Annotated in this window: 106 protein-coding genes (1 of these 106 cut by a window edge); 62 read left to right on the forward strand and 44 right to left on the reverse strand. The window is 59.3% G+C overall.

The genetic code is table 11. From position 1 onward, the window contains the following. Positions 1-60 precede the first annotated feature (60 nt). The 4 genes from AC0ZWN_RS09040 to AC0ZWN_RS09055 form a co-directional block, all read right to left on the reverse strand. A complete protein-coding gene (locus AC0ZWN_RS09040) occupies positions 61-1,452 on the reverse strand; it encodes a M16 family metallopeptidase (protein ID WP_476334771.1) in 1,392 nt (463 codons plus the stop codon). Between the two features lie 168 nt (positions 1,453-1,620). After that, a complete protein-coding gene (locus AC0ZWN_RS09045; RefSeq protein WP_476334773.1) occupies positions 1,621-3,279 on the reverse strand; it encodes a Na/Pi cotransporter family protein in 1,659 nt (552 codons plus the stop codon). A 305-nt stretch (positions 3,280-3,584) separates the two neighbouring features. Continuing rightward, positions 3,585-4,352: a TerC family protein gene (locus AC0ZWN_RS09050; protein WP_476334774.1), complete on the reverse strand. Its 768-nt coding sequence runs from the start codon at positions 4,350-4,352 to the stop codon at positions 3,585-3,587. 85 nt (positions 4,353-4,437) lie between these two features. Next, the gene (locus tag AC0ZWN_RS09055; protein WP_476334776.1) at positions 4,438-5,745 is read right to left on the reverse strand and encodes a CitMHS family transporter; all 1,308 of its coding nucleotides are present in this window, start codon (positions 5,743-5,745) and stop codon (positions 4,438-4,440) included. A gap of 321 nt (positions 5,746-6,066) precedes the next feature. Here AC0ZWN_RS09055 and AC0ZWN_RS09060 point away from each other — a divergent pair, with 321 nt between their 5' ends. Continuing rightward, entirely contained in the window at positions 6,067-6,468 is a 402-nt protein-coding gene (locus tag AC0ZWN_RS09060; RefSeq protein WP_099757614.1) for a GFA family protein, read from the forward strand. Here AC0ZWN_RS09060 and AC0ZWN_RS09065 read toward each other — a convergent pair whose 3' ends face one another. Beyond that, positions 6,469-6,795 (reverse strand): DOPA 4,5-dioxygenase family protein, encoded by a 327-nt coding sequence (locus tag AC0ZWN_RS09065; protein WP_093429525.1) that lies wholly within the window; start codon positions 6,793-6,795, stop codon positions 6,469-6,471. An 83-nt stretch (positions 6,796-6,878) separates the two neighbouring features. On the opposite strand from AC0ZWN_RS09065, the gene AC0ZWN_RS09070 reads away from it, so the two are divergent. Next, a complete protein-coding gene (locus AC0ZWN_RS09070; RefSeq protein WP_476334777.1) occupies positions 6,879-7,544 on the forward strand; it encodes an NAD(P)-dependent oxidoreductase in 666 nt (221 codons plus the stop codon). A 7-nt stretch (positions 7,545-7,551) separates the two neighbouring features. Here AC0ZWN_RS09070 and AC0ZWN_RS09075 read toward each other — a convergent pair whose 3' ends face one another. Further along, positions 7,552-8,502, reverse strand: a complete 951-nt coding sequence (locus AC0ZWN_RS09075; RefSeq protein WP_476334779.1) for a choline sulfate utilization transcriptional regulator — start codon at positions 8,500-8,502, stop codon at positions 7,552-7,554. A 114-nt stretch (positions 8,503-8,616) separates the two neighbouring features. Between AC0ZWN_RS09075 and betC the strand changes: the two genes are divergently transcribed. The 3 genes from betC to AC0ZWN_RS09090 all read left to right on the forward strand — a co-directional run bounded on the left by betC (position 8,617) and on the right by AC0ZWN_RS09090 (position 12,890). Next, the gene (gene betC / locus AC0ZWN_RS09080) at positions 8,617-10,131 is read left to right on the forward strand and encodes a choline-sulfatase (protein ID WP_476334780.1); all 1,515 of its coding nucleotides are present in this window, start codon (positions 8,617-8,619) and stop codon (positions 10,129-10,131) included. A gap of 16 nt (positions 10,132-10,147) precedes the next feature. Then, entirely contained in the window at positions 10,148-11,068 is a 921-nt protein-coding gene (gene choX / locus AC0ZWN_RS09085; RefSeq protein WP_476334781.1) for a choline ABC transporter substrate-binding protein, read from the forward strand. A gap of 253 nt (positions 11,069-11,321) precedes the next feature. Continuing rightward, on the forward strand, positions 11,322-12,890 hold the full coding sequence (locus AC0ZWN_RS09090; RefSeq protein WP_476334782.1) for a SulP family inorganic anion transporter: 1,569 nt from the start codon (positions 11,322-11,324) through the stop codon (positions 12,888-12,890). 91 nt (positions 12,891-12,981) lie between these two features. On the opposite strand, the gene aroE is transcribed toward AC0ZWN_RS09090, so the two are convergent. Further along, entirely contained in the window at positions 12,982-13,803 is an 822-nt protein-coding gene (aroE, locus tag AC0ZWN_RS09095; RefSeq protein WP_476334783.1) for a shikimate dehydrogenase, read from the reverse strand. Positions 13,804-13,812: 9 nt separating this feature from the next. Then, complete coding sequence (gene hemF, locus AC0ZWN_RS09100) at positions 13,813-14,727, reverse strand: oxygen-dependent coproporphyrinogen oxidase (RefSeq protein WP_476334785.1); 915 nt, start codon at positions 14,725-14,727, stop codon at positions 13,813-13,815. A gap of 150 nt (positions 14,728-14,877) precedes the next feature. Here hemF and AC0ZWN_RS09105 point away from each other — a divergent pair, with 150 nt between their 5' ends. Next, positions 14,878-15,855, forward strand: a complete 978-nt coding sequence (locus AC0ZWN_RS09105; RefSeq protein ID WP_476334787.1) for an NADPH:quinone reductase — start codon at positions 14,878-14,880, stop codon at positions 15,853-15,855. A 64-nt stretch (positions 15,856-15,919) separates the two neighbouring features. On the opposite strand, the gene AC0ZWN_RS09110 is transcribed toward AC0ZWN_RS09105, so the two are convergent. From AC0ZWN_RS09110 to AC0ZWN_RS09125, 4 genes are all read right to left on the reverse strand, one after another. Beyond that, positions 15,920-16,594, reverse strand: a complete 675-nt coding sequence (locus AC0ZWN_RS09110) for a hypothetical protein (protein ID WP_093429534.1) — start codon at positions 16,592-16,594, stop codon at positions 15,920-15,922. 240 nt (positions 16,595-16,834) lie between these two features. Next, entirely contained in the window at positions 16,835-17,392 is a 558-nt protein-coding gene (gene tsaC / locus AC0ZWN_RS09115; protein ID WP_093429535.1) for an L-threonylcarbamoyladenylate synthase type 1 TsaC, read from the reverse strand. A 55-nt stretch (positions 17,393-17,447) separates the two neighbouring features. Then, positions 17,448-18,548, reverse strand: a complete 1,101-nt coding sequence (gene dprA, locus AC0ZWN_RS09120; protein ID WP_476334927.1) for a DNA-processing protein DprA — start codon at positions 18,546-18,548, stop codon at positions 17,448-17,450. Between the two features lie 80 nt (positions 18,549-18,628). Then, positions 18,629-19,654, reverse strand: a complete 1,026-nt coding sequence (locus tag AC0ZWN_RS09125; RefSeq protein ID WP_476334788.1) for a LysM peptidoglycan-binding domain-containing protein — start codon at positions 19,652-19,654, stop codon at positions 18,629-18,631. 160 nt (positions 19,655-19,814) lie between these two features. Between AC0ZWN_RS09125 and def the strand changes: the two genes are divergently transcribed. From def to AC0ZWN_RS09150, 5 genes are all read left to right on the forward strand, one after another. Further along, on the forward strand, positions 19,815-20,321 hold the full coding sequence (def, locus tag AC0ZWN_RS09130; RefSeq protein WP_016984087.1) for a peptide deformylase: 507 nt from the start codon (positions 19,815-19,817) through the stop codon (positions 20,319-20,321). A gap of 57 nt (positions 20,322-20,378) precedes the next feature. After that, positions 20,379-21,338 carry a methionyl-tRNA formyltransferase gene (gene fmt, locus AC0ZWN_RS09135; RefSeq protein WP_220557227.1) on the forward strand — a complete coding sequence of 320 codons (960 nt, stop codon included), beginning with the start codon at positions 20,379-20,381 and terminating at the stop codon, positions 21,336-21,338. Then, the gene (gene rsmB, locus AC0ZWN_RS09140) at positions 21,335-22,645 is read left to right on the forward strand and encodes a 16S rRNA (cytosine(967)-C(5))-methyltransferase RsmB (RefSeq protein ID WP_476334789.1); all 1,311 of its coding nucleotides are present in this window, start codon (positions 21,335-21,337) and stop codon (positions 22,643-22,645) included. The genes fmt and rsmB overlap by 4 nt, the downstream gene beginning before the upstream one ends. A gap of 22 nt (positions 22,646-22,667) precedes the next feature. Next, entirely contained in the window at positions 22,668-24,044 is a 1,377-nt protein-coding gene (trkA, locus tag AC0ZWN_RS09145) for a Trk system potassium transporter TrkA (protein ID WP_093429539.1), read from the forward strand. 132 nt (positions 24,045-24,176) lie between these two features. Continuing rightward, positions 24,177-24,491 carry a tetratricopeptide repeat protein gene (locus AC0ZWN_RS09150; RefSeq protein WP_476334790.1) on the forward strand — a complete coding sequence of 105 codons (315 nt, stop codon included), beginning with the start codon at positions 24,177-24,179 and terminating at the stop codon, positions 24,489-24,491. A 1-nt stretch (position 24,492) separates the two neighbouring features. On the opposite strand, the gene AC0ZWN_RS09155 is transcribed toward AC0ZWN_RS09150, so the two are convergent. The 3 genes from AC0ZWN_RS09155 to AC0ZWN_RS09165 all read right to left on the reverse strand — a co-directional run bounded on the left by AC0ZWN_RS09155 (position 24,493) and on the right by AC0ZWN_RS09165 (position 26,291). Beyond that, positions 24,493-24,732 carry a PilZ domain-containing protein gene (locus tag AC0ZWN_RS09155; RefSeq protein ID WP_095049573.1) on the reverse strand — a complete coding sequence of 80 codons (240 nt, stop codon included), beginning with the start codon at positions 24,730-24,732 and terminating at the stop codon, positions 24,493-24,495. A 73-nt stretch (positions 24,733-24,805) separates the two neighbouring features. Beyond that, positions 24,806-25,693, reverse strand: a complete 888-nt coding sequence (locus AC0ZWN_RS09160) for a lysophospholipid acyltransferase (protein ID WP_095049574.1) — start codon at positions 25,691-25,693, stop codon at positions 24,806-24,808. Positions 25,694-25,733: 40 nt separating this feature from the next. After that, on the reverse strand, positions 25,734-26,291 hold the full coding sequence (locus tag AC0ZWN_RS09165; protein ID WP_186620326.1) for a DNA-3-methyladenine glycosylase I: 558 nt from the start codon (positions 26,289-26,291) through the stop codon (positions 25,734-25,736). An 81-nt stretch (positions 26,292-26,372) separates the two neighbouring features. Here AC0ZWN_RS09165 and glyQ point away from each other — a divergent pair, with 81 nt between their 5' ends. The 4 genes from glyQ (at position 26,373) to AC0ZWN_RS09185 (ending at position 30,784) form a co-directional block, all read left to right on the forward strand. After that, on the forward strand, positions 26,373-27,326 hold the full coding sequence (glyQ, locus tag AC0ZWN_RS09170) for a glycine--tRNA ligase subunit alpha (protein WP_003187265.1): 954 nt from the start codon (positions 26,373-26,375) through the stop codon (positions 27,324-27,326). Further along, a complete protein-coding gene (gene glyS, locus AC0ZWN_RS09175) occupies positions 27,323-29,377 on the forward strand; it encodes a glycine--tRNA ligase subunit beta (RefSeq protein WP_427120235.1) in 2,055 nt (684 codons plus the stop codon). Before glyQ ends, glyS begins: the two co-directional genes overlap by 4 nt. A gap of 4 nt (positions 29,378-29,381) precedes the next feature. Continuing rightward, complete coding sequence (gene gmhB / locus AC0ZWN_RS09180) at positions 29,382-29,921, forward strand: D-glycero-beta-D-manno-heptose 1,7-bisphosphate 7-phosphatase (RefSeq protein ID WP_175559537.1); 540 nt, start codon at positions 29,382-29,384, stop codon at positions 29,919-29,921. Between the two features lie 83 nt (positions 29,922-30,004). Then, positions 30,005-30,784 (forward strand): lysophospholipid acyltransferase family protein, encoded by a 780-nt coding sequence (locus AC0ZWN_RS09185; protein ID WP_476334791.1) that lies wholly within the window; start codon positions 30,005-30,007, stop codon positions 30,782-30,784. A 168-nt stretch (positions 30,785-30,952) separates the two neighbouring features. Here the strand turns inward: AC0ZWN_RS09185 and AC0ZWN_RS09190 are convergent, their stop codons facing one another. Next, complete coding sequence (locus AC0ZWN_RS09190) at positions 30,953-32,485, reverse strand: sensor histidine kinase (RefSeq protein WP_476334793.1); 1,533 nt, start codon at positions 32,483-32,485, stop codon at positions 30,953-30,955. Positions 32,486-32,654: 169 nt separating this feature from the next. On the opposite strand from AC0ZWN_RS09190, the gene AC0ZWN_RS09195 reads away from it, so the two are divergent. Continuing rightward, on the forward strand, positions 32,655-33,374 hold the full coding sequence (locus AC0ZWN_RS09195; RefSeq protein WP_099757598.1) for a response regulator transcription factor: 720 nt from the start codon (positions 32,655-32,657) through the stop codon (positions 33,372-33,374). A gap of 102 nt (positions 33,375-33,476) precedes the next feature. Here the strand turns inward: AC0ZWN_RS09195 and gyrB are convergent, their stop codons facing one another. Genes gyrB through dnaA form a run of 4 tightly spaced genes read right to left on the reverse strand, consistent with a single transcriptional unit; the run spans position 33,477 to position 39,687 of the window. Then, positions 33,477-35,894 (reverse strand): DNA topoisomerase (ATP-hydrolyzing) subunit B, encoded by a 2,418-nt coding sequence (gyrB, locus tag AC0ZWN_RS09200; RefSeq protein WP_093429549.1) that lies wholly within the window; start codon positions 35,892-35,894, stop codon positions 33,477-33,479. 5 nt (positions 35,895-35,899) lie between these two features. After that, positions 35,900-37,003: a DNA replication/repair protein RecF gene (recF, locus tag AC0ZWN_RS09205; RefSeq protein ID WP_038359568.1), complete on the reverse strand. Its 1,104-nt coding sequence runs from the start codon at positions 37,001-37,003 to the stop codon at positions 35,900-35,902. Positions 37,004-37,017: 14 nt separating this feature from the next. Further along, complete coding sequence (gene dnaN / locus AC0ZWN_RS09210; RefSeq protein ID WP_007911887.1) at positions 37,018-38,121, reverse strand: DNA polymerase III subunit beta; 1,104 nt, start codon at positions 38,119-38,121, stop codon at positions 37,018-37,020. Positions 38,122-38,160: 39 nt separating this feature from the next. Next, positions 38,161-39,687 carry a chromosomal replication initiator protein DnaA gene (gene dnaA / locus AC0ZWN_RS09215; RefSeq protein ID WP_093429550.1) on the reverse strand — a complete coding sequence of 509 codons (1,527 nt, stop codon included), beginning with the start codon at positions 39,685-39,687 and terminating at the stop codon, positions 38,161-38,163. A gap of 566 nt (positions 39,688-40,253) precedes the next feature. Between dnaA and rpmH the strand changes: the two genes are divergently transcribed. From rpmH to AC0ZWN_RS09335, 24 genes are all read left to right on the forward strand, one after another. Beyond that, on the forward strand, positions 40,254-40,388 hold the full coding sequence (rpmH, locus tag AC0ZWN_RS09220; protein ID WP_003213577.1) for a 50S ribosomal protein L34: 135 nt from the start codon (positions 40,254-40,256) through the stop codon (positions 40,386-40,388). Positions 40,389-40,404: 16 nt separating this feature from the next. Then, entirely contained in the window at positions 40,405-40,806 is a 402-nt protein-coding gene (gene rnpA, locus AC0ZWN_RS09225; RefSeq protein ID WP_016984072.1) for a ribonuclease P protein component, read from the forward strand. Then, complete coding sequence (gene yidD / locus AC0ZWN_RS09230) at positions 40,799-41,044, forward strand: membrane protein insertion efficiency factor YidD (RefSeq protein WP_010465488.1); 246 nt, start codon at positions 40,799-40,801, stop codon at positions 41,042-41,044. Before rnpA ends, yidD begins: the two co-directional genes overlap by 8 nt. A 2-nt stretch (positions 41,045-41,046) precedes the next feature. Next, positions 41,047-42,729: a membrane protein insertase YidC gene (yidC, locus tag AC0ZWN_RS09235; protein ID WP_007911890.1), complete on the forward strand. Its 1,683-nt coding sequence runs from the start codon at positions 41,047-41,049 to the stop codon at positions 42,727-42,729. A gap of 81 nt (positions 42,730-42,810) precedes the next feature. Beyond that, a complete protein-coding gene (gene mnmE / locus AC0ZWN_RS09240; protein WP_093429551.1) occupies positions 42,811-44,181 on the forward strand; it encodes a tRNA uridine-5-carboxymethylaminomethyl(34) synthesis GTPase MnmE in 1,371 nt (456 codons plus the stop codon). A gap of 552 nt (positions 44,182-44,733) precedes the next feature. Further along, positions 44,734-46,632, forward strand: a complete 1,899-nt coding sequence (mnmG, locus tag AC0ZWN_RS09245; RefSeq protein ID WP_016984066.1) for a tRNA uridine-5-carboxymethylaminomethyl(34) synthesis enzyme MnmG — start codon at positions 44,734-44,736, stop codon at positions 46,630-46,632. Next, positions 46,629-47,273, forward strand: a complete 645-nt coding sequence (gene rsmG / locus AC0ZWN_RS09250; protein WP_038359549.1) for a 16S rRNA (guanine(527)-N(7))-methyltransferase RsmG — start codon at positions 46,629-46,631, stop codon at positions 47,271-47,273. The genes mnmG and rsmG overlap by 4 nt, the downstream gene beginning before the upstream one ends. 18 nt (positions 47,274-47,291) lie before the next feature. Next, on the forward strand, positions 47,292-48,089 hold the full coding sequence (locus AC0ZWN_RS09255) for a ParA family protein (protein ID WP_008084406.1): 798 nt from the start codon (positions 47,292-47,294) through the stop codon (positions 48,087-48,089). A 9-nt stretch (positions 48,090-48,098) separates the two neighbouring features. After that, on the forward strand, positions 48,099-48,971 hold the full coding sequence (locus AC0ZWN_RS09260) for a ParB/RepB/Spo0J family partition protein (protein ID WP_034152184.1): 873 nt from the start codon (positions 48,099-48,101) through the stop codon (positions 48,969-48,971). Positions 48,972-49,119: 148 nt separating this feature from the next. Next, positions 49,120-49,527: a F0F1 ATP synthase subunit I gene (locus tag AC0ZWN_RS09265; RefSeq protein WP_003229783.1), complete on the forward strand. Its 408-nt coding sequence runs from the start codon at positions 49,120-49,122 to the stop codon at positions 49,525-49,527. A 16-nt stretch (positions 49,528-49,543) separates the two neighbouring features. Next, the gene (gene atpB / locus AC0ZWN_RS09270; RefSeq protein ID WP_093429553.1) at positions 49,544-50,413 is read left to right on the forward strand and encodes a F0F1 ATP synthase subunit A; all 870 of its coding nucleotides are present in this window, start codon (positions 49,544-49,546) and stop codon (positions 50,411-50,413) included. A 133-nt stretch (positions 50,414-50,546) separates the two neighbouring features. Continuing rightward, positions 50,547-50,804, forward strand: coding sequence for a F0F1 ATP synthase subunit C (gene atpE / locus AC0ZWN_RS09275; protein WP_003097235.1), 258 nt, complete (start codon positions 50,547-50,549; stop codon positions 50,802-50,804). A 59-nt stretch (positions 50,805-50,863) separates the two neighbouring features. Continuing rightward, the gene (locus AC0ZWN_RS09280) at positions 50,864-51,334 is read left to right on the forward strand and encodes a F0F1 ATP synthase subunit B (protein ID WP_003229781.1); all 471 of its coding nucleotides are present in this window, start codon (positions 50,864-50,866) and stop codon (positions 51,332-51,334) included. Between the two features lie 12 nt (positions 51,335-51,346). After that, on the forward strand, positions 51,347-51,883 hold the full coding sequence (locus AC0ZWN_RS09285; protein WP_007911956.1) for a F0F1 ATP synthase subunit delta: 537 nt from the start codon (positions 51,347-51,349) through the stop codon (positions 51,881-51,883). Between the two features lie 21 nt (positions 51,884-51,904). Next, positions 51,905-53,449, forward strand: coding sequence for a F0F1 ATP synthase subunit alpha (gene atpA, locus AC0ZWN_RS09290; protein WP_016984064.1), 1,545 nt, complete (start codon positions 51,905-51,907; stop codon positions 53,447-53,449). 50 nt (positions 53,450-53,499) lie between these two features. Next, positions 53,500-54,360 carry a F0F1 ATP synthase subunit gamma gene (gene atpG / locus AC0ZWN_RS09295; protein ID WP_007911960.1) on the forward strand — a complete coding sequence of 287 codons (861 nt, stop codon included), beginning with the start codon at positions 53,500-53,502 and terminating at the stop codon, positions 54,358-54,360. Positions 54,361-54,387: 27 nt separating this feature from the next. After that, positions 54,388-55,767 (forward strand): F0F1 ATP synthase subunit beta, encoded by a 1,380-nt coding sequence (gene atpD / locus AC0ZWN_RS09300; RefSeq protein WP_007911961.1) that lies wholly within the window; start codon positions 54,388-54,390, stop codon positions 55,765-55,767. Between the two features lie 45 nt (positions 55,768-55,812). Continuing rightward, on the forward strand, positions 55,813-56,238 hold the full coding sequence (locus AC0ZWN_RS09305) for a F0F1 ATP synthase subunit epsilon (RefSeq protein ID WP_007954164.1): 426 nt from the start codon (positions 55,813-55,815) through the stop codon (positions 56,236-56,238). Between the two features lie 118 nt (positions 56,239-56,356). Further along, positions 56,357-57,724 carry a bifunctional UDP-N-acetylglucosamine diphosphorylase/glucosamine-1-phosphate N-acetyltransferase GlmU gene (gene glmU, locus AC0ZWN_RS09310; RefSeq protein ID WP_476334797.1) on the forward strand — a complete coding sequence of 456 codons (1,368 nt, stop codon included), beginning with the start codon at positions 56,357-56,359 and terminating at the stop codon, positions 57,722-57,724. A gap of 231 nt (positions 57,725-57,955) precedes the next feature. Beyond that, a complete protein-coding gene (locus AC0ZWN_RS09315) occupies positions 57,956-58,732 on the forward strand; it encodes a DeoR/GlpR family DNA-binding transcription regulator (protein ID WP_007911964.1) in 777 nt (258 codons plus the stop codon). A 2-nt stretch (positions 58,733-58,734) separates the two neighbouring features. Further along, positions 58,735-60,567 (forward strand): glutamine--fructose-6-phosphate transaminase (isomerizing), encoded by a 1,833-nt coding sequence (gene glmS / locus AC0ZWN_RS09320; protein ID WP_476334799.1) that lies wholly within the window; start codon positions 58,735-58,737, stop codon positions 60,565-60,567. Positions 60,568-60,642: 75 nt separating this feature from the next. Then, complete coding sequence (locus AC0ZWN_RS09325) at positions 60,643-61,569, forward strand: LysR family transcriptional regulator (RefSeq protein WP_476334801.1); 927 nt, start codon at positions 60,643-60,645, stop codon at positions 61,567-61,569. Between the two features lie 105 nt (positions 61,570-61,674). Continuing rightward, positions 61,675-62,301 (forward strand): glutathione S-transferase family protein, encoded by a 627-nt coding sequence (locus AC0ZWN_RS09330; protein WP_476334802.1) that lies wholly within the window; start codon positions 61,675-61,677, stop codon positions 62,299-62,301. 45 nt (positions 62,302-62,346) lie between these two features. Then, positions 62,347-64,377: a pyridoxamine 5'-phosphate oxidase family protein gene (locus AC0ZWN_RS09335; RefSeq protein ID WP_476334804.1), complete on the forward strand. Its 2,031-nt coding sequence runs from the start codon at positions 62,347-62,349 to the stop codon at positions 64,375-64,377. 118 nt (positions 64,378-64,495) lie between these two features. Here AC0ZWN_RS09335 and AC0ZWN_RS09340 read toward each other — a convergent pair whose 3' ends face one another. Genes AC0ZWN_RS09340 through AC0ZWN_RS09375 form a run of 8 tightly spaced genes read right to left on the reverse strand, consistent with a single transcriptional unit; the run spans position 64,496 to position 73,484 of the window. Then, complete coding sequence (locus tag AC0ZWN_RS09340) at positions 64,496-65,626, reverse strand: glycosyltransferase family 4 protein (RefSeq protein WP_186620305.1); 1,131 nt, start codon at positions 65,624-65,626, stop codon at positions 64,496-64,498. Further along, on the reverse strand, positions 65,627-66,757 hold the full coding sequence (locus tag AC0ZWN_RS09345; protein ID WP_476334806.1) for a glycosyltransferase family 4 protein: 1,131 nt from the start codon (positions 66,755-66,757) through the stop codon (positions 65,627-65,629). Further along, on the reverse strand, positions 66,741-68,108 hold the full coding sequence (locus tag AC0ZWN_RS09350) for a glycosyltransferase family 4 protein (RefSeq protein WP_476334807.1): 1,368 nt from the start codon (positions 68,106-68,108) through the stop codon (positions 66,741-66,743). Before AC0ZWN_RS09350 ends, AC0ZWN_RS09345 begins: the two co-directional genes overlap by 17 nt. Then, positions 68,105-69,358, reverse strand: a complete 1,254-nt coding sequence (locus AC0ZWN_RS09355) for an ABC transporter ATP-binding protein (RefSeq protein WP_476334808.1) — start codon at positions 69,356-69,358, stop codon at positions 68,105-68,107. Before AC0ZWN_RS09355 ends, AC0ZWN_RS09350 begins: the two co-directional genes overlap by 4 nt. Further along, a complete protein-coding gene (locus AC0ZWN_RS09360; RefSeq protein WP_476334809.1) occupies positions 69,358-70,155 on the reverse strand; it encodes an ABC transporter permease in 798 nt (265 codons plus the stop codon). The genes AC0ZWN_RS09355 and AC0ZWN_RS09360 overlap by 1 nt, the downstream gene beginning before the upstream one ends. Then, positions 70,156-71,598 carry a mannose-1-phosphate guanylyltransferase/mannose-6-phosphate isomerase gene (locus AC0ZWN_RS09365; protein WP_476334811.1) on the reverse strand — a complete coding sequence of 481 codons (1,443 nt, stop codon included), beginning with the start codon at positions 71,596-71,598 and terminating at the stop codon, positions 70,156-70,158. A gap of 3 nt (positions 71,599-71,601) precedes the next feature. After that, entirely contained in the window at positions 71,602-72,573 is a 972-nt protein-coding gene (gmd, locus tag AC0ZWN_RS09370; protein WP_093429566.1) for a GDP-mannose 4,6-dehydratase, read from the reverse strand. Then, on the reverse strand, positions 72,570-73,484 hold the full coding sequence (locus AC0ZWN_RS09375) for a GDP-mannose 4,6-dehydratase (RefSeq protein ID WP_476334813.1): 915 nt from the start codon (positions 73,482-73,484) through the stop codon (positions 72,570-72,572). The genes gmd and AC0ZWN_RS09375 overlap by 4 nt, the downstream gene beginning before the upstream one ends. Before the next feature lie 426 nt (positions 73,485-73,910). On the opposite strand from AC0ZWN_RS09375, the gene AC0ZWN_RS09380 reads away from it, so the two are divergent. From AC0ZWN_RS09380 to AC0ZWN_RS09405, 6 genes are all read left to right on the forward strand, one after another. Beyond that, positions 73,911-75,488 (forward strand): glycosyltransferase, encoded by a 1,578-nt coding sequence (locus AC0ZWN_RS09380; RefSeq protein WP_476334815.1) that lies wholly within the window; start codon positions 73,911-73,913, stop codon positions 75,486-75,488. Further along, positions 75,482-76,783 (forward strand): glycosyltransferase, encoded by a 1,302-nt coding sequence (locus AC0ZWN_RS09385; protein ID WP_476334817.1) that lies wholly within the window; start codon positions 75,482-75,484, stop codon positions 76,781-76,783. Before AC0ZWN_RS09380 ends, AC0ZWN_RS09385 begins: the two co-directional genes overlap by 7 nt. Next, a complete protein-coding gene (locus tag AC0ZWN_RS09390) occupies positions 76,780-77,934 on the forward strand; it encodes an acyltransferase family protein (protein WP_476334819.1) in 1,155 nt (384 codons plus the stop codon). The genes AC0ZWN_RS09385 and AC0ZWN_RS09390 overlap by 4 nt, the downstream gene beginning before the upstream one ends. After that, on the forward strand, positions 77,928-78,767 hold the full coding sequence (locus AC0ZWN_RS09395; protein WP_476334821.1) for a class I SAM-dependent methyltransferase: 840 nt from the start codon (positions 77,928-77,930) through the stop codon (positions 78,765-78,767). The genes AC0ZWN_RS09390 and AC0ZWN_RS09395 overlap by 7 nt, the downstream gene beginning before the upstream one ends. Positions 78,768-78,904: 137 nt before the next feature. Next, positions 78,905-80,089: a DUF3142 domain-containing protein gene (locus AC0ZWN_RS09400; RefSeq protein ID WP_476334823.1), complete on the forward strand. Its 1,185-nt coding sequence runs from the start codon at positions 78,905-78,907 to the stop codon at positions 80,087-80,089. Next, positions 80,076-82,214, forward strand: a complete 2,139-nt coding sequence (locus tag AC0ZWN_RS09405; protein WP_476334824.1) for a hypothetical protein — start codon at positions 80,076-80,078, stop codon at positions 82,212-82,214. Before AC0ZWN_RS09400 ends, AC0ZWN_RS09405 begins: the two co-directional genes overlap by 14 nt. On the opposite strand, the gene AC0ZWN_RS09410 is transcribed toward AC0ZWN_RS09405, so the two are convergent. Next, positions 82,211-82,840: a LysE family translocator gene (locus AC0ZWN_RS09410; protein WP_194935711.1), complete on the reverse strand. Its 630-nt coding sequence runs from the start codon at positions 82,838-82,840 to the stop codon at positions 82,211-82,213. The two genes, AC0ZWN_RS09405 and AC0ZWN_RS09410, sit on opposite strands and share 4 nt — an antisense overlap. A gap of 144 nt (positions 82,841-82,984) precedes the next feature. Between AC0ZWN_RS09410 and AC0ZWN_RS09415 the strand changes: the two genes are divergently transcribed. After that, positions 82,985-83,458 (forward strand): Lrp/AsnC family transcriptional regulator, encoded by a 474-nt coding sequence (locus tag AC0ZWN_RS09415; protein WP_095119717.1) that lies wholly within the window; start codon positions 82,985-82,987, stop codon positions 83,456-83,458. A gap of 131 nt (positions 83,459-83,589) precedes the next feature. Here the strand turns inward: AC0ZWN_RS09415 and lpdA are convergent, their stop codons facing one another. After that, positions 83,590-84,990 carry a dihydrolipoyl dehydrogenase gene (gene lpdA / locus AC0ZWN_RS09420; RefSeq protein WP_476334826.1) on the reverse strand — a complete coding sequence of 467 codons (1,401 nt, stop codon included), beginning with the start codon at positions 84,988-84,990 and terminating at the stop codon, positions 83,590-83,592. 210 nt (positions 84,991-85,200) lie between these two features. On the opposite strand from lpdA, the gene hflK (AC0ZWN_RS09425) reads away from it, so the two are divergent. The 8 genes from hflK (AC0ZWN_RS09425) (at position 85,201) to cfaB (ending at position 94,479) form a co-directional block, all read left to right on the forward strand. After that, the gene (gene hflK, locus AC0ZWN_RS09425) at positions 85,201-87,162 is read left to right on the forward strand and encodes a protease modulator HflK (protein ID WP_476334828.1); all 1,962 of its coding nucleotides are present in this window, start codon (positions 85,201-85,203) and stop codon (positions 87,160-87,162) included. Further along, entirely contained in the window at positions 87,159-88,205 is a 1,047-nt protein-coding gene (gene hflC / locus AC0ZWN_RS09430; protein WP_476334830.1) for a protease modulator HflC, read from the forward strand. Before hflK (AC0ZWN_RS09425) ends, hflC begins: the two co-directional genes overlap by 4 nt. Further along, positions 88,202-89,251 carry a protease modulator HflK gene (gene hflK / locus AC0ZWN_RS09435; RefSeq protein ID WP_476334832.1) on the forward strand — a complete coding sequence of 350 codons (1,050 nt, stop codon included), beginning with the start codon at positions 88,202-88,204 and terminating at the stop codon, positions 89,249-89,251. Before hflC ends, hflK (AC0ZWN_RS09435) begins: the two co-directional genes overlap by 4 nt. Continuing rightward, the gene (locus AC0ZWN_RS09440; RefSeq protein ID WP_476334834.1) at positions 89,248-91,155 is read left to right on the forward strand and encodes a heavy metal translocating P-type ATPase; all 1,908 of its coding nucleotides are present in this window, start codon (positions 89,248-89,250) and stop codon (positions 91,153-91,155) included. Before hflK (AC0ZWN_RS09435) ends, AC0ZWN_RS09440 begins: the two co-directional genes overlap by 4 nt. Positions 91,156-91,265: 110 nt before the next feature. Next, the gene (gene bufA2, locus AC0ZWN_RS09445) at positions 91,266-91,517 is read left to right on the forward strand and encodes a BufA2 family periplasmic bufferin-type metallophore (protein ID WP_095049605.1); all 252 of its coding nucleotides are present in this window, start codon (positions 91,266-91,268) and stop codon (positions 91,515-91,517) included. A gap of 65 nt (positions 91,518-91,582) precedes the next feature. Next, positions 91,583-92,428: an MNIO family bufferin maturase gene (gene bufB / locus AC0ZWN_RS09450; RefSeq protein WP_257356642.1), complete on the forward strand. Its 846-nt coding sequence runs from the start codon at positions 91,583-91,585 to the stop codon at positions 92,426-92,428. Continuing rightward, a complete protein-coding gene (locus AC0ZWN_RS09455) occupies positions 92,419-93,207 on the forward strand; it encodes an HvfC/BufC N-terminal domain-containing protein (RefSeq protein WP_257356641.1) in 789 nt (262 codons plus the stop codon). Before bufB ends, AC0ZWN_RS09455 begins: the two co-directional genes overlap by 10 nt. Before the next feature lie 84 nt (positions 93,208-93,291). Next, the gene (gene cfaB / locus AC0ZWN_RS09460; protein ID WP_476334835.1) at positions 93,292-94,479 is read left to right on the forward strand and encodes a C17 cyclopropane fatty acid synthase CfaB; all 1,188 of its coding nucleotides are present in this window, start codon (positions 93,292-93,294) and stop codon (positions 94,477-94,479) included. 35 nt (positions 94,480-94,514) lie between these two features. Here the strand turns inward: cfaB and cls are convergent, their stop codons facing one another. Then, positions 94,515-95,954, reverse strand: coding sequence for a cardiolipin synthase (cls, locus tag AC0ZWN_RS09465; protein ID WP_320336108.1), 1,440 nt, complete (start codon positions 95,952-95,954; stop codon positions 94,515-94,517). A gap of 131 nt (positions 95,955-96,085) precedes the next feature. Between cls and AC0ZWN_RS09470 the strand changes: the two genes are divergently transcribed. Then, positions 96,086-96,604, forward strand: a complete 519-nt coding sequence (locus AC0ZWN_RS09470; RefSeq protein WP_034152149.1) for a DUF3617 domain-containing protein — start codon at positions 96,086-96,088, stop codon at positions 96,602-96,604. 93 nt (positions 96,605-96,697) lie between these two features. On the opposite strand, the gene AC0ZWN_RS09475 is transcribed toward AC0ZWN_RS09470, so the two are convergent. Genes AC0ZWN_RS09475 through folE2 form a run of 6 tightly spaced genes read right to left on the reverse strand, consistent with a single transcriptional unit; the run spans position 96,698 to position 101,904 of the window. Then, positions 96,698-98,029 (reverse strand): dihydroorotase, encoded by a 1,332-nt coding sequence (locus tag AC0ZWN_RS09475; protein ID WP_476334837.1) that lies wholly within the window; start codon positions 98,027-98,029, stop codon positions 96,698-96,700. Between the two features lie 3 nt (positions 98,030-98,032). Continuing rightward, positions 98,033-98,593 carry a gamma carbonic anhydrase family protein gene (locus AC0ZWN_RS09480; protein WP_250605601.1) on the reverse strand — a complete coding sequence of 187 codons (561 nt, stop codon included), beginning with the start codon at positions 98,591-98,593 and terminating at the stop codon, positions 98,033-98,035. Beyond that, complete coding sequence (locus AC0ZWN_RS09485; RefSeq protein WP_186620265.1) at positions 98,590-99,465, reverse strand: metal ABC transporter substrate-binding protein; 876 nt, start codon at positions 99,463-99,465, stop codon at positions 98,590-98,592. The genes AC0ZWN_RS09480 and AC0ZWN_RS09485 overlap by 4 nt, the downstream gene beginning before the upstream one ends. An 11-nt stretch (positions 99,466-99,476) precedes the next feature. Continuing rightward, positions 99,477-100,343: a metal ABC transporter permease gene (locus tag AC0ZWN_RS09490; RefSeq protein WP_476334839.1), complete on the reverse strand. Its 867-nt coding sequence runs from the start codon at positions 100,341-100,343 to the stop codon at positions 99,477-99,479. Next, positions 100,343-101,011 carry a metal ABC transporter ATP-binding protein gene (locus AC0ZWN_RS09495; protein ID WP_476334840.1) on the reverse strand — a complete coding sequence of 223 codons (669 nt, stop codon included), beginning with the start codon at positions 101,009-101,011 and terminating at the stop codon, positions 100,343-100,345. Before AC0ZWN_RS09495 ends, AC0ZWN_RS09490 begins: the two co-directional genes overlap by 1 nt. Continuing rightward, on the reverse strand, positions 101,008-101,904 hold the full coding sequence (gene folE2, locus AC0ZWN_RS09500; RefSeq protein WP_476334841.1) for a GTP cyclohydrolase FolE2: 897 nt from the start codon (positions 101,902-101,904) through the stop codon (positions 101,008-101,010). The genes AC0ZWN_RS09495 and folE2 overlap by 4 nt, the downstream gene beginning before the upstream one ends. A gap of 84 nt (positions 101,905-101,988) precedes the next feature. Here folE2 and AC0ZWN_RS09505 point away from each other — a divergent pair, with 84 nt between their 5' ends. Continuing rightward, positions 101,989-103,191, forward strand: a complete 1,203-nt coding sequence (locus AC0ZWN_RS09505; RefSeq protein WP_476334842.1) for an N-acetylmuramoyl-L-alanine amidase — start codon at positions 101,989-101,991, stop codon at positions 103,189-103,191. Here the strand turns inward: AC0ZWN_RS09505 and AC0ZWN_RS09510 are convergent. Further along, on the reverse strand, positions 103,188-103,565 hold the full coding sequence (locus tag AC0ZWN_RS09510; RefSeq protein WP_476334844.1) for a glutamine synthetase: 378 nt from the start codon (positions 103,563-103,565) through the stop codon (positions 103,188-103,190). The genes AC0ZWN_RS09505 and AC0ZWN_RS09510 overlap by 4 nt on opposite strands. 222 nt (positions 103,566-103,787) lie before the next feature. Between AC0ZWN_RS09510 and zigA the strand changes: the two genes are divergently transcribed. After that, complete coding sequence (gene zigA, locus AC0ZWN_RS09515) at positions 103,788-104,993, forward strand: zinc metallochaperone GTPase ZigA (protein WP_476334845.1); 1,206 nt, start codon at positions 103,788-103,790, stop codon at positions 104,991-104,993. Then, on the forward strand, positions 104,993-105,637 hold the full coding sequence (locus AC0ZWN_RS09520; RefSeq protein ID WP_099757563.1) for a DUF1826 domain-containing protein: 645 nt from the start codon (positions 104,993-104,995) through the stop codon (positions 105,635-105,637). Before zigA ends, AC0ZWN_RS09520 begins: the two co-directional genes overlap by 1 nt. 4 nt (positions 105,638-105,641) lie before the next feature. On the opposite strand, the gene AC0ZWN_RS09525 is transcribed toward AC0ZWN_RS09520, so the two are convergent. After that, entirely contained in the window at positions 105,642-105,998 is a 357-nt protein-coding gene (locus tag AC0ZWN_RS09525) for an NADH:ubiquinone oxidoreductase (RefSeq protein WP_099757562.1), read from the reverse strand. Between the two features lie 29 nt (positions 105,999-106,027). Here AC0ZWN_RS09525 and AC0ZWN_RS09530 point away from each other — a divergent pair, with 29 nt between their 5' ends. Next, a complete protein-coding gene (locus AC0ZWN_RS09530; protein ID WP_476334847.1) occupies positions 106,028-106,993 on the forward strand; it encodes a CobW family GTP-binding protein in 966 nt (321 codons plus the stop codon). Between the two features lie 78 nt (positions 106,994-107,071). Here the strand turns inward: AC0ZWN_RS09530 and AC0ZWN_RS09535 are convergent, their stop codons facing one another. Continuing rightward, positions 107,072-107,485, reverse strand: coding sequence for a DUF3301 domain-containing protein (locus tag AC0ZWN_RS09535; protein ID WP_026000521.1), 414 nt, complete (start codon positions 107,483-107,485; stop codon positions 107,072-107,074). A gap of 117 nt (positions 107,486-107,602) precedes the next feature. Between AC0ZWN_RS09535 and pdxY the strand changes: the two genes are divergently transcribed. Then, positions 107,603-108,475, forward strand: a complete 873-nt coding sequence (gene pdxY, locus AC0ZWN_RS09540; protein WP_422608980.1) for a pyridoxal kinase PdxY — start codon at positions 107,603-107,605, stop codon at positions 108,473-108,475. A 127-nt stretch (positions 108,476-108,602) separates the two neighbouring features. Here the strand turns inward: pdxY and AC0ZWN_RS09545 are convergent, their stop codons facing one another. Further along, on the reverse strand, positions 108,603-109,085 hold the full coding sequence (locus tag AC0ZWN_RS09545) for an acyl-CoA thioesterase (RefSeq protein ID WP_003229693.1): 483 nt from the start codon (positions 109,083-109,085) through the stop codon (positions 108,603-108,605). A gap of 279 nt (positions 109,086-109,364) precedes the next feature. Between AC0ZWN_RS09545 and AC0ZWN_RS09550 the strand changes: the two genes are divergently transcribed. After that, a complete protein-coding gene (locus AC0ZWN_RS09550; RefSeq protein ID WP_476334848.1) occupies positions 109,365-111,128 on the forward strand; it encodes a cation:proton antiporter in 1,764 nt (587 codons plus the stop codon). A 21-nt stretch (positions 111,129-111,149) separates the two neighbouring features. Here the strand turns inward: AC0ZWN_RS09550 and AC0ZWN_RS09555 are convergent, their stop codons facing one another. From AC0ZWN_RS09555 to uvrD, 3 genes are all read right to left on the reverse strand, one after another. Further along, entirely contained in the window at positions 111,150-111,557 is a 408-nt protein-coding gene (locus tag AC0ZWN_RS09555) for an SMI1/KNR4 family protein (RefSeq protein WP_003187120.1), read from the reverse strand. A 138-nt stretch (positions 111,558-111,695) separates the two neighbouring features. Further along, positions 111,696-112,571, reverse strand: coding sequence for a Tim44 domain-containing protein (locus AC0ZWN_RS09560; RefSeq protein ID WP_038359440.1), 876 nt, complete (start codon positions 112,569-112,571; stop codon positions 111,696-111,698). Between the two features lie 297 nt (positions 112,572-112,868). Next, positions 112,869-113,080, reverse strand: partial view of a DNA helicase II gene (uvrD, locus tag AC0ZWN_RS09565; protein WP_476334849.1) — the end only. Its footprint extends 1,972 nt past the window's final position; only the last 212 of its 2,184 coding nucleotides appear in the window; the start codon falls outside the window, past its right edge; the stop codon is at positions 112,869-112,871.

Consider the following 113,080-nt stretch of genomic DNA (forward strand, 5'->3'; position numbering starts at 1 on the left):
TTCTGTCACTATCTCTTCGTCTGGTAGACCGCTATCGCGAGCAGGCTCACTCCTACAGGGTTAGTGTTCGGCGGGTTTTCGGCGGTGGTGCAGGCGCCAAGCGATCAGGATCAGCAGCAACAAACCGATACCACCCGCACTCAACCACAACACCTGATCATCACTGACCAACGGTTTCTCGATCCGCAGATATCCCGGTTGCAACAGCAACTCACGCATGGCCTTGTTCGCTGCTTCCAGCGTCACCCCTTGCAGCTCCCGCGCCGGGTTGGCAAAACGGCCGTCCTGGTAATCGCCGAGGGCGCTCCAGTAGTAATCCGCCATCGCGCTATTACCCTGCACCGCCCAGGCCTGATGGGCGATGGAAGCCTGTTTGATCCGCGCGAAGGTGTCCGGGTCGAGACCGTTTTTCAGCAGGTCGGCCTTGAGGTCTTCCAGCACCTGAATGGCCTCGTCAACGTCATCACGATCCAGATCGGCATTCAGGCTCATGAAACCGACGCCGCCAAACACTTCGCGCTCGGCCCATGGCCCGTAGGACAAACCGTGGTTGAGGCGAATCTGCCGGTACAGCGCCCAGTCGAGGTAATCCTTGAGAATGTCGAAGGTCTGGTCGTACTGATCATCGATCACCGGCTCCGGCACCAGCCAGTGCAGTTTGGCGCTGTCGCCGATAAAGCCACGGGTGAGGGAGCGCTCATGGGCAGCGCTGGTGCTGATGTCCGGCAGTGCACGGTGTTCGCTCGGCTCAACGGCTTCGAGTGCACCCCAGGTACGCTCCAGATAGGCCGGCAGCAGTTTGTCGAGTTCGCCAACGACAATCAGGGTCATGTTGTTCGGCGCGTACCAGGCCTTGCGCACCTTCTCCAGTTGTTCCTGAGTCAGGTGACCGACCTCGGCACGTTGCGGGCATTTCAGGCCCAGTTCGACGGCGAGCTGATTGCTCGCGGTGTGGCCAAGATCCTGACGATCGAGAAAGCGTTGCAGCCGTGTGTAATGGCCGCCATCTTCACGTTCAACCACACGCTTGGCGGCGTTGATGGCGTTGTCGTCGATGCGCGTTTGTGTGAGCAGAGCGAGCAGCAGGTCGAGCACTTTGCGCTGGTTTTTCGCCGGGGCCTCGATGACGAACGTGGTGTCGGCGTTACTGGTGAAGGCATTCCAGTCACCGCCCAGTGCTTGCATGCGTTCTTCCAGGCCCCCTTCGCCAGTGGCATCGATGCCACTGAACAACAAGTGCTCGAGCAGGTGCGGCAACTCTTTTTCATCGCAGTCGAAATCATCAAGACCGACGCCGACCACCAGCCGGATCGCCACGTGCCCACGTTCGGTGCCGGGCTTGAGCATCAGTTGTAAACCATTGGGCAGCGCGTAGCCTTCAACCTGAAAACGATCCAGGGCGAAGGCGGGCAGGGAACCGAGCAACAGACAGGCGAACAACAGGCAACGCATAACAGGCTTCCGTACGGCTGATTTGGAGATCCGTGTCGTCAGTCAGGGCCCCATCGCGAGCAGGCTCACTCCTGCATTTGGAATGCGTCCCCCTGTAGGAGTGAGCCTGCTCGCGATAGCGGCCTGAAGGCTGAATCAATGTAACTGACTAAACCCAGCCCCAGTCGTTCAAGGCGAATGCGTAATGTCGGCAATATCATCCGCCGCCAGCGCCCCGGTATCCGCCGTTTCCAGCACCACATACGCACTGCCGCAAAACAGCGAATTGAGCCGCTTCATGTCGGCAATCAACTCCAGATGCAGCGAACTGGTCTCGATACTCTGCACGATCTTGCGTTGCAAACGGCTGACATGCGCATGGGCCAGACGACGTTCCTGCGCGCGAAAGCGGCGTTTCTCGCGCAGTAGCTGGCGGGCGCTTTCGCGGTCACCACTGAGAAACACCGACAGCCCCAACCGCAGATTAGCGATCAATTGCTGCTGCAATCCGGCCAGATCCTCCAGACCTTCCTCGGAAAACGAGCGCCGCTGCGAGGTTTTCTGCTGCTGGATCTTGCGCAGCATGCGTTCGATCAGGTCGGCGGCCAGTTTCAGATTGATCGCCAGCTCGATGATCTCGGCCCAGCGCCGACTGTCCTGCTCGCCGAGGTCTTCGCGGGGCATCTGCGCCAGGTACAGCTTGATCGCGCTGTACAGCGCTTCGACGTCGTCGGTCAGTCGGCGCATTTCCTGGGTGACGGCGGTCTGCTTGCCGCGCAACACATCAAGCGAGGCGTCGAGCATGTTGTCGAGCAGATCGCCCATGCGCAGGGTTTCCCGCGCGGCGTTGGCCAACGCCAGGCTCGGTGTGACCAGCGCGGTCGCGTCGAGATGGCGCGGTTTGGCGGTGCCGTTGACCTCCGGCCGTTCCGGCAGCAGCCACGCGCAGAGGCGCGCCATCGGCCCCACCGACGGCAGCAGAATCAGGCAGCGCGCGGTGTTGTAGAGCAAGTGGAAACCGATGACCATTTCTTGCGGGCTGAAATCGAGGCTGTCGATCCAGTGCACCAGCGGATCGAGTACCGGAATGATCAGCAGCAGGCCGATCAGTTTGTACAGCAGACTGCCCAGCGCCACTTGCCGCCCGGCCGCGTTCTGCATGCTGGTGCTCATGAACGCAAGAATGCCGCTGCCAATATTGGCGCCGATCACCAGGCCGATCGCCACCGGCAGACTGATCACACTGGCGCCGGCCAGTGTCGCGGTGAGCAACACGGCGGCGAGGCTCGAGTAGGAAATCATCGCGAACACCGCGCCGACCAAGGCGTCGAGAAGGATATCGCCGGTCAGCGAGGCGAAGATCACCTTGACCCCTTGCGCGTGGGTGATCGGTGCGGCGGCCTCGACGATCAATTGCAGCGCGAGAATGATCAGCCCCAGACCGATGCTGACCCGGCCCATCTGCCCGAGCCGCGTCTGTTTGCGCGACAGAAAGAAAATCACCCCGAGGAAAATCAGCAGCGGCGACAGCCACGACAAGTCAAACGTCAGCACCCGCGCCATCAGCGCGGTACCGACGTCGGCGCCGAGCATGGTCGCCAGCGCCGGGGTCAGCGCCATCAGGCCCTGGCCGACGAAGGAAGTGACGAGCATGGCCGTGGCATTGCTGCTCTGCACCATCGCGGTAACGACGATGCCGGCGACAAAGGCCAGCCAGCGCTTGGACATGTTCTGGCCAATCACATGGCGCAGGTTGGTGCCGTACACCCGCAGGATGCCGGTTCGAACGATATGCGTGCCCCAGATCAGCAGGGCGACGGCGGAAAGCAGATTGAGCAGGGTGAGCATACAAACCCCCTGTAGTAGCAGCGCCTCAGAGAGGCAAGTTGACGGTACCGCGCGGTTTCTACGTTTTTGATACTTAAGCTGTAGTTGGCTAACGGTCTGGGCGCCAGCATTGCACAGCTAAAGTGTCGATTGAAACAAAAGTGTCATGAAAACGGGTTCATTCACCCACCTGAATCCACCACAAACAAATGTAGGAGTGAGCCTGCTCGCGATAGGGCCATCAGGCTCAACATTGATGTTGACTGACAGACCGCTATCGCGAGCAGGCTCACTCCTACAAGGGGTGTTGCCTGAAGACTACCGGGTTACTGGCCCGGGATGTCCTTGCGCAGTTTCACCGGGTCTTGCTGCTGTTTTTTCTTGGCCATTGCGCCGCGCAGCTTGATGTTGATCACTTCCACGGCCAGCGAAAACGCCATGGCGAAGTAGACGTAGCCCTTCGGCACATGCACGTCGAACGACTCGGCAATCAGCACGGTGCCGACCACCAGTAGGAACGACAGCGCCAGCATCTTCAGTGACGGGTGCTTGTCGATGAACTCGCTGATCTTGCCCGAGGCCAGCATCATCACCAGCACCGCCACGACGATCGCCGCGACCATCACCGGCACGTGGGACACCATGCCCACCGCCGTGATCACCGAATCCAGCGAGAAGACGATGTCGATGATCGCGATCTGGATGATGGTGTAGAGGAAGTTGCCACCCTTGCCGCCCGGGGTTTCGTCGCTTTCGTCTTCGCCTTCCAGCGCGTGGTACATCTCTTGCGAGCTCTTCCACAGCAGGAACAGACCACCGAAGAACAGAATCAGGTCACGGCCGGAAATGCCTTGGCCGAACACCTCGAACAGGTCGGCGGTGAGGCGCATGACCCAGGTGATCGACAGCAGCAACAGGATGCGGGTGATCATGGCCAGGCCGAGACCGAAGATCCGGGTGCGCTGCTGCATGTGTTTGGGCATGCGGCTGACCAGGATCGAAATCATGATGATGTTATCGATGCCGAGGACGATTTCCAGGGCGGTCAGGGTGAAGAAGGCAACCCAGATTTCGGGGTTGGTCAGCCATTCCATGTGTATTCCTTTGAGCGATTGTTAAACCGAAAAAGGTCCGGGCTTCAAACAGCGAAGCCAGGACCCGAAACGGTGAGTCGTGGGCTTATAGAGTGCTGAACACCGGGAAAGTCCCCAACAGCAGTGCAGCAATCAGAATGCAGATACAAACCAGGATCGCCCATTTCAGGGTGAAACGCTGGTGGTCACCAAAATCGATGCCGGCCAGGGCCACCAACAGATACGTCGATGGCACCAACGGGCTCAGCAAGTGGACGGGCTGACCGACGATCGAGGCACGGGCCATTTCCACTGCGGTGATCCCGTAGTGACTGGCGGCCTCGGCCAACACCGGCAACACGCCATAGTAGAACGCATCGTTGGACATGAAGAAGGTGAACGGCATGCTCACCAGCGCCGTGATCACGGCCAGGTAAGGGCCGAGGAAATCCGGAATCACCGCCAACAGGCTCTTCGACATCGCATCGACCATGCCGGTGCCGCTCAGGATACCGGTGAATATACCCGCCGCAAAGATCAGCCCGACCACTGCCAGCACGCTACCGGCGTGAGCCGCAACGCGATCCTTCTGCATCTGCAGGCAAGGGTAGTTGACGATCATGGCAATACTGAACGCCACCATGAATAGAACCGGCAGCGGCAGCAGGCCAGCGATCAGGGTACACATCAGGCCGAAGGTCAGGGCGCCGTTGAACCAGATCAGTTTTGGACGGCGGGCATCCGGGAACTGCGACACGCTGATTTCGCTGTGATCGATATCATCGCCAATCAGATGCAGCTCACCCAGACGCGCACGTTCACGTTTGCCGTAGAAATAAGCGATAACCAGAATCGCGACCACACCCGCGGCCATCGCCGGGATCATCGGTACGAAGATGTCCGACGGGTCAACGTGCAGCGCACTGGCGGCGCGGGCAGTCGGGCCACCCCATGGGGTCATGTTCATCACGCCGCCGGCGAGAATGATCAGACCGGCCATGATCCGCGGGCTCATGCCGATGCGGCTGTACAGCGGCAGCATGGCGGCCACGCAGATCATGTAAGTGGTCGCGCCGTCACCATCGAGGGAAACGACGAGCGCCAGTACGGCGGTGCCGACCGAAACTTTCAGCGGGTCGCCCTTGACCAGTTTGAGGATCTTGCGCACGGCCGGGTCGAACAGGCCGGAGTCGATCATCAGGGCGAAATAGAGAATGGCGAACATCAGCATCACGCCAGTCGGCGCGAGCTTGGTGATGCCTTCGAGCATCATCGGGCCGATCTTCGGTGCAAAGCCGCCGAACAGGGCGAAGACGATCGGGATGATGATCAGAGCGATCAGCGCGGACAGGCGCTTGGTCATGATCAGGAACATGAACGTGATGACCATGGCGAAGCCAAGGAAAGTCAGCATGGGAATACTCCAGGCGTAGCGCGGCTAGTTAAATGAGCAGATCGGGCCGATCAGCGCAGAACGGGAAGCACGAGACGTACGGGCGGAGTGACAGCGTAAAGGCGGGCTACAGAGGACATCAGAATCACCATTGTTGTTGTTAATTGGGCCTTTAGTGCGAGGTATCACACGCATTGGCCAACCGGTCTGTTGCCGGAAGTGAGGCGATCCTAATCGGGCAAGCTTTCAGCTACCTTTCGCTGCAGAAAGCTTTGAATGAACGGTCAACCGGCCGTCGGATGCGATCTAGAGTCAATAAACACGGGAAGGGGAGCTTTCGAGATGAGCCAATCGCACAGCGGAGGCTGCCACTGCGGACACATTCGTTATCAGTTCAGCGGGGCGTTGCAGGACATCGCCCATTGCCATTGTTCGATTTGCCGCAAGGTCAGCGGCGGCATCGTCACGACGTGGATCACGGTGCCAGCCTCCAGTTTCCAATGGCTGGCTGGTACGCCGGCGCGTTATGACTCATCCGACAGTTGCGCGCGGTACTTCTGCCCGCAGTGCGGGGCGCAACTGGCGTTGGTGACGTTGCTCAGCCCACAGAGTATCGACGTGACCATCGCCACCCTCGATCAACCCGAGCTGGCGCCCGCCGAACGACACATCTGGACCGACAGCCAATTGCCTTGGCTGCATCTGGACGAGCATCTGCCGGGCGAAGCCGAAGAAACGATCTGATCAGAAAACAGACAGATCCAGCGACCGCATCGCGCCCATCCAGATTGCGTGTTCGGTGTGGTCGAGCAGGTCATCGCCGGTGTCCGGGTGCAGGAACACCACCAGACCTTTGCGGTTCAACACCAGCCACGGCAGCACATCGCTGATCAACTCGGGGCCGAAGGCCAACTGGCAACTCCAGTCCGGATGCGGACCGACCGGACGTTCGTGAACGCGGCCCATTTTCACTGCAAATAACTGCGCGGCCTGCTCGCACAAGGCCCGTGCCTGTTCAATGGTGCTAGCGTCGAAATAGACGTGGGCGTGGTAGCCCTTGATCGCTTGCATCTGAAGCCCTCGGAAATCGGTTCGAACCCTCGGCGTTGCCCGTATGTCAGACGCCATACAAGGGATAAGAAAAGGGATCAGCCATGAAAAATGCCGAAACCCCGGCGGTAAAAGTGGTGCTCTATGGTGCCATGAGTAGCCTGGGCAGCGCGTTGATGGCTGAGTTGCTGCGTCGTCAGCATGAAGTCATCGCCATTCTCGACGATCTGACCGCACTTGCGCCGCGTCCCGGACTACGCACCAAGAGCGGCGATCTGTTCGACTCCGAGAGGGTCAATCAAAGTGTGGCCGGCAGTTCGGTGGTCATCTGCTTATTGGATGCGCCAGGTTTGCCATTCAGCAGCGATCACGTTGAGCGCTCTGTCGTACTCGGCCCCGTCGAGCAGGTGCTGGCCGTCGATGCATTGGTCGATGGACTGCAAGCCGCCAACGTTTCGCGGCTGTTTCTGGTGGGGGATTTTGCCGTACTCGATGAGCCGGATGTCGATGATCGCCTGCAACGCCATGCCGCCGAAGAAATTCGCGAAGCCGTGCAAAGCAGTCCGCTGCACTGGACACTGGTCAATGCGCCACACGGCGTGGCCGGGCTGACCATTGAGCATTTCAGCCAGGTCGGCGGCAATCTCGAACCGGGTCTGGCCGAGCCACTGGAGCGGCTGAACCGCGTGGCGGTGGGGATTGCCGATGAGCTACGGCTGAATTTGCATCTAGGGCAGCATGTGAATTTCGTTGCGGCTTCAGATTCGTAAACGTTCTTCAAACCGCGATCGAAGGCAACGTCAAACCGTTGAGGGATTGCGCGCTGCTCGCCTGTTCCGCCATTAACCAATCGACAAACTGTTGAATCAACGCGCCCCGACGTTTGCGCTGGGGCAGCACCACGTAATAACCGAGGCGCGACAAGGTCGTTTCGGCGATGGGGCGGCACAGCAAACCCTGACTCAGCAAGTTATCCACAAGGTGCCGCCAGCCAATCGCTACGCCTTGACCGCCAATCGCCGCTTGAATCAACAGCGTGTAATTGTCGAAGCGCAATTGCCCCGGCGCCGGCGGCGTATTGATACCGAGTTCACGGAACAGACCACTCCAGTCAAACCAGTTGCTGCTGTTTTCCCCACGCAGGTGCAGCAACGGGAACTCCAGCAGTGCGTGAGCAGGCAAGGGCAGGGCGCGATCCTTGAGCAATTGCGGGCTGCACACCGGGAATACTTCTTCGCTGAACAACCAATGGCTTTCGCCCTGCTTGAAACGCCCATCACCGAACAGGATCGCCACGTCGATATCGGTGCGCAGCATGTTGTGGTTGCGTTCGCTGGTCACCAGGCTGACGTCGACCTGCGGGTTGGCTTCATGAAAGCGGTGCAGGCGCGGCATCAGCCAATAAGCAGCGAAGGCAAAGTCGGTGGCAACTTGCAGGACTTCATGTTGCTGCTGTGCGCTGATCGCGCTCAATCCTGCATCGATATTCTGCAAACCGAGAGTAACTTGCTCAAACAGTATCGCGCCGACTTCGGTCAGCTTGATCCCACGGTAAATGCGATCAAATAGTCGCGTGCCGAGTTGTTCTTCCAGCCGTTTGATCTGCTGACTGATCGCTGGTTGCGTGGTGCCAAGCTCTACCGCCGCTGCGGTAAAGCTGCGCTGGCGGGCTGCCGCTTCGAAGGCGCGCAGCAGGTCGAGGGACAGATCACCCAAGGCTTCATACATAAGCTGTGCTTATCCTAGTCATTGTCCGGCGCGGGCTTTACCTGATAAAGCATGGACTCCATGCTCGATCGCAGCAATGTCGCATAAATATTCACTATGGAATGCCGCGATCACATGAAGCGCAAGAATATTCTTTTCATCATGGCCGATCAGATGGCCGCGCCAATGTTGCCGTTTTACGGCCCATCGCCGATCAAACTGCCGAATCTTTCCCGCCTCGCCGCCCAAGGCGTGGTGTTCGATGCCGCTTACTGCAACAGCCCGTTGTGCGCGCCATCGCGGTTCACCCTGGTCAGCGGCCAGTTGCCGAGCAAGATCGGCGCCTACGACAACGCCGCCGATTTCCCTGCCGATGTGCCGACTTATGCCCATTACTTGCGCCGCCTCGGCTACCGCACCGCGCTATCCGGCAAGATGCACTTCTGCGGTCCGGACCAGTTGCACGGTTATGAAGAACGCCTGACCAGTGATATCTACCCGGCCGATTACGGTTGGGCCGTGAACTGGGATGAGCCGGATGTACGGCCGAGCTGGTACCACAACATGTCTTCGGTGCTGCAGGCCGGGCCATGTGTGCGCACCAATCAACTGGATTTCGATGAAGAGGTGGTGTTCAAGGCACAGCAATATCTGTTCGATCACATCCGCGAGGACGGCGATCAGCCGTTCTGCCTGACAGTATCGATGACACACCCACACGACCCGTACACCATTCCCAAGGCGTTCTGGGATTTGTACGACGATGCCGATATCCCGCTGCCTACAACTCCGGATCAACACGAACTCGATCCGCACTCGCAACGGCTGCTCAAGGTTTATGACCTGTGGGATAAGCCACTGCCTGTGGATAAGATTCGCGATGCACGCCGGGCGTATTTCGGTGCCTGCAGCTATATCGACGCCAACGTCGGCAAACTTCTGCAAACCCTCGAAGAAACCGGGCTGATCGAAGACACAATTATTGTCTTCTCCGGTGACCACGGCGACATGCTCGGCGAAAAGGGCCTTTGGTACAAAATGCACTGGTACGAAATGGCGGCCCGCGTCCCCCTGTTGATAAGTGCTCCAGGCCAGTTCGATGCCGGGCGTGTCAGCGCTGCAGTATCGACTGCAGACCTGTTGCCAACCTTCGTCGAATTGGCCGGCGGCACGCTGGAACCGGGCCTGCCACTGGATGGCCGCTCGCTGGTATCACACCTTCAAGGGCAGGGCGGTCATGACGAAGTGTTCGGCGAATACATGGCCGAAGGCACCATCAGCCCGCTGATGATGATCCGTCGCGGCGCCTACAAATTTATCTACAGTGAAAGCGACCCTTGCCTACTCTTCGACGTAGACAACGATCCGCGCGAACTGGAAGAACTCAGCCAATCGCCGCGGCATCGCCAGCTTTTCGACGATTTTCTCGCCGAAGCGCGGACCAAGTGGGACATTCCGGCGATTCACCGGGAAGTCCTCGCGAGCCAGCGCCGCCGCCGATTTGTCGCCGACGCGTTGACCATCGGCAAGCTGAAGAGCTGGGATCACCAGCCACTGGTGGACGCCAGTCAGCAATACATGCGCAACCACATCGACCTCGACGATCTGGAACGCAAAGCACGTTATCCACAACCCTGCCAAAACCAATAATGTTAAGGGGAAGTCCATGCGTAAGTTATCCACAGTAGTGACGATCGGCCTGCTCGCGCTGAGCAGCGCCTCGGCCTTCGCTGAGCAAAGCTGCGACACCGTGAAAATGGCCGATCCGGGCTGGAGCGATATCGCCGCGACCAACGCCATCACCGGGTTTCTGCTGGATGGCATGGGCTACAAGGCCAAGGTCGACACCCTCGCGGTGCCGATCACCTTCGGTGGTTTGAAAGACGGCCAGGTGGACGTGTTCCTCGGCAACTGGATGCCGGCGCAGCAGGGTTTCTATGACAAGTTCGTCGCCACCGGCGATGTCACGCAACTGGCGAAGAACCTCGACGGCACCGAATTCACCCTCGCCGTGCCGGACTACGTGTGGGACGCGGGTGTGCATAACTTTGCCGACCTGAACAAATACGCGGACAAGTTCGATCGTAAGATCTACGGCATCGGTTCGGGTGCGCCGGCGAATATCTCGCTGCAGGAAATCATCAAGAAGAACGACTTCGACATGGGCCAGTGGAAGCTGATCGAATCCAGCGAACAGGCGATGCTGGCTGAAGTGTCGCGGGCGGTGAAGAAACAGAAATTCGTCACCTTCCTCGGCTGGACGCCGCACCCGATGAACGTGCAGTTGAAGATGCATTACCTCAAGGGTGGCGAGAAGTACTTTGGCGACACCGGCAGCGTGTTTACGTTAACGCGCAAGGGCTACGCCGAGGCGTGTCCGAATGTGGGTAAATTGCTGACCAATCTTTCGTTCACTCAGGAGATGGAGAACAGCATCATGGCTGAGGTGGTGAACAAAAAGGTCAGCAATGCCGAGGCGGCGAAGGCTTGGATCAAGGCAAATCCGGCGGTGTTGAATAAGTGGCTGGATGGCGTCAAGACGTCTGACGGGAAGGATGCGTTGGCGGCGGTGAAAGCGAAGCTTTGATCGTGGGGTGGCTGGAATTGTGCTCGGCTCGAGATTTTTGCCCCCTCACCCCGGCCCTCTCCCCAGAGGGGCGAGGGGGAAAGGGAGCCGATATCTGTTGGATTCAAAACTTGCGTTCAACTCTGAAATCGCAGGTCGGTGAATCTTGAATAAACACCACGGTCAGTCCCCTCTCCCTTGGGAGAGGGTTAGGGTGAGGGGCCTTTCCCCTGGCACCCTGATAACCTTGAACAAAACCCAACCGCGAGGACCCATGGCCTTCCCCAGCCGCCACTCTCTCTTCCCCTTCCTCACCTGGTTGCCGCGACAAACCCGCGCCAGCGTCGGACGGGATCTGATCGTCGGCCTCAGCGGGGCGATTCTTGCGCTCCCCCAGTCGATTGCCTACGCGTTGATCGCCGGTCTGCCACCCGAGTACGGCCTCTACGCCGCAATCATTCCGGTGCTGATCGCCTGCCTGTGGGGTTCGTCGTGGCATTTGATCTGCGGTCCGACGGCAGCGATTTCGATTGTGCTGTTTGCCAGTGTCAGCCCTTTAGCGGTTCCAGCCTCGCAGGACTACATCACCCTGATCCTGCTGCTGACCTTGCTTGCGGGGATATTCCAGTGGCTGCTCGGTTTGCTGCGCTTTGGCGCGCTGGTGAATTTCGTCTCGCATTCAGTGGTGCTGGGGTTCACCCTTGGCGCGGCGGTGGTGATTGCTATCGGGCAATTGCCAAACCTGCTGGGCCTGGAGTTGCCGGCAAAAGCCACGGCGCTGGCCAGTTTGATGGATTTGCTGCAACACCTGCGGGCTGTGGATAAACCTTCGCTGGTGTTGGGTTTGGCCACGGTGGTCGTCGGTCTGCTGCTCAAACACCTGTTGCCGCGCTGGCCGACGCTGTTGATCACACTGGTGCTGGCCAGTTTGCTGGTGTGGTTGTGGCCGGGCGTGTTCGGCCATGTGCATCTGGTCAGCGCGTTTGTCGGGCGTTTGCCGCCGTTCAGTGGATTGCCGCTGGATCTGGATTTGATCCTGCGATTGCTGCCAAGTGCTGTGGCGGTGGGCATGCTCGGCCTGGTTACCAGTCTGTCGATTGCGCGCTCGATTTCGGCGCGGTCGCAGCAATTGCTTGATGCCAATCAGGAAGTCCGTGCACAGGGCTTGTCGAATATTCTCGGGGCGTTCTTTTCCGGGTCGCTGTCGGCCGGGTCGTTCACCCGCTCTGGCCTCAGTTACGAGGCAGGCGCTTGCTCGCCGCTGGCCGGAGTGTTTTCGGCAATCTGGGTGGCGTTGTTCGCAATTTTTGGTGCGGGGCTGATCGCGCACATTCCGATCCCGGCGATGGCCGGGAGCATTCTGTTGATTGCCTGGGGGCTGGTCGACCACCGAGGCATTCGCGCATTGCTGCGTGTCAGCCGCGCCGAGTTTGTGGTCATGGCGCTGACCTGCCTCGCGACTTTGCTACTGGAATTGCAGACGGCGATTTATGCCGGTGTGCTGGCCTCGCTGTTCGTCTACCTCAAGCGCACTTCGCAACCGCGCGTGCACCACTGGCGCGACGGCGAAGACGATGTGTTGCGTGTCGGCGGATCGATCTTTTTCGGCGCCAGCCATTACCTGCAAGTACGCCTGCAACGTATGCATGGCGCGCGGGTGGTGATCGAGGCGCAGCAGATCAACTTCATCGACTATTCGGGCGTGGAAATGCTGCATCAGGAGGCGCGGCGGTTGTTGCGCCAGAATCGCAGCCTGACCTTGCGCCGGGCGCGGCCGCAGGTGGTGGAGGAGTTGCGGAAGCTGGAAGGGCCGGAGAAATGTCCGATCCGGTTTGAAGACTGACCCAGAATCGGTGGTGAGGCCATTCGCGAGCAAGCTCGCTCCCACATTTGATCGCATTCCACTGTGGGAGCGAGCTTGCTCGCGAAGCTTTTTAAAGGGCCAGTTGTCGACGCAACTCTGTGAGCACGGGCGCAGTGTCCGGGCGCACACCACGCCACAGGAAAAACGCCTCAGCCGCCTGCTCCGCCAACATCCCCAAGCCATCCATCGCCACCGCCGCGCCATGTTCACGGGCCCAGCGGCAAAACGCCGTCGGCTCTTTGCCGTACATCATGTCGTAGCACAGGGTCTTGCCCGGCTCGATCAGGCTCGGTGCAATCGGCGGCACGTCACCAGTGAGGCTGGCCGATGTGGCATTGATGATCACGTCCACCGGCTCGCGCAACCAGTCGAAACCACTGGCCGAGACCGGCCCGAGGTCGCAGAACAACTCCGCCAGCAACTCAGCCTTGTCCACCGTACGATTGGCGATGATCACCGAGGCCGGTTGTTCCGCCAGCAACGGTTCCAGCGCACCGCGCACCGCACCACCGGCACCGAGCAGCAGAATGCGTTTGCCGGTCAGGCTGAACCCGGCGTTGACCGTCAGATCGCGCACCAGTCCGGCGCCGTCAGTGTTATCACCGAGCAGTGAGCCGTCGGCCAGTTTGCTCAAGGTGTTCACCGCCCCAGCCCGTTGTGCACGCGCGGTCAGGCTGTTGGCCAGACGATAGGCATCTTCCTTGAACGGCACAGTGACGTTGGCGCCGCGACCCTCCTGGAAAAACGCCGTGGCGCAGCCGGCGAAATCGTCGAGCGGCGCCAGCAAGGTGCTGTAGTCGAGGTGCTGGCCGGTCTGCTCGGCGAACAGCTTGTGAATCATCGGCGATTTGCTGTGGCCGATCGGGTTGCCGAAAACGACGTAACGATCCATCAGATGTCCTCAGGCCTCGGCCAGCCAGTCGCGGTCTTGCAGGAAGTACTCGGTCAGGCGTGCTTCTTCGCTGCCAGGCTCGGCTTTCCAGTCATAGCCCCAGCGCACTTGCGGCGGCAACGACATCAGGATCGACTCGGTACGCCCGCCCGATTGCAGACCGAACAAGGTGCCACGGTCGTAGACCAGATTGAACTCGACGTAACGGCCACGGCGGAATTCCTGGAATTCACGCTGCTGAGCGGTAAACGCATCGTTTTTGCGGCGCTGCACGATCGGCAGATAAGCATCGATGTAGGCGTCGCCGATGGCCCGCATAAAAGCGAAGCTGGTATCGAAGTCCCACTCGTTCAGGTCATCGAAGAACAAACCGCCAATGCCTCGCGGTTCGTGGCGATGCTTGATGTGGAAGTAGGTGTCACACCAGGCCTTGTAGCGCGGGTAGACGTCCGGGCCAAACGGCGCGCAGGCCTGCTCGGCGATGCGGTGCCAGTGAACGCAATCTTCTTCATTGCCGTAATACGGGGTCAGGTCGAAGCCGCCGCCGAACCACCAGACCGGCTCTTCACCCTCCTTCTCGGCGATGAAAAAGCGCACGTTGGCGTGGGACGTCGGCACATGCGGGTTGTGCGGGTGGATCACCAGCGACACGCCAAGGGCTTCGAAACCGCGGCCAGCCAATTCCGGGCGATGGGCGCTGGCCGACGGTGGCAGACCACTGCCGAAGACGTGGGAAAAGTTGACACCGCCCTTTTCGATTACCGTGCCGTTCTCGATCACGCGAGTACGACCGCCACCGCCGGCGGGCCGGGTCCAGGCGTCTTCGACGAAGCGCGTGCCGCCGTCTTCGGTTTCGAGAGCCGCGCAGATGCGGTCTTGCAGGTCGAGCAGATAGGCCTTTACGGCGTCGGTGCGGGTCGTCATGGCTTCACCTTGAATCGGGCGGCGCCCCGGCAGACGGGCGACGCAAATGGGCGCGTAGCATACCACCGCACAACAGCCCGCCGCAGTTGACGAAGATCAAGCATGGGAGTTGGATAGGGGGCTCACAAAAGACCCAAGGAGAGCAGGCAGATGGCAAAGCGTATCCAGTTCCGCGCCCACGGCGGCCCCGAAGTGCTCGAATATGTTGATTACCAACCCGCCGCGCCCGGCCCCAATCAAGTCCGCGTGGCGAACAAGGCGATCGGCCTGAACTTCATCGACACCTATTTCCGCAGCGGTCTGTACGCACCGCCCGCCTTGCCGTCCGGCCTGGGTGCTGAAGGTGCGGGGATCGTCGATGCCGTGGGCAGCGACGTCACCCGGTTCAAGGTCGGTGATCGCGTGGCCTATGGCAGCGGCCCGTTGGGGGCCTACAGCGAATTGCATGTGCTGCCCCAGGACAATCTGGTGCATCTGCCCGACGAAATCAGTTTCGAAACGGCTGCCGGTGTAATGCTCAAAGGCCTGACCGTGCAATACCTGCTGCGCCAGACCTATGAACTCAAGGGTGGCGAAACCATTCTGTTCCACGCGGCGGCCGGCGGTGTCGGTTCACTGGCCTGCCAATGGGCCAAAGCGTTAGGCGTGAAGCTGATTGGCACCGTCAGCTCCAAAGAGAAAGCCGAACTGGCCAAGGCCAATGGCGCCTGGGCGACGATCGATTACAGCCACGAAAACGTTGCCCAGCGCGTGCTGGAATTGACCGATGGCAAGAAAGTCCCGGTGGTCTATGACGGTGTTGGCAAGGACACCTGGCTGACGTCCCTCGACAGCGTGTCGCCGCGTGGCCTGGTCGTGAGCTTCGGTAATGCTTCCGGCGCGGTGGACGGCGTGAATCTGGGTATTCTCTCCGCCAAGGGTTCGCTGTACGTGACCCGGCCGACGCTGGCGACTTATGCCAACAACGCCGAAAACCTGCAGCGAATGGCCGATGAGCTGTTCGAGATGATCATCAGCGGCAAGTTGAAGGTGGACGTCAGCCAGCGTTATCCACTGGCTGATGCGGCGAAGGCGCAAACCGAGCTGTCGGCGCGGCGCACTACCGGTTCCACCATCCTGCTGCCTTGATACCTCCCGGCGTCCTGCCAGTCAGGGTTTCAGAACAATGACTGGCAGGACGCTTCGAGCGTGTTCAGTACTGCGGTGGATGAGCCGCCAACGGTCTTGGCGCCCAATGACCGACTGTGGCGGAATCAGGCTGTTGCAACGCGGCGAGGATTTGCCGCCACTCGGCTGACAACACCCAGTAATCCCCGCGTGCGCGCTGTTCGATATGCAAGGGATTGGAGGCGACCGGCATCAGACCGAAACGCTGGTACAGGCGCAGCTGCGATGCCCTGCACAACGCGGTGACACCTAGATAGCCCTGTTTTATGGCCCACTCGGCAGCGGCCGCCAGCAGACTGTCGACGGCAATGGGCTGTTGGCTGGGCGCGTACGATATCAAGCGACTGAGTTCGACATGGCGTGACAACGCCACCGTGGGCGAAACATGTTGCTGCGCCAGTGATGCCCACTCGAACGGCGCCGGAGTGGCCCTCAATACCGCCAGCAGTTGCTCGTGCCGATACAGCAGAAAGTGGGTACTGCGCGACCGTGTCGCCAGTCGGGTTTCGAGCATCCGCGCCCTGGACGTCAGCATGTAATGCTGCAGCCGAAGCCGAAATTGCCGATCGATAAACCGATCGAACACCTGGGTATCCGACCCCGCTTCAAGCATCACGATACGGCAACCCTCCTGATGACTGTTTAACGTCACCTGGAGCGCCTGCAGGTAATCCGTGAGTTGCAAATCCGTAGTGTCCATTCTTTCTCCGCAGACCTTAACTTATCGAAGTGTTTCGAGTGCAGGGAAAGGATGGTTGCTTTTGGAGATACCGCCACGAAATGCGGTCTGATAATCAGGTGGGAAAATTCATTTAATTCAGCTAGTTGACGATTTTTCCGACGCAACAACCAGCATCATTGCAGGATAAATCGCAGGCACGTGTAGTACTCCTCGCCATCAAGGCGAGGAGTACTCACGTTACAAATGTTCGAGGCTCAATCAGTCGGGACGAATGACTTTGCCGGTCGCCAGATCACGAATCACGCTGGGGTTCTTGCGCCCACCCAGTTGCCCGCCCAGTATCAGATCGATCTGCCCACGGAAATACTGCTCGACACGCAATCGCGTGCGCGCCGCCGGGCGGCCCTGCGGGTTGGCTGAGGTCGAAATCAACGGCCCGACCATCGAGCACAGATCGCGTACTTGCGGATGATCACTGACCCGCAGTGCGACGGTATCGTGCATGCCGGTCACCCATTCCGGGAGCAAGCCCTGATGCGGCACCAGCCAGGTGTTCGGCCCCGGCCAGGTGCTGGCCATGCGGTCGATCCATTCTTGCGGGAAGTCTTCGAACAGGAAGTCGAACTGGCGAATGTTGTCGGCAACCAGAATCAGGCCTTTGACCACCGAACGATTCTTGATCGCCAGCAACCGATCCACGGCCTCTTCGTTCCATGGGTCGCAACCCAGCCCCCAGACGGCTTCGGTTGGATAGGCAATCACCGCCCCGGCGCGAATCTCTCGTGCGGCTTGTTGCACACGCCAACTGTTAACCATGAAAAAACTCTCCGCAAACAGGTTTCGCGCAGTTTACCGATCTTCCTTGTAAAACCTAGCGTGTCCTGGCCAACCAGCGACCGTTTTCGCACACTGCACGGCCATCCATTTCCAGTTCGGTGAGTGCCGCCAGCACTTTGGGCAACGTCCAGCCGCTGCTGTCAGCCAAGCCTTCGCTGGTGTGCGGGGCGGCATGGAGCAGGATGAGCAACGGGTGATCGGCTTTCGCCGTGTCAGTGGATAGCGGCAGATGCTGCCAACCACGCAAGGCTTCGAGGATGTGCTCAATGGTTTCCACCAGCACCGCGCCATCGCGGATCAATTGGTGACAGCCGCGCGCGCCGGGATGATGGATCGAACCGGGAATGGCATAAACCTCGCGCCCCTGTTCTGCTGCCAGCCGCGCGGTGATCAGTGAACCGCTGGCCACACTGGCCTCGACCACCAGTACACCAAGGGATAAACCGCTGATGATGCGGTTACGTCGCGGGAAGTTGCTCGCCGTTGGCCCGGCATCCAGCGGAAACTCGGAAAGCACTGCGCTGCCGGACGCAATCATCGCGTCAGCCAGGCGGCGGTTGCGCTGTGGATAAAAATTTTCCAGCCCCGTGCCGAGGACACCGACCGTCAACCCGCCAATATCCAGCGCGGCCTGATGCGCAGCGGCATCGATGCCTAGCGCCAGGCCGCTGGTGATGACAAAACCGGCCCCGGCGAGACTGCGGGAAAATGCCGCTGCGGTGTCCATGCCCGGACGCGATGCCCGGCGACTGCCAACCATCGCCAGTTGCGGTTTTTCCAGAATCTGCGGATCACCGGCCACGAACAACATTGGCGGCGGGTCGGGAATCTGCGCCAGTAATGCGGGGTAATCGGGTTGGTCCCACATCAGCAAATGCTGATCCGGACGCTCTAGCCAGCGCATTGCATGGCTGGCGCCGTCGCGAACTTCGGGGCAGCGCCGCGCTTCGGCGCACGCCGCCGGCAAACCGAGAGAACGCCAGGCACTGGCCGGCGCGCTGATGGCTTTGGAGGCCGAGCCGAAGGCTTCGAGCAATTTGGCAAAACGCTTCGGGCCAACATCCGGCAAGCGGTGCAGGCGCAGACGCGCTTCCAGTTCCGCCGGGGAAACCGGCGTACAGACAGGCAACATGATGGATCATCCTTGATCGTTATAAGCCCCGAACCATTCGGAACAAGCTGTGGATAACTCTGTTGGTAACTTGTGAAACACGCTTACGGATTGCGCACCTTGTCGAGCACCGCGAGCGAGCGCGATGCGTTGAGGACGAGGCCGTAGCTGAGTTTGTCGTAAGTGCGGAACACCATCAGCAACCCGGCGCGTTCATCAGGAATTTTCAGCGGCTGGCCAGTGATGCGGTCGCGCACGGTTTCACCGGTTTTCATTACCACCAGCACGTTGCCTTCGGCCAGACCGTCGCGCTTGCCCTTGTTCAGGGTGACCACGTCCATCACGCCGATCTGGGTGACACCGCGCGGCACATCGATGATCACGCCGTTGATGCTGGTGGTTGGCGCGCTGGGCATGAAGGTCGAATTGATTGAACGCTCCTCGCCACTGAACAAGCGGTCGCCGAGGCGAACTTCCTGAGTGGTGCGTTGCAGGGCCAGGGTGGCAACGTCGCCTTCAGTGGCGACGATTTCGCCGCCGCCGATGTCATCGGCGTTGATCCCGAGGAACTCCTTGGTCTGCGGATCGGTGTAGACCTTGCCCTGACGGAAGATGCCGTAGACCGGTTGATCAGGATCAAAATGGCCGCGAGCGAAGATCCGGTCGCCAGTGCCGCTGAGCACGCGTTCGGCATCGCCGGCAACGATGTACGGCGCCTTGTCGAAGTCCTCGACCTTGTCGACGATGCGGTTGCTCAGCAAAAAGCTGTTGATGGATTTCAGCGGAATGCTCGGAATCGCCTCGGCCACCGGGCTGGTGCGAATGCGTGGCGAGAGCTTGATGGTGCCGCGCGACTCGCCGCGATTAAGGGTCAGACGTGGCTGGCCATCGACATAACTGAGCGTCAGCGTGTCGCCGGGATAGATCAGGTTGGGGTTTTCGATTTGCGGATTGGCCCGCCACAGTTGTGGCCACTGCCAGGGCTCGCGCAGGTATTTGCCGGAAATGTCCCAGAGCGTATCCCCCGAAACCACCGTGTATTGCTGTGGAAAACCATCCCTGAGTTGCACTTGCCCTTGCGCCACGCCTCCCGAGGCCAACAGCAGCAGGGCGAGTAGTGTTTTCCTCATGCAGTGAATCCCTTTATCATGTGCATTCGCGTGAACCGTCAGAGCCCCCGTGGCTCGCTTGTGCAAAATGCACAAGCTACGCTTCACAACGGTAGCCTGCATCTTCGGACCTGCCAGGCCATCGCCCGACTTTACTCAACGTGTGCAGCAATCAAAGCCTATGGCCATTTTAAACATCCTCGAATTCCCGGACCCGCGTCTGCGCACTATCGCCAAACCTGTGGCTGTAGTGGACGACGAAGTGCGTCAGTTGGTCGATGACATGTTTGAAACAATGTATGAAGCGCCGGGCATCGGCCTTGCCGCGACCCAGGTCAACGTGCACAAACGTATCGTCGTGATGGACCTTTCCGAAGACCGCACCGAACCGCGGGTGTTCATCAACCCCGAGTTCGAATCGCTGACCGACGAAATGGACCAATACCAGGAAGGTTGCCTGTCGGTACCGGGTTTCTACGAAAACGTCGACCGCCCGCAAAAGGTCAAGATCAAGGCGCTGGACCGCGACGGCAAGCCCTATGAACTGATCGCCGAAGGCCTGCTCGCGGTGTGCATCCAGCACGAATGCGACCACCTCAACGGCAAATTGTTCGTCGATTACCTGTCCACGCTCAAACGCGACCGGATCAAGAAGAAACTGGAAAAGCAGCACCGCCAGAACGCTTGATGCCCCTCTTCAAAGGCTTGCTGCGGCAAGCCTTTTTCTTTTTATGAGACTCCCTTCATGACTGAGCCACTGCGCATCGTTTTTGCCGGCACCCCCGAATTCGCCGCCGAACACCTCAAGGCCCTGCTGAACAGCCCTTACGAGATCGTTGCGGTCTATACCCAACCGGATCGTCCGGCCGGTCGCGGGCAAAAACTGATGCCAAGCCCGGTCAAACAACTCGCCCTGGAAAACCATATCCAGGTGTTGCAGCCGCCGACCTTGCGCAACGCTGACGCTCAGGCTGAACTGGCCGCACTGAAGCCGGACTTGCTGGTAGTGGTCGCCTACGGCCTGATCCTGCCGCAAGTGGTGCTGGATATCCCGCGTCTGGGCTGCATCAACAGCCACGCCTCCTTGCTGCCACGCTGGCGCGGTGCGGCGCCGATTCAGCGCGCCGTCGAACACGGCGACGCGGAAAGCGGCGTGACCGTGATGCGCATGGAAGCGGGCCTCGACACCGGACCGATGCTGCTCAAGGTCGTCACGCCGATCACCGGCGAAGACACCGGCGGCACGCTGCACGACCGCCTCGCCGAAATGGGCCCGCCCGCCGTGGTCCAGGCGATTGCCGGTCTGGCTGCAGGCACGCTGGAAGGCGAAGTGCAGAACGATGAGCTCGCCACTTACGCGCACAAGCTGAACAAAGACGAAGCACGCATCGACTGGAGCCGTCCGGCCGTTGAGCTGGAACGCCTGGTGCGCGCCTTCAACCCATGGCCGATCACCCACAGCACCCTCAACGGTGAAGCGCTGAAAGTACTGGCGGCGACACTCGCCGAAGGTAAAGGCGCGCCGGGTGAAATCCTCAGCGCCAGCAAGGACGGTTTGGTCGTCGCGTGCGGCGAGCAGGCGCTGTGCCTGACCCGCCTGCAATTGCCCGGCGGCAAGGCGCTGAACTTCAGCGACCTGTTCAACAGCCGTCGAGAGAAATTCGCTGTCGGCACCGTGCTCGGCGCAGCGGTGGACGCGCAATGAACCCGCGCCTGGCCGCCGCCAAGGCACTCGCCGCCGTGCTCAGCGGCAAAGCCTCGTTGAACAGCTCCCTGCCGACGCAACTGGACAAGGTCGAGGATCGTGATCGCGGCTTCACTCAGGATCTGGCCTTCGGCACTGCGCGCTGGCAGCCACGCCTGTCGGCACTGGCCGAGAAGCTGCTGCAGAAACCGTTCAAGGCTGCCGACGCCGATGTCGAAGCGCTGCTGCTGGTCGGTCTCTACCAATTGCTCTACACCCGCGTACCGGCCCATGCCGCCATCGGCGAAACCGTCGGTTGCGCGGACAAGCTGAAGAAGCCGTGGGCCAAAGGCCTGCTCAACGCCGTGCTGCGCAATGCCCAGCGCGAAAGCGAAACGATTTTCGCCGAGCTGGAACGTGACCCAGTGGTGCGCACCGCTCACCCGCGCTGGCTGCAAAAATCCCTGAAGGCCTTCTGGCCGGAACAGTGGGAAGCGATTTGCGAGGCGAACAATGCGCATCCGCCGATGATCCTGCGGGTCAACCGCCGTCACCACCGCCGCGACGCCTATCTCGGCTTGCTGACTGAGGCCGGGATTGCCGCGACGCCATGTGTGTACAGTCGCGACGGCATCATTCTCGAAGCCGCCGCCGACGTACGCAGCCTGCCAGGTTTCGCCGAGGGCTGGATCAGCGTGCAGGACGAAGCGGCGCAACTGGCCGCCGATCTACTCGATCTGGCGCCGGGCCAACGCGTGCTCGACGCCTGCTGCGCGCCGGGCGGCAAGACTTGCCACATCCTCGAAGCCGAACCGGCGCTGGCCGGTGTAGTGGCGGTGGATCTGGAAGCCAAGCGTCTGGTGCGAGTGAAAGAAAACCTCGAACGCCTTGGTCTGAACGCCGAACTGATCGCCGCCGACGGTCGCGATACCGAAAAGTGGTGGGACGGCAAACCGTTCCAGCGCATTCTGCTAGACGCGCCGTGCTCGGCCACCGGCGTGATCCGCCGCCATCCGGACATCAAGCTGACCCGTCAGCCGGACGACATCGTCGCCCTCGCGCAACTGCAAGGCGAACTGCTCGACGCGATGTGGAAAACCCTCGAAGTCGGCGGCATCCTGCTATACGCCACCTGCTCGACGCTGCCGACCGAGAATACCGAAGTCATCGCTGCGTTCCTTGAGCGTACCCCAGGCGGCCGTGAACTGGATCTGGCCACGTCGGCCGGAATCAAACAGCCCCATGGTCGCCAACTGCTGGCCCAGCAAGGTGGGCATGACGGGTTCTACTACGCCAAGCTGATCAAGATCGCTGCCGCGCGCAGCTAAACGGATTTAACGGAGTGACTGGATGAAAATCATCATCCTCGGTGCAGGACAGGTCGGCGGTTCGCTGGCAGAACATCTGGCCAGCGAGGCCAACGATATTACGGTAGTCGACACCGACGGTGAGCGCCTGCGCGACCTCGGCGACCGCCTCGACATCCGCACCGTGCAGGGCCGGGGCTCGCTGCCGTCGGTGCTGCGTCAGGCCGGCGCCGACGACGCGGACATGCTGGTGGCGGTGACCAACAGCGACGAAACCAACATGGTCGCCTGCCAGGTCGCCCACACGCTGTTCCACACCCCGACCAAGATCGCCCGGGTGCGCGAAGCGTCCTACCTCAATCGCGAGGAGCAACTGTTTCAGAACGAAGCGATTCCGGTCGACGTGCTGATCAGCCCCGAGCAGGTGGTGACCAACTACATCAAGCGCCTGATCCAGCATCCGGGCGCCTTGCAGGTGATCGACTTCGCCGAGGGTGCAGCGCAACTGGTGGCGGTGCGCGCCTATTACGGCGGTCCGCTGGTGGGTCAGCAACTGCGGCAGTTGCGTGAGCACATGCCGAATGTCGAGACTCGCGTCGCCGCAATTTTCCGCCGTGACCGGCCGATCCTGCCCCAGGGCGATACGGTGATCGAGGCGGATGACGAAGTCTTTTTCATCGCCGCCCGTGAGAATATTCGCGCGGTGATGAGCGAAATGCGCCGCCTCGACGAAACCTACAAACGCATCGTCATTGCCGGTGGCGGGCAGATCGGTGAACGTCTGGCCGAGGCCATCGAAAGCCGTTATCAGGTGAAGATCATCGAGATGAATCCGGCGCGTTGCCGTTATCTCTCCGACACCCTCGACAGCACCGTGGTGCTGCAGGGCAGTGCATCAGATCGTGATTTACTGATGGAGGAGAACATTGCCGACGCCGATATCTTCCTCGCCCTCACCAACGATGACGAAGCCAACATCATGTCGTCGCTGCTGGCCAAACGGCTGGGGGCGAAGAAGGTCATGACGATCATCAACAACCCGGCCTACGTCGATCTGATTCAAGGCGGCGATATCGACATCGCCATCAGCCCGCAACTGGCGACCATCGGCACCTTGCTGGCGCACGTGCGTCGTGGCGATATCGTCAGCGTGCACTCACTGCGCCGCGGTGCGGCAGAAGCCATCGAGGCGATTGCCCACGGTGATGCGAAGTCGAGCAAGGTCATCGGCAAGCCCATCGAGAAGATTGGCCTGCCGCCCGGCACCACCATTGGCGCGGTCATTCGCAACGAGCAAGTGATCATCGCCCACGACGACACGGTGATCGAAGCGGGCGACCATGTGATCCTGTTCCTTGTGGATAAAAAGCATATTCGCGATGTGGAGAAGCTGTTTCATGTGGGGTTGAGCTTCTTCTGAGGTTGATCGTTCCCACTCTCTGCGTGGGAATGCAGCCCGGGACGCTCTGCGTCCCAAGAGCGGACGCAGAGCGTCCATTGAGGCATTCCCACGCGGAGCGTGGGAACGATCACTGAAACGAGGGTGCAAAAAATGCTCGAATCCCTGGAAAAAATGCTCGCCAAGGGTGTGGATAACTCTCTGCTGCGCTTCGGCCTGGGCAAGGGTTATCTGGATCTGGGTGAAAACGCCAAGGCCGCCGAGCACTTCCAGCGATGTGTTGGTTTCGATCCGAAGTATTCGGCGGCATGGAAACTGTTAGGCAAGGCGCAACTCGCGCTAGGCGATCACGCCGCCGCACGTAATGCGTGGGAACACGGTCTGGAAGCGGCCCGCGCCCATGGCGACAAGCAGGCCGAGAAGGAAATGACGGTGTTTCTGAAGAAGCTTGATCGTCAGGCGCTATAAGTCAAAGGTAGCGAAGACCGATCCCGTCGGCATCTACCGTCACCACTTCCATCCGCACCCGCGGCGCGCCTGTGGGTAAACCCTGCACCTCGCCGTAAACCACTGCGCCTTTGGGCAAAGAAGCCAAAACCGGATGCTGCACAAACACCCCGGTAGGCGACAAGTTGCGCGTCTGCCCGAGGCATTCGCCAAAGCTGTCGTGGGTAATCTTGATGCGGAAGGATTTGCGTTGTTCGGACATCTTGTTGCGCCCTTTGATGAACGGTTGTGGATAACCTCGCCAGTGAGGTTATCCACAGATCATGCCAATCAGCTCAGTACCAGCGCTCTTCGCCCGGCGGACGCTTCTTGAAGCGCTTCATGCTCCACATGTACTGGCTCGGGTACGCGGCGACGTAACGCTCGACGACTTTACTCATCGCGGCGCAGGATTCGGCGGTATCGGTGCTGTACATGGCTTCTGGCGCGGCTTCGAGGATCACTTTGTAGCCAGAACCGTCGGGCAGGCGCAGCGCATGCAGGAATACACCGACCGCTTTACCGCCCGCCAGCATGTTCGGCACGAATTTGCTGGTCAGCGCCTGGGTGGCGAAGAACGGCACGAAGATCCCGGCGGATTCGGCCGGTTCCGGGTCAGCAGGAATGCCCACTGCACCACCTTTGCGCACTTCCTTGATCACACTGAGGATGCCTTCCTTGGTGGAAGCAGCGACTTTGTTGCCCAGTTGCACGCGCTGTTTGCGCAATAACTCATCCACAGCCTTGAGCTTCGGCGGACGGTAGAAAATGATCGGTTTGCACTGGCTGCAATAGAAGTGATTGAGCACTTCCCAATTGCCTAAATGGCTGGTGATGCCGACCACGCCTTTGCCCGAGGCCAAGGCATCCTTGAGGATGTCGAGGCCTTCAACTTCACGCACCAGGTCGATCGAGCGCTGCGCCGGCCAGATCCACGCGCAGGCGCTTTCGGTCAGCGACTTGCCGATGTCTTTCAGGCTTTGGCCGACCAGACGTTCACGTTCGGCGGCATCCATCTGTGGAAAACATTTCGCAAGGTTGATCCGCACCACTTCGCGGGAACGGTTGGGGGTTTTCCACATGATCCAGCCGATCGCCGAACCTACGGCCTGCACGGCCCGCCATGGCAGCAGGGCAAACAGCCGCAGAGCGCCTACCAGCAAGGCGCCTTTAAACTTTTCCACAGGTCACTCCTGATCTTGTGCGGTGCGCGAGGCGGCCATTCTAACCGGCGTTGACGAGCTGCGCGTAGCGGTCGCAGTCCTGAGTGTGGTCCATGACCATGCCCGAGGCCTGCATCAGTGCGTAGCAAATGGTCGGGCCGACGAACGTGAATCCGGCCTTTTTCAAGGCTTTGCTCATCGCCAGCGCTTCGGGGGTGATCGCCGGGACTTCGCTGCGATCCTTGAAATGATTGATGATCGGTTGGTCACCGACGAACGACCAGAGGAACGCCACCGGGTCCTCCAGCGCCAGCCAGGCCTGGGCATTACGCCGGGCGGCGTTGAGTTTCAGGCGGTTGCGGATGATCCCAGGATCGAGCATCAATTCGTCGATTTCAGCGTCGCTCATCTGCGCCACGCGCTGTACGTCGAAGCCGAACAACACCTCGCGATAACGCTCGCGCTTGCGCAACACGGTGATCCAGGACAGCCCGGCCTGGAACCCTTCGAGCAAAAGCAACTCGAACAAACCCTGCGCATCGCGTAGCGGCGTGCCCCACTCCTGATCGTGATAAGCCATGTACAGCGGATCTTCGGTACACCAAAAGCAGCGTGGCATAAGGCTCCAGGGGGTGGAGGTGCGACTGAATCGGGTATACTCCCGCTCTTTAAATCGCAGCCCAAGAAACAGGTGAATTTCGTGAGCCAGCCTACGCCAGCCGTGCGTACCTTCCAAGACTTGATCCTCGCGCTCCAGCAATACTGGGCCGAGCAAGGTTGCGTGGTACTTCAGCCCTACGATATGGAAGTAGGCGCCGGCACTTTCCACACCGCGACCTTCCTCCGCGCCATCGGCCCGGAAACCTGGAACGCCGCCTACGTGCAGCCAAGCCGCCGTCCGACTGACGGCCGTTACGGCGAAAACCCGAACCGTCTGCAGCACTACTATCAGTTCCAGGTCGTCCTGAAACCGAACCCGGACAATTTCCAGGAACTGTATCTGGGCTCGCTCAAGCATGTTGGCCTGGACCCGCTGGTCCACGACATTCGCTTCGTCGAAGACAACTGGGAATCGCCGACCCTCGGCGCCTGGGGTCTGGGCTGGGAAGTCTGGCTCAACGGCATGGAAGTGACTCAGTTCACTTACTTCCAGCAGGCGGGCGGCATCGAGTGCTACCCGGTGACCGGCGAGATCACTTACGGTCTCGAGCGTCTGGCCATGTACCTGCAAGGCGTGGATTCGGTCTACGACCTGGTCTGGGCTGACGGCCCGTTCGGCAAAGTGACCTACGGCGACGTGTTCCACCAGAACGAAGTGGAGCAGTCCACTTACAACTTCGAACACGCCAACGTCGACAAGCTGTTCGAACTGTTCGACTTCTATGAAAGCGAAGCCAAGCGCCTGATCGAACTCGACCAGCCGCTGCCGTTGCCGAGCTACGAAATGGTGTTGAAGGCGTCGCACACCTTCAACCTGCTGGATGCGCGCCGGGCGATCTCGGTGACCGCGCGTCAGCAATACATTCTGCGCGTACGCACCCTGGCGCGTTCCGTTGCGCAAGCCTACCTGCTGGCGCGCGCCAAGCTGGGCTTCCCGATGGCGACCCCGGACCTGCGTGACGAAGTACTGGCCAAGCTGGAGGCAGCACAATGAGTGCGCAAGATTTTCTGGTTGAACTGGGCACCGAAGAACTGCCACCGAAAGCCCTGAACACCTTGGCTGAAGCGTTCCTCGCCGGTATCGACAAAGGCCTGCAAGCCGCTGGCCTGAGCTACGAGACTAAAACCGTCTACGCCGCACCGCGTCGTTTGGCCGTGCTGATTACTGCACTGGCCACTCAACAGCCGGATCGCAGCATCAACCTCGACGGCCCACCACGTCAGGCGGCGTTCGACGCTGACGGCAATCCAACGCAAGCAGCACTGGGCTTCGCCAAGAAGTGCGGCGTCGATCTGAGCGAAATCGACCAGAGCGGCCCGAAACTGCGTTACAGCCAGAGCATCGCCGGCAAGCCGACCGCGAGCCTGCTACCGACCATCGTCGAAGACTCGCTGAACGACCTGCCGATCCCGAAACGCATGCGTTGGGGTGCGCGCAAGGAAGAGTTCGTGCGTCCGACCCAATGGCTGGTGATGCTGCTCGGTGACCAGGTCATCGACTGCACCATCCTCGCGCAGAAGGCTGGCCGTGATTCCCGTGGTCACCGCTTCCATCACCCGGAAAGCGTGCGCATCGGTTCGCCGTCGAGCTACCTCGCCGACCTGCGTGCCGCTTATGTATTGGCCGATGCCAATGAGCGTCGCGAGATCATCAGCAAGCGCACCGAAGAGCTGGCCACCCGTCAGGAAGGCACGGCAATCGTTCCGCCGGCGCTGCTCGACGAAGTGACCGCGCTGGTTGAATGGCCGGTGCCGCTGGTGTGCTCGTTCGAGGAGCGTTTCCTCGACGTGCCGCAAGAAGCCCTGATCACCACCATGCAGGACAACCAGAAGTACTTCTGCCTGCTGGATGCCGACGGCAAGTTGCTGCCACGTTTCATTACTGTGGCCAACATCGAAAGCAAAGACCCGCAACAGATCATCGCCGGTAACGAGAAAGTGGTTCGTCCACGTCTGACCGACGCCGAGTTCTTCTTCAAGCAAGACAAGAAGCAGAAACTCGAAGCCTTCAATGATCGCCTGAAGAACGTGGTGTTCCAGGAAAAACTCGGCAGCGTCTACGACAAGGCCGAGCGCGTTTCCAAACTGGCTGCGTACATCGCCGCGCGCATCGGTGGCAACGCCTCGTGGGCTGCGCGCGCAGGTCTGCTGTCGAAGTGTGACCTGGCCACCGAAATGGTCGGCGAGTTCCCGGAGATGCAAGGTGTCGCCGGTTACTACTACGCCCTCAATGACGGCGAGCCGGAAGACGTCGCGCTGGCGCTCAACGAGCAGTACATGCCACGTGGTGCCGGTGCGGAACTGCCAGCCACCCTGACCGGTGCGGCCGTCGCGATCGCTGACAAGCTCGACACTCTGGTCGGTATCTTCGGTATCGGCATGCTGCCAACCGGCAGCAAAGACCCGTATGCCCTGCGCCGTGCGGCCCTCGGTGTGCTGCGCATCCTGATCGAGAAAAAACTCGATCTGGACCTGAACGACGCCGTGGCTTTCGCCGTGACTGCGTTCGGCGCCAAGGTCAAGGCTGCCGGCCTCAACGAAGCCGTGCTGGAGTTCATCTTCGATCGTCTGCGTGCACGTTACGAAGACGAAGGCGTCGATGTTGCCACTTACCTGTCGGTGCGTGCCCTGAAGCCGGGTTCGGCGCTGGACTTCGACCAGCGTGTGCAAGCAGTGCAAGCCTTCCGCAAACTGCCGGAAGCAGCAGCGCTGGCGGCGGTGAACAAGCGTGTGTCGAACCTGTTGAGCAAACTCGAAGGCGCGGTACCGACCGAGGTGCAAGCCAAGTACTTCGACAACGCCAACGAGTTCTCGCTGTACTCGGCGATCCAGCAAGCGGATCAAGCGGTGCAGCCAATGGCGGCAGCGCGTCAGTACAACGAATCGCTGGCACGCCTGGCGGCATTGCGTGAGCCGGTGGATGCGTTCTTCGACGCGGTGATGGTCAATGCCGACGACGCCAATGTGCGGGCCAACCGTTACGCGCTGCTGGCGCGTCTGCGTGGTCTGTTCCTCGGTGTTGCCGACATTTCGCTGCTGGGTTGAGGGATTGCTGTTGAAACTGCTGATTCTCGATCGGGACGGAGTGATCAATTACGACTCCGACGCTTACATCAAGTCAGTGGCGGAGTGGATTCCTTTGCCCGGCTCGATCGAGGCGATTGCGCAGTTGAGCAAGGCCGGCTGGACGGTGGCGGTCGCCACCAACCAGTCGGGCATTGCTCGCGGCTACTACGACCTCGCCACCCTCGATGCCATGCACGCGCGACTGCGTACGCTCGTGGCGGAGCAGGGCGGTGAAGTCGGGCTGATCGTGTATTGCCCGCATGGGCCGGACGAAGGCTGCGATTGCCGCAAGCCGAAACCGGGGATGCTGAAAACCATCGCGGCGCATTACAACGTGACGCTGGCCAATGTCTGGTTCGTCGGCGACAGCCTTGGTGACCTGGAAGCTGCCAAAGCCGTCGATTCACAGCCAGTTTTGGTAAAGACCGGAAAGGGCGCAAAGACTCAGGGCAAAACCCTGCCGGTTGGCACTCTGATTTTTGACGATCTGGCGGCGATTGCCGCAGAACTTATCCACAACTAGAGTACTTCTGAAGTTCCTGACCAGGGATTGATCGGGAGTGCGCTTGAACATTCGGGCATTGCCCCGTAACGGTAAACGTCACTATGTCGATACTGCGGGCCATCAGGATTTTTCTCTTTTACCTGCTGCTGGGCACCACCTCCCTGCTGTGGTGCAGCTTGAGTTTTTTCATCGCGCCGTTTCTGCCGTTCAAGGCGCGTTATCGTTTTATCAACGTGTACTGGTGCCGTTGCGCCTTGTGGTTGACCAAGGTGTTTCTCGGTATCCGTTACGAAATCAAAGGCGCGGAAAACGTACCTGATCGGCCCTGCGTGATTCAGTCGAACCACCAGAGCACTTGGGAGACGTTCTTTCTCTCCGCTTATTTTTCGCCGTTGAGCCAGGTGCTCAAGCGCGAACTGCTTTATGTACCGTTCTTTGGCTGGGCCATGGCCATGCTGCGGCCGATCGCGATTGATCGCGACAACCCGAAAGCGGCGCTGAAACAAGTCGCGGCCAAAGGTGATGAGCTGCTCAAGGACAACGTTTGGGTGCTGATCTTTCCGGAAGGTACACGCGTTCCTTACGGCACTGTCGGCAAGTTCTCCCGCAGTGGTAGCGCTTTGGCAGTGAATGCGGCGCTTCCGGTCCTGCCGATTGCACACAATGCCGGCAAATTCTGGCCGAAAATCGGCTGGGGCAAGAAGTCTGGGGTGATCACCGTGGTCATCGGTGAGCCGATGTATGCCGAAGGCACAGGGCCTCGCGCCATTGCTGATCTGAACGACCGCGTACAAGCGTGGAACGAGAAGACTCAACGGGAAATGGGTTCGCTGCCACCGGCACCGCAAGCACCGGCTGCAAGCGATCAGATCGCTGTCTGAGATTTTGTGGATAACCTGTGTACGGTTTTGTTGAAAAAGCCTGAATATTGAAATTAAGTGATTGATTTACTTATATATTTCTCAAGCTCATAAAACACCGTAAAACGTGCATAAGTTTTTTTCGGATGTAAAAAGACCGGCTGATATAGCCGGTTTTTTTGTGCCTGTTCACTCGGCGATCAACGGTAATTCGAAAAGAAATGTGGTGCCTTGATCGACCATGCTGTGGCACGAGATTTTGCCGCCGTGGTGATCAACCACCGCTTTGACCATCGACAAGCCCAGGCCAACGCCGTCGATGCCTTGTGCGGAGGAAAAACGTCGGTACTGACTGAACAGGTCAGGCAACTCTTGTTCGGCGATGCCTCTGCCTTGATCGGTCAGTTCGCAACGTAGCCACTCTCCTTGGCAACTGACTCGTAGTTCAATCGTGGTATCTGCCGGGCTGTACTTGATCGCATTCTCCAGCAGGTTGAACAGCGCACGCGTCAGTAATCCCTGGTCAGCCATGATCAGGCGCTCTTGGGATTGCTCATCCATGTCATGCAGCAGTTCGATGCGTTTCTGCTGGGCGATGGGCAATGCCTGGTCCAGCACGTCCAGCACCAACATCGCGAACAGACTGGGCTGGAACTGATAGGCTTCGGACTCGGCCCGCGCCAGCAAGACGAAACCATCGGTGAGATCCAGCGCGCGACGCACCTGCCGCTCAATCTGTTCGAATAACGGCGAGTCCGCCCCGGCCTGATGGCGGTGAACATCGAGCAGGGCGAGTATCGCCGAATGCGGAGCACGCAAGTCGTGGGAAAGAAAGCGCAGCAATACCCCGCGTTGTTCCTCGGCGGCACGTTCGGCGCTGAGGTCGGTGAGGCTGAGCAGCCAACCAATCGGCGTGTCTCCGTCCACAGGCAGCAGGGCGGCACGCTCCAGGCGCAGGCTGCGTTCCTTGTGATCGCGAAACTCCAACAGCGGAATGGCCGACAGTGACGGGCGCAACTCTGTGGACAACTCCGGGTAACCGAGGCTGGCCAGTTGATCGAGGACGTCGTCCCCCACCAGATTGTGATCGAATAGCTGGCGAGCCTTGCGATTGCCCAGCAGGATCTGGCCTTTGGGATCGCTGATCAGTGTGGCGACGGGCAAGTACTCCAGACCGTCGGCAATAAAGCGCCGGGTATCACGGGTGCGACTCATAGCCTGTTCCAGCGCCATGATCTGGCCCTGCAAGCGATCAGCCCCGGTGAATTGCGCGCGACGGCGTTCGGGGAAAACCTTCGGCTCGCTGTCCAGTCGTGCCAGCTCCCAGCCGAAATAAGTCAGCACTACGCTCAGGCGCCGCCAGTTCCAGATCAGATAACCGAACAACATCCCCAACACGGCTGGCGTCGGCGACCACCAGCGGCGCGATTCCGCTAAACCTGCACTGGTCAGCAACGCGCACGCCATGCTGATCAACGTGACCCAGAGCGCCCAGCGCGGGCGCCACAACAGCAGGCCAAGACTGCCAGCCACCAAGGCGACCGACAACAGGGCGCCTTTGGCGGCAGACGCATCATGCAGGTTAATCTGCGCGCGATAAGACAGCAGCGCAGTCAGCGGCAACAGCACTAGACTTATCCACAACCATTCGCGCACCAACTGTCGAAACAATCGCTGCACCTGGCTCGGTTCACGGCTTTCACGCCGACGCTGATTGTTCATGGGGAAAAAGGGCAGGGCAGTGTGAATGGTTTCATGGGCCACAGGTCTGAGACGTAGACCCGAAGAATCATAGCGGACGTCGACCAACGGCGGGCCGCTTACTTTCACAGCTTGGGCCGAGCGACTATGGTTGTCCGCCAACTGCCCCAGCAACAAGGAATAACCGCGAATGCGCGTTGCGATTCTGGACGACGAACCCGCCGAACTGCGCCGGGTCGAGCAAACCCTGCAGCAAATGGCCGATGCCGGCGATCAGCCATGGTCGCTGCACAGCTTCGAGCGTGGCGAAGACTTGCTGCGCCAGTTGCGCCGGGAAACCTTCGACCTGCTGATCCTCGACTGGCAACTGCCAGACCTGACCGGCTTGGCCCTGCTGCGCTGGACTCGCGAACACATGGAAGCACCGCCGGCGGCGATCATGCTCACCAGTCGTGATGGCGAGAGCGATATCGTCCAGGCGTTGAATGCCGGGGCCGACGATTATGTAAGTAAACCGTTCCGCCCCAATGAACTGAAAGCCCGAGTCGCCGCAGTACTACGTCGGCATAGCCAGCCACGCAGCACGGCGACCGAAGTGCTGAGCTTCAATGACCTGACGTTTGATGATGCAGAGCTGACCGTTACCCGGGAGGGAAAGCCGATCGTCATGACCGAGCGTGAATATCGGCTGGCGCGGTGTCTGTTCAGCAATCTGGGCCGGCCGTTGTCGCGGGATTATCTATATGAGCGGTTTTGGCCGCATGAGGAGATGGCATCATCGCGACCGTTGGATACGCATATCTATCGGCTACGTAACAAGCTCGGGCTGACGGCGGATCGGGGTTGGCAGTTGCTGACGATTTATGGGTATGGGTATCGTTTAGAAAGTGTCGCATCTGCGGTCGAGTAGACCATTCCGAGCACATGCTCGGAATGGTTGACAGTGGCAAACCGGGAAAATAAAAAAAGGCCAACGCAATGCGTTGGCCTTTTTCGTTGCAGCTGATATGGATCAGAAATCCAGGTTCGAAACCGCCAACGCATTGCTCTCGATGAAGTCACGGCGAGGTTCGACCGCATCACCCATCAGGGTGTTGAAGATCTGGTCTGCGCCAATGGCGTCTTCGATGGTGACTTTCAGCATGCGGCGCACGCTTGGGTCCATGGTGGTTTCCCACAGCTGATCCGGGTTCATTTCGCCCAGACCTTTGTATCGCTGAATGGTGTGGCGCTTAGTGCTTTCCGCCATCAGCCAGTCGAGGGCTTCCTTGAACTCGGTGACTGCCTTCTTGCGCTCGCCACGCTGGATGTACGCGCCGTCGTCGAGCAGGGTGCTCAGTTGAGCGCCAAGGGTGACGACGGTTTTGTAGTCGTTGCTGCCGAAGAAGTCGCGGTTGAAGGTGACGTAGTTCGACAGGCCGTGGGAGATCAGTTCGACCTCCGGCAGCCACACACCACGTTCACGGTCTTCACGCAGGCTGGCCTTGTAGACCAGACCGGACTTCTCGACGGTGCGCAGACGGACTTCGTACTGGGCCAGCCAGTCCTGCATCTTTGCGTGGTCGCCAAGCATTTCCAGGCTCACGGCCGGCAGGTAGATGAAGTGCTCGGTCAGCTCTTGCGGGTACAGGCGCGAAAGACGCTTGAGGGTCTTCATCACCATGCGGAAGTCGTTTACCAGACGCTCGAGTGCTTCACCGGAAATGCCCGGGGCTTCTTCGTTCAGGTGCAGGCTCGCATCTTCCAGAGCCGACTGCGTCATGTACTCTTCCATGGCGTCGTCGTCTTTGATGTATTGCTCTTGCTTGCCTTTCTTGACCTTGTACAGCGGCGGCTGGGCGATGTAGATGTAGCCGCGCTCGATCAGCTCCGGCAACTGACGGAAGAAGAAGGTCAGCAGCAGGGTACGGATGTGCGAACCGTCGACGTCAGCATCGGTCATGATGATGATGTTGTGATAACGCAGCTTGTCGATGTTGTATTCGTCGCGACCGATGCCGCAGCCCAGCGCGGTGATCAAGGTGCCCACTTCCTGGGAAGAGATCATCTTGTCGAAACGCGCTTTCTCGACGTTGAGGATCTTGCCCTTCAACGGCAGGATCGCCTGGGTCTTGCGGTTACGTCCCTGCTTGGCAGAGCCGCCCGCGGAGTCACCTTCCACGAGGTACAGTTCGGACAGCGCCGGGTCTTTTTCCTGGCAGTCAGCGAGCTTGCCTGGCAGACCGGCAATGTCCAGCGCGCCTTTGCGGCGGGTCATCTCACGGGCTTTACGCGCCGCTTCACGGGCACGGGCGGCGTCGATCATCTTGCCGACGACCAGCTTGGCTTCGTTCGGGTTTTCCAGGAGGAAGTCGGAGAAGTACTTGCCCATCTCCTGCTCGACCGCAGTCTTCACTTCGGAAGAGACCAGCTTGTCTTTGGTCTGCGAGCTGAACTTCGGATCCGGCACTTTCACCGAAATGATCGCGGTCAGGCCTTCACGGGCATCGTCGCCGGTGGTGGCGACTTTGTGCTTCTTCGCCAGACCTTCCTGCTCGATGTAGTTGTTCAGGTTACGCGTCAGGGCCGAGCGGAAGCCCACCAGGTGGGTACCGCCGTCGCGCTGCGGAATGTTGTTGGTGAAACACAACAGATTCTCGTTGAAGCTGTCGTTCCACTGCAGGGCGATTTCCACGCCGATGCCGTCTTCACGCTGGATGTTGAAGTGGAACACCTGGTTGACCGCAGTCTTGTTGGTGTTCAGGTATTCAACGAACGCACGCAGGCCGCCTTCGTACTTGAACAGCTCTTCCTTGCCGCTGCGCTCATCCTTGAGGACGATGCCGACACCGGAGTTGAGGAAGGACAGTTCACGAATGCGCTTGGCCAGGATGTCCCAGCTGAAGTGAATGTTCTTGAAGGTTTCGCTGGAAGCCTTGAAGTGGATCTGGGTGCCGGTGGTTTCGCTGTCGCCAACGATGGCCATCGGTGCCTGAGGTACGCCGTGGACGTAGGTCTGTTCCCAGATCTTGCCGCTGCGGCGAACAGTCAGAACCAGCTCTTCGGACAGTGCGTTCACTACCGACACACCTACACCGTGCAGACCGCCGGAGACCTTGTAGGAGTTATCGTCGAACTTACCGCCAGCGTGGAGGACGGTCATGATGACCTCGGCGGCGGAAACGCCTTCCTCTTTGTGTACGTCTACCGGGATGCCACGGCCGTTGTCTTTAACGGTGATGGACTCATCCGGGTGGATAATGATGCTGATGTCATCGCAGTGGCCGGCGAGGGCTTCGTCGATCGAGTTGTCGACCACCTCGAACACCATGTGGTGCAGACCGCTGCCATCGTCGGTGTCACCAATGTACATACCGGGACGTTTGCGTACGGCATCCAGGCCTTTCAGCACTTTAATGCTCGTTGAGTCGTACGTATTTTCTTCGCTCAATGCCTTCACTCCCGATGGTCGTGGGTCTGGGTGATACGGCCCTGTTCCACGTGGAACAGAGCGACTGGCGTTTCCGTCTGCCAGCCTTCCCTCAATAATTCGTGATCTACACAGGTGATAAAAACCTGGCAGCGTAAGTCTTCCAGCAAACGGCACAGCGCGCGACGATGGCCCTCGTCCAGCTCGGACGGCAAGTCATCCACCAGATAAATACACTGACCGCGACGGGCCTGGCTGACCAAATGCCCTTGGGCAATCCGTAGTGCACAGACCACCAACTTCTGCTGACCCCGGGACAAGATGTCCGCGGCGTTGTGAGCGCCCAATCTAAGACGCAAATCAGCCCGTTGTGGTCCGGCCTGGGTATGACCCATTTGCTGATCCCGTTGCACGGATCCAGCCAGTACGGCGCTCAATTCCCGGTCTTTGTCCCAGCCTCGGTAATAGCTGAGCGTCAAACCTTCAAGCTCAACCAGTTCGCTCAAGGTTTGTTCAAAGACTGGTTTCAAGGCTTTGATGTAGGCGCGGCGGTATTCATCGATTTCAGCGCTGGCCTGGCACAGTTCCCTGTCCCAAACCGCTTGCGAAACGGCGTCAAGTGTACCATGTCGCAGCCAAGAGTTTCTCTGGCGCAGGGCCTTCTGCAACCGCTGCCAGGTGGCCATAAAGCGCGGCTCGACGTGGAACACGCCCCAGTCGAGAAACTGTCGACGAATCTTCGGCGCACCTTCAAGCAAGCGGAAGCTGTCGGGGTTGATCAACTGCAGCGGCAGGATCTCCGCCAGCTGCGCAGCACTGCGGGCGTTCTGGCCGTCGATGCGTATCTGGAACTCGCCCTGACGATCGCGCGAGATCCCCAACGCACTGTGCCCACCCTCAGCCAATTCGACCTGACCGAACACGGTGCAGGCGAGTTGCTCGTACTGAATGACCGGCAACAGCCGCGTGCTACGAAACGAACGGGCAAGCCCCAGCAGATGAATGGCTTCCAGAACACTGGTTTTGCCGCTGCCGTTGGCGCCGTAAAGAATGTTGATGCGGGGGGAGGGGGAGAAGGTCACCGGGTGCAGATTGCGCACCGCGGTGACCGAAACACGACTTAAGGACATCCAGGGTCAGCTGATTACAGACGCATCGGCATGACAACGTAAGCCGAATCGTCGTTGTCGGACTCTTGCACCAGTGCACTGCTGTTGGAGTCGGACAGGATCAGACGAACCTGCTCGGTGGTCATCACGCCCAGCACGTCGAGCAAATAGCTCACGTTGAAGCCGATTTCCAGAGAGCCGCCGTTGTATTCAACGCCCACTTCCTCTTCCGCTTCTTCCTGTTCCGGGTTGTTGGCCTGGATCTTCAACTGACCGCTGGCCAGTTGCAGACGGATACCACGGTACTTCTCGTTGGACAGAATCGCGGTACGGCTGAACGCTTCACGCAAGGCCTGGCGATCGCCCAATACCAGCTTGTCGCCGCCCTTTGGCAGAACGCGCTCGTAGTCCGGGAACTTGCCGTCAACCAGTTTCGAGGTGAAGGTGAATTCGCCGGTGGTGGCGCGGATGTGATGTTGACCCAGCACGATGCTGACATTGCCGTCCGGCTCGGTGAGCAGACGCGCCAGTTCCAGAATACCTTTGCGCGGCACGATCACCTGATGGCGATCTGGCTGGCCGATATCGGCCTTCATCGAGCACATGGCCAGACGGTGACCGTCGGTGGCCACAGCGCGGATGATGCCTTCGGACACTTCCAGCAGCATGCCATTGAGGTAATAACGCACGTCCTGTTGGGCCATGGCGAAGCTTGTGCGTTCGATCAGGCGACGCAGTTTGCTTTGTTCAAGACTGCAAGTCAGCGAGCCCGGACCTTCTTCAACGGTCGGGAAATCGTTGGCCGGCAGAGTCGACAGGGTGAAGCGGCTACGGCCAGCCTTCACCACCAGCTTCTGCTCGTCGACCTTGATGTCGATCAGCGCGTCGTTGGGCAGGCTTTTGCAGATATCCATCAGCTTGCGCGCAGGCACCGTGATGGAACCTGTTTCAGCCGGCTCTTCAAGTTGCACACGACCGACCAGCTCGACCTCGAGGTCGGTACCGGTCAGCGACAGTTGCTGGCCTTCGACAACCAGCAGCACGTTGGAGAGTACCGGCAAGGTCTGTCGGCGCTCGACGACGCCTGCGACCAGTTGCAGGGGTTTCAACAGGGCTTCGCGTTGAATGGTGAAATGCATGGTCTAGTCCCTTGCCTTAATAAGCTGCGCTGGTGTTCATCAAGTGGTCAGTGTACGCAGCAGGTTCTTGTAGTCCTCGCGGATGTCCGCGTCGGATTCCTTAAGTTCGTTGATCTTGCGGCAGGCGTGCAACACCGTGGTGTGGTCGCGGCCGCCGAACACATCGCCGATTTCCGGCAGGCTGTGGTTGGTCAGTTCCTTGGACAGGGCCATGGCGACCTGACGCGGACGAGCCACCGAGCGCGAACGGCGCTTGGACAGCAGATCCGAGATCTTGATCTTGTAGTACTCGGCGACGGTGCGCTGAATGTTATCCACAGAGACCAGTTTGTCCTGCAACGCCAACAAGTCTTTCAGGGATTCGCGAATCAGCTCGATGGTGATGTCGCGGCCCATGAAGTGCGAGTGGGCGATCACGCGTTTCAGCGCACCTTCCAGCTCACGGACGTTGGAGCGAATGCGCTGGGCAATGAAGAACGCGGCGTCATGCGGTAACTCGACTTTGGCCTGGTCGGCCTTCTTCATCAAGATCGCCACGCGGGTTTCCAGTTCCGGCGGCTCGACGGCAACCGTCAGGCCCCAGCCGAAGCGGGATTTGAGGCGTTCTTCAAGGCCTTCGATTTCTTTCGGGTAGCGGTCACTGGTGAGAATGACCTGCTGGCCACCTTCAAGCAGGGCGTTGAAGGTGTGGAAAAACTCTTCCTGCGAACGCTCTTTGCGGGCGAAGAACTGAATATCGTCGATCAGCAAAGCGTCTACCGAACGGTAGAAACGCTTGAACTCGTTGATCGCGTTCAGTTGCAGCGCCTTGACCATGTCGGCCACGAAACGCTCGGAATGCAGGTACACGACCTTGGCATTCGGATTCTTCTTTAATAGATGGTTACCCACCGCATGCATCAAGTGGGTTTTACCCAGGCCAACGCCACCATAAAGGAAGAGTGGGTTGTAGCCGTGCTTGGGATTGTCCGCCACCTGCCAGGCTGCCGCGCGGGCGAGCTGGTTGGATTTACCTTCGACGAAGTTCTCGAAGGTAAAGGTGCGGTTCAGGTAGCTGGTGTGCTTGAGGGCACCTTCGACCTGCACGGTACGCTGTTCGGCGCGAACCGGCGCCTGTTGCGAAGCAGCGCCGGACATCGGATCGAAACTGTCGCGAGACGGTTCATCGCTGACCTCGGGGCTTTTCTGCGTCGAGCGCTTGGCCGTCGGTGCGGGCGTCTGCGTCGGTGCCTGCACGTTCGCAGGTGCGGCATTGACCTGAGCCTGGGAAACCTGAGCGGCGGCCAGCGGTGCATTCGGTGCGGCACGCGGTGCCGAGCTGCGCTTGCTGCCTATTAATAAGGAGAGCGCCGGCGCCGTGCCGTTGCCATGCTCATCCAGCAGTTCAAGGACGCGGCCCAGGTACTTTTCGTTGACCCAGTCCAGCACAAAACGGTTCGGTGCGTAGACGCGCAACTCGTCGCCTTCGGCTTCGACCTGTAGTGGACGGATCCAGGTGTTGAATTGTTGGGCAGGCAGCTCCTCGCGCAAAAGCTCCACGCACTGCTGCCAAAGTTCCACTGACACGGATATCCCCTAAGTTGAAAGCCGGTGAGGCAAAAACAAGCGGCCATTGTAGCGGCGAGCCGTCCACTTATCCACATGCAGGTTGCCCGGTGAACATGATTTATCAATGCGTTAAATCGGAAAAAGGCGACCAACGGTGTGTGAATAAGCTCTGTGGATAACCGCCTCTAAGGCCACTGGACAACTGGGGGCTGAACTCGGTGGATAACCTGCCTGTGGATAACAGGCCATTCCACACACAGGTTATCCGACAGCGCAGCACAGGCTGAACACGGTTTTCCACTGTAGTTGTCATTCTCTGTACATCACGTCAGACAAGGCCTAATGCTACTTATCCACAGAAGAAGGTGTGCCTAGCTTTTATAAGCTTTACAGAAAAGCTTTAAATAATTCCCTTCTTTATTTTTATGTATGGCGAGCAGGTGATCAGGCAAAGAACACCTAGAGATCTATTTATAAGGAAACGCTGGTTGGAAATTGACCTGAAGGCTTGCTTTCTCTAGAATCCCCGGTCTCTTAAAACGGGGGCCATTCCGGCCCGTTGTGGACGAACCAGGTAACACGACATGAAACGTACTTTCCAACCAAGCACTATCAAACGCGCCCGTACCCACGGTTTCCGTGCTCGCATGGCTACCAAGAACGGCCGTGCTGTCCTGTCGCGTCGCCGCGCCAAAGGTCGTGCGCGTCTGGCAGTTTGATAATCCGGTACTGGAGGTGAGTCAGGACTTCAGTCGGGAAAAGCGTCTGCTTACTCCCCGGCATTTCAAGGCAGTCTTTGACTCCCCTACCGGCAAGGTTCCGGGGAAAAATCTCCTGCTCCTTGCACGCAACAACGATCTTGATCACCCCCGTCTCGGGCTGGTTATCGGGAAAAAGAGCGTAAAGCTCTCCGTTGAGCGCAATCGCCTCAAACGTTTGATGCGCGAATCATTCCGTCTGCACCAGGATTCACTGGTCGGCTGGGATATCGTTATCGTCGCGCGCAAAGGTCTGGGCGATGTAGAAAACCCCGAATTGATTCAGCATTTCGGCAAGCTCTGGAAGCGTCTGGCACGCAGCAAGCCAGTTCCAGAAGTCAAAACCGAAACTGTAGGGGTAGACAGTACCGATGCGTAAACTGGCCCTCGTTCCGATCCAGTTTTATCGCTATGCCATTAGTCCTTTGATGGCCAGTCACTGTCGTTTCTACCCCAGTTGTTCCTGCTACGCGTATGAAGCCATCGAAAATCATGGCCTTCTGCGCGGTGGCTGGCTGACCTTTCGTCGTTTAGGTCGCTGTCATCCGTGGAATCCCGGTGGTTATGACCCGGTTCCACCTATCCCTACCTCCCGTTCTTCTTCGATGGCCGAGTAATCATGGATATCAAACGCACGATCCTGATCGTCGCCCTGGCAATCGTGGCCTACGTTATGGTTCTTAAATGGAACCAGGACTATGGCCAGGCTGCCCTGCCGACTCAGAATGTTGCTTCCAGTACGACTACATCCGGTTTGCCGGACACCGCCACTGGCAATAATGCTGCCGCCAGTGACGATATTCCGCGCGCCGCTAGCGATACCAGTGCACCTGCCGAAACTCCGGTAGCCGCCAGCAAGGATCTGATCCAGATCAAAACCGACGTGCTCGATCTCGCGATCGATCCACAAGGTGGTGATGTTGCGCAACTGACCTTGCCTTTGTATCCACGTCGTCAGGATCGTCCTGATGTGCCGTTCCAGCTGTTCGATAACGGCGGCGAACGTGTTTATCTGGCCCAAAGCGGTCTGATCGGCACCAATGGCCCGGATGCAAATCCGGCCGGTCGTCCGGTCTACTCTTCGGAGAAGAAGACTTATCAACTGGCTGACGGTCAGGACCAACTGGTCGTAGACCTGAAGTTCAGCAAGGACGGCGTCAACTACATCAAGCGTTTCACCCTGAAACGCGGCCTGTATGACGTAGCCGTTTCCTACATTGTGGATAACCAGAGCGCTCAGCCCTGGAACGGCGCAATGTTTGCTCAGTTGAAGCGTGATAACAGCGCTGATCCTTCGTCCACTACTGCTACTGGCACCGCGACTTACCTGGGCGCCGCCCTGTGGACAAGTTCGGAGCCGTACAAGAAAGTGTCCATGAAAGACATGGACAAGGCGCAGTTGAAAGAAACCGTCACCGGTGGCTGGGTAGCCTGGCTGCAACACTACTTCGTGACCGCGTGGATTCCGGCCAAGGGCGAAAACAACATCGTCCAGACCCGTAAAGACAGCAAAGGCAACTACATCATCGGTTACACCGGTCCTACACTGACCGCTGCTCCGGGTGCCAAAGTTGAAACCAGCGCTGTGCTGTACGCCGGTCCGAAAAGCCAGGCTGTGCTGAAAGAGTTGTCCCCAGGTCTGGAACTGACCGTCGACTACGGCATTCTGTGGTTCATTGCCCAGCCAATCTTCTGGCTGCTGCAACACATCCACGCCATCGTCGGTAACTGGGGCTGGTCGATCATCTTCCTGACCATGCTGATCAAGGGTATTTTCTTCCCGCTGTCGGCTGCCAGCTACAAATCGATGGCGCGCATGCGTGCTGTTGCGCCGAAACTGGCTGCTCTGAAAGAGCAACATGGCGATGACCGGCAGAAAATGTCGCAAGCCATGATGGAGCTCTACAAGAAAGAGAAGATCAACCCGCTGGGCGGCTGCTTGCCGATCCTCGTACAGATGCCGGTTTTCCTTTCGCTGTACTGGGTTCTGCTGGAAAGCGTGGAAATGCGCCAGGCGCCGTTCATGCTGTGGATCACTGACCTGTCGATCAAGGATCCGTTCTTCATTCTGCCGATCATCATGGGCGCAACCATGTTCATCCAGCAGCAGCTGAACCCGACTCCGCCGGATCCGATGCAGGCGAAGGTCATGAAAATGATGCCAATCATCTTCACCTTCTTCTTCCTGTGGTTCCCTGCTGGTCTGGTGCTGTACTGGGTTGTGAACAACTGCCTGTCGATTGCACAACAGTGGTACATCACGCGTAAGATCGAAGCGGCGACGAAAAAAGCCGAGGCGTAACTTGCACTGTGGATAACACCACTCAAAACGCCCCCTAGTGGGGCGTTTTGCTATCTGCCACTTTTGTCTGGATTCCGGTTTATGAGCACACCTCGTGAAACCATCGCCGCCGTCGCCACCGCTCAGGGTCGCGGCGGTGTGGGCATTGTTCGTATTTCCGGGCCGCTGGCCAGCGTTGCAGCCAAAGCTATAAGCGGCCGCGAGCTGAAACCGCGTTACGCCCATTACGGGCCATTTTTCAGTGATGACCAGCAAGTGCTCGATGAAGGTCTGGCGCTTTATTTCCCGGGGCCAAACTCGTTCACCGGCGAAGACGTTCTGGAATTGCAGGGCCACGGTGGGCCGATCGTTCTGGACATGCTGCTCAAACGCTGCCTGGAACTGGGCTGCCGTCTGGCGCGTCCGGGGGAGTTCAGCGAACGTGCCTTCCTCAATGACAAACTCGACCTGGCCCAAGCCGAGGCGATTGCCGATTTGATCGAGGCGAGTTCTGCACAGGCGGCGCGCAATGCCCTGCGTTCTTTGCAAGGCGCGTTTTCCCAGCGTGTGCATAACTTGACCGAACAACTGATCGGCCTGCGCATCTACGTCGAAGCCGCCATCGACTTCCCGGAAGAAGAAATCGACTTCCTCGCCGATGGCCATGTGCTGAGCATGCTCGACAAAGTCCGTGATGAATTATCCACAGTATTGCGCGAAGCCGGGCAGGGCGCGTTGTTGCGCGATGGCATGACCGTGGTGATTGCCGGTCGTCCGAATGCCGGCAAGTCCAGCCTGTTGAATGCGTTAGCCGGTCGCGAAGCGGCGATCGTCACCGAGATTGCCGGCACCACCCGCGATATTTTGCGTGAACATATCCACATCGACGGTATGCCGTTGCACGTTGTGGATACCGCAGGTTTGCGTGATACCGAAGACCAGGTGGAAAAGATTGGCGTTGAACGCGCACTGAAAGCCATCGGCGAAGCGGATCGCGTCCTGCTGGTGGTCGATGCAACCGCTCCGGAAGCACTGGATCCGTTTGCCTTGTGGCCTGAATTCCTCGAAACCCGCCCGGATCCGGCCAAGGTTACGTTGATCCGTAACAAAGCAGACCTGACTGGTGAATCCATTTCCCTGGAAGTCAGTGAAGATAGCCACGTGACGATCAGTCTGAGCGCCAAATCTGCAGGTGATGGCCTGGAACTCCTGCGTGATCACCTCAAGGCCTGTATGGGCTACGAGCAGACTTCGGAAAGCAGCTTCAGTGCTCGTCGTCGCCATCTGGAAGCGTTGCGCCATGCCAGTGCAGCCCTTGAACACGGTCGTGCGCAACTGACTCTGGCGGGTGCGGGCGAGTTGCTGGCCGAAGACCTGCGTCAGGCTCAGCACTCTCTAGGGGAAATCACCGGGGCATTCAGCTCTGATGATCTGCTGGGACGGATCTTTTCCAGCTTCTGTATCGGTAAATAAACCCTCCGCTTTCCACAGACAGGTCCATTCGCGACCTGTCTGCGCCTCCTCTTTCTCAAACCTTTCTCCAGTGCCGGGCAGATTTCGTCTCCCTGCGCGGATTTCTCGCGCCTGTTATTTCTTCATTCACCGTATTTCTGTGGATTAAGCCCTGTGAATAACTGCCACTAAGGGCAGTTGATAACAGGGCCTGAAAACTGGACATAACCCCCTCTGTGGATAACCAACCCTTTAATCCACAGGCTTAAACCGGTTATCCAAGGCCCTCATTGGCACATGGTCACAGGGTTTTGAATCTCTGTACATATTGTATATAAAGGCCTGTATCAATCTATCCACAGAAAATGGCCTTAGTAGAAATAAACATAAAAACAAAGGTTTTATAAATTTCTCTCTTTTTTATTCTTTTAACCTCGAGTTCTCCACAGCTGGTTAAATTTTGTGCAAAGGGTTCTTTAGGAAGGGCGAAGTCCCTATACTTGTCGACCAGGTTCAGAAACCTGATCTCAAACTATTCCTGAATTACCTACTTAAGCAGGCACGAGGTGCGTGGTGGATTTCCCTTCCCGTTTTGAAGTGATCGTCATCGGCGGCGGTCATGCCGGTACCGAGGCAGCACTGGCCTCAGCACGTATGGGGGCAAAAACCCTGTTGCTGACGCATAACGTGGAAACCCTCGGTGCCATGAGTTGCAACCCGGCCATCGGTGGCATTGGCAAAAGCCATCTGGTCAAGGAAATCGATGCCCTCGGCGGCGCGATGGCCACCGCTACCGATTTGGGTGGCATCCAGTTTCGCGTGTTGAATAGCCGCAAAGGCCCCGCCGTTCGGGCGACCCGTGCGCAAGCTGACCGGATTCTGTACAAAGCCGCTGTCCGCGAAATCCTGGAAAACCAGCCGAACCTGTGGATATTTCAACAAGCTGCTGACGACCTGATCGTCGAGCAGGAACAAGTCCGTGGTGTTGTCACGCAAATGGGTCTGCGGTTCTTCGCCGATTCCGTGGTGTTGACCACCGGTACGTTCCTCGGCGGACTTATCCACATCGGTTTGCAGAATTTTTCCGGCGGTCGTGCCGGTGATCCGCCGTCCATCGCACTGGCTCACCGTCTGCGTGAACTGCCGCTGCGTGTCGGTCGCCTGAAAACCGGCACACCGCCGCGTATCGACGGCAAGTCTGTGGATTTCTCGGTAATGACCGAGCAACCAGGCGATACGCCGATCCCGGTGATGTCGTTCATGGGTAACAAAGAACAGCATCCACGTCAGGTCAGTTGCTGGATTACTCACACCAACGCCCGCACCCACGAAATCATCGCGGCGAACCTCGATCGTTCGCCGATGTATTCCGCTGCCGGTGAGATCGAAGGCATTGGCCCGCGCTACTGCCCGTCAATCGAAGACAAGATCCACCGCTTTGCCGACAAGGAAAGCCATCAGGTGTTTATCGAACCGGAAGGTTTGACCACCCATGAGCTGTACCCGAACGGAATATCCACAAGCTTGCCTTTCGATGTGCAATTGCAGATCGTGCAATCGATTCGCGGCATGGAAAACGCGCACATCGTGCGTCCGGGTTATGCGATCGAGTACGACTACTTCGATCCGCGCGACCTGAAGTACAGCCTCGAAACCAAGGTCATCGGCGGTCTGTTCTTTGCCGGACAAATCAACGGCACCACCGGTTACGAAGAAGCTGGCGCCCAGGGTTTGCTGGCCGGGGCCAACGCGGCACTGCGCGCCAAGGGCAAAGAAGCCTGGTGTCCGCGTCGCGATGAAGCGTACATCGGTGTGTTGGTCGACGACCTGATCACCCTCGGTACCCAAGAGCCGTACCGCATGTTCACTTCCCGTGCCGAGTACCGCCTGATACTGCGCGAGGACAACGCTGACCTGCGTTTGACCGAAAAAGGTCGCGAGCTCGGATTGGTCGATGACGCACGTTGGGCAGCCTTCTGCAAGAAACGCGAAAGCATCGAACTCGAAGAACAGCGCCTGAAAAGCACTTGGGTTCGCCCGAATACGCAGCAGGGCGATGCGATCGCGGAAAAATTCGGCACGCCGCTGACCCACGAATACAACTTGCTCAACCTCTTGAGCCGTCCGGAAATCGACTACGCTGGTCTGGTCGAAGTGACCGGCAATGGCGCCGAAGATCCACAGGTCGCCGAACAGGTTGAGATCAAGACCAAATACGCCGGTTACATCGACCGTCAACAGGACGAAATCGCCCGTCTGCGCGCCAGTGAAGACACGAAATTGCCTGTGGATATCGATTACACCAACATTTCCGGTCTCTCCAAGGAGATCCAGAGCAAGCTCGGCGCGACTCGACCAGAGACGCTGGGCCAGGCTTCGCGGATCCCGGGTGTGACCCCGGCAGCGATTTCGCTGTTGATGATTCATTTGAAAAAACGCGGCGCGGGCCGTCAGTTGGAGCAAAGCGCTTGAGTTCTAAGGTCACTTCGCAACACGCCGAAGAGTTATCCACAGGAGCCCGCGAGCTCGGTGTCAACCTCACTGAAGCCCAGCATGAATTGCTGCTGGGTTATCTGGCCCTGTTGATCAAATGGAACCAGGCATACAACCTGACCGCTGTACGCGATCCGGACGAGATGGTGTCGCGTCACTTGCTCGATAGCCTGAGCGTGATGTCGTTCATCGAAAACGGCCGTTGGCTCGACGTCGGTAGCGGCGGCGGCATGCCGGGAATCCCGTTGGCGATCCTGTATCCGGACTCGCAAGTGACTTGTCTGGACAGCAACGGCAAGAAAACCCGCTTCCTGACCCAGGTCAAACTCGAACTCAAACTGGATAACCTGCAAGTTATCCACAGTCGTGTCGAAGCGTTCCAGCCTGCGCAGCCGTTCAACGGGATCATTTCCCGGGCGTTCAGCAGCATGGAAAACTTCACCAACTGGACTCGCCACTTAGGCGACGCCGATACACGTTGGCTGGCAATGAAGGGCGTTCATCCGGCCGATGAGCTGGTAGCATTGCCGGCAGACTTCAAACTCGATAGCGAACACGCCCTGGCCGTACCCGGTTGCCAAGGCCAACGCCATCTGCTGATACTGCGCCGCACGGCATGATTGGGAACACAAGCAAGAATGGCTAAGGTATTCGCGATAGCGAACCAAAAGGGTGGTGTGGGCAAGACCACCACCTGCATCAACCTCGCAGCATCCCTGGTCGCGACCAAGCGCCGGGTGCTGTTGATCGATCTCGATCCACAGGGCAACGCCACCATGGGTAGCGGTGTGGATAAACACGGCCTGGAAAACTCGGTCTACGACCTGCTGATCGGCGAATGTGATCTGGCTCAGGCCATGCACTATTCCGAACATGGCGGTTACCAACTGCTGCCGGCCAACCGCGATCTGACGGCGGCCGAAGTCGTGCTGCTGGAAATGCAGATGAAGGAAAGCCGTCTGCGCAGCGCGCTGGCGCCAATCCGCGAAAACTACGATTACATTCTGATCGACTGCCCGCCGTCGCTGTCGATGCTCACGCTGAACGCACTGGTTGCTGCTGACGGGGTCATTATCCCCATGCAGTGCGAGTACTTTGCGCTCGAAGGTCTCAGCGACCTTGTGGATAACATCAAGCGCATCGCTGAACTGCTGAATCCGAACCTGAAAGTCGAAGGGTTGCTGCGGACCATGTATGACCCGCGCCTGAGCCTGATGAACGACGTTTCGGCGCAGCTCAAGGAGCACTTCGGCGATCAGCTGTACGACACGGTGATCCCGCGCAACATCCGCCTGGCCGAAGCGCCGAGCTACGGCATGCCGGCGCTGGCCTACGACAAGCAATCGCGCGGCGCCCTGGCTTATCTGGCCCTGGCCGGCGAGATGGTTCGCCGTCAGCGCAAAAACTCACGCATCGCCGCCGCTCAGGCAACTTAAGGAATCCCCATGGCCGTCAAGAAACGAGGTCTCGGACGTGGACTGGATGCACTGCTGAGTGGTCCGACCGTCAGCGCGCTGGAAGAACAAGCGGCGCAAGCTGACACCCGCGAACTGCAGCACTTGCCGTTGGATCTGCTGCAGCGCGGCAAATACCAGCCGCGCCGCGACATGGATCCGCAGGCGCTGGAAGAACTGGCAGCGTCGATCAAGGCGCAAGGCGTGATGCAGCCGATCGTGGTGCGCCCGATTGGCGGTGGCCGTTTTGAGATCATTGCTGGTGAACGCCGCTGGCGCGCGAGTCAACAGGCCGGGCAGGAAACCATCCCGGCGATGGTCCGCGATGTGCCGGATGAAACCGCAATCGCCATTGCGCTGATCGAGAACATCCAGCGCGAAGACCTCAACCCGATCGAAGAAGCGGTGGCCCTGCAGCGTTTGCAGCAGGAATTCCAGCTGACGCAGCAGCAGGTCGCCGAGGCTGTGGGTAAGTCCCGTGTCACTGTGGCTAACCTGTTGCGGCTTATTGCACTGCCGGAAGTCATCAAGACCATGCTTTCCCATGGCGACCTGGAAATGGGGCATGCCCGTGCTTTGCTCGGTCTGCCGGACAATCAGCAGGTGGAAGGGGCGCGACATGTTGTCGCACGCGGTCTCACCGTGCGCCAAACTGAGGCACTGGTTCGCCAGTGGTTGAGTGGCAAACCGGAGCCTGTGGAAGCGACCAAACCCGACCCGGATATCGCCCGCCTTGAACAGCGTCTGGCCGAGCGCCTAGGCTCTGCGGTGCAGATTCGCCATGGGAAGAAGGGAAAGGGCCAGTTGGTGATCGGTTACAACTCCCTCGATGAGCTTCAAGGTGTGCTCGCACACATCCGCTGAAACATTTCCTCATGTAGCGCGCAGTCGGAAATCACTACCTGACAGTTGAATAGGGGCAGAACCGCCCCTATACTCTGCGCGCATTTTGTCGGCACAAATTATGCCAAGTTAATGAATTCTGGCAGCCGACCATTGGAGAGCAAACGTGATGGAAACCCGCAAGCCAAACCGCCTGCCGTTCCATCGCCTGGCGGTTTTTCCGGTGTTAATGGCTCAGTTTGTCATTTTGCTCATTGCCGCTTTGGCGCTCTGGCAATGGCACGGAGTCGTTGCCGGATACTCGGGACTTTGCGGAGGCCTGATAGCCTTGCTGCCCAATGTTTATTTCGCTCACAAGGCATTTCGGTTTTCCGGCGCCCGAGCAGCCCAGTCTATCGTCCGGTCTTTTTATGCCGGCGAGGCAGGCAAACTGATTTTGACGGCAGTGCTCTTTGCACTGGTGTTTGCAGGTGTGAAGCCACTGGCGCCGATAGCTGTATTCGGCGCGTTCGTGCTGACTCAGTCGGTCAGCTGGTTCGCTCCCCTGCTGATGAGAACAAGACTTTCGAGACCTTAGGGCGTTTGAGGCAACCATGGCAGAAACAACCGCTTCGGGCTATATCCAGCACCACTTGCAGAACCTGACCTTCGGTCAGCTACCTAACGGCGGCTGGGGCTTTGCCCATACCGCAGCAGAAGCCAAAGAAATGGGCTTCTGGGCTTTCCACGTCGATACCCTCGGCTGGTCGGTCGCGTTGGGTCTGATCTTCGTACTTCTTTTCCGCATGGCGGCAAAGAAAGCGACTTCGGGTCAGCCGGGTGCTTTGCAGAACTTCGTTGAAGTATTGGTCGAATTCGTCGATGGCAGCGTGAAAGACAGCTTCCATGGCCGTAGCCCGGTGATTGCACCGCTGGCACTGACCATCTTCGTCTGGGTGTTCCTGATGAACGCCGTCGACCTGGTACCGGTCGACTGGATTCCTCAGCTGGCCATCCTGATCACCGGCGACCACCACATCCCGTTCCGCGCCGTGTCGACTACCGACCCGAACGCGACTCTGGGCATGGCGTTCTCGGTTTTCGCACTGATCATTTTCTATAGCATCAAGGTCAAGGGCTTCGGCGGCTTCATCGGCGAACTGACCCTGCACCCGTTCGGCAGCAAGAACATCTTCGTTCAAGCCCTGCTGATCCCGGTGAACTTCCTGCTGGAATTCGTGACCCTGATCGCCAAACCGATCTCTCTGGCTCTGCGTCTGTTCGGCAACATGTATGCCGGCGAGCTGGTGTTCATTCTGATCGCTGTGATGTTCGGCAGCGGCCTGCTCTGGCTGAGCGGCCTGGGCGTTGTTCTGCAGTGGGCGTGGGCTGTGTTCCACATCCTGATCATCACGCTGCAGGCGTTCATCTTCATGATGCTGACCATCGTTTACTTGTCGATGGCGCACGAAGAAAACCATTAAGGCCAGTCTCGACTAGTCTGATGTCCTTCCCGGTCAAACGGGAAGGGGCTCTTCACAGGGCACCTGAAACGATTTGTTTTACCGCTTTAATCTAAAAAACCTAAACCATACGACGTAAAAGTCGGGAGGAAAGATGGAAACTGTAGTTGGTCTAACCGCTATCGCTGTTGCACTGTTGATCGGCCTGGGCGCACTGGGTACCGCAATTGGTTTCGGCCTGCTGGGCGGCAAGTTCCTGGAAGGCGCAGCGCGTCAGCCAGAAATGGTTCCAATGCTGCAAGTTAAAATGTTCATCGTTGCCGGTCTGCTCGACGCCGTAACCATGATCGGTGTTGGTATCGCTCTGTTCTTCACCTTTGCGAACCCGTTCGTTGGTCAGATCGCTGGCTAATTACCCGGATTCTTCCGAGTAATTTGATGTGATGGACAACGTAACTGCGAGGTGTTGGCGTGAACATTAATGCGACCCTGATTGGCCAGTCCGTTGCGTTCCTGATTTTTGTACTGTTCTGCATGAAGTATGTATGGCCTCCGGTCATCGCTGCTCTGCACGAACGTCAAAAGAAGATCGCTGATGGTCTGGACGCTGCCAGCCGTGCAGCTCGCGACCTGGAGTTGGCCCAAGAAAAAGCGGGTCAGCAACTGCGCGAAGCGAAAGCTCAGGCAGCTGAAATCATCGAGCAAGCCAAGAAACGCGGTAACCAGATTGTCGAAGAGGCCGTTGAAAAGGCCCGTGTCGACGCTGACCGTGTGAAGGTTCAGGCTCAAGCCGAGATCGAACAGGAACTGAACAGTGTCAAAGACAAGCTGCGCGCCCAAGTGGGTTTGCTGGCTGTCGGCGGCGCCGAGAAGATCCTGGGTGCCACAATCGATCAAAACGCGCACGCAGAGCTGGTTAACCAACTGGCTGCTGAAATCTAAGCGAGGGCGATCATGGCAGAACTGACCACGTTGGCCCGACCTTACGCTAAGGCGGCCTTCGAGCACGCTCAGGCCCACCAGCAACTGGCCAATTGGTCAGCCATGCTCGGCCTGGCTGCAGCGGTGTCGCAAGACGACACCATGCAGCGCGTGCTCAAGGCCCCGCGACTGACGAGCGCAGAAAAGGCCGCCACGTTTATTGACGTGTGCGGCGACAAGTTTGATGCCAAGGCACAGAACTTCATCAATGTCGTTGCCGAAAACGACCGTCTCCCGCTTCTGCCGGAGATTGCCGCTCTTTTCGACCTGTACAAGGCCGAACAAGAGAAGTCGGTAGACGTTGAAGTGACCAGTGCTTTTGCATTGAACCAAGAACAGCAAGACAAACTCGCCAAGGTTCTCAGTGCACGACTCAACCGGGAAGTGCGCCTGCAAGTTGCGGAGGATGCTGCCCTTATAGGTGGTGTCGTCATCCGCGCCGGCGACCTGGTTATCGATGGCTCGATTCGCGGCAAAATCGCGAAACTTGCCGAAGCATTGAAATCTTGAGTTTGAAGGGGCAGCAGAGCAATGCAGCAACTCAATCCTTCCGAAATAAGTGAAATTATCAAGGGCCGCATCGACAAGCTCGATGTGACCTCCCAAGCCCGTAACGAAGGCACTGTCGTCAGCGTATCTGACGGCATCGTGCGGATTCACGGTCTGGCCGACGTTATGTACGGCGAGATGATCGAGTTTCCGGGCGGCGTCTACGGTATGGCCCTCAACCTGGAGCAAGACTCCGTAGGTGCCGTTGTACTGGGCGCTTACCAGTCTCTGGCTGAAGGCATGAGCGCCAAGTGCACTGGCCGCATCCTCGAAGTTCCGGTTGGTAAGGAACTGCTGGGTCGCGTAGTCGACGCACTGGGTAACCCTGTTGACGGCAAAGGTCCACTGGGCAACACCGAGACCGACGCGGTCGAGAAAGTTGCACCGGGCGTGATCTGGCGTAAGTCGGTAGACCAGCCTGTACAGACTGGCTACAAGGCTGTCGATGCCATGATCCCTGTCGGCCGTGGCCAGCGTGAGCTGATCATCGGTGACCGTCAGATCGGTAAAACCGCTCTGGCGATCGACGCGATCATCAACCAGAAAGACAGCGGCATTTTCTGCGTCTACGTAGCTATCGGTCAGAAGCAATCGACCATCGCCAACGTGGTTCGCAAGCTGGAAGAAAACGGCGCCCTGGCCAACACGATCATCGTGGCTGCCAGTGCTTCGGAATCTCCTGCGCTGCAATTCCTGGCACCGTACTCCGGTTGCACCATGGGTGAATTCTTCCGCGACCGCGGTGAAGACGCGCTGATCGTTTATGACGATCTGTCCAAGCAAGCAGTGGCTTACCGCCAGATTTCCCTGCTGCTGCGCCGTCCACCAGGCCGTGAAGCTTACCCAGGCGACGTGTTCTATCTCCACTCCCGTCTGCTGGAGCGCGCATCCCGCGTTTCGGAAGAATACGTAGAGAAGTTCACCAACGGCGCAGTGACCGGCAAAACCGGTTCCCTGACCGCACTGCCGATCATCGAAACCCAGGCTGGCGACGTTTCCGCGTTCGTTCCGACCAACGTGATTTCCATCACCGACGGTCAGATCTTCCTGGAATCGGCCATGTTCAACTCGGGCATCCGCCCTGCAGTGAACGCCGGTGTTTCGGTATCCCGTGTGGGTGGTGCCGCTCAGACCAAGATCATCAAGAAGCTCTCCGGTGGTATCCGTACCGCTCTGGCTCAGTACCGTGAACTGGCGGCATTCGCCCAGTTCGCTTCTGACCTGGACGAAGCGACCCGTAAGCAACTTGAGCATGGTCAGCGCGTTACCGAGCTGATGAAGCAGAAGCAATACGCACCAATGTCGATCGCTGACATGGCGCTGTCGCTGTATGCCGCTGAGCGTGGGTTCCTGACTGACATTGAAATCGCCAAGATCGGCAGCTTCGAACAAGCGCTGATCGCTTTCTTCAACCGCGATCACGCCGATTTGATGGCCAAGATCAACGTTAAAGGTGACTTCAATGACGAAATCGACGCTGGCATGAAAGCCGGTATCGAGAAGTTCAAGGCCACCCAAACCTGGTAAGCCGCAGCGGGAGCCGCGAGGCTCCCGCTTGCTAACCTGATAGGTGTTACATGGCAGGCGCAAAAGAGATTCGCAGTAAGATTGCGAGCATCAAAAGCACGCAAAAGATTACCAGCGCCATGGAAAAAGTGGCGGTCAGCAAAATGCGCAAGGCACAAATGCGCATGGCTGCTAGCCGTCCTTATGCGGAGCGTATCCGCCAGGTTATTGGGCATCTGGCCAACGCCAACCCGGAATACCGCCACCCGTTCATGATCGACCGCGAAATCAAGCGCGTTGGTTATGTTGTGGTGAGCAGTGACCGTGGTCTGTGCGGCGGCTTGAATACCAACCTGTTCAAGGCCCTGGTCAAGGACATGGCGGTAAACCGCGAAAACGGCGTCGAGATTGATCTGTGTGTTGTTGGTAGCAAGGGTGCGGCCTTTTTCCGCAACTTCGGCGGTAACGTTGTTGCAGCTATCAGCCACCTGGGTGAAGAGCCGTCGATCAATGATCTGATCGGCAGCGTCAAGGTGATGCTGGATGCCTACCTGGATGGCCGTATTGACCGCCTGTCCGTGGTGTCCAACAAGTTCATCAACACCATGACGCAACAGCCTACTGTGGAGCAGTTGATTCCACTGGTGGCCACCCCGGATCAGGATCTCAAGCACCACTGGGACTATCTCTACGAACCGGATGCCAAAGAGCTGCTTGACGGCTTGATGGTCCGCTACGTTGAGTCGCAGGTCTACCAGGCGGTGGTCGAGAACAACGCGGCTGAACAAGCTGCGCGGATGATCGCGATGAAGAACGCTACCGACAACGCCGGTGATTTGATCAGCGATTTGCAGCTGATCTACAACAAGGCGCGTCAGGCTGCGATCACCCAAGAGATCTCGGAAATCGTCGGCGGCGCTGCCGCGGTTTAACGGTTCAAATATTCAGAGGATCCAGCTATGAGTAGCGGACGTATCGTTCAAATCATCGGCGCCGTTATCGACGTGGAATTTCCACGCGACAGCGTACCGAGCATCTACAACGCGCTGAAAGTAGTGAGCGCGGCTGAAACCACTCTGGAAGTTCAGCAGCAGCTGGGCGACGGCGTGGTTCGCACCATTGCGATGGGTTCCACCGAGGGCTTGAAGCGCGGTCTGGAAGTTACCGACTCTGGCGCAGCCATCTCCGTACCGGTCGGTAAAGCGACCCTGGGCCGGATCATGGACGTCCTCGGTAACCCGATCGACGAAGCTGGCCCGATCGACACCGAAGAGCGTTGGGGCATTCACCGTCCAGCGCCTTCGTTCGCTGAGCAAGCAGGCGGCAACGACCTGCTGGAAACCGGCATCAAGGTTATCGACCTGGTTTGCCCGTTTGCCAAAGGCGGTAAAGTCGGTCTGTTCGGTGGTGCCGGTGTAGGCAAAACCGTAAACATGATGGAACTGATCCGTAACATCGCCATCGAGCACAGCGGTTATTCCGTGTTCGCCGGTGTGGGTGAGCGTACTCGTGAGGGTAACGACTTCTACCACGAGATGAAGGACTCCAACGTTCTGGACAAAGTGGCCCTGGTTTACGGTCAGATGAACGAGCCGCCGGGTAACCGTCTGCGCGTAGCACTGACCGGCCTGACCATGGCCGAGAAGTTCCGTGACGAAGGTAACGACGTTCTGCTGTTCGTCGACAACATCTATCGTTACACCCTGGCCGGTACTGAAGTATCCGCACTGCTGGGCCGTATGCCTTCGGCAGTAGGTTACCAGCCGACCCTGGCTGAAGAGATGGGCGTTCTGCAAGAACGTATCACTTCGACCAAGGAAGGTTCGATCACTTCGATCCAAGCGGTATACGTACCTGCGGATGACTTGACCGACCCGTCGCCAGCGACCACCTTCGCCCACTTGGACGCCACCGTCGTTCTGTCCCGTGACATCGCTTCCCTGGGTATCTACCCAGCGGTAGATCCACTGGATTCGACTTCGCGCCAGCTGGACCCGAACGTAATCGGCCAGGACCACTACGACACCGCTCGCGGCGTTCAGTACGTTCTGCAACGTTACAAAGAGCTGAAGGACATCATCGCGATCCTGGGTATGGACGAGCTGTCGGAAGCCGACAAGCAGTTGGTAAACCGTGCTCGTAAGATCCAGCGCTTCTTGTCGCAGCCGTTCTTCGTGGCTGAAGTCTTCACCGGTGCTTCGGGTAAATACGTTTCCCTGAAAGACACTATTGCTGGCTTCAAAGGCATCCTCAACGGTGACTACGACCACCTGCCAGAACAAGCGTTCTACATGGTTGGCGGCATCGAAGAAGCGATCGAGAAAGCCAAGAAACTGTAATCCCGGCGCCCGGCAACGGGCGCTAATTTAGGTTGAGGCAATCAGATGGCTATGACAGTCCATTGCGATATCGTCAGCGCGGAAGGGGAAATCTTTTCCGGCCTGGTCGAGATGGTGATTGCGCACGGTGCACTGGGTGATCTTGGTATCGCTCTGGGTCACGCGCCGCTGATCACTAATCTGAAGCCAGGTCCGATCCGCCTGATCAAGCAAGGCGGGGAAGCCGAGGTGTTCTACATCTCCGGTGGTTTCCTCGAGGTTCAGCCGAACATGGTCAAGGTGCTTGCCGATACCGTGCAACGCGCCGCCGACCTGGATGAAGCTCAAGCCCAGGCCGCTCTCAAGGCTGCCGAGGCTGCTCTGCACGAGAAGAGCGCAGATTTCGACTACGGAGCTGCGTCCGCACGACTGGCCGAGGCTGCAGCTCAGCTGCGCACCGTCCAGCAGATCCGCAAGAAGTTTGGCGGTTAATCCGTCATCCGCTTGTTGTGCGATTGATAAAAAAGGGTAGCCTCGGCTACCCTTTTTTCTTTTCCGAATTCCCGAAACCCGGTCGCAGTTGCTGACCACCCAGGATTGGTAGCCAGTCATGTCTCTTGAAATCGTTATCCTCGCGGCCGGTCAAGGCACTCGTATGCGTTCGGCACTGCCGAAAGTGCTGCATCCGATTGCCGGCAACTCCATGCTGGGTCATGTTATCCACAGCGCCCGGCAACTTGATCCGCAACGCATTCATGTGGTGATCGGTCATGGTGCCGACGTGGTGCGCGAGCGACTGGCTGCCGACGATCTGAATTTCGTCCTGCAGGACAAGCAACTCGGCACCGGCCACGCCACCGCTCAAGCGGTGCCGTTCATTACTGCCGACACCGTGCTGATCCTCTACGGGGACGTGCCGCTGATCGAAGTCGAAACCCTGCAGCGTCTGCTCAAGCACGTCGTGCCTGGACAGATGGGCTTGCTCACCGTCGAGCTGGATGACCCGACCGGTTACGGCCGCATCGTGCGTGATGCCGACGGTAAGGTGGCCGCGATCGTTGAGCACAAAGATGCCAGCGAAGCGCAACGCGCAATTACTGAAGGCAACACCGGCATTCTTGCTGTCCCGGCCAATCGTCTGGCTGACTGGATGAGCCGTCTGTCGAACAACAATGCTCAGGGCGAGTACTACCTGACCGACGTGATCGAGATGGCTGTCAGTGATGGTCTGGTGGTCGCCACCGAGCAACCGCACGACCCGATGGAAGTGCAGGGCGCCAATGACCGCAAGCAGCTGTCTGAGCTGGAGCGTCATTACCAGTTGCGCGCTGGTCGTCGGTTGATGGCGCAAGGCGTCACTTTGCGTGATCCGGCGCGCTTTGACCTGCGTGGTGAAGTGACCGTCGGTCGCGATGTGCTGATCGACATCAACGTGATCCTCGAAGGCAATGTGGTCATCGAAGATGACGTGGTGATCGGCCCGAACTGCGTGATCAAGGACAGCACCCTGCGCAAAGGCGTGGTCATCAAAGCCAACAGTCATATCGAAGGTGCCGTACTGGGCGAGGGCAGTGACGCCGGCCCGTTCGCGCGTCTGCGTCCAGGCACCGTGCTTGAAGCACGCGCGCATGTGGGTAACTTCGTTGAGCTGAAAAATGCCCGCATGGGCGAAGGCGCCAAGGCGGGACACCTGACTTATCTGGGCGATGCCGAGATCGGTGCGCGTACCAACATCGGCGCCGGCACCATCACCTGCAACTACGACGGCGCCAACAAGTGGAAAACCGTGTTGGGTGCAGATGTGTTCATCGGTTCCAATAATTCGCTGGTCGCGCCTGTGGATATCTCCGACGGTGCATCCACGGCGGCCGGCTCGACGATTACGCAGAATGTGGATAACGCGCAGTTGGCCGTGGGCCGAGCGCGGCAGAGAAATATCGACGGCTGGAAGCGGCCGGAGAAGATCAAGAAGAGCTGAGTTATCCACAGTTTCTTTTTAACGACGAAAATCCAATGTGGGAGCGAGCTTGCTCGCGAATGCCGTAGATCATTCAACATTGATGTTGACTGACACGATGCCTTCGCGAGCAAGCTCGCTCCCACATTTTTGTTTGTGTCGTTTTCAAAAAAGCCTTGCTGCCGCTTGACGATTTAGAGCCGATAGGTTTTGATTGCTTCCGTTATCTTTCGAAACGAAACTTAAGTCGCCATGTCGAAACGCAACACGCCGCAACGCCGCCACAACATCCTCGCCTTGCTCAACGAGCAGGGCGAAGTCAGTGTGGATGAACTGGCCAAGCGCTTCGAAACCTCGGAAGTTACGATCCGCAAGGATCTCGCCGCCCTGGAAAGCCACGGTCTGTTGCTGCGCCGCTACGGCGGGGCGATCACCATGCCGCAGGAACTGGTCGCGGAAACCGCGCAGAGCGTTTCCAAGTACAAACAGGCCATCGCCCGTGCGGCGGTGAAACGCATCCGCGAGCACGCGCGGATCATCATCGACAGCGGCAGCACCACTGCCGCGATGATCCCCGAACTTGGCCAGCAGCCGGGTTTGGTGGTGATGACCAATTCCCTGCACGTCGCCAACGCCCTGAGCGAACTCGAGCACGAACCGGTGCTGTTGATGACCGGCGGCACCTGGGATCCGCATTCGGAATCCTTTCAGGGCCAGGTCGCCGAGCAGGTACTACGCTCTTACGACTTCGACCAGTTGTTCATTGGCGCCGACGGTATCGATCTGGTGCGCGGCACGACGACCTTCAATGAGCTGCTCGGTCTGAGCCGGGTCATGGCTGAAGTGGCACGGGAAGTCATCGTCATGGTCGAGGCCGACAAGATCGGTCGCAAAATTCCCAATCTGGAACTGCCGTGGAGCAGCGTCCATACCCTCATTACCGATGATCGCCTGCCTATCGAAGCGCGCGATCAGATACAGGCCCGCGGTATCACCGTGATTTGCGCGGCTGTCAGTCAGGAGAAATAAGCATGTGTGGAATTGTCGGCGCAGTTGCTGAACGTAATATCACCGCCATCCTGCTCGAAGGCCTCAAGCGCCTTGAATACCGCGGCTACGACAGCGCCGGTGTCGCGGTCTTCACCAACGACGAAACCCTCGAGCGCATGCGTCGCCCGGGTAAAGTCAGCGAGCTCGAAGCGGCGCTGGCCGAACACCCGCTGGTGGGCCGTCTCGGCATTGCTCACACCCGTTGGGCCACCCACGGCGCTCCTTGCGAGCGTAACGCGCACCCGCATTTCTCCGGCGACATCGCGGTGGTGCACAACGGCATCATCGAAAACCACGAAGCCCTGCGCGAACAACTGAAAGCGCTGGGTTACGTGTTTACTTCGGACACCGATACTGAAGTCATCGCCCACCTGCTCAACCACAAGCTCAAGGACCAGCCAGACCTGAGCGTTGCGCTAAAAGCGACGGTCAAGGAATTGCACGGTGCTTACGGTCTGGCGGTGATCAATGCCAAACAGCCTGATCGTCTGGTCGCCGCGCGCAGTGGCAGCCCATTGGTGATCGGTCTGGGTCTGGGCGAGAATTTCCTCGCCTCTGACCAATTGGCCCTGCGTCAGGTCACGGACCGCTTCATGTACCTGGAAGAAGGCGATATCGCCGAAATTCGCCGCGATAACGTGCAGATCTGGGACATCAACGGTAATGCCGTCGAGCGCCAGACCGTGCAGTACAGCGATGGTGCCGAAGCTGCCGACAAAGGTGAATACCGCCACTACATGCTCAAGGAAATCCACGAGCAACCGGCCGTTGTACAACGCACCCTCGAAGGTCGCCTGAGCAACGATCAGGTGCTGGTGCAAGCGTTCGGCCCACAAGCGGCCGAGTTGTTTGCCAAAGTCCGCAACGTGCAGATCGTCGCGTGCGGCACCAGTTATCACGCGGGTATGGTCGCGCGGTACTGGCTCGAAGAATTGGCCGGCATTCCGTGCCAAGTCGAAGTCGCCAGCGAATTCCGCTACCGCAAAGTCGTGGTGCAGCCGGACACCTTATTCGTGACCATCTCGCAGTCCGGCGAAACCGCCGACACCCTCGCGGCGCTGCGCAATGCCAAGGAACTGGGCTTCCTCGCCAGCCTGGCCATCTGCAACGTTGGCATCAGCTCACTGGTGCGCGAATCCGACCTGACCCTGCTGACCCAGGCCGGCCGCGAAATCGGCGTCGCCTCGACTAAAGCCTTCACCACGCAACTGGTCGGCCTGTTGCTGCTGACTCTGTCGCTGGGTCAAGTACGCGGCACGTTAGCCGAGGGCGTTGAAGCACGTCTGGTCGAGGAACTGCGTCGTCTGCCAACCCGTCTCGGTGAAGCATTGGCCATGGACAGCACCGTGGAAAAAATCGCCGAGCTGTTCGCCGAGAAGAACCACACGCTATTTCTCGGTCGTGGTGCGCAATTCCCGGTAGCAATGGAAGGCGCCTTGAAACTCAAGGAAATCTCCTACATCCACGCCGAAGCCTATCCGGCCGGCGAACTGAAACACGGCCCGCTGGCGCTTGTGGATAACGATATGCCGGTGGTCACTGTGGCGCCGAACAACGAACTGCTGGAAAAGCTCAAATCCAACCTGCAGGAAGTCCGCGCCCGTGGCGGTGAACTGATCGTGTTCGCCGATGAAAAAGCCGGGATGACCAACGGCGAAGGCACCCACGTGGTGCAGATGCCGCACATCCACGACATCCTCTCACCGATCCTTTACACGGTTCCGCTGCAGTTGCTGTCGTACTACGTGGCGGTGCTTAAGGGCACGGACGTCGATCAGCCGCGTAACCTGGCGAAGTCGGTGACGGTGGAATAAGTTATCCACAGCTGACCTACGCACAAAAAAATCGCAGCTTCGGCTGCGATTTTTGTATCTGACTCGAGAGGCACCATGGACCGCTTCCAGGAAATGCACATCTTCACCACCGTCGCCCAAGAGCAAGGCTTTTCCTCTGCCGCGCGGCGTCTGGGTTTGTCAGCGGCCAGCGTCACGCGTGCGGTGGCGGCGCTGGAGTTGCGCATCGGCACGCAGTTGCTGATTCGTACTACGCGCAGTGTGCATTTGAGCGAAGCCGGGCAGCGTTATCTGGAGGATTGTCGGAGGATTCTCGCTGAGGTGCAGGAAGCCGAGGATTCGGCAGCGGGCAGTCATGCCGAGCCGCGTGGGCAACTGACGGTCACGGCGCCGGTGTTGTTCGGTGATTTGTTTGTGACGCCGCTGATGGCGCGTTATCTGGCGCAGTATCCGGATGTCACGATCAACGCGGTGCTGGTCGATCGGATCGTCAACATGGTCGAGGAGGGCATCGATGTGGCGGTGCGCATCGGTGATCTGCCGGACAGCAGTCAGCATGCTGTTCGCGTGGGTGAGGTGCGTAGGGTCGTTTGCGGCTCGCCGGACTACTTTGCCAAATATGGCCGACCGGCTCATCCCCACGCGTTGGCGGGCGCGCCAGTGGTGGCGACTTCAGCGATTAGCCAGCAACGCAGTTGGCCGTTTCTCGACGCGGGCGAACCGCTTAGCGTGCGTCCTGAGCCGCGTCTGATCGTGACCGCCAATCAGGCAGCGATTACCGCAGCCTGCATGGGGCTGGGCTTGACTCGGGTGCTGTCTTATCAAGTTGCCAGCAAAATCGCGACCGGTGAGCTGGAAATCGTCCTCGCTGAATTTGAACTGCCGACATTGCCGATCCATGTGGTTTATCAGGGCGGGCGTAAGGCGCCGGCGCGGATTCGCAGTTTTGTCGATTTCACCGTCCACGCTTTGCGCGAACATCCTGCTTTGAAAGGCGCTGCGTTATTGCACCCAATGAAATAATCGATTGCAGTTAATGGTTATTCTGTTGTTTTTGCGATCAGCGCAAGATGGCCTCCATCGGCGCTCTCATTCCCGCAGTGGCGCCCCTGTTCAGCGGAGTCGACCATGCAAGCGATCAAACTCTACAACTTTCCACGTTCCGGCCACGCCCACCGTGTCGAGCTGATGTTGTCCCTGCTGCAACTGCCGACCGAGCTGGTTTTCGTCGATCTGGCCAAGGGTGAGCACAAGCAGCCGGCGTATCTGGCGATCAACAGTTTTGGTCAAGTACCGGCGATTGATGACGGCGGCGTGGTGCTGGCCGACTCCAACGCGATTCTGGTGTACCTGGCGCAGAAATACGGCAACGGCCGTTGGTTGCCAACGGATCCTGTCGGCGCCGCACGTGTGCAGCGCTGGTTGTCGGCCGCAGCCGGACCGATAGCTTTCGGGCCCGCTGCAGCGCGACTGGTCACGGTGTTTGGCGCACAACTGAATGCGGACGAGGCAATCAGCCGGGCGCACAACCTGCTCAAGGTGATGGACATCGAGTTGGGCAAAACTGCGTACCTGGCCGGCGACGAACCGACCATTGCCGACGTTTCTGCCTACAGTTACATCGCCCACGCACCGGAAGGCAACGTGTCGCTGGACGACTACGGTAACGTCCGCGCCTGGCTGGCGCGGGTTGAAGCCTTGCCTGGTTTCGTCGGCATGCCGCGTACGGTTGCCGGTCTGCAAACCACTGCCTGATTTTCGCAATCGACACTGTGCCGACGGTGCAGGGGAGAGGTCGTGATGGAACGTTCACCGTGGCACGCTGGCGAACAGCAATTGCAGGCCCATGTCGGCGTTGCCGATCGTATGGAAGCCTTCGGGCGTAAGGTGATTCGCACCTGGATGCCGGATCAGCACCGTGAGTTCTATCAGCAACTGCCCTTCATGCTGTACGGCGCAGTCGATGCGCAGGGGATGCCGTGGGCCAGTGTGCTCGAAGGTGCACCGGGGTTTGCCCGGTCGACGGATCCCGAGCATTTGCATTTCGCCAGCCAGCCTGCTGCCGATGACCCGGCGCAACTGCGCAATGGCGAGCCGATCGGTTTACTCGGCATCGAATTGCATACCCGCCGGCGCAATCGCCTCAACGGCCATGTCGGCAATCTGAGCGCTGATGGTTTTGAAGTAAGCGTGGATCAGGCCTTCGGCAACTGCCCGCAATACATTCAACTGCGTCAGTTTCAGCGGGTGCCGCTGACGGATCCGCAGACACGCCCGGCTGAGCATCTGCACGGCCTCGATGACGCGGCCGTTGCGCTGATCACTGGCGCCGATACGTTTTTTGTTGCCAGTTATGTCGATGTCGACGGCCAGCGTGCGGTGGATGTTTCCCACCGGGGTGGCCAGGCCGGTTTCGTCCGTGTGAAAGGCAATCGTCTTACCATCCCTGACTTTGCCGGCAATCTGCATTTCAACACCCTCGGCAATCTGCTGCTCAATCCCAAGGCCGGCTTGCTGTTCATCGACTTTTCCACAGGTGATCTGCTGCAACTCAGCGGGCGTACCGAGATCCTTCTCGATGACCCGCAGATCGAAGCCTTTCAAGGTGCGGAACGGCTGTGGACATTTGAGGTGGAAAAACTGGTGCGGCGTCCGGCCGCTCTGGCGTTACGCTGGCGCTTCGACGGCATGTCGCCGACCAGCCTGCTGACCGGCAATTGGGCCGAGGCGGACGCGCGTTTGCAGGCGCAGGCACTGGGTAATCAATGGCGGCCGTTGCGCGTGGCGAAGATCGAAGCAGAAAGTCGCAGCATCCGTTCGATCTATCTGGAGCCAACCGATGGTGCCGGGTTGCCAGTGTTTCTCGCGGGTCAGCATTTGCCAGTGCGTTTCACTATTGATGGCGAGGTGCATATCCGCACCTACAGTCTTTCGAGTGCGCCATCGGATGGTTTCTACCGGATCAGCGTGAAGCGCGAAGGGCTGATTTCCTCGCACCTGCATGAGCAGATTCGCGTTGGTGATGTGCTTGAGGCGCGGGCGCCGCAGGGACATTTCATCGTGGCGCCGCTGGAACAGCGACCGTTGGTGCTGCTGGCTGCCGGGGTCGGCATCACGCCGTTGCTGTCGATGTTGCGCGAGGTGGTTTACCAAGGCTTACGCACGCGGGGGATTCGTCCGACGTTGTTGCTGCAGAGTTCGCGCAGTCTGGCGGATCAGCCATTTCGAAAGGAGCTGGATCGTTTGCTCGAAACCGCAGGCGATTCTGTACGAGTGCTGCGTCTGCTCAGCCAGCCGGAAGCCGATCTGCAAGAGGGCGAGGATTTCGATGTGCATGGGCGCATCGACGGCGCGGTGCTGAGGAACCTGCTGGAGGCCGAGGATTTCGATCAGCTCGACTTTGTGCTCTGCGGCCCCGGTGGTTTTACCCAAGGGCTGTACGACACTTTGCGCGAACTGGATGTGCGCGACACGCAGATTCACGCGGAAACCTTTGGCCCGTCGACCCTGAAACGTCAGGCCGATCCGGATGCGATCGTGATCGAGCAACCGCCCGCAGCGACCACTTCGGTGCCGGTGGTGTTTGAGCGCTCGGCGAAAGAGGCACGTTGGCAACCCGATGGCGGCAGTTTGCTGGAACTGGCAGAAAGTCGCGGACTACACCCGGAGTTCAGTTGCCGTGGTGGGTCGTGCGGTACCTGCAAGACCCGGCTGGTCAGTGGCGCGGTGAATTATCCACAGGTGCCGGCGGATATTCCGGAAGCGGGGCATGTGCTGATTTGCTGCGCGGTCCCGGCGCAAAGCACGCAGCCGCTGGTACTGGATCTGTAACCTGACCCTGTAGGAGTGAGCCTGCTCGCGATCGCGTCGGGTCAATCAACATCATTGTTGCTGACAGACCGCTATCGCGAGCAGGCTCACTCCTACAATGAATCTGTGTTGAATAGCATTAAGCGTAAGACAGGGATTTCTCTTCCAGCAATTCCTGATACAGCTCTGTCCACTTGCGGCCCATGTCATCGGCTGTGAATAACTGCCGGTAACGCGCTTCGGCTTTCACCCCCATCGTTGCGGCACGCACCGGGTCTTCCCACAGCGTGCGCATTGCCTCGCGAAACGCCTGCGGATGACTGGGCGGGACCACTAGCCCGGTTTCGTTGTGGATATTGATGTAGCTGGTGCCAGTGCCGATCTCGCTGGAAATCATCGGCTTGCCGTACATCGCACCTTCCAGCAGGGAGATGCCGAAAGCTTCCGAGCGCAGGTGCGAAGGGAAGACGATGGCGTAACTCAGTTGCAGCAGTGCGACTTTGTCTTCGTCACCCAGGCGCCCGAGGAAATGAATGTTGCGCAGGCCCAGCGCCCGAGCCTGAGCGTGCAGTTCCAGTTCCAGAGGCCCGGCGCCGACAATGACCACGGGATAGTCCACGTCTTTCAGGGCCTCAAGCAGGATGTGCAGGCCTTTGTAGTAACGCATCACGCCGACAAACAGAAAAAACTTGTCCCCAACCTGCTGGCGCCAGCGATTCATTCGTTCGGTATCAGGCTGTGGATAACCGGCCTTGTTCAAACCGTAGGGAATCACCCGGGTCTTGTCCTGGAACTGCTGCAGCACATCGCTGGTGTGCAGGTAGTTCGGTGAAGCGGCAACGATGCGGTCGGCGCTGGCGAGGAAGCGATTCATCAACGGGCGATAGAGTTTGAGCAGGTGCTTTTGGCGAATGATGTCCGAGTGGTACGTCACCACGCTCGGTTTATTCGTCGTGCTGGCGAAATGCACCAGGTCCATGAACGGCCACGGGAAGTGGTAGTTGACTACATCGGCCTCGGCCGCCATTTCGCGAAACTGTTTGAACACGCTCCAGGAAAAACCGGTGGAGGCGAATTGAATATCCAGTTTGGCGCGGTGCACTTCGTGCTGACCGAGTTGCACCACAGGTGGATTGGGGTCGGCGCTGAGCGTCAGCACCTGGCCGTCGATGCCGTGTTGGGCGCCGCTCTCGCACAGTTGGAAGATCACTTGCTCAATGCCGCCGACCGAGTCAGGCAGGTATGTCTTGAAAAAATGAAGAACCCGCATTCAACCTCCCATGGCCTGGCGGTAGGCACCGGCCGTGGCCTGTGCACAACGCTCCCAGGAAAAAAGCTGCGACTGCTGCAACCCGGCTTCTTGGCATGCCTGCCAATGCGCTTGATCGTCGATCAGTCGGCTCAGCGCGTCACGCAGGCCTTCTGCATCGTCAGCTTCAATATAGTTGCCCGCCGCGCCCGCGACTTCCGGCATCGCTGAAGAACGCGTGAGCACCACCGGTGTGCCGCTGGCCATGGCCTCCAGTACCGGCAGACCAAAACCTTCGTACAGCGACGGAAAAATCAACGCCCGGGCACCGGCCAACAGCTGCGCCACCTGTTCATCGGGCAGATAACCGAGCAGGCACACGTGCCCGCTGGCCAGTGCCTGACGCAAGGGTTCGCTGAACTGTTCGCGCTCCCAACCGGCCATACCGACGATCAACAGCGGAAAGCGCTGGCGCACAGCCTCCGGCAACAGGGCATGGGCACGCAGGGCCAGGCCAAGATTTTTGCGCGGCTCCAGCGTGCCCACACTCAGGAAATACTCCCGCGCCTCGACCGCGTGCGCCTTGAGCACCGCGTCAATGGTGCTCGCCTCGCGCGGATGAAAGCGCTCGGCGACGCCCAGTGGCGCCACCACAAAACGCTCGGCAGGCAGGCCGAAATAAGCTTGAGCTTCCTCAGCAATGGCTTGCGAGTCGGCGAGAATCACCTGCGCCTGTTGCACACCCTGAGCCAATCGACGCTCGATTTCCTTGAGCCGCGCCGGGGGCTGGGTCTCGGGGAAATGCAGGTGTGTCAGGTCGTGGAGGGTGATTACGGTCGGGCCGTCGAAGGCCAGCGGCCACAGACTCGGCTCGTGATAGAGGTCGATACCTTGCGCGCGCCCCTGATCGAAGCGTTTCTGCTCCAACCAGCGGCGCGCCTGATAGGCACCGGGGATTTGCCGCAGCAGTGGCGTCAGACGCGAGTAACCGGGCATGGCCGCTTCTGGCAGCGCCGAACTCCAGCCCCAGCCATGGAATAACGTCACATCCATATCAGTCTCGCTGCGCAAGGCGTTGACCAGTTCGGCGACGTAGTGGCCGATGCCGGTACGTGGCGCCTGGAGAATTCGTGCGTTAAGGGCAATGCGCATGCAGCCTCGCTGGCGCCGCCGGCGCTTGCAGAACGTTACGCACGCTGCGTTCGGCCAGTTGCAGACTGGCTTCGCGCCAGCCGATCCACTGCCAGTCCGCGACATCGCGTGCAGCGGGGAACTGGCCGCTGCGCTGGAATTGATTGATCAGGTCGGCAAGACTTTGCGGATCCTGCAGATCAAAGTACGCCATGAACTCGCCGCCGATTTCGCGGAACACCGCGATATCGCTGCCCATCGCGGGCAAGCCGCGCTGCATGGCTTCCACCAGGGGCAGACCAAAGCCTTCGACGAACGAGGGGAACACCAGCGCACTGGCGTGGGCGTAGGCGTGTTCAAGGCTGGTGTCACTGAGGTCGTTGAACATGAACAGACGCTGGTTCAGCTCGGGATGATTGCGCACCCGGGCGAGGAGGGTGTCGCATTTCCAGCCGACCCGCCCGGCGATGCACAGCCGGGCCGTCGAGCCTGTGGCCCAGGCACGCTCGAAGGCATCGAGCAGATACGCATGATTCTTGCGTGGCTCGATGGTACTGACCATCAGGTAAACCGGGTCTGTTGTGGCGAACAATTGTCTCAGGCGTGGATCAACCGTGGCCTGGTCGTTGTGCAGATCCAGTTCGGAACCCAAGTAAAAGAAATCGAACCAGCGTTTATTGGTCTGCTCGGCACCGATTCTGCGCTGCATCTCTTCATGCACTTGATCGCGCACCGTGGCGGAAATCGCCATGTAGCCATCCGCTGTGCGGGTGATCCAGTCGAACCATTCGCTGAAGACCTCGACCAGACGCGTATCGTAAAACTGTGGGTGAGTCAGCGGGATCAGGTCGTAGATCACCGCAATCATGCCGACGCCGTCGCGTTTCAGTCGCTCGACGTGGGCAAAAAAATCCGAGTGCCAGGATGAATCCAGCAGCACCAATTGATCGCCCGGCTGATGTTGCAGTGGTGAACAACGCTTGAGCAATTGCCTGCGGTTGATTCTTCGGATCAGGCGGATCGGCAGGCCGAATGCGCCGAAGATTGTGAGCCGGTATCCGACATACAAAATTCGTCGCGCCAGCTTCGAGGTGCATTGGGCGTCACGCCGCTGGTGCCATTGCCAGAAGCGATGGGCGAGGCGCTCCAGGCGTCCACCGAAGGTTTCCAGCGCGTTGAAAAAAGGCGTATCGAGCGATGCCAGTTGCAATACGCGATAGAGTTCGCCATTGAGCACCACCACCGGCATGCACTCCACACCTGCGGCGCTGGCGGGCAGTTGCTTGATGACGTTGCGCACCACCCGCTGAATACCCGAATTGATGGCCGGGTGTTTGAACACATGGGTGCATTCGACGAGCAAGCGGGTCATGGCAAGCGCTCGGCAGGCCGGGCTTCGGTGTCGCGCATGATAGTGGTCTTGGCGCCGAGCCATGAGCAGCCAACGAAATCTTCCTGACGGTTGTTGATCACGTGGAACACCAACCCGTAGTCGCGCCATTCGAAATTGCGATCGAGGTGCGAGTCCAGACGCGACAGGCTCAGCGACACGGAATAATTGCCTTTGCCCAAACCCATGATGAACGAGAAGCGGTAGGTAAAGCGCTCGCCGGCGTGCAGGTCGGTCAATGCCTTGTCGAGGCGATGGGTGTTGATGCCGTACATCATCTGGCCCAGGCGATCCTTGAGGATAAAGCCCAGCACCAGTCGTTCGATGTCCTTGCGTACTTCGACCTGAACTTCGAGCACCACCGGTTGGCCGACTTCGGCGGCGTCGATGCTGCGATCGTTTTCATCGAGCAGGCGCACGCCGAGAATCGCCGCTTCGCCGGTGCCTGATATCGTTTGCACTTCGCCGCCGGCGAGCATTTCCTGACGGACGATCTGGCCTTCGCGTTCGGCCATCAGCGCGTTGTAGTAGTCGAGCACCGGTTCCGGTTTGCCGTACATGGCCATGCGGCCGTCCTTGAGCAGGATGGCCGAGTCGCAGATCGACTGAATCGCCGAGCGGTCGTGGGACACGATCAGCAGCGTGGTGCCGGATTTGCGGAAACTGCGGATGCGTTCGAAGCTTTTGTGCTGGAAGTAGGCGTCGCCCACCGACAGTGCCTCGTCGACGATAAGAATGTCCGGGCGCCGGGCTGTGGCAACGCTGAACGCCAGGCGCATCTGCATGCCGCTGGAGTAAGTGCGTACCGGATGGTCGATGGCGTCGCCGATCTCGGCGAAATGCTCGATGTCGGGCATCAGTGCTTCGATTTCTTCGAGCTGCATGCCCAGCAACTGACCGGCCATGATTGCGTTCTGGCGACCGGTGAAATCCGGGTGGAACCCCATGCCCAGTTCCAGCAGCGCGGCCACGCGGCCTTGCAGTTCGATCTTGCCGGTGGTGGGTTGGGTGGTGCCGGTGATCATCTTCAGCAGGGTGCTTTTGCCCGCGCCGTTGGCGCCGACGATGCCCACCGCTTCACCGGGGGCGATTTCGAATTCGACGTCCTGCAGCACCCAGTGCTGGTGGTGGCGGATTGGCGAAAACGGAATCAGCCACTCAGCCAGTCGGCTCCAGCGGTTGGGATATTGTTTGTAGGCCTTGCTCAGGCCGGTGACGCGAATATGCCCCATCAGAGTTCATCCACCATTTCGCCAACGCGTTGGCGAAACAGCCGCAGACCGATCAGACAAAACAGCACGCCCGTAACGAAGATCGGCAGCAGCGAGTTCCAGACCGGCCACTGTCCGTAGAGAAACAGGTTCTGATAACTGCTGAACAGGTTGGTCAGCGGATTGAGTTGCAGCAGGCGCTGCACCCATTCCGGCAGGATCGTGATCGGGTAAACGATCGGCGTCAGCCAGAACCAGAATTGCAGGCAGATGCCGAAGAGCTGGCCGACATCGCGGAAGAACACGTTCAATACGCCGAGCACCATGCCTAACCCGGCGCAGAACATCATTTGCAGGGCGATCAATGGAATCAGCGCCAGCAGCGCCATGCCCGGCCAGCGCCCGGTGATCAGCAGAAAGCCGAGAAACAGACTGATGATGATCGCGAAATTGATCCCGGCATTGCACAGCACAATCACTGGCAGACAGATACGCGGGAAACTGATTTTCTTCAGCAGGTTGGCGTTTTCCAGAAACATGTTCTGGCTGCGCAGGGTGATTTCGGAAAACAGTCCCCACGCCAGCAACCCGGCGCAGAGGTAAACACTGTAGGCCATGCTGTCATCCACACCCGGCAAGCGGGCGCGCATGATGTGGGAAAAGATCACGGTGTAAACAATGATCATCGACAGCGGATTGAAAATCGGCCACAAGGCGCCGAACAGCGAATTGCGGTATCGCGCTTGAAACTCTCGCTGCACGCTGCCGAGGATGAAACCCCGGTAGCCATGCAACGAGCGATACAGGGAAAGCAGCATTTAAACCGTCCTGCCGTACTGGTCTTCGAAGCGGACGATGTCGTCCTCTCCCAGGTATTCGCCGCTTTGCACTTCGATGATCACCAGATCGATCACCCCAGGGTTTTCCAGACGATGCTTGTGGCCGGCGGCGATGAAGGTCGATTCGTTCTTGGCCACCAGCGTCGTGCCGGAGCCGTTGTTGGTGACCTTGGCCATGCCTTCGACCACCACCCAGTGTTCGTTGCGGTGATGGTGCATTTGCAGCGACAACTTGCCGCCAGGCTTGACCACGATGCGCTTGATCTTGAAGCGCGGACCTTCTTCGAGAACCGTGTAAGTACCCCACGGGCGGCTGACGGTACGATGCAACCGATAGGCTTCGTGGGATTTGTCCTTGAGTTGCTTGGCCACGCGGCGTACGTCTTGCGCACGGTCGGCGTGGGCCACCAGCACCGCGTCGGCGGTGTCGACCACGATCAGGTTATCCACACCCACCGTTGCTATCAGTCGGCCTTCGCTCTGCACGAAGTTGTTGTGGCTGTCGATGAAGATGGCTTCGCCGCTGGCGCGGTTGTTGTCGGCATCGGCCGGGATCAGTGCCGCGACGGCCCCCCACGAACCAATGTCGCTCCAGTCGAATCCGGCGGGAACAACGACGACTTTTTCCGAGCGCTCCATCAGCGCGTAGTCGATCGAGATGTCAGTGATTTCCGCGAACAGTGCCGGCGACAGTTCCTGTTGCAGGCAGCCGACGGTTTCAATCGGCGCGCTGACATCTATGCAGGCGCGGGTCTGCTCCAGCAACTCGGGCGCGTGCAATTGCAGTTCAGCAATCAAGGTCGCGGTGGTGAAGCAGAACATCCCCGAATTCCACAGGAAGTTGCCGCTCTCCAGATAATGCGTGGCAGTTTGCAGGTCGGGTTTCTCGACGAAGCGCTGCACTTTCGCCGCGCCTCTGGCGTCCAGCGGGGCACCGGTTTCGATGTAGCCGAAGCCGGTTTCCGGCGCCGTCGGGATTACGCCGAAGGTCACCAGATAACCGTCTTTGGCCAGATTGACCGCGTGCTCGACGGCCGTTTTCAGCGCGTCCTGATTGACGATCAAATGATCGGCGGGCATCACCACCATGATCGCGTCGTCACCGTGCAGTGCTTGCAGCGACAACGCGGCAGCAGCAATGGCCGGCGCCGTGTTGCGCCCGCTCGGCTCCAGCAGGAAATGCCCGCGATGACGCGAGACATGTGCGGCGCAATAATGATCCTTGCTCTGGAAGTAGTACTCGCGGTTGGTCACCGTGACGATATCACCCCAGCCGTCGAGCAACGCTGCCGCACGCCGGTAGGTCTTGCCCAGCAACGACTGGCCGTCGGGCAGGGTCATGAACGGCTTGGGATGGCCCTCGCGGGACACCGGCCACAAACGGGTGCCGGCACCGCCGGACAGAATCACGGGGATCAGCATGGCCTACTCCTTGGCGACGCGTTTCATGTCCGCATCCATCATCATGCGGATCAAGGTATCCAGGTCGGTTTTCGGCTTCCAGCCCAGCACGCGCTGAGCCTTGGCCGGATTGCCGAGCAGCACTTCGACTTCGGCGGGGCGGAAGAACGCCGGGTCGATCTTCACGTAATCGCGGTAGTTGAGGCCGACGTGATCGAAGGCGATGCGGCACATTTCCCGCACGGTGGTGGTGACACCAGTGGCCACCACGAAGTCGTCAGGTTTGTCCTGTTGCAGCATCAGCCACATGGCTTCGACGTAGTCGCCGGCAAACCCCCAATCGCGTTTCGCATCGATGTTGCCCAGGGCCAGCTCCTGCTGTTTGCCTTGCTTGATGCGTGCGGCGGCATCGGTGACCTTGCGGGTCACGAACTCGATGCCGCGCAGCGGCGATTCGTGGTTGAAGAGGATGCCGCTGTTGGCGTGCAGGTTGAAACTTTCGCGGTAGTTGACGGTAATCCAGTGACCGTAGAGTTTGGCCACCCCGTAAGGGCTGCGCGGGTAGAACGGTGTGTTTTCGTCCTGCTGCTCAGCCTGGATCAGGCCGAACATTTCACTGGTCGAGGCCTGATAGAAGCGGGTGTGCGGGCTGAATTGACGGATCGCTTCGAGCAGGTGGGTAACGCCCAGGCCATCGACGATGCCGGTGGTCACCGGTTGACTCCACGACGCGGCGACAAAGCTCTGCGCGGCGAGGTTATAGACCTCGTCCGGCGCTGATTGAATGACTGCTCGCTGTACCGAACAGGCATCGGCCATGTCACCGTCCAGATAGACGATGTCGGCTTCGACGCCCATTTCGCGCAGACGCCAGCGCGAGTCGCTGCTGCGTCGTGCGACGAGGCCGTGAACCTTGTAGCCCTTGTCGAGCAGCAACTTGGCCAGATACGCGCCGTCCTGGCCGGTGATCCCTGTGATGAGTGCACTTTTTGTCATTCTTGTCGTACTCGCGTCTCCCAGTCGGACAGGATCGTCCGCAGGGATTGTTGTGTGGTGATGGCTGGCGACCATCCGGTGGCTTTGGCCAGTTTTGCGTGGCTGCCGCAAACGCGACGCTGATCGGCGCGGCGCATGCGCGCGGGGTCTTGCACCAGTTGCATCTCCACTTCGGCCAGGTCGCCGAGTTGCTCGATCAGGCTGCGGATGCTTTGCTCACGACCCGAGCAGATGTTGTAGACCTGGCCGGGTGCGCCTTTTTCCAGCAGCGCGAGATAGGCCGAGATCACATCGCCGACATCGAGAAAATCCCGCGTCACGTCGATATCGCCGACTTCCAGCTGCGGGGCTTGCAGGCCCTGTTTGATGCGATTGATCTGGCGGGCGGCACTGGCGATGACGAAACTTTCTTTTTGCCCTGTGCCAATGTGGTTGAACGGCCGTGCGACGAGTACCGGCCAGCCCTCACTCAAACCCCATTGCAGGCTGAGAAACTCGGCCGAGAGTTTGCTCACCGCATACGGATTGCGCGGGCAGGGCGCTTGTCGTTCGGTGATCGGCAGATCGCTTTCGCTGACCTGGCCGTAAACGTCGCCGGAGCTGACGTACAGGAAGGTGCCCTGAAAACCACGGGCCTTAAGAGCCTGCAACAGATTGAGGGTGCCGAGCAGATTGATGTCGAAGGTACGTGCCGGGTCGCGGAAGGCTTCGGGGACGAAAGTCTGGCCGGCCAGATGAATGACCGCGTCAGGCATTTGCGGCCACTGGTCGACAAGGCTGTCCGGATCCGTCAGGTCGTAACGTGAAGCTGCAGGCAGCAGTTCCCACGCTGAGTCAGGCGAGGCCAAACATGACTGAATATGTTGTCCAACGAATCCACTGAGACCCGTGACGAACAGACGCTTTTTCAAACAGCGACCCCTTGGTCTTGAACTTGCGCCACTTTCTCACAGGCTTTAAGGAGAGGTCTGTCAGACCGTAGGAAAAACCGGGTGAAAGACAGGCGAAGTCAGTTGTTGTAGTTGTTTGTTACCAATCTGTGCCAATTACTCGGCAATTTCAACAGGCCAAACCGTGACCGGTCAGTTCTCGTTAGCGTAGTCCGATTTATTCCCGTCCGGCGGTTCCCGGATCGTTGATGGATGTGTTTAGAATGGCCCTCGTCGCTATTCCCAAGGTTCGCCGTGGGCGTAGCGCAACGGGGTGAAACTGACCACTAAAACAAAAACGAAGACGTTCCCGAGGATGATGGACAAGCAGCAGCGATGCCGACTTGAACCAGCGCCCGGTCGTCATAGCATGAGGTTGCCAGGACGGCAGCTTCATCGTGGGATGCCATGAATTTCATTCTTTACTCGGACGTCAACGACCGCTCCATCAGCCAGAGTCTCGGGCGTCCCGAATACAGTTATTACTTCGTGCTCAAGGCCTATCGCCCGGTGCTGGAAAGCCTTGGACGCGTGCACGTGGTTGCGTCCACCGCCGACGTCGATCCGCTGTACCGACAACTGCTCGCCGCTGGCGAAGACAGCTTGTTCCTGTCGTTCACTCCACCGCAGAAAACCCCGGTCGAACTCGAATGCCCGACGGTGTGTGTGGTGGCCTGGGAGTTCGACTCGATTCCTGACGAACAATGGGACAACGACCCGCGTCAGGACTGGACGCAGATGCTCGCTCGCCATGGGCGGGTTATCACCCTGTCGAGCCACACCGCCCGGGCCATTCGTCGTGCCATGGGCGAAGACTTCCCAGTGTTGGTATTGCCCACGCCGCTGTGGGAAAACTTCGCGGCGATCCGTCAGCAGGCACTGGGTGCGCCAGTCAATCCAGGCACCACGCTGACGATCAAGGGCTGTATTTTCGATACTCGCACCCTCGGCCTCTGCGCCGACGCACTGATCCCGAGGCCGATCACGCCTGAAGAGGAAGCCGCGCTGGCGGCCGAAATCGAAGCCGCGCGTCCGCCACCGCTGACCCTCAAACGCCGCTTCGTCATTGCCCGGCATTACCTGCGTCTATGGGCGCTGGATCTGGGACACGCGCAGGCAAAGCCGGTGCCACGGGTGAAGTTTCTCTATCACTGGTATTGGGAAGGTATTCGCGATCTGGTGCCTGACACGATGCACGGCTGGCTCGAACAGCGCCTGCCGGCTGTGTGTGGGCCGCTGCCGGTGCCCGTAGTCGAACCAGTGACGCTGGACTTGCCGGACACCACATCGGTGGCCGAAACCACAGTCGACGGCGTGGTTTATGTCACCGTGTTCAATCCCAAGGATGGCCGCAAGAACTGGCACCAACTGATCACCGCGTTCTGTTGGGCGTTTCGCGAAACGTCCGACGCGACGCTTGTGTTGAAGATTACCCAGAACGATCTGGCGTCCTACTACAGCGAGTTGATGACATTGCTTGCGCAACTCACGCCGTTCGCCTGCCGGGTGGTGGTGATGCACGGTTACCTCGACGACGCGCAGTACGCCAGGCTGTATCAGGCCGCGAGTTTCTACGTGAACGCGTCGCGCTGTGAAGGCCTGTGCCTGCCGCTCATGGAGTTCATGTCCAGCGGCACACCGGTGATCGCCCCCGATCACACGGCGATGGAAGACTACATCGATGACGCGGTGGCATTCGTGATCAAGTCCAGCGAAGAGCTGACGATCTGGCCGCAGGACACCCGCATCATCTACCGCACATTGCGTTATCGCCCGGACTGGGGCTCGCTGAAAAACGCCTACGAACACAGCTATCGGATGGCCAGGACCCAGCCTCAGGACTATCAGCGGATGTCCATGGCCGCCATCGAACGCATGCACGATTACTGCGCGTTCGCCCCGGTGCAAAAACGCATGGCGGACTTTTTCGCGCTGGCACCCAGGACTGCCGATGCCGCGCCCGTGACGGATAGCGCCTCATGCTGATCATCATTCACTCGGAAACCAACCAGCACACCATCGCGCAGAACCTCGGGCGTTCGGAGTACAGCTATTACTTTGTGCTCAAGGAATACCGTCCGGTACTCGAACGACTCGGGCGGGTGGTGGAAGTGCTCGATCCGCAGGTTGAGGTCGATGCGCTGTACCTGGAGTGCCTGAGCCGGGGCGAGCCGTGTGTGTTTCTGTCGTTCTCGCCGCCACATCGCACCCCGGTACACCTGGCGTGTCCGACATTGCCGGTGTTTGCGTGGGAATTCAGCACCATCCCCAACGAGCCGTTTGCCGCTGAGTCGCGCAACGATTGGCGCACGGTGTTGGCTGCCTGTGGCGCGGCGATCACTCATTCGAGTTACACGGTGAACGCCGTGCGCGAAGCGATGACGGATGACTACCCGATCGTTGCGGTGCCGGCGCCGGTGTGGGATCGCTTTGCAGCGCGTGGCGCGCAGTTGCATGGGGCACCGCGGGAAGAGCCGTTGCGCCTGACAATCAAAGGCGTGGTAGCAGACAGTCGCACGCTCGATCTGAATGCGTTCGGCCCGGCCCATTTGCGCAGTGGCCCCGGCATCGATTTCACCGCGCCGGTCGCCGAGCAGGAGCTATTGCTCGACGGCGTTGTGTACACCTCGGTGTTCAACCCCGGCGACGGGCGCAAGAACTGGGAAGACATGCTCAGCGCTTTCTGTGTGAGTTTTCGCGACGTCGAAGATGCCACGCTGGTGCTGAAACTGACCCACCACGATGCCGAAGAAGCCCTCAGCGACATCCTCCATCACCTGTACAAAAACCAGTCCTACCGCTGCCGCATCGTGTTGATCTATGGCTACCTTGCCGATCCGGATTATGAGCGGTTGGTGCAGGCCACCCGTTACGTGGTTAACACTTCGTATGGCGAAGGTCAGTGCTTGCCGCTGATGGAGTTCATGTCCTGCGGCAAACCGGCGGTGGCGCCGCGCACCACGGCCATGATCGATTACCTGAGCGCCGACAATGCCTTTCTGATCGAGTCCACCGACGAACTGACCGCCTGGCCGCACGACCCGCGTCGGGCCTTTCGCACCTTGCGTTATGTGACCAACTGGGCGTCGTTGTGTGCAGCCTACAAAGCCAGTTACGACGTGGCGAAAAACCATCCGGCGCGTTACGCACAGATGTCGGCACACGCCGTCAGCAGCCTGCAAGGTTTCTGCAGTCAGGCCGTGGCTGAACAGCGTCTGCAGGTATTCCTCGCACAGTTGTTCGAACAGCGCTGCATGGCCATGGAAACTCCCCAAGCATGAGCAGCAAACGGATCATGGACATTGAAGTCCTGCGCGCCATTGCCGTGCTGGGCGTGCTGTTCCACCACCTGCAGGGCAGCCTGTTCACCGACCCGGTGCCGTTGCTGGAGAAGATTCATGGCTGGGCGCAGCCATGGTGGGGCGTCGATCTGTTCTTCGCGATTTCCGGTTTTGTCATCGCCCGTAGCCTGATTCCGACGCTGCAAGGCTGTACGACTCGCCGGGAATATTGGCAGCAAACGCGCAATTTCTGGCTGCGCCGGGCGTTTCGCCTGTTGCCGTCGGCCTGGTTGTGGCTGGCGCTGATGTTGCTGGCCTGCGTGTTTCTCAATCGTTCCGGCGCGTTCGGGACGTTGTCCGCGAACCTGCAAGCGACGCTGGCCGGGGTGCTGCAGTACGCGAACTTTCGTTTTGCCGACAGTTTCTTTCACTATGAGTACGGCAGCAGTTTTGTCTACTGGAGCCTGGCGCTGGAGGAACAGTTCTATCTGCTGTTCCCGCTGTTGATTGTGCTGTTTCGCCAGCGTCTGGTCTGGGCATTGCTGGCGCTGGTGGCGGTGCAGATTCTGAGCGTGCGCACGCCGTTGCTGATGGTCGTGCGTACCGACGCGCTGGCCCTCGGCGTGCTGTTGGCGATGTGGAGCGCGCAGCCGAGTTATCAACGCTGGCAGCCGACCTTCCTGCGTCGACCGTGGGCCGGAATTTCGGCGTTGATCGCCATCGGATCACTGTTGAGCTTCATGGCCACCGACCGTTTCACCTTTGCCCCTTACCGCATCGGATCGATTGCCGTACTCGGCGCCTTGCTGGTGTGGATCGCTTCGTACAACCGCGACTACCTGATGCCTGTCGGTGCTGTGCAGCGTGTGCTGGCGTGGGTCGGCAGTCGCTCCTACGGTATGTACCTGATCCACATTCCGGCCTATCAACTGGTGCGTGAACTGATCTTCCGTTTGCAGAACGCCGGTTTGCCCAGCCCTGCCGGGCATCCGATCGTCACCCTGTTGCTAGCGTTCGGCCTGATCGTGCTGCTCAGTGAACTGAATTATCGCCTTGTCGAAATGCCGATGCGCAACCGTGGCGCTGCGCTGGTCAAACGCCTCGGCACGTCCCGAACCGCCATCCCATCCTCTGGAGCCACCTCATGCTGAGCCTTTTGAAGAAACTCACGGCGGGCACGCCTGCTCCGGCCGCCGCGCAGCCTGTCGCGGCGGTCGCCGAGAAGACCGATCCGTACATGCTCGGTCTGCACGATGCGATGCTCAGTGGCTGGTTCAACCAGGAAACCGGCGAGCTGTTCAAAGACTTTCCGGTGACCGCCGATGACACCCTGCTCGACGTCGGCTGCGGTGATGGCGGCAACGTGCATTTCTGCGGCATGCGTGGGGCGAAGATCATCATTGCCGACATTGACGGAGCGAAGGTCGAAGCGACCCGTCAGCGTCTCAGCGATACCCCGGCGCGGGGCATCGAATGCCACGTCACCGACTGCAATCCGCTGCCGATTGCCGACGGCACGGCAACGCGCGTGGTCTCCACCGAAGTCATCGAGCACGTCGATGATCCGGCGCAGTTCCTCGCCGAACTGGTGCGTGTCGGCAAACCGGGTGCCTTGTACTTGCTGAGCGTGCCGCACCCCAGCTCCGAAGACCTGCAGAAAGATATCGCTGCGGCCGAGTATTTCCAGAAGCCCAATCACATTCGCATCATCAGCGAAGAGCAGTTCAAGGCGCTGGTCAGCGAGGCCGGGCTGGAGATCGTCAGCCACAGCCAGTACGGTTTTTACTGGTCGATGTGGATGCTGCTGTTCTGGGAAGCCAAGGTCGATTTCAGCAACCCGGATCATCCGCTGCTCAATCACTGGGCCGACACCTGGCAAGCCGTGCTGGACTCGCCGCGTGGTGCGCAGATCAAACAGGCGCTGGACGCGGTGGTTGCGAAGAGCCAAGTCATCATTGCCCGCAAACCCGCCGCACCCGTGTAGGAGCTGCGGCACGCTGCGATCTTTTGATTTTGATCCTGAAAAACAAGATCAAAAGATCGCAGCCTCGTTTTACTCGACAGCTCCTACAGGGGTTTTGTGTAACCTTGCAGCCTTGTGGTGTCAGGGGGCTGGAAGGTATGCGGTTTATTGTGGGTCTGTTTTTGGGCATCGTTATCGCGGGTTGCGAGCAACACGACGTGCGCCCTCTCGACCAACAACTCTACATCTGGCAACGCCAATGGACGCCGGCCCACGAGGCGGCGCTGCGTGACAGTCGCCAGGATTTCTCGACGTTACGCGTCCTCGCACTGCAAGCCTTTCCCAATGCCGGATGGAGCCGCGCGCGGATCGATGCGCAATTATTGAAAGCCGATGGCCGTCCATTGATAGCCGTGATTCGTCTCGACGGCCAGCTCAAGTCGCTGGATCAGGATCAGGTCACCGCGCAGATTCTGCAGGTGCTTGCCGATTGGCAGGCGCAAGGTCTGACGCCGAGCGGTGTCGAGATCGATCACGACGCGGGTAATGCGCGGTTGCCGGCGTACGCGCAATTCCTCCAGCATCTGCGTGCGGCATTGCCGAGTTCACTAGCGCTGAGCATCACGGCACTACCGGCCTGGCTCGGCAGTGTGCAATTGCCCGAACTTCTGCAAACCGTCGACAGCAGCGTGCTGCAAGTGCATGCCGTCAGCGATCCACGCCGGGGTTTGTTCGATCCTGATCAGGCGTTGAAGTGGGCCAAGGCCTGGGCACGGATTACCGACAAACCTTTTTATCTCGCGCTGCCGGCTTACGGTGTCGCGCTGTTGCCGGATGACGGCGGGGCGCCGGTGGTGGAAAGCGAAGTGCAACTTGAGCGAGCCGGGCAACGCCGGGAACTGCTGGCTGATCCGCTGCAGCTGAGCCAGCTCGGTCAGGCATTGCGCGCAGACCCGCCCGCGCATCTGACCGGGCTGATCTGGTTTCGCTTGCCGCTGGCCAATGACCGCCGCGCCTGGAGTCTAACCACCCTGCGTGCGGTGGCCCGGGGGGATCAACTCAGCAGTCGGCTCGGCGTGACGTTGAGCGAACACGACGGTCTCTACGACATCAGACTCGAAAACCCCGGTAACCTCGACAGTGCCTGGCCTGCGCAAATCACCTTGAAGGCGCAAAGCTGTGAAGGCGCCGATGCGCTCGCCGGTTACTCGTTGCAACAAGCCCCGGATCTGCTTACCTTCACCCGCCTGCGCGACGGCCGTTTGCCGGCGGGCGGGCAGCGCGCCATCGGTTGGGCGCGTTGCGCCAATATTGATCAAGGAGGTTCGCATGTTGACCCGTAACTGGCCCCGCCATCTGCTCTGCCTGAGCCTCTGCCTGCCGCTGGGTTCGGCGCTGGCCTGCGGACCGGATTTCCCCATGCGCCTGCTCGACAATCGCGGGCAAACCCTGGCGGATCTGCCTGAGGGCAACTTCAACTTCGAACTCAGTCGCCTCGGTAAAGCCATCGCCGGGCTGAAGAATGTCACCGCGGCAACGCACAATCCGAACGATATGTACGGCGAGGAAAACGCGGCCGCCGAGGCACGGGAGAAGGCCGAACAGGCCGGACTGAGCGCCGAGCAGCAAGCGTTGGTCAAACAACTGCGTGGCCTGACCGATGCCCATCAGGTCGAGGCGCAGGGCGCCAGTCTGCCGGCGGAAATCCGTTTGTACGTGGCCGGTGCGGTGGCGTTTGCCACAGGCGATCATCAACTCGCCGTCGAGTATTTCAACAAGCTGCTGGCGCTGCCGGCAGATCAGCGTCCGTTGCGCAGCACGTGGGCGGCGTATTCGCTGGGCCGTACCTGGTTTGCGATGAGCAGCGAAGGCGGGGATGCGGTCGAGGCGCTGGAACAATCGCGTGATGCGTTCCGCCAGGCCCGGCAACTGAGCATCGACGGTTTCAGCGATCCGCTGGAGTTGGGTGTTGCCAGCCTCGGTGAAGAGGCGCGGGTGTTGCGCTCGGCAGGCGACTGGAGCGGCGCCATCGAATTGTATGAAGCACAGAATCTGCACGGTTCGGCCGTGGGTTACACCTCGCTCAAGCAATTGATGAATGAACTGGCGGAGTTGCCCGAGACCGAACTGGCCGAGCTGCTGCAACACAAAGCCGTGCAGCTACTGGTCACGGCATCGCTGGTCAGCCGCCAAGGCTGGTCGTTTGGCGATGAGCCGCCGAACGAGAAGAAACTGGTCAAGCTGCTGCAAAACAGCACCCGTGGCAGCCTCGACAACGCTGATCGTCTGGCGGCAATGAGTTATCAACAGGGTGATTACGCTGGGGCCAAGGCTTTTCTCGAGAACGCCGGCGACGGCGGATTGGCGTGGTGGCTACGGGCGAAACTGGCGGTGCGTGACGGCGATAAAAATGCCGCAGCCGCCGCCTATTCCAAAGCCGCGCAGGCCTTCCCGCAGAGCGAAGACTGGGGTTACCGGCGCACCCCGGACTGGGCGTATGAAGCCGTTCAGCCGAAGTGCCGGGTCGAGGGCGAAAGCGCGATTCTCGCCTTGCAGCGCGGCGAATACCTGCAAGCCTTCGTGCAGTTGTATCGCAGCAACAGCACCTATTGGTTCGACGCTGCGACCGTGGCCGAACGCGTGCTGACGGTCGAGGAATTGAAAAAATACGTCGACGACAACGTCCCGGCGCCGCCGGCGTTGACCCAGCAGGAGCGTGACAACTACGTGCCGCTGCCGGTCGCCGCCAGCCTGCGCAATCTGCTTGGTCGACGCTTGTTGCGCGAAGGGCATTACGCCGACGCGGTGGCTTATTTCGACAATCCCGACCTGCAAAACAAGGCCCGACTCTACGGCGAACAACGGCTGAAGGCCGATGCCGCGTGGTGGCCGACCAAACGCGCCAGCGCCTTGTACAACGCGGCGTGGACAGCCCGCGAGTGGGGCATGGATATTCTCGGTTACGAGATGGCGCCGGATTACGCCACGTTCGGTGGCAACTACAGTCTGGAAAGTACCGAGCTGAAAGTCGGTCCGCTGGTGAGCGAAGCCGAAGTGCAACGTCAGGTCGCCAGCGAAGCGAAACCGGATCAGCGCTATCACTACCGTTTCGTCGCCACCGCGCTGGCCGGGCGCGCCGCTGACAACCTGCCGCACACCAGTCAGGCGTTTGCCGCAGTGCTGTGCAACGCCGCTGGCTGGAACAGCAGCCTGGAAGATCAGAGCGCGCTGTATCAGCGTTACATCAAGGAAGGTCCATTTGTCCCGTGGGCGGTGGATTTCGGCAATCAGTGCCCGTACCCGGATTTCGAAAACGCCGACAAGCGTTACGTCACCCAGGTCACGGATGCCGTGCGTTCATCGCTGCGGCCGTACAAGTGGCCGGTGCAGATCGGCGCGGTTGTGCTGGTCGCGGGTGCTGCGTTGCTGTTGATCAGTCGTCGCCAGCGCAAGGCCCGCAAAGGCTAAGCCTGCTGGACGAACGTCAGGCGCACGGCGAAACCGATCAGCAGGCTGCCGAACAGCCATTGTTGTACGCGTTGGGCCGTTGGACTGTGTTGCAGCCAACGACCCAGCGCGGCGCCGGTGAGGGCGTAGGCGCTGTCGAACAGCAGGCCGACACCGACCAGCAGCATGCCCAGCACGGCGAACTGGCTTAGCACCGCCACGCCGTCATTGACGATGAACTGCGGCAGCAACACCGAGCAGAACAGCAGCGCTTTGGGATTGAGCAGGTTGGTCAGCAAACCGCGTCGGACGGCTTCGCGCCATTGCCCGTGCGCGTCGACAGCTTCACCGGTATTCAGGTTCGGCAGCAGGGTGCTGCGCAGGCATTGAATGCCGATCCACAGCAGATACGCTGCCCCCGCCAATCGCACCACCTCGAATGTCCACGGCGCCGCTTTGAACAGCGCCGCCAGCCCCAACGCCGCCAGGGCCACGTGACAACCACGGGCGATGCCCAGACCGACAGCGGTGGCCAGCGCCGCGCCGCGTCCCTGCCGAGCGCCGGTTTGCAGCAGCAGGATCATGTCCGGGCCGGGCAACAGATAGACCACCGCCAATGCCAGGAAGAACAGCCAGAGACTCGCCATGTTGCAGCCCTTTCGTTGTCGATTCGGTGCGCCAAGTCTAGGCCCGAAAGGTGAGGCAGGTGCTTGCGTAGTCCGCTTCAAAAGCCTGCTGCTTTGGCATAATCTGCTGGTTTTCACCGCCCCGACTATCAGGATCTGCCAACCATGAAACTCGACGCCTTCGACCGCAAGATTCTCGCGGCGCTGCAACGCAACGGACGCCTGAGCAATGTCGAGCTGGCGGACGAAATCGGCTTGTCGGCCTCACCGTGTCTGCGCCGGGTGCGGATGCTCGAGGAGGCCGGGGTGATTCGCGGTTATCAGGCCAATCTCGATCGCGATGAAGTCGGGCTGGGACTGACGGTGTTTGTCGGGGTCAAGGTCGAGCGCCACAACGATGCACAGGCTGAGGCGTTTTACACCGCAGTGACGGCATTGCCGGAGGTGATTTCAGCATTTCTGGTGTCTGGGGAATCGGACTTTTTGCTGCAAGTGGTGGTGCCGGATTTGCGTGCGTATGACCGTTTTCTCAGCGGCTGCCTGTTGAAACTGCCGGGGGTGAGTGACATCCGCAGCAACTTTGCGATTCACACGGTGAAGACGCCGGGGGCGTTGCCGCTGGGGCATCTTCCGGCTTGAGACCGAGTTGTCCCCAATCGCGAGCAGGCTTACTCCTACAGTTGATCGCGGTGCTTCTGAACAAACGCGATCAACTGTAGGAGTGAGCCTGCTCGCGATAGCAGACGCCCAGTCACCAGATACTTTTTTGCTTACATCTGCGTCGCCATCCCCTCGACATTCATCGCCGCCTGGCGCAACGCCTCTGACCGCGTTGGATGCGGATGGCACGTCAACGCAATGTCCTCAGCCGAAGCACTGAACTCCATCGCCACGCAAAACTCGCCAATCATTTCACTCACGCTCGGACCGACCAGGTGTACGCCGAGGACTTCATCAGTGCGCTCGTCGGCGATGACTTTGGCAAACCCCTCGGTCTCGTGGTTGATCTTCGCCCGGCTGTTGGCGGTGAACGGGAATTTGCCGACCTTGTAGGCGCGTCCTTCAGCCTTGAGCTGTTCTTCGGTCTTGCCGACGCTGGCCAGTTCCGGTTTGGTGTAGATCACGTTGGGGATCAGGTCGTAATTGACCTCGCCGGCCTTGCCATGGATCTGCTCGACGCAGGCCATCGCTTCGTCTTCAGCCTTGTGCGCGAGCATCGGCCCGGAGGTCACATCGCCGATCACCCAGACCCCTGCCGCTTCGGTGCGATGCTGTTTGTTGGCGAGCATGCCGCGCTTGTCGGTGCTCAGGCCGACGTTCTCTAGACCGAGGCCCTGGGTGTACGGGCGACGACCGATGGCCACCAGCACGTAATCGGCTTCCAGCAACTCGGCAGTGCCGCCAGCGGCCGGCTCGACGCTGAGTTGCACACCGTTGGCGGAAGCGGTGGCGCTGGTGACTTTCGAACTCAACTTGAACGCGATGCCCTGTTTGCTCAGCGAGCGTTGCAGGGTTTTGCCGGCCTCACCATCGACGCCCGGGCAGATGCGGTCGAGGTATTCAACCACGGTGACCTGCGCGCCGAGCCGCCGCCACACCGAGCCCAACTCCAGACCGATCACACCGGCACCGATCACCACCAGGTGTTTGGGCACTTCACTCAGGGAAAGCGCACCGGTCGAATCAAGGATACGTTTGTTGTCGATCTCGACACCGGGCAGGGGAGTGGGCTCGGAACCGGTGGCGATGATGATGTCCTTGGCGGTCAGTTCGACTTTGCCGCCCTGATCGTCGGTCACCGTAACCTTGCCGGGGCCGTCGATGTGGCCCCAGCCCTTGATCCAGTCGACCTTGTTCTTGCGAAACAGAAATTCGATGCCTTTGGTCAGGCCTGCCACGCTTTCGTCTTTCTGTTTCATCATTTGCACAAGGTTTAGCGTCGGTTTGACCTCGATGCCGAGGTTGGCGAATTCCGCACCCATCGCCGCATCGTAAAGCTCTGATGCATGCAGCAAGGCTTTGGACGGCATGCAACCAACGTTCAGGCAGGTGCCGCCGAGGGTTGCCCGGCCTTCGACGCAAGCGGCCCTGAGGCCCAACTGGCCGGCGCGGATCGCCGCGTTATAACCACCAGGGCCGCCGCCCAGAATCACTACGTCATAGTTGCTCATGTGCTTGCTCCTGATGGATGGATGTAGATCGCTAACAGTAGTTTCGGATAAAAATTACGAGCGTAATATGTGCGTTTTCGGACATTTCGGTCAAGGCTTCAGCCAAGCGACAGGTTGGGCATCTTTGAATAAGCGTAATTGTGTACGAATATTTCACGCTTTTCGTTATATCGTAACGATATGCAGTGTGGGCTAATGAATTGGGGTGATATGCAAGTCGATCTGGAGGTGGATGGCACGCACGTGACCGCACTGCCGCGTTTTCAGCAGGCGGCCGTGCAGAGCCGGCGTCTGCGCCGCTGGGCGATCGGCTTCGGCGGATTGGCCGGGGCAGGGTGGGTGCTGGCGTTCTTTGTCGGGCTGTTTGCCCCGCAATCATTGTGGCTGCCGCTGCTGGTCAATCAGAGCGCCGCGCTGCTGGTGCTGGTTGCCGGGCTGCAATCGGCATGGTGGGTGACACAGTGGCGCGCGCGGGTGATCAATCCTGTGGTGCTGGCGCCGCTTGCTGGGGAGGAACAATTCCCGTCGCTGGGGTGGTATGAGCGGCTGCTGGACCGTTTGAGCCAACGTAGCCTGCACCTGCTCGGCCAGATCGGCGCGGCGACGCTGTGGTTGGGTGGCTGGGCGCTGCTGGCGGTGCTGAGCATCGAGCAAGTGTGGAACCTGACGTTGCCGGCCGCTGCGGTGGGTTTATCGGCAACGGTGGGCGCAGCGCTGGCATTGTTGCTGGCGTTCGGTCTGCTGGTGCTGGAGCGGCAACTGGCCCAGGAAAACCCGGCGCAATGGCCCGAAGCGGTTTCACTCGCGCAACTGACGCGTGTGGCGATCATTAGCCTGGTGCTAGGCGCACTGTGTTTGTTGTTCGCTGGCGAGAATGCAGTGTGGCCAGTTCGCGTCGCTGTCCTGATCGGTATCTTGCCGGGATTGGTCGCGATCGAGTTGTTATTGCGCGCCGTTCTTTCAGTGTTCAGCCCTCGTCGCGAGCAGCTTGAGCCGCGCCTGCTGGCACGCAGTTTTGTCGCCGATATGTTGCGCTGGCCGCCACAACCTTTACTCGCGTTGCAGCATGAATTGCACAACCGTTTTGGCATCGATCTGCGCCAGATCTGGGCGTTCAGCTACATGCGCCGTGCTTTTCTACCGGTGCTGGTGCTAGTAGCCGCAGTGGGTTGGTTGCTCACCGGGATCCATGAAATTCCGCTACAGGGACGCGGTATTTATGAGCGCTTCGGCAAACCGGTGCAGGTATTCGGCCCGGGGTTGCACAGCGGCTTACCCTGGCCGCTGGGGCGGGTGCGGATCATCGAAAACGGCGTGGTGCATGAACTGGCCACCAGCGTCGGCGACAACCCGGTCCCGCTGCAAGCCGACCCTGCTGAGGGTCCGGCACCGATGACCGCCAACCGTTTGTGGGACGCCAGCCACGTCAACGACAAATCGCAAGTGATCGCCAGCAGCCGTGGCGATCAGCAGAGCTTTCAGATCGTCAACATGGACGTGCGCTTCGTCTATCGCATCGGCCTCAGCGATCAGGCCGCACTGGCGGCGACGTATAACAGCGCGGATGTGCCAACGCTGATTCGCAGCACCGCCAGCCGGATTCTGGTGCATGACTTTGCCTCGCGCACGCTGGACGGCTTACTTGGTCAAGACCGGGTAGGGCTGGGCGATGAGATTGGTCGCGCGGTGCAGCGTGACCTGCAAACACTCAACAGTGGCGTGGAGATTCTCGCCACGGTCGTCGAAGCCATTCACCCGCCGGCCGGTGCTGCCAATGCCTATCACAGCGTGCAAGCCGCGCAGATCGGCGCGCAGGCATTGATCTCCCGCGAGCGTGGCGCGGCGGCCGAGGCGAGTAATCAGGCGCAATTGCAGGCCAGCCTGGCTCACGATCAGGCCAGCGCCAATGCGCGGGAAATCAATGCTACTGCGCAGGCGGCGGATCTGAAATTCAGCGCCGAGCAAAAAGCTCACGCCAGTGCCGGCCAGGCCTTTGTGCTGGAGCAATACCTCGGTCAGCTCAGCCAAGGGCTGAGCAAGGCCAAGTTGCTGGTACTCGACCATCGTCTCGGGGGCAGCAGCAATGCGCCGACCATCGACTTGCGGACCTTCACGCTGCCGGCTGACCCGACGCCCGCGCGTACCACCGCTCAACCAGGAGTCGCCCATTGAGCCAGTCGCATACTCAAGAACCGCATGATCACAGCGGCCACGATCACGGCCACGGCGGACACCACCATCATCATGGGCATCATCACCATCACCACGGTGCGCCGGAAGAGGCAGGGCCTTTCCCGTGGCGACGCATGAGTTGGGCCCTATTGCTGGTGGCGTTCGCCATCGCGGCGGCAAGCCTGGTGCAAGTGCGCTCGGGCGAGGCCACGGTCATCACGCGTTTTGGTAACCCTGCGCGGGTGTTGCTTGATCCGGGTTTGAGCTGGCGTTGGCCAGCGCCGTTCGAGGCGGCGATTCCGGTCGACTTGCGTTTGCGCACGACGTCCAGTGGCTTGCAGGATGTCGGCACCCGTGACGGCTTGCGCATCATTGTGCAAGCCTACGTGGCGTGGCAGGTGCAGGGCGATGCGGACAATGTGCAGCGTTTCATGCGTGCGGTGCAGAATCAGCCGGACGAAGCGGCGCGGCAGATTCGGACCTTTGTCGGCTCGGCGCTGGAAACCACCGCGAGCAGTTTTGATCTGGCGAATCTGGTGAACACCGATGCCAGTCAGGTGCGTATCGCCGATTTCGAAGCGCAGTTGCGCCAGCAGATCGATCAGCAATTGCTCGCGACGTATGGCGTGCGGGTTGTGCAAGTCGGCATCGAGCGTTTGACCTTGCCGTCGGTGACACTCACTGCCACGGTCGATCGCATGCGCGCCGAGCGTGAAACAATCGCCACTGAACGCACGGCCATCGGCAAACGTGAGGCCGCGCAAATCCGTTCCGCAGCTGAGCGCGATGCGCGAATTGTGCAGGCTGACGCGACGGTAAAAGCGGCAGAGATCGAAGCGCAGTCTCGTGTCGAAGCGGCGCAGATTTATGGCCGTGCTTACGCCAGCTCACCGCAGCTCTACAATTTGCTGCGCTCGCTGGACACCCTCGGCACCATCGTTACGCCGGACACCAAACTGATTCTGCGTACCGACGCCGCGCCATTTCGAGTATTGGTCGACGGCCCGCCGACACTCGACAGCAAATCCGGATCGCAGCCATGAATGATGAAGTTCCACGTGGAACATCTTCGCTGAACAGTCCATGGATTCAGGCGGGGCGCTTGGCGTTTTTTGCCTTGTACGCGGTGACGATCCTGGCGGCATTAGTTTGGGTGTTTTCCAATGTGCGGCAAATCGATCCGCAAAATCGCGCAGTGGTTTTGCATTTCGGCGCGCTGGATCGCATCCAGAATGCCGGTCTGCTATTGGCTTGGCCGCAGCCATTCGAACAGGTGATTTTGCTGCCGGCAGCCGATCGGGTGATCGAGCGTCGCGTCGAGAATCTGTTGCGCAGTGATGAGGCGCTGAAGGCCGATCGGGTCGCTTCCTTTGCCACCCCCCTGAGTGATGCGCTGGCCGGATCCGGTTACTTATTGACCGGTGATGCCGGCGTGGTGCAACTGGATGTGCGGGTGTTCTACAAAGTCACTGACCCTTACGACTTCGTGTTGCAGGGCGAGCATGTCTTGCCGGCGCTGGATCGTCTGGTGACGCGCAGCGCGGTGGCGCTGACGGCCGCACGCGATCTGGACACCATTCTGGTCGCCCGACCGGAGTTGATCGGTGCTGATAATCAAGCCGCGGAACGTCGGGAAAAACTGCGTGGCGATCTGGTGCAAGGCATCAACAAACGCTTGGCCGAGTTGAAGGCAGGCGGGCAGGGCATCGGCATCGAAGTGGCGCGGGTGGATGTGCAATCGAGTCTGCCCGATCCGGCGGTCAGTGCTTTCAACGCGGTATTGACCGCTAGTCAGCAAGCCGACAAAGCTGTGGCCAATGCACGCACCGACGCCGAGAAACTCACCCAGACCGCCAACGAACAGGCCGACCGCACGCTACAAGTCGCTCACGCGCAGGCTGGCGAGCGCTTGGCCAAAGCCTCAGCCGACACAGCCACGGTGTTGAGTCTGGCCAACACTACCGACCTGCAAATGCTCCTGCGCCTGTACCGCGAGCGAATGCCGAAAATACTCGGCCAGGCCGGATCGGTGACCACGGTCGACCCGAAAGACGATTCCCGTCTGATCATTCAGGGAGCCAGTAAATGACTGCGACCACCGCCGCACCGAGCCTGTTGTCTTCGGCCGAACAACGCCGCGCTGCACGGCAACTGACCTTGGCCATGCTTGCGCTGGGCCTGCTTGGTCTGGGTCTGATCTGGCGCTGGCAGATGCCCGAGCAAACCGGTGTCAGTCAGTTGCTGCTTGGGTTTGCTTCTTTATTGGTTGGCGTGCCGGTAATGCGCTCGGCGTGGTACAGCCTGCGCTATCCGAGCTTGCACGGCATCACCGATCAACTGATTGCCCTGGCTATGCTCGGTGCATGGGCGACTGGTGACTTGCTGACAGCGGCGTTGCTGCCGATCATCATGATCTTCGGCCATGTGCTGGAGGAGCGCAGCGTCATCGGCTCGCAAGAGGCGATCCATGCCCTTGGCCAACTGACGCGCAGCCATGCGCGCAAGGTGCAAGTGGATGGCTCGATCATCGAAGTGGACAACGGCACGTTGAAAGCCGGCGACACCGTTGAAGTGCGCGCCGGTGATCGGATTCCCGCAGATGGTCGAGTGTTATCCGGTCAGGCCAGTCTCGACACTGCATCGATTACCGGTGAATCGGTGCCGGTCGAGGCGGGTGTCGGCATGTCGGTGTTCGGCGGTGCGATCAACCTCGACGGTCTGTTGCGTATTGAAGTGACGCGCACCGGTGGCGAGTCGACGCTGGGCAAGGTCATTGCGTTGATGCAGAACGCCGAGCGCTCGAAACCGCCAATCACCCGGTTGCTCGAACGTTACGCTGGCAGCTATATGGTGCTGGTCTTGCTGCTGGCGGCAGTGACCTGGTTTATCACTCACGATGCGCAAGCGATGCTTGCGGTATTGGTCGCCGCTTGTCCGTGTGCGTTGGTGCTGTCGGCTCCGGCCACGGCGATTGCGGGTGTGGCGGTGGCCGCACGTCACGGCATACTGATCCGCAGTTCGGCGTTCCTTGAAGAACTGGCCGACCTGACTTCGCTGGTGGTCGACAAGACCGGCACCCTGACTTTCGGCACCCTGCGCCTGCAGTCGATCAATAATCCGTGTGCAGATTCGTCCGTGATCATCGCGCTTGCCGCCAGCCTTGGCGCGGCAAGCAGTCATCCGGTCAGTCGTGCGCTCGCAGGGTTGGTCAGTCAGGAAGAATGTTTGGCACTCAGTGATATCCACGAACGTCAGGGCCTCGGCGTGGTGGCCATGACCGCGCAAGGCGAAGCCGCGTTGGGCCGACCGGAGTTGTTCGCGCAACTGGGCATCACCACGACAACGGTTCCCGATCACGACGGTCCGATTGCCGGGTTGGCATTGAACGGTGCATTCCTCGCTTGGTTGTTGCTCGCCGACACGGTTAAACCGGAAGCGCGTTTTGCCCTCGACGAATTGCGCGAGTTGGGTCTTGGCCGGCAATTGCTGCTGACCGGCGATCGCCAAAGCGTGGCGCAATCGCTGGCCAGCGAGGTCGGCTTGCATGAGGTGCAAGCCCAAGCCCTGCCCGAGGACAAACTCAATCACGTACTCAAGGAAATCAACAATGGTTTCCGGCCGATGGTAGTCGGTGACGGTATCAACGATTCCCTCGCACTGAAGGCGGGCGTGGTCGGTGTAGCGATGGGCGCGGGCGGATCGGACATCGCGCTGGCCTCAGCCGACATCGTGTTGATCGGCAGTGACCTGCGCCGTCTCGGTACATGTGTGCGGCTTAGCCGCCAGTGCCGCAGGACGTTGCAGGTCAATGTGATCATCGGCCTGGGCTGGACGCTGGCAATTGTCGTGTTTGCCGCTTTCGGTTGGCTGGGTGCCGCCGGGGCGATGATCGCCGCGCTGCTGCACAACCTCAGCACGTTGCTGGTCCTCGGGAATGCCGGGCGCTTGCTGCGCTTTCAGGAGCCGTTGCTCAAGCTCAAGAACGATCTTTGAAATTATTTTTCGATCCTCTGTAACGCCGTCGGGGCCGCTCTCTCTAGTGCTATGTCGGGACTGAACAACCTTCCAGCCGACACCCCTGACGATTACCGAGGATAAGAAAAATGACCATCAAGACCGCTGCTGCTGGTGCCGCTCTCGCTTTGGCTGCCGCCACAATGTTTGCCGGTGTTGCCTCCAACGCGATGGCCGCCGATGCCAACGTTCACTGCTACGGCGTGACCTCTTGCAAAGGCCAGAACGACTGCAAAACCAAAGACCACGCCTGTAAAGGCATGGGCGCCTGCAAAGGCCAAGGCTTCAAGGCAATGACTCAGGCGGCGTGCGAAAAAGCCGGTGGCAAGGTCGGCGAATAACTGACCGGCAAGTGTTGCCGCAGTGGTTTGCGCCACTGCGGCCACTTTTTATCAGGAGTCCGCACATGTCCGCCTCTCTTCCTTTTCTGGGTTATGGCCTGGGTTTACGCAGCGCTTATTATCAACAGATCCTTGAGCAGTCGCCGGATGTCGACTGGTTCGAAGTGGTCTCGGAAAACTTCATGGTGCAGGGCGGCAAGGCTCTGTATTACCTCGATGCCTTCGCCGAACGCTATCCGTTGGTGATGCACGGCGTATCGTTGTCCATCGGCGGGCCGCATGCCCTCGATCCTGACTACCTCAAACAACTCAAACAACTGGCCGAACGCGTCCGACCGGCATGGATTTCTGATCACCTGTGCTGGAGCCGCGGCAATGCCCATCAGCTACACGATTTGCTGCCGTTGCCTTACACCGAAGAAAGCCTGGTCCACATTGCTGCTCGGGTGATGCAGGTTCAGGACATTCTGCAGCGCCCGTTGGTGCTGGAAAACGTCTCAAGTTACGTGCGCGGCGCCTCTGACGAATTCACCGAGTGGGAGTTTCTTGCTTTGCTCAGCCATGTGAGCGGCTGCGAATTACTGCTGGATGTGAACAATGTCTACGTCAGTTCACGTAATCATGGCTTCGATCCATGGGACTTCATCAGCAGCCTGCCGGTTGATAAAGTCCGCCAACTGCATCTGGCGGGGCACAGCGATTACGGCGATTACGTGATCGACACCCACGACCATCCGGTGAGCGATCCGGTCTGGGCGCTCTATCAACGCACACTTGAACATTTCGGCCCGGTGGCCACGTTGCTGGAACGCGACGATCATTTTCCGCCCTTCGAAGCGCTGCTTGATGAACTACAAACGGCCCGTCAGCTCGGGAACAAGGTTCTTGCGCGGAGGCAACCATGCTCCTGAAAGACTGGCAACTGGCGTTTGAAGCGTTTCTGCTCGAAGAAGACCCCAACGCGAATCCGACGTTGAGCGAGAGCCTGATCGGTGGCCCGACACTGGATGTCGGCACGGGACTGGCGATCTACCACAATGCTTACAAGGCGCGTTTGCTGGACGTGTTGCGCAATGACTTTCCCACGAGCCTGCACTGGCTGGGCGATGAGGAATTCGACCGCCTCGCAATGGCTTACATCTATCGGTATCCGTCTGCGCACTTCAGCCTGCGCTGGTTGGGTAAAGGCTTCGAAGGCTTCGTCCGCGAGCATCTGGTGCCGGAACAGAGCGCGCCGCTGGCCGAGCTGATTGCGCTCGAATGGGCCTTCACCCTGGCTTTCGATGCACCTGCCGCTGAGCCGCTGACAATTGAGGCCATGGCGGCTTTGGCTCCGGAGGAGTGGCCCGAATTACGCGTCAGAGCGGTGCCGTCCATGCAACGGCTGGAGTGCCGTTTCAACAGCCTATCTTTATGGCGCTCGGTGAAGGAAGAAGCGCAATTCCCTGAAAGCGCGCCGCTCGAAATCCCACAGATCTGTCTGATCTGGCGAAACCAGTTGATCTGCAGTTACCGCAGCCTGGATTCAGCCGAAGCCTCAGCTCTCATGGGCATACTCAACGGTGGCTGGAATTTCGCCGAACTGTGCGCCGAGTTAGCAGTCACTTATGGTGAGGGCGCGCCACTTCAAGCGGTTACCTGGTTGAAACAGTGGATACAGGATGGTTTGCTGGAGCGTCTGCAACGATAGACAAGGTTAATCAAATCGATAGCCTGCTATTTTTTCGGGATGGTCTACCCTCAGATCTGACGTCTGAAACAAGGGGGATTTTCCATGCTCGCGCAACTTCCACCGGCCTTACAGAATCTGCAGCTTCCGCTGCGCCTGCGACTCTGGGATGGCCATGAGTTCAATCTGGGGCCGGCGCCCAGCGTCACCATCGTGGTCAAGGACCCGACGATTGTCACCCAGTTCACCCATCCAAGCCTCGACACGCTCGGAGCGGCATTCGTTGAAGGCAAGCTGGAACTGGAGGGCTCGATCAGCGAGGTCATCCGGGTCTGCGACGAATTGAGCAACGCGTTGCTCGGCGAAGATGACGACAGTCAGCCAGTGCGTACCTTGCACGACAAGGAAACCGACGCCAAAGCCATTTCCTACCATTACGACCTGTCGAATGCGTTCTACCAGCTCTGGCTGGACAGCGACATGGCCTACTCCTGCGCGTATTTCGAAACCGGCAGCGAATCCCTCGAGCAGGCGCAACAAGCCAAATTCCGCCACCTTTGCCGCAAGCTGCGTTTGCAGCCGGGTGACTATCTGCTGGATGTCGGTTGCGGCTGGGGTGGGCTGGCCAGGTATGCCGCGCGGGAGTTCGGGGCGAAAGTGTTCGGCATCACCCTGAGCAAGGAACAGCTGGAACTGGCCCGCGAGCGGGTCAAAGCCGAAGGCCTGGAAGACCAGGTCGAACTGCAATTGCTCGACTATCGCGACCTGCCTCAGGACGGGCGTTTCGACAAGGTAGTCAGCGTCGGCATGTTCGAACACGTTGGCCATGCCAACCTGGCCGAGTACTGCAAAACCCTGTTTGGCGCGGTGAAGGAGGGCGGTCTGGTGATGAACCATGGCATCACCGCCAAGCACACCGACGGCCGCCCGGTGGGACGTGGTGCCGGGGATTTCATTGAGAAATACGTCTTCCCCAACGGCGAATTACCGCACCTGGCGATGATATCGGCCGAGATCAGCGAAGCCGGTCTGGAGATTGTCGACGTCGAAAGCCTGCGCCTGCACTACGCGCGCACGCTGGACCACTGGAGCGAGCGGCTGGAGGACAACCTGGAAGCCGCTGGCAAACTGGTGCCGGATCAAGCGCTGCGTATCTGGCGTCTGTACCTGGCCGGCTGCGCTTATGCGTTTGCGCGCGGCTGGATCAATCTGCACCAGATCCTCGCGGTGAAGGCGCATGCGGATGGCAGCCATGAACTGCCGTGGACGCGCGACGATATCTACAACCCTTAACCGTTAAGCAGTCCTTTTCTTACCGGTGAGGGCTTTCATAGAATCGGTGAAATGAGCCGGGCGATCCGCATGCCGACCTGTTGCAGGCGGTGGATCTCCCGGCTTTCTTCTTTGGCGACCTCGTAGGCTTGCGCGAAATCGGCGCTGAGCATGTTCTCCACGCTGGCGGCGAAGTCACTGTCGACGGTCAGCAGCATCACTTCGAAATTCAGCCGGAACGAACGGTTGTCCAGATTGGCGCTGCCGATCGCGCTGATCTCGCTGTCGATCAACACCACTTTCTGATGCAGGAAACCGGGTTCGTAGCGGAATACCCGTACGCCGGCGCGCACGGCTTCAAAGGCGTAGAGACTGGACGCGGCGTAAACGATGCGGTGATCGGGACGCGACGGCAGCAGCAATCGCACGTCGACGCCACGCAATACGGCCAGCCTCAGTGCGGCGAATACGGCTTCGTCCGGAATGAAATACGGGCTGGTGATCCACACCCGTTCGGTCGCCGCGTGGATCGCTTCGACAAAGAACAACGAGCAGGTTTCGTAGGCATCCGCCGGGCCGCTGGCGAGCAATTGGCAGAGCACGCCGTCATCCGGGTACTCGTCAGGCAGGATCAGTGGCGGCAGTGCGCGCGCGGCCCAGAACCAGTCTTCGGCAAAGGATTCCTGCATACACGCGACCACCGGGCCACGTACCTTCACATGCGTATCGCGCCAGGGTGCCAGCGGTGGTTTTTCACCCATGTATTCATCGCCAACGTTATGTCCGCCGACAAACCCGACCACTCCATCGACCACGACGATCTTGCGGTGATTACGGAAGTTGACCTGAAAGCGATTGAGCCAGCCACTGCGTGTGGCGAAGGCTTTGACCTCGACGCCGCCATCACGCAACGTCTGCACATAGCTGTGGGGCAGGGCATGGCTGCCGATGCGGTCGTAAAGCAGATGGATGGATACGCCTTCAGCGGCCTTCTTCAGTAGCAGATCACGCAAACCCTGACCCAGCCGATCATCGTGGATGATGAAAAACTGAATCAGCACGGCTTCTCTGGCTTGATCGATGGCGTGGAAAATCGCCTCGAACGTGGCTGCACCGTTGACCAGTAATTGCACTTCGTTATTCGCCAGACACGGCATGCGCCCGAGTTTGGGCATTGCGCGTAACGAAGCGTAGGCATTCGAGGCGCGTGCAGTCAGCGCTTCTTCCACCCACGGACGCCAGTTCAACTCGGAGATGGCCTGACGCATCTGTTCGTTGGCCTGGCGTCGTGCCTTGATGTAACCATCAAAGGTGCTGCGCCCGAACACCAGGTACGGAATTAGCGTGAGGTAGGGAATGAAGATCAGCGACAATGCCCAGGCGATCGAGCCTTGAGCCGTGCGCACGGTGAGCACCGCGTGAATTGCGGCGATCAGACCGAGGGTGTGTATCAGGGCGATCAGATAACCGAAAATGTGCGGTCCAAAATAATCCATGGGGCAGCCTTGCTCCGGAAGATTCAATGCTTAACAGACCATGTTCTGCCGCGAATGTCGCTATTTAATTGGTGCATGAACCGAAGCAATCGGCCGACGTCTAACGGCCACTACTGATCAGGAGTTTTTCGATGAACGTTCGTCTGCTGGGTTTGGCGCTGGGCCTGGGTTTGGCATTGCCGGTGGTTGCGCAGGCGCAGATGCTGCAGCCGGGGCTGTGGGAAATGACATCGAGCAACGTCAAGGTCGATGACCAGCCGATGGATGTGCAATCGATCCTCGGCCAGTTGCAAGGCCAGATGACCCCGCAACAGCGTGCTGCGCTGGAGAAGAACGGGATCAATATCGGCGGCAAGGGCATTCGTGCCTGTCTGACGCCGGAGCAGGTGGCGACCAACGATATTCCATTGGCCGACCCGCAATCGGGCTGCAAACAGCAGATTACCGATCGCACCGGCAACCAGTGGAAATTCCGTTTCAGTTGCCCGAAAGCGCAGGGTACCGGGGTGGCGACGTTCCTCAGTGATCGTGAATTCACCACCGTGGCTAACGGCACGTTCAATGCGATCGGGATCAATCAGAAGGGCAGTCTGGAGACTCGCGCGGTTTGGTTGGGTCAGGACTGCGGCGCTGTGAAGCCAAGAGCTTAAAAGCTTCGCGAGCAGGTCGAATCGTCGCTCCGTCGCTCCCACCTTTGAAATGCAGTCTAATGTGGGAGCCTGCTCGCGAAAGCGTCTTCGTATTCAGCGCATAAACCTCAGCGCCAGCCCCCGACATCCCTCGTTCACCTGACCCTCCCGCCAGGCAATCTGCCCCGACACCATCGTCGCATTCACCCGGTTCCGAAAGCTGCGCCCGGCAAACGGCGTCCATCCGCACTGCGACAGAATCGGTTGCCGATCGACCTCCAGCGTCTGCGCCTCAACCAGCACCAGATCCGCCCAGTAGCCCTCACGTAGATACCCACGATCGGGAATCGCAAAAAGATCCGCGACTCTGTGGCTGGTCTTCGCCACCAGCGTAGTGATTGGCAGCACATCGTCCGCCACCAACTCCAGCAGTGCCGGTAAAGCGTGCTGCACCAATGGTAAACCCGCAGGTGCCTGCGCATAAGGTCGCTGTTTTTCAGCCCAGGTATGCGGTGCATGGTCACTGCCGATCACATCGAGTCGATTGCTGTTCAGTGCCGCGCGTAGTGCATCGCGATCGGATTGGGTTTTGATCGCCGGATTGCATTTGATCAGGTTGCCGAGGTGGGGATAGTCGCGATCATCAAACAGCAAATGGTGCAGGCAAACTTCCGCCGTGATGTGTTTTTGCGCCAGCGGTTTGTCCTCGAACAACGCCACTTCACGCGCCGTGGTCAGGTGCAAAACATGCAGGCGCGTGCCGTGACGTTTCGCCAGATCAACCGCCATTGAAGAAGAGCGATAACAGGTCACGGCATTACGGATCAACGCATGGGCAGCCGGGGGCAAACGATCACCGAACAGCTCATGCAAGTTGGCGGCATTGGCGTTGATGCTGGGCGTGTGCTCGCAGTGAGCCAAGAGGATCGTCGGCACCTCGGCGAACAGTCGCTCGAGGATCTTCGGATCGTCCACCAGCATGTTGCCGGTCGATGCGCCCATGAACACTTTCACCCCGGCGACTTCACACGGATTGAGCGCCGCCACTGCATCGAGGTTGTCCTGGCTCACGCCAAAGTGAAACCCGTAGTTGGCCACGGAGTTGATCGCAGCCCGGCGCTTTTTTTCCGCCAACGCTTCGAGGGTGAGAGTGGCCGGGTTTGTATTCGGCATGTCCATAAAACTGGTGATGCCACCGGCGACCGCCGCCCGCGACTCGGTATGAATGCTGCCCTTGGCTGGCGCACCAGGCTCACGAAAATGCACTTGGTCGTCGATCATCCCCGGCAGCAGCCATTGGCCCTTCGCGTCGATTTCCACCTTGGCGTTTTCGCCTTCGATGCTGCGGGCAATCTTGACGATGCGCCCATTGCTGACCAACAGATCGCCGTCGAACTCGCGTCCTTCGTTGACCAGCCTTGCGTTGCGAATCAGCACGCTGCTCATGGTTCAGAACTCGTTCTGCAAGGCTTTGTAGCCGCGCACCAGGTCGACGTTGGTGCGCGCCACGTCTTCGGAAAACTCCGAGGCGCTGATGCTCACCGGTGGAAATTGCGAGAGGTCGGTGTTCGGGCCGATGCGAGTCGTCGAAGGCACATAGAAGGCGTCCGGCAAATCCCGACCGTCGACCACCGAGTTGTGCCGCACCACACAACCGTTGCCGACGACGCAGTTGAACAGGACGCTGTTGAAACCGATGAACACTCGATCACCGACGACGCAGGGGCCGTGCACGATCGAGCGGTGGGCGATGGAACTGTACTCACCGATGGTCACTGCCGCGCCGGATTTGGAATGGATGACCACGCCGTCCTGGATATTCGAATTGGCGCCGATGATGATCGGCTCCATCTCGCCTGAGGCGTCCACTTCGTCGGCGCGAATGACTGCATAGGGGCCAACGAAGACGTTCTCGCCGATTACCACTTTGCCGCAGATGATCGCGGTTTTATCGACGTAGGCCGACTCGGCAATGTGGGGCAGATCACCTGAAGGATTCTTGCGGATCATGGTTGGCTCAGTGCGTCGTAAAGAGTGTTGAGGTTGTATTCGAACAGACCGGTGAAGGTACTGGCGGGACCGCTGGCAGCGAGGGCATCCGAGTACAGCGTGCCGCCAATGTGCGCGCCGCTTTCGTCAGCGATCTGTTTGAGCAGGCGTGCGTCCTTGATGTTTTCCATGAACACCGCTTTGACGTGGGCCTGGCGAATCTGGGTTATCAGAGCGGCGACTTCGGCAGCCGAGGGGTCGCGTTCGGTGGACAGGCCTTGCGGTGCCATGAAGTCGATACCGTAGGCCTGACCGAGATAACCAAAAGCATCATGGCTGGTAACGATCTTGCGGTTGCCCGGTGGCAGCGCACCGAGTTTGGCTTTGGCTTCGGCGAGCAGGGCGTAGATCTGCTTCAGGTAGGTTTTGCTGTTGCGATCGTAGTCGGCTTTGTTCGCGGGATCCGCAGCGATCAGTGCTTTGGTGATATTGGCGACGTACAACTCGGCGTTCGCCAGATTGTGCCAGGCATGCGGGTCGGGAACGGTTTCGCCGTCCTCATCCAGCGAGCGTGGAATCACGCCGTGACTGGCACTGATGACCGTGGCTTTGGTCTCGGTACTGGTGACCAGACGATCCAGCCATGGCTCGAAACCCAAGCCATTCTTGACGATCAGTTTGGCCTTCAGAAGGGCTTTGGCATCGTCTGGCGTCGGCTCGTAAGTGTGAGCGTCAGCGTCCGGTCCAACCATGTTGGTGATCTGGACATGTTCGCCGCCGACCTGATGGACCATGTCGGCGAGGATGCTGAAGCTGGTGACCACGGGCAGTTTTTCCGCGGCCGACAATGACATCGACAGCATCAGGCTGAACAGCACGAGTAGAGCGCGCATCGGGAAACACCTCATTGGGATGTGAGCAAAGGCGGGCGGCGCAACAGACCGTGCACCGGCCCGAACACCACGGACAACAGATAGCCAAGGCCGGCGATCAGCACGATGGCCGGGCCGCTCGGCAACGAGTAGTAGAACGACAGCAGCAAGCCGAACCAGACCGAGAGGCAACCGATGACGGCCGCGATGGCAATCAGTGTCGGCAGCCGGCGGCTCCAGAATCGCGAAGCCGCAGCGGGAAGCATCATCAGGCCGACCACCATCAGCGCGCCGATGGCCTGGAAACCGATCACCAGATTGAGTACGACCAGCGTCAGGAACACGCCATGGGCGAGTGGGCCGAGGCGGCTGACGGTACTCAAGAACAACGGGTCGAGGGTGTCGAGCAGCAGCGGTTTGTAGATCAGCACCATGGCGAGCAGGCTGAATCCCGAAACCCACATCATGCCGGTGAGGGTCGGACCATCGACGGCCAGTGCCGAGCCGAACAGCAGGTGCAACAGGTCGAGGCGTTTGCCGGCGATGCCGAGGATGAGTACGCCACTGGCCAGCGAGATCGGATAGATCGCAGCGAGACTGGCGTCTTCGCGCAGGCCCGTGCGACGGGTGATCCAGGCGGCGAGACCAGCCATGCTCAAACCGGCGGCCAAGCCTCCCAGCGTTAGCGCGGGCAGGCTCAGTCCGGCAAACCAGAAGCCCAATGCCGCGCCGGGAAGGATACCGTGGGCCACGGCGTCACCAATCAGGCTCATCCGTCGCAGGATCAAGAACACGCCGAGGGGGGCGGTGCTGCACGCCAATACCAGTCCGCCGAGCAGGGCACGGCGCATGAACACGAACTCATTAAATGGTTGCCAGAGGTGGGCGACGGTGAGCATCAGGCCACCTGTGTGTGAGGTGTTTGCTGAATGAGTTCTGCGCTTGCACCAAACAGGCAGTCGCGGTTTTTGATCAGCAACGTTTTCGGGATGTGTTGGCGTACGGCGGCGAGGTCGTGACACACGACGACCAGTGTCCGACCTTCGCCGTGCCAGGCGTGGATGTGCTGCCAGAGCAACTGCTGACCGAGTTCATCGAGTGCGGCGTGGGGCTCGTCGAGCAGCAGCACCGGCGCGTCGGTCAGGCTCAGTCGAGCGAGCAGGGCGCGTTGCAGTTCGCCACCGGACAGGGCCATGAGTGGGCGTTGCTCGAGTCCGCTCAGGTGCCAGTTCGCCAGTGCGTCTTTCAGGCGCTGGCTTCGTAGTTGAGTCGAGAGCCTGCGTCCCCAGAAACCGGCGGCGACCAGATCTTCAAGGCTGATGGGGAATTGGCGATCCAGATGCTGTTGCTGGGGCAGAAAGGACAATCCGCTTTGACGTGGGACACTCAGCCCGACATTGCCTGCCAATGGCTTTTGTATTCCAGCGATCACTTTCAGCAGGCTGCTTTTGCCACAGCCGTTGGCACCGATGATTGCCGTCAGGCTGCCGCTGTCGAGTTCAAGGTCCAGGGGCACGGTCAGTGGTTGGCCGGGCGCACCCCAACTCAGGGATTGGCAGCGGATCATGCTTGCTCACGCTGCCAATGGCTTTCGGCGACGGCGTCGTGAGCGTGCAGACTTTCGGCGTGGATCACTCGCAGTTGAAATGCGCTGATACCGGGAGTACGTCGCAGGGCCAGATTCAGACGGCGTGCCGCGTCTTCGCAGAACATCAGGTTCTGCCCGTTGGCGAGGGCGAAGGCTTGTTCGTCTGCGCGTTTCACGGCGGTTTGTACGGCGGTGCCGAGGGCAGCTTCAGCGTCATTGATGATCACGCTAAGAGGAAACTCATCAATGAAGTCGTTGAGGTGAAGGTGCAATTGTGCTGTGCTGCGTTGGCTGTGAGGCGTGGCAAGGATGCCTTGGGTCGAGCCAAGCCATGCCAGAACGTCGGCGTGTTGTAGAGCTTTGTTGGCGAAGTCGGCGATGAATTTCTGCTGGATCAACTGTCGCGCCAAGGCTGCCGAGCAAGGGCAAGTTGAGGAGTAGGGCACTTCGATTTTGAGTTCCACGTGGAACACTTCATTTATCAGGCTGGCGAAAATGCTCGCGGGATATGACTTCCAGCCGGCCAATGGGCTGATCAGCGCTGACCTCTTTAGCAGCAAATCGGTGTGGATATTCAGGTAGGCGCGGGTGGATAGACCTTCGTGGCTTTGCAGGAAATCCTTGAGCACCTGATGCAGTAGCGCTGGGGACAGGTTCTTCTGTTCGAGTGCTTCCAAGGCCAGATACAGCCGCGACATGTGAATGCCACGCGCCTCGCCATCATCAAGACTGACACCCGCATCAGCCTTGGCGCTCAAGCGCTGACCCTCTAACAAAACAGGTAACGCAATGCCGCGCATGCCCACCCATTCGAGTGGCAAAGTTTGGCGTGCGGCCTGCGCGGCGATATCCGGAAGTGTCATCGAATTCATGTTCGGGACCGTCGTGTTGATTGAATTTGATGTTACATTATAACAATTCAAATCACGATGCCTTTTTCATGAACAGGCTTTCATATGCACAGACGCCACTTGCTTAATCTGATCCTGGCCAGCGCGGCCCTTGCCCTCCCTTTCAGTGTTTCAGCTACGCAAATTCGTAATGCGCGCCTATGGCGCTCGGATGAAAAGCTGCGATTGGTGTTCGATCTAAGCGGCCCGGTGCGCTATAAAACCTTCACGCTAACGGCCCCGGAACGTCTGATAATTGATGTGTCCAGTGCGAGCGTTGGCGCAGATTTCCGTCAGCTCGCGCTAAATGGAACGGTGATTCGTTCGATTCGCTCCGGGCCTTTTGGTCACGGTGACACACGGATTGTTCTGGATCTGAGCAGTCCGGTGCTGTTGAACAGCTTCCTTTTGGCGCCGCAGGACGGCCAGGGCCATCGCTTGGTTCTGGATCTGGTTAGCGCCAAATCAACGCCAAATACGCCAATGGTTCCACGTGAAACACCTGCGCTGAAAGCGCATCCCAGACGAGACATCATTGTTGTCGTTGACCCTGGGCACGGCGGAAAGGATCCCGGTGCTGTCGGTGCCAAGGGCGAAAGGGAAAAGGATGTGGTGCTTGCCATTGCGCAACTGCTCGCCAAACGCCTGAAAAAAGAGAGGGGCTTCGATGTAAAACTGGTGCGCAATGACGACTTTTTCGTGCCGTTGCGCAAGCGCGTGGAGATCGCGCGTCAGCATAAGGCGGACATGTTTATCTCAGTGCATGCCGATGCAGCGCCGCGTCTGACTGCTTCCGGCGCGTCGGTCTATTGCCTGTCTGAGGGCGGTGCGACATCGGCGACGGCGCGCTTCATGGCGCAGCGCGAGAATGGTGCGGATCTGCTCGGCGCCACCAGTCTACTCAACCTGAAAGATAAGGATCCGATGCTGGCGGGGGTGATTCTCGACATGTCGATGAATGCGACGATCGCTGCCAGTCTGCAGTTGGGCAGCACGGTACTTGGCAGTCTGGCCGGCATCACTACGCTGCATCAGAAGCGTGTGGAACAGGCAGGATTCGCGGTCCTGAAATCGCCAGACGTACCTTCAATTCTGGTGGAGACCGGCTTCATTTCCAATGCGCGCGACAGTCAACGGCTGGTTACTGCGCGACATCAGCAGGCTGTGGCCAACGGTTTGTTTGAAGGATTGCAGCATTATTTTGCAAAGAATCCGCCCATCGACAGCTACCTTGCCTGGCAGCAGGCGCAGAAAAACACCCAGGTTTAACAGCCGGTAATGCGGCTGCAGGTGAATTTTGCGCTGCTGCCGCCCGAGCTGGAGAAACGATTGATGGTCGTCCAGCCGACACGTCGGGTGTAGCCAACCCAGGCTTCGCCATCAGTGGCGATCCCAGTGAAGAAGGTCAATTGGCCGAAACGGCTGTTGGTCTGCGCCCAATAACGTTGGCCATTCTTCTCAAAACCGCGCAGATAGAGGGTGTTGCCGACGGTATTGACGCTATAGGCATTGCCATCGGCGTCGACACACGCCAGCAAGTTGGCGCTGCGTGTGCAGCTGGCTAGCGCTGGCAATTGCGCAAAAGCGTTACCAGCCAGCAACAGCCCAAGGCTCAAGATCGAGCATTTCAGCGCATTTTCCATGGTGATTTCCGGGCTCGGTATTGGCACAGCTTCCAACTCTTTGTCGATCAAGACAAGAGAAGGCTGGTTTGTTCTTATTGTTATACTATAACATTAATTCGAATTAAGCCTGGGCAGGCCAACTTCAAAGCGTTTGTTTGCTACGCAATTCACAGTGGGAAGCGCAAAACGCCCTGCGCAAGCAAAAGCGCAAATTGGTCGCCATCCGAAGAGGATTATCCAATGTCAGCAGAGTTGCCCGTCACCGTACTTTCAGGATTTCTCGGCGCCGGAAAAAGTACACTTTTGAATTACGTACTACGTAATCGAGAGGGTTTGCGCGTGGCTGTTATCGTTAATGATATGAGCGAGATCAACATTGATGGCAGCGAAGTCCAGCGTGATGTCAGCCTGAACCGCGCCGAAGAAAAAATAGTCGAAATGAGTAACGGCTGCATCTGCTGTACGTTACGCGAAGACCTGCTGGAAGAGGTCAGCAAGCTGGCCCGTGAAAATCGCTTCGATTATCTCCTGATCGAATCCACCGGGATTTCCGAGCCGTTGCCCGTGGCAGAGACGTTTACCTTCCGCGATGAGCACGGCCAGAGTCTCTCCGACATCGCGCGTCTGGACACCATGGTCACTGTAGTCGACGGTGTGAACTTCCTGCCGGACTACCAGGCAGCGGAAAGCCTCGCGTCCCGTGGCGAGATCCTTGGCGAAGAAGACGAACGCTCCATCACCGATCTGTTGATCGAACAGATCGAGTTCGCCGACGTGTTGCTGATCAGCAAGATCGACTTGATCAGCCAGCGCGAGCGTGAGGAGTTGATCGCGATCCTCCAGCGTCTCAACGCCCAAGCGGAAATCATCCCGATGGTGATGGGTGAGGTGCCGCTGGAGAAAATCCTCAACACCGGGCGTTTCGACTTCGAGAGAGCCGCACAGGCACCGGGTTGGTTGCAGGAATTACGCGGCGAACACCTGCCGGAAACCGATGAGTACGGCATCGCCTCCACAGCCTATCGCGCCCGTCGGCCCTTTCACCCGCAACGCTTTTTCAGCTTTATCGATCGTCCTTGGCTGAACGGGAAATTGCTGCGCTCCAAAGGCTTCTTCTGGCTCGCGAGCAAACCCACCGACGCCGGCAGCTGGTCGCAAGCCGGTGGTTTGATGCGCCACGGTTTTGCCGGGCGCTGGTGGCGTTTCGTGCCAAAGGAGCAGTGGCCACAAGATCAGGAAAGCACCGCCGCGATCATGGAAAACTGGCTGTCGAGCGTAGGAGACTGCCGCCAGGAGCTGGTGTTTATCGGTCAAAATATTGATTTCCTACAGCTCTCAGCCGAACTGGATGCCTGCCTGCTCAACGATGAAGAAATGGCGCTCGGTGTCGAAGGCTGGCAATTGTTGCCCGATCCGTTCGGCCCTTGGCACGAAGAGGCTGCCTGATGCTCGCGCTAAAGCTGCTGCAGAACCGTACGCGCCATCAGCATCAAGGTCCGACACCGAAAGCGTTGACGCGAATCCTCGAAGACGACACCAACCTCGCCGTCTGGCAACGCCAACTGCCGTTGCACATCAGCGAGTTCGCTCACCTGCTGCTGTCGCTCAATGAGCCCTTGGCGGAATCGTTGTGCCTTGAGTTGCCGGATGAGGACGCCGAGCCTGATCTCACCGGTGTGGCATCAGGCTTCCGTGATCTGGAAGGCTACGAGGGCTTTATCGCCGACCTGAAATGGCTGGTCAGCGCATTCGCCTGCTTACTGGGGGCAAAGCGCGTGGGCCTGCGCCTGCGGGTACTGGATAAAGCCATGTGTCCACGCTTCCATGTCGATCACGTGCCGGTGCGACTGATCACGACTTATGCGGGTGTTGGCAGCCAATGGCTCAAGGAAGGTGCGATGGATCGCAGTCAGCTGGGGCAGGCCAACGCCGAGCCCCACGTGCAAATCCAGCAACTCAACAGCGGCGACGTGGCGCTGTTGAAAGGCGAGAAATGGCACGGCAATGAAGGCTTTGGCCTGATCCACCGCTCGCCGCACCCGGACGCGGGGCAGCGCCGTCTGATACTGACCCTCGACTGGCTCGGCTGACGCCTCAAGGCTTGAGCCACTTACCCTGGCTCAGGCCTTCGCAGTACGGTTGCAGATACGCCGCATCCGTGGCCACGCCGTAATAGTGGATATCCTGGCGATAGGGCATATTGGCGACTTGCGCGTTGCTGCACACGCCAAATGCACCGCTCGGGCACTGATCGACGTACTGCACTTCGACTTTCTGCCCGGCCAGCGTCGGCTGGCAGAAACCGTCGTTGAACAGTTTCTCCGGGATATTGCGGTTCTGCTGACAGACTTTGACGTCGAGCCGCTCGCCCTGACTGTGCACCACGCAGGCCTGGGCCCATGCTTCACTCGACAGCAGCGCCAACAGCAACGACCATCCCCTCCAACGCATCTTTGAATCTCCCAAGAAAGCTCCCGGCCATGTTGCAGAACATTCCTACCCATGTCATTGCTGGCCCTTTGGGCGCCGGCAAAACCAGCCTGATTCGCCAACTCATGGCCCAGCGTCCAGAAGGTGAACGTTGGGCGGTATTGATCAACGAGTTCGGCCAGATCGGCCTCGACGCCGCCCTGTTGACGAGTGACGCCGAGGGTATCGCACTGGGCGAAGTGGCCGGCGGCTGCCTGTGTTGCGTCAACGGCGCGCCGTTTCAGATTGGCCTGGGGCGGTTGTTGCGCAAGGCGAAGCCGGATCGGTTGTTTATCGAACCGTCCGGGCTGGGGCATCCGGCGCAGCTGATTAGCCAGTTGAATGAGGCGCCGTGGCGAGGTGTGCTGGCGGTGCAGCCGTGTGTGCTGGTGCTGGATGCTCAAGCGCTGCAGGCAGGGAAAGCCTTGTCGGTAGCGCAACAAGAAGCCTTGGAAACCGCTGGCCTGCTGTTGTTGAACAAGGCTGAAAACCTTGATGACAGGGCCAGAGAAAAAATCGCCAGCCAGTTGCCGGCAGTGCCGTTGGTCTGGACTCAAGAGGCGCAACTAAGCCTGGGCGAACTGCCGGGCCTAGCCGCAAAAGCGGTCAACGGTGTGGATAATTTGGCCGTACCCAAGGGATTAGGACAAATGCCGGCCGTCTGGACTGATCCGACGCTGCCGATTTGCCTGAGTCAGGCGCAGGAGGGAGGCTGGAGTATTGGTTGGCGTTGGCATCCTGGACAGACGTTCGACAAGCGGCACATTGCTGACTGGCTAGCCAGCCTCAATTGGCAGCGGGCGAAACTGGTTATCCACAGCTCGGAGGGTTGGGTGTCGGCTAATGCTCTGAATAATGCCGAACTGATCTGGCAAGCCAGCGAATGGCGAAAAGATTCGCGACTCGAGCTGATCTTCGCTGAGGCACAGAGTGTTGAAGTGTTGCAGCGGGAGCTATTGGGGTGTCGGGAGGGTTAGATCAAAAGATCGCAGCCTTCGGCAGCTCCTACATGGGATTTTTGTGCACCCTTTAGAAGCTGTCGAAGGCTGCGATTTTTACGGTTTCCACTTCGTATGTTCTTGCCGCCACTGGCTCAACTCGATCACTTCCGCCCGCGGCTTGTGCACTTCCACTACTGGCGGCGTGTCGTCGAACGGTGCCGGGTAGGGCGCCAGTTCGATCTGCGCACTGTGCGCGCCAAACTGGGTGATGGTGCCGTTATGCCGGGTTTCGCCGGTCACGGTGAATTCAAAGTTGTACACCCGCGCCAGTCGTCGGCGACCGTTGGCGTCCTTGATGAAACCGATCTTCTTCAGGGCAACGTTGCCGTCGAGCAACTCGACCCGTACGTTCAGGCAATGCTGTTTGACCCGCTCCAGCGCGCGCTCGCGCAAGCCGTGGTTGTGCCATAACCACGCGCCGGCAGCGGCGAACAGTATCAGCACGAAGATGTTTTCCAGGGTCAGCATCAACATCGAACTCCAAAAGATAGCGTCAGCTTAACTGCGTCGCTGGTCTGTCGTACAGGCTGCGTTTCGTCGCATACTGCGCGGCTTGAATTTCAATCGTTTTACGGAATGACCCGAATGAAACGTACGCCTCATCTGCTCGCCATTCAGTCCCATGTGGTGTTCGGCCACGCCGGCAACAGCGCCGCGGTTTTTCCGATGCAGCGGGTCGGGGTTAATGTCTGGCCGCTCAACACCGTGCAGTTTTCCAACCACACCCAGTACGGTCAGTGGGCCGGCGAAGTGCTGGCACCGCAACAGATTCCCGAGCTGGTCGAAGGGATTGCTGCGATTGGCGAGCTGGGCAATTGCGATGCGGTGCTGTCCGGTTACCTCGGCAGCGCGGCGCAGGGCCGGGCGATTCTCAGCGGCGTCGAGCGCATCAAATCGGTCAATCCGAAGGCGCTGTATCTGTGCGATCCGGTGATGGGCCATCCGGAGAAGGGCTGCAGCGTGCCGACCGAGGTCAGTGATTTCCTGTTGGATGAGGCGGCGGCCGTGGCGGACATCATGTGTCCGAACCAGTTGGAGCTGGACAGCTTCTCCGGGCGCAAGCCGCAGTCGCTGTTCGATTGCCTGGCAATGGCGCGGGCCTTGCTGGCGCGCGGGCCGAAAGCAGTACTGGTCAAGCATCTGGATTATCCGGGCAAACCGGCCGATGGCTTTGAAATGCTACTGGTGACGGCTGAAGGCAGCTGGCATCTGCGCCGTCCGTTGCTGGCGTTCCCGCGTCAGCCAGTGGGTGTGGGCGATCTGACATCCGGCCTGTTCCTGGCGCGGGTGCTGCTGGGTGACAGTCTGGTGGCGGCGTTCGAATTCACCGCGGCGGCGGTGCATGAGGTGCTGCTGGAAACTCAAGCCTGCGCCAGCTATGAGCTGCAACTGGTGCGGGCGCAGGACCGGATTGCGCATCCGCGGGTGAAGTTCGAGGCGACGGCGATCAGTCTATAAGACCGCGCTGCCCCCATTCGCGAGCAAGCTCGCTCCCACATTTGGTTTTGTGTACGCCACAGGTCCAGTGTGGGAGCGAGCTTGCTCGCGAAGGCTATAGCTCAGACAGCATCAGTTCAAAGACTGATCAGGCGTCGCCCTTGATCTCCTGATAGCGCTTCTCCAGCTCCTGACGAATCTGCCGACGCTGCTGCGCCTGCATGTAACGACGTTTGTCTTCACTGTTCTGCGGTTGCAGCGGCGGCACGGCGGCCGGCTTACGCTGGTCATCCACCGCGACCATGGTGAAGAAGCAACTGTTGGTGTGGCGCACCGAGCGCTCGCGGATGTTCTCGGTAACGACTTTGATACCGACTTCCATTGAGGTGTTGCCGGTGTAGTTGACCGACGCGAGGAAGGTCACCAGTTCGCCGACATGGATCGGCTCGCGAAAAATCACCTGATCCACCGACAGCGTCACCACGTAGCGACCGGCATAACGGCTCGCGCAGGCGTAGGCCACTTCGTCGAGGTATTTGAGCAGGGTGCCACCGTGGACATTGCCAGAGAAGTTGGCCATGTCGGGGGTCATCAGTACCGTCATCGACAGCTGGGCGTTTCCGGGTTCCATAACGTTCTCACGGATCAAGGCTGATTGCTGGAAGCACCTCTGCGGGTGCCTGGTCGCTTTTCAAAAGCACCGTTATCGGGACGCCGGGCGACTGGCCGCCGTCACGCCGGAATCGATCTGTTTCCTTATATTGCACCGCATTCCAGGCGGAAGTCGCGGTGTTACCCTGCAAAAGCCCGCCTCAAGGGCAATTCCCACATCAAAAGCGGATTTTTACCTAGCTCGCTCAGACATTTCTGACGTCTGTGCGCGAGCCTCGTCATTCAAGGAGCCCACGCCATGCATGCCATCAGTTTTATTCAAGACCTGGCAGTGATCATGTTGGTCGCAGGTGTGGTGACCGTGTTGTTTCATCGCTTCAAACAGCCGGTGGTGCTCGGTTACATCGTCGCCGGCTTCATCATCGGCCCGCACACCCCGCCGTTCGGTCTGATCCACGACGAAGAAACCATCAAGACCCTCGCCGAACTCGGGGTGATTTTCCTGATGTTCTGCCTGGGTCTGGAGTTCAGCCTGCGCAAGCTGTTCAAGGTCGGCGCCACGGCGTTTATTGCGGCGTTCCTCGAGATCGTCCTGATGATCTGGATCGGCTATGAAATCGGCCGCTGGTTCGACTGGAACACCATGGACTCGCTGTTCCTCGGCGCGATTCTTGCGATCTCCTCGACCACCATCATCGTCAAGGCCCTCAATGATCTGAAGATGAAAAACGAGCGCTTTGCGCAGTTGATCTTCGGCGTGCTGATCGTCGAAGACATCCTCGGCATCGGCATCATCGCACTGCTTTCAAGCATCGCCGTCAGCGGCACGGTCAGTTCCGGAGAAGTGTTTTCCACGGTTGGCAAACTGTCGCTGTTCATGATCGTCGCGCTGGTCATCGGCATTCTGCTGGTGCCGCGATTGCTGGCCTATGTGGCCAAATTCGAAAGCAACGAGATGCTGCTGATCACCGTGCTGGGCCTGTGTTTCGGCTTCTGTCTGCTGGTAGTCAAACTCGAATACAGCATGGTACTCGGTGCGTTCCTGATCGGCGCGATCATGGCCGAGTCGCGACAACTGCTAAAAATCGAGCGTCTGATCGAGCCGGTTCGCGACCTGTTCAGCGCGATCTTCTTTGTCGCTATCGGGCTGATGCTCGACCCGATGATTCTGCTCGAATACGCGTGGCCGATTGCGGTGATCACCGTAGCCGTTGTACTCGGCAAGATGTTGTCCTGCGGTCTCGGAGCGTTTATCGCCGGCAATGACGGACGTACCTCACTGCGCGTGGGGATGGGGCTGTCACAGATTGGCGAATTTTCCTTCATCATCGCCGCTCTCGGGATGACGTTGCAGGTGACCAGTAACTTCCTCTATCCGGTCGCCGTGGCGGTGTCGGTGATTACCACTTTGCTGACGCCGTATCTGATCCGCGCGGCTGATCCGCTGTCGATCAAGTTGTCCGCGGCTGTGCCCAAGCCTCTCGGCCGCGTGCTGGGCATGTATGGCGAATGGCTGCGCAGCATTCAGCCGCAAGGCGAGAGTGCAATGCTGGCGTCAATCATTCGCAAGATCTTGCTGCAAGTCGGCGTCAACCTGGCGCTGGTGATTGCGATCTTCTTCGCCGGCGCGTATTTCGCTGAACGCATCTCGCTGTGGCTGCAAGACTGGATCAGCGATCCGAGCTGGCAGAAGGCGTTGATCTGGGGCGGGGCATTGTTGGTGTCGTTGCCGTTCCTGATCGCCGCTTATCGCAAGCTCAAGGCGTTGTCGATGCTGCTGGCGGAGATGGGTGTGAAGCCCGAGATGGCCGGGCGTCACACACAGCGAGTGCGCCGGGTGATCTCCGAAGTGATCCCGATTCTCTCGCTGCTGGTGATTTTCCTGCTGCTGGCAGCCTTGTCGGCCAGTATCTTGCCGACCAACAAGTTGCTGGTACTGATCGCCGTGGTCGCGGCCGCCGTGGCGGCGCTGCTCTGGCGCTGGTTCATCCGCGTGCATACGCGGATGCAGGTGGCCTTGCTGGAAACCCTCGACAACCATAAGGAGTCATCGGGGCATTGACCATCTGGGGCGTTTGGCGGATCAGCTTTCCAGCCAGACGTCTCGCGCCCAGTGCCACACCGACTCCCAGGTTTCCTCGGCAATCAGCTCTTCTTCGGCCTGCCACAGCACCACAGTGCCGTCTTCTTCGACGCAGTAGTAATCATCGCCGTCCTGGCAGATTGGAATCAGGCTGCGATCCACGCCGGCATCCCAAGCGTTGGCGGCGACATCCGGCAAGTAGGTGTGCGATTGCGGGTCGGTGACAGTTACCGGCTCCAGGCTACCGTAAACCACATCGCTGACGGTCAGCAAAAACTCTCTGAAGACAAACGGAATGTCGATGAACAGCTGTTCTTCGATTTCGACCAGCAGATCTTCGTCAGGCAACTCCAATGGAACCGGCACGGGTTCGTTGGCTTCACGCAGTTGTTCGATGATTTCTTCCACGTCCGGGATCCTCTTGCTTGAATGGCGCGGTTTATATGGGCCGGTTTATACAGTAGCTCGCTATAGATGCAACCGCGAAATAGAAAACCCCAGCCGAGGCTGGGGTTTTTTATTACGGCAAGTGAAGCCTGGAAGGGATCAGCCGTTCTGGCGGATACCGGCCACCAGCCAAGGCTGGTTCTCGCCCTGCGGACGTTCCATGTTCCAGCTTTCGCTGAACACTTCGCCCTGGTCGAAGCGCGAGGTTTTCGAAACACCGCTGAAGGTCAGAGTGGCGATGGTCTTGTCGGCACGGTCATCCACGCCGTCCAGTTGTACCTGGAGGTTGTCGATGTAGGTCGACTGGAACGCGTCGCCCAGATCTGCACGCTCACGCTTGAGGAACTCAAGCATTTGCGGGGTCACGAACTCGGCGATCTTGTCCATTTCGTTGGCGTCCCAGTGCTGCTGCAGCGACTGGAAGTGGCTGCGTGCAGCTTCAAGGAAGTTCTGCTCGTTGAACCAGGCCGGCGCGTTGATCACCGGACGGGCGGCAGCAGGTGCAGCCGAACCACCGAAGATCGAACCCATGGCGGCAGGCTTTTGCTCGAACACTTCACGCTGCATCGGCGCGCCGGCCGGAGCGAACTGCTCCTGCTGCTTGCGTCGACGCGCGGCGATGAAGCGGAAGATCACGAACGCGATCACGGCCATGATCAGGATGTCGAAGATCTGCATGCCCTGGAAGCCGCCGCCCATGAACATGGAAGCGAGCAGGCCACCGGCGGCGATACCGGCCAGAGGGCCGAGCCATTTCGAAGCACCGCCGGCCTTGGCAGCAGCGCCAGCGGCACCGGCAGCACCTGCGGTCGCAGCGGCGCCGCCGACACCTGGAGAAGAAGGAGCCATCTGGCTGGTCTGGTGCGTCGGCGCAGCGCCGGCGCTTTTGCCACCACCAAAGCGCTTGGCGTTGGCGTCGAGGCTCATCGTCAGGCCGATGCACAACGCCATGGCGATGCTAAGAAAACGTTTCATAAAGGGAATTCCCGTTTGTGGAGACACGCGCGCCATGTTGCACAGCTGAAGTGTTACTGGCTAGCGAGAGAGTGTTTCGGGCTTTTGCCTGACAGGTCGCGTTCAGCTTCGCGAGGCAATAAGAGCGTGTACTTTTGGCTGTAGGAAAAGGAGATAGGTTCCGCAGGATTGTTGGTCAGAACACCAAACCCTGTGGGAGCGAGCTTGCTCGCGAAAGCCGCACCGCGGTCTATCAGATAAACCGCAGCGATTTCATTCGCGAGCAGGCTCGCTCCCACAAAAACAGCAAAACTGGTATCAGATCGCTTCCAGCTTGGCGTAACCGAGCATCAGCCATTTGCTGCCTTCGCTGAAATTCACCTGCACCCGTGCCTGGGCGCCGGCGCCTTCGAAGTTGAGGATCACCCCGTCACCAAAGATCGAATGGCGTACCGCCTGACCGAGGCTGAAACCCGTTTCCGGAATCTCGCTGCCGCTGAACAGATTGCTGCCGCTCATCGACTGATTGC

It is taken from the genome of Pseudomonas sp. 3B-A001-10F (assembly GCF_056313565.1).

What these genes read in the sequence shown, in the direction of transcription:
- AC0ZWN_RS09050 (WP_476334774.1), bottom strand. Translation starts at nt 4,352, where the DNA reads ATGGAATGGCTGACCAACCCCGAAATCTGGGTTGCCTTCTTCACCCTG.
- AC0ZWN_RS09075 (WP_476334779.1), bottom strand. Translation starts at nt 8,502, where the DNA reads ATGTATGAAGCCTTGGGTGATCTGTCCCTCGACCTGCTGCGCGCCTTC.
- rsmB (WP_476334789.1), top strand. Translation starts at nt 21,335, where the DNA reads ATGAACCCGCGCCTGGCCGCCGCCAAGGCACTCGCCGCCGTGCTCAGC.
- AC0ZWN_RS09285 (WP_007911956.1), top strand. Translation starts at nt 51,347, where the DNA reads ATGGCAGAACTGACCACGTTGGCCCGACCTTACGCTAAGGCGGCCTTC.
- AC0ZWN_RS09150 (WP_476334790.1), top strand. Translation starts at nt 24,177, where the DNA reads ATGCTCGAATCCCTGGAAAAAATGCTCGCCAAGGGTGTGGATAACTCT.
- AC0ZWN_RS09055 (WP_476334776.1), bottom strand. Translation starts at nt 5,745, where the DNA reads ATGCTGACTTTCCTTGGCTTCGCCATGGTCATCACGTTCATGTTCCTG.
- yidC (WP_007911890.1), top strand. Translation starts at nt 41,047, where the DNA reads ATGGATATCAAACGCACGATCCTGATCGTCGCCCTGGCAATCGTGGCC.
- fmt (WP_220557227.1), top strand. Translation starts at nt 20,379, where the DNA reads ATGACTGAGCCACTGCGCATCGTTTTTGCCGGCACCCCCGAATTCGCC.
- atpA (WP_016984064.1), top strand. Translation starts at nt 51,905, where the DNA reads ATGCAGCAACTCAATCCTTCCGAAATAAGTGAAATTATCAAGGGCCGC.
- AC0ZWN_RS09315 (WP_007911964.1), top strand. Translation starts at nt 57,956, where the DNA reads ATGTCGAAACGCAACACGCCGCAACGCCGCCACAACATCCTCGCCTTG.
- AC0ZWN_RS09535 (WP_026000521.1), bottom strand. Translation starts at nt 107,485, where the DNA reads ATGCTGACCCTGGAAAACATCTTCGTGCTGATACTGTTCGCCGCTGCC.
- AC0ZWN_RS09480 (WP_250605601.1), bottom strand. Translation starts at nt 98,593, where the DNA reads ATGATCCGCAAGAATCCTTCAGGTGATCTGCCCCACATTGCCGAGTCG.
- AC0ZWN_RS09550 (WP_476334848.1), top strand. Translation starts at nt 109,365, where the DNA reads ATGCATGCCATCAGTTTTATTCAAGACCTGGCAGTGATCATGTTGGTC.
- AC0ZWN_RS09355 (WP_476334808.1), bottom strand. Translation starts at nt 69,358, where the DNA reads ATGGGGCATATTCGCGTCACCGGCCTGAGCAAGGCCTACAAACAATAT.
- AC0ZWN_RS09350 (WP_476334807.1), bottom strand. Translation starts at nt 68,108, where the DNA reads ATGACCCGCTTGCTCGTCGAATGCACCCATGTGTTCAAACACCCGGCC.
- AC0ZWN_RS09335 (WP_476334804.1), top strand. Translation starts at nt 62,347, where the DNA reads ATGGAACGTTCACCGTGGCACGCTGGCGAACAGCAATTGCAGGCCCAT.
- AC0ZWN_RS09165 (WP_186620326.1), bottom strand. Translation starts at nt 26,291, where the DNA reads ATGCCACGCTGCTTTTGGTGTACCGAAGATCCGCTGTACATGGCTTAT.
- hemF (WP_476334785.1), bottom strand. Translation starts at nt 14,727, where the DNA reads ATGACGACCCGCACCGACGCCGTAAAGGCCTATCTGCTCGACCTGCAA.
- AC0ZWN_RS09505 (WP_476334842.1), top strand. Translation starts at nt 101,989, where the DNA reads ATGCACAGACGCCACTTGCTTAATCTGATCCTGGCCAGCGCGGCCCTT.
- AC0ZWN_RS09495 (WP_476334840.1), bottom strand. Translation starts at nt 101,011, where the DNA reads ATGATCCGCTGCCAATCCCTGAGTTGGGGTGCGCCCGGCCAACCACTG.
- AC0ZWN_RS09365 (WP_476334811.1), bottom strand. Translation starts at nt 71,598, where the DNA reads ATGCTGATCCCCGTGATTCTGTCCGGCGGTGCCGGCACCCGTTTGTGG.
- cfaB (WP_476334835.1), top strand. Translation starts at nt 93,292, where the DNA reads ATGCTCGCGCAACTTCCACCGGCCTTACAGAATCTGCAGCTTCCGCTG.
- AC0ZWN_RS09195 (WP_099757598.1), top strand. Translation starts at nt 32,655, where the DNA reads ATGCGCGTTGCGATTCTGGACGACGAACCCGCCGAACTGCGCCGGGTC.
- aroE (WP_476334783.1), bottom strand. Translation starts at nt 13,803, where the DNA reads ATGGATCGTTACGTCGTTTTCGGCAACCCGATCGGCCACAGCAAATCG.
- glmS (WP_476334799.1), top strand. Translation starts at nt 58,735, where the DNA reads ATGTGTGGAATTGTCGGCGCAGTTGCTGAACGTAATATCACCGCCATC.
- AC0ZWN_RS09190 (WP_476334793.1), bottom strand. Translation starts at nt 32,485, where the DNA reads ATGAACAATCAGCGTCGGCGTGAAAGCCGTGAACCGAGCCAGGTGCAG.
- rpmH (WP_003213577.1), top strand. Translation starts at nt 40,254, where the DNA reads ATGAAACGTACTTTCCAACCAAGCACTATCAAACGCGCCCGTACCCAC.
- AC0ZWN_RS09475 (WP_476334837.1), bottom strand. Translation starts at nt 98,029, where the DNA reads ATGAGCAGCGTGCTGATTCGCAACGCAAGGCTGGTCAACGAAGGACGC.
- AC0ZWN_RS09520 (WP_099757563.1), top strand. Translation starts at nt 104,993, where the DNA reads ATGCTCGCGCTAAAGCTGCTGCAGAACCGTACGCGCCATCAGCATCAA.
- dnaN (WP_007911887.1), bottom strand. Translation starts at nt 38,121, where the DNA reads ATGCATTTCACCATTCAACGCGAAGCCCTGTTGAAACCCCTGCAACTG.
- hflK (WP_476334832.1), top strand. Translation starts at nt 88,202, where the DNA reads ATGAATGATGAAGTTCCACGTGGAACATCTTCGCTGAACAGTCCATGG.
- AC0ZWN_RS09090 (WP_476334782.1), top strand. Translation starts at nt 11,322, where the DNA reads ATGGCCTTCCCCAGCCGCCACTCTCTCTTCCCCTTCCTCACCTGGTTG.
- atpE (WP_003097235.1), top strand. Translation starts at nt 50,547, where the DNA reads ATGGAAACTGTAGTTGGTCTAACCGCTATCGCTGTTGCACTGTTGATC.
- AC0ZWN_RS09070 (WP_476334777.1), top strand. Translation starts at nt 6,879, where the DNA reads ATGAAAAATGCCGAAACCCCGGCGGTAAAAGTGGTGCTCTATGGTGCC.
- AC0ZWN_RS09560 (WP_038359440.1), bottom strand. Translation starts at nt 112,571, where the DNA reads ATGAAACGTTTTCTTAGCATCGCCATGGCGTTGTGCATCGGCCTGACG.
- AC0ZWN_RS09330 (WP_476334802.1), top strand. Translation starts at nt 61,675, where the DNA reads ATGCAAGCGATCAAACTCTACAACTTTCCACGTTCCGGCCACGCCCAC.
- trkA (WP_093429539.1), top strand. Translation starts at nt 22,668, where the DNA reads ATGAAAATCATCATCCTCGGTGCAGGACAGGTCGGCGGTTCGCTGGCA.
- atpG (WP_007911960.1), top strand. Translation starts at nt 53,500, where the DNA reads ATGGCAGGCGCAAAAGAGATTCGCAGTAAGATTGCGAGCATCAAAAGC.
- lpdA (WP_476334826.1), bottom strand. Translation starts at nt 84,990, where the DNA reads ATGAGCAACTATGACGTAGTGATTCTGGGCGGCGGCCCTGGTGGTTAT.
- betC (WP_476334780.1), top strand. Translation starts at nt 8,617, where the DNA reads ATGAAGCGCAAGAATATTCTTTTCATCATGGCCGATCAGATGGCCGCG.
- AC0ZWN_RS09325 (WP_476334801.1), top strand. Translation starts at nt 60,643, where the DNA reads ATGGACCGCTTCCAGGAAATGCACATCTTCACCACCGTCGCCCAAGAG.
- AC0ZWN_RS09125 (WP_476334788.1), bottom strand. Translation starts at nt 19,654, where the DNA reads ATGAGGAAAACACTACTCGCCCTGCTGCTGTTGGCCTCGGGAGGCGTG.
- choX (WP_476334781.1), top strand. Translation starts at nt 10,148, where the DNA reads ATGCGTAAGTTATCCACAGTAGTGACGATCGGCCTGCTCGCGCTGAGC.
- AC0ZWN_RS09265 (WP_003229783.1), top strand. Translation starts at nt 49,120, where the DNA reads ATGGAAACCCGCAAGCCAAACCGCCTGCCGTTCCATCGCCTGGCGGTT.
- folE2 (WP_476334841.1), bottom strand. Translation starts at nt 101,904, where the DNA reads ATGAATTCGATGACACTTCCGGATATCGCCGCGCAGGCCGCACGCCAA.
- AC0ZWN_RS09455 (WP_257356641.1), top strand. Translation starts at nt 92,419, where the DNA reads ATGCTCCTGAAAGACTGGCAACTGGCGTTTGAAGCGTTTCTGCTCGAA.
- AC0ZWN_RS09255 (WP_008084406.1), top strand. Translation starts at nt 47,292, where the DNA reads ATGGCTAAGGTATTCGCGATAGCGAACCAAAAGGGTGGTGTGGGCAAG.
- AC0ZWN_RS09405 (WP_476334824.1), top strand. Translation starts at nt 80,076, where the DNA reads ATGTTGACCCGTAACTGGCCCCGCCATCTGCTCTGCCTGAGCCTCTGC.
- AC0ZWN_RS09105 (WP_476334787.1), top strand. Translation starts at nt 14,878, where the DNA reads ATGGCAAAGCGTATCCAGTTCCGCGCCCACGGCGGCCCCGAAGTGCTC.
- AC0ZWN_RS09385 (WP_476334817.1), top strand. Translation starts at nt 75,482, where the DNA reads ATGCTGATCATCATTCACTCGGAAACCAACCAGCACACCATCGCGCAG.
- AC0ZWN_RS09360 (WP_476334809.1), bottom strand. Translation starts at nt 70,155, where the DNA reads ATGCTGCTTTCCCTGTATCGCTCGTTGCATGGCTACCGGGGTTTCATC.
- AC0ZWN_RS09185 (WP_476334791.1), top strand. Translation starts at nt 30,005, where the DNA reads ATGTCGATACTGCGGGCCATCAGGATTTTTCTCTTTTACCTGCTGCTG.
- AC0ZWN_RS09380 (WP_476334815.1), top strand. Translation starts at nt 73,911, where the DNA reads ATGAATTTCATTCTTTACTCGGACGTCAACGACCGCTCCATCAGCCAG.
- AC0ZWN_RS09470 (WP_034152149.1), top strand. Translation starts at nt 96,086, where the DNA reads ATGAACGTTCGTCTGCTGGGTTTGGCGCTGGGCCTGGGTTTGGCATTG.
- AC0ZWN_RS09490 (WP_476334839.1), bottom strand. Translation starts at nt 100,343, where the DNA reads ATGCTCACCGTCGCCCACCTCTGGCAACCATTTAATGAGTTCGTGTTC.
- AC0ZWN_RS09390 (WP_476334819.1), top strand. Translation starts at nt 76,780, where the DNA reads ATGAGCAGCAAACGGATCATGGACATTGAAGTCCTGCGCGCCATTGCC.
- pdxY (WP_422608980.1), top strand. Translation starts at nt 107,603, where the DNA reads ATGAAACGTACGCCTCATCTGCTCGCCATTCAGTCCCATGTGGTGTTC.
- def (WP_016984087.1), top strand. Translation starts at nt 19,815, where the DNA reads ATGGCCATTTTAAACATCCTCGAATTCCCGGACCCGCGTCTGCGCACT.
- AC0ZWN_RS09060 (WP_099757614.1), top strand. Translation starts at nt 6,067, where the DNA reads ATGAGCCAATCGCACAGCGGAGGCTGCCACTGCGGACACATTCGTTAT.
- gmd (WP_093429566.1), bottom strand. Translation starts at nt 72,573, where the DNA reads ATGACAAAAAGTGCACTCATCACAGGGATCACCGGCCAGGACGGCGCG.
- AC0ZWN_RS09260 (WP_034152184.1), top strand. Translation starts at nt 48,099, where the DNA reads ATGGCCGTCAAGAAACGAGGTCTCGGACGTGGACTGGATGCACTGCTG.
- AC0ZWN_RS09410 (WP_194935711.1), bottom strand. Translation starts at nt 82,840, where the DNA reads ATGGCGAGTCTCTGGCTGTTCTTCCTGGCATTGGCGGTGGTCTATCTG.
- bufA2 (WP_095049605.1), top strand. Translation starts at nt 91,266, where the DNA reads ATGACCATCAAGACCGCTGCTGCTGGTGCCGCTCTCGCTTTGGCTGCC.
- AC0ZWN_RS09345 (WP_476334806.1), bottom strand. Translation starts at nt 66,757, where the DNA reads ATGCGCATTGCCCTTAACGCACGAATTCTCCAGGCGCCACGTACCGGC.
- AC0ZWN_RS09415 (WP_095119717.1), top strand. Translation starts at nt 82,985, where the DNA reads ATGAAACTCGACGCCTTCGACCGCAAGATTCTCGCGGCGCTGCAACGC.
- AC0ZWN_RS09530 (WP_476334847.1), top strand. Translation starts at nt 106,028, where the DNA reads ATGTTGCAGAACATTCCTACCCATGTCATTGCTGGCCCTTTGGGCGCC.
- glyS (WP_427120235.1), top strand. Translation starts at nt 27,323, where the DNA reads ATGAGTGCGCAAGATTTTCTGGTTGAACTGGGCACCGAAGAACTGCCA.
- atpB (WP_093429553.1), top strand. Translation starts at nt 49,544, where the DNA reads ATGGCAGAAACAACCGCTTCGGGCTATATCCAGCACCACTTGCAGAAC.
- atpD (WP_007911961.1), top strand. Translation starts at nt 54,388, where the DNA reads ATGAGTAGCGGACGTATCGTTCAAATCATCGGCGCCGTTATCGACGTG.
- AC0ZWN_RS09110 (WP_093429534.1), bottom strand. Translation starts at nt 16,594, where the DNA reads ATGGACACTACGGATTTGCAACTCACGGATTACCTGCAGGCGCTCCAG.
- tsaC (WP_093429535.1), bottom strand. Translation starts at nt 17,392, where the DNA reads ATGGTTAACAGTTGGCGTGTGCAACAAGCCGCACGAGAGATTCGCGCC.
- AC0ZWN_RS09395 (WP_476334821.1), top strand. Translation starts at nt 77,928, where the DNA reads ATGCTGAGCCTTTTGAAGAAACTCACGGCGGGCACGCCTGCTCCGGCC.
- AC0ZWN_RS09510 (WP_476334844.1), bottom strand. Translation starts at nt 103,565, where the DNA reads ATGGAAAATGCGCTGAAATGCTCGATCTTGAGCCTTGGGCTGTTGCTG.
- glmU (WP_476334797.1), top strand. Translation starts at nt 56,357, where the DNA reads ATGTCTCTTGAAATCGTTATCCTCGCGGCCGGTCAAGGCACTCGTATG.
- AC0ZWN_RS09400 (WP_476334823.1), top strand. Translation starts at nt 78,905, where the DNA reads ATGCGGTTTATTGTGGGTCTGTTTTTGGGCATCGTTATCGCGGGTTGC.
- AC0ZWN_RS09440 (WP_476334834.1), top strand. Translation starts at nt 89,248, where the DNA reads ATGACTGCGACCACCGCCGCACCGAGCCTGTTGTCTTCGGCCGAACAA.
- cls (WP_320336108.1), bottom strand. Translation starts at nt 95,954, where the DNA reads ATGGATTATTTTGGACCGCACATTTTCGGTTATCTGATCGCCCTGATA.
- AC0ZWN_RS09040 (WP_476334771.1), bottom strand. Translation starts at nt 1,452, where the DNA reads ATGCGTTGCCTGTTGTTCGCCTGTCTGTTGCTCGGTTCCCTGCCCGCC.
- AC0ZWN_RS09340 (WP_186620305.1), bottom strand. Translation starts at nt 65,626, where the DNA reads ATGCGGGTTCTTCATTTTTTCAAGACATACCTGCCTGACTCGGTCGGC.
- bufB (WP_257356642.1), top strand. Translation starts at nt 91,583, where the DNA reads ATGTCCGCCTCTCTTCCTTTTCTGGGTTATGGCCTGGGTTTACGCAGC.
- AC0ZWN_RS09525 (WP_099757562.1), bottom strand. Translation starts at nt 105,998, where the DNA reads ATGCGTTGGAGGGGATGGTCGTTGCTGTTGGCGCTGCTGTCGAGTGAA.
- AC0ZWN_RS09065 (WP_093429525.1), bottom strand. Translation starts at nt 6,795, where the DNA reads ATGCAAGCGATCAAGGGCTACCACGCCCACGTCTATTTCGACGCTAGC.
- mnmE (WP_093429551.1), top strand. Translation starts at nt 42,811, where the DNA reads ATGAGCACACCTCGTGAAACCATCGCCGCCGTCGCCACCGCTCAGGGT.
- zigA (WP_476334845.1), top strand. Translation starts at nt 103,788, where the DNA reads ATGTCAGCAGAGTTGCCCGTCACCGTACTTTCAGGATTTCTCGGCGCC.
- yidD (WP_010465488.1), top strand. Translation starts at nt 40,799, where the DNA reads ATGCGTAAACTGGCCCTCGTTCCGATCCAGTTTTATCGCTATGCCATT.
- AC0ZWN_RS09155 (WP_095049573.1), bottom strand. Translation starts at nt 24,732, where the DNA reads ATGTCCGAACAACGCAAATCCTTCCGCATCAAGATTACCCACGACAGC.
- AC0ZWN_RS09485 (WP_186620265.1), bottom strand. Translation starts at nt 99,465, where the DNA reads ATGCGCGCTCTACTCGTGCTGTTCAGCCTGATGCTGTCGATGTCATTG.
- AC0ZWN_RS09305 (WP_007954164.1), top strand. Translation starts at nt 55,813, where the DNA reads ATGGCTATGACAGTCCATTGCGATATCGTCAGCGCGGAAGGGGAAATC.
- recF (WP_038359568.1), bottom strand. Translation starts at nt 37,003, where the DNA reads ATGTCCTTAAGTCGTGTTTCGGTCACCGCGGTGCGCAATCTGCACCCG.
- hflK (WP_476334828.1), top strand. Translation starts at nt 85,201, where the DNA reads ATGCAAGTCGATCTGGAGGTGGATGGCACGCACGTGACCGCACTGCCG.
- AC0ZWN_RS09545 (WP_003229693.1), bottom strand. Translation starts at nt 109,085, where the DNA reads ATGGAACCCGGAAACGCCCAGCTGTCGATGACGGTACTGATGACCCCC.
- AC0ZWN_RS09045 (WP_476334773.1), bottom strand. Translation starts at nt 3,279, where the DNA reads ATGCTCACCCTGCTCAATCTGCTTTCCGCCGTCGCCCTGCTGATCTGG.